Source organism: Nonomuraea sp. NPDC049625, assembly GCF_040675285.1.
Classification (GTDB): Bacteria; Actinomycetota; Actinomycetes; order Streptosporangiales; family Streptosporangiaceae; genus Nonomuraea; species Nonomuraea angiospora_A.
In genome coordinates, this window is the sequence record NZ_JBFAOQ010000014.1 from 1 (window position 1) to 113,187 (window position 113,187).

A 113,187-nucleotide genomic window follows, 5' to 3' on the forward strand; every position below is an offset into this window, starting at 1 on the left:
TGCGCCGCCGACCGAAGACCGCCCAGCAGTGCGTACGGCGAGCGCGACGACCATCCGGCCAGCACCACGCCGTAGACCGACACCGCGCCCATGGCGAGCATGAACAGCACGGCCACCGGCAGGTCCACCATCTGCAGCGGCGTCTGCACGCCGAACAGGTTGACCATCGGCGCGAACGGCACGATCGAGAAGGCCAGGAACGCCGGGACCACCATGATGACCGGGGCCAGCAGGTAGAGCACCTTGTCCACGGTCCGCGGGAAGAGGTCCTCCTTCAGGCCCATCTTCAGGCCGTCGGCCACCGACTGCAGGAGGCCGAACTTGCCGGCCCGGTTGGGGCCGTACCGGTTCTGCATCCTGGAGATCAGCTTGCGCTCGAACCAGACGCCGAACAGGATGCCCAGCATCAGGAAGGCGAACAGCATCACGGCCTTGATGATGGTGATCCACAGCGGGTCCTTGCCGAAGTCGGCGAGGGTGGGATCGGCCGCGAGAACGTGGGTCATGAGGCGCTCCCGATGGTGACGATGTCGCCGGCCACCGCGTGCAGGTCACGGGTGACCGAGCAGCCGCCGGAGTTCGCAGGCACCCAGACGACCCGGTCCGGCAGGTCGGCGACGCGCACGGGCAGGGTGACGCTGTCGCCGACGACGAGCTTGTCGCCGTCCGCGACCCCGAGCTCGGCCGCCGTGCTCTCGGAGACCAGCGCCTCGGCGGCGCGGGCGGTGCCCGCCAGGTACGGCTCGCCGTCCTGCAGCCTGCCCTCGTCGAGCAGCAGGTGCCAGGTCGCCAGCAGCGCCTCGCCGGCCGCCGGGGCGACCTGGGCGCGGGTGGCGGTGTGCGGGGCGGTGACGCGGCTGCCGCGCCAGGCGCCCAGGCCGGACAGCTCCCGCCTGGCGGCCTTGGCGTCCGGCAGGCCCAGGTGGACGTCCATCCGGTCGGCCAGGTTGCCGATCACGGCCAGGTCGCTCTGCAGGCCGGGCACCTTCAGCGGCGCCTCGAACGAGCGGCCCCTGCCCTCCCAGTTGACGAACGTGCCGCCCTTCTCCTGAACCGCGGCGACGGGCAGGACCACGTCGGCGCGGTCGGTGACGGCGCTGGCGCGGATCTCCAGGCTGACGATGAACGGCGTGTGCTCGAGCGCGTCGAGCGCCGCCGCCGGGTCGGCCAGGTCGTAGGGGTCGACGCTGGCCACGACCAGCGCGTCCAGCTCACCGGCGCGGGCGGCCTCCAGGATGCCGGTCGTGTCGCGGCCGGGGGTGGCGGGCAGCGAGGCCACGTTCCACGCCCTGGCGACCTCGGCCCTGGCGGTCTCGTCGTCGACCGGGCGGCCGATCGGCAGCAGGTTGGGCAGCGCGCCGGCCTCGACCGCGCCGCGCTCACCCGCCCTGCGCGGCACCCAGGCGAGCCTGGCACCGGAGGCGTTGGCGAGCCGCACCACGGCGGACAGGGCGCCGGGCACGGTGGCCAGGCGCTCGCCGGCGAACACGATCGTGCCCTCGGCCAGCGTGCCGACCAGGTCGCCGATCGCGTCGGCCTCGGTGCCGGGCGCGGTGCGGATGAGCGTGCCGCCCATCTTGACCAGGCCGGGCGAGGCGAACGGGGCGATCGAGGTGACCTTGAGGCCCTTCTTCTGCCACGCCTTGCGCAGGCGCAGGAAGACGATCGGCGACTCCTCCTCGGGCTCGAACCCGACGAGCAGCACGTGGGGGGCCTTCTCGAGGTCGGTGTAGCTGACCTCGATCCCCTTGCCGGCCACCGCGTGGGCCAGGAACTGCGCCTCCTCGGCGGAGTGCGGCCGGGCGCGGAAGTCGATGTCGTTGCCGCCCAGGGCCAGGCGGGCGAACTTGGCGTACGCGTACGAGTCCTCGACCGTGACCCGGCCGCCGACCAGCACGCCGGCCTTGCCGCGGGCCTTGGCCAGGCCCTCGGCGGCCACCGCCAGCGCCTCCGGCCACGAGGCGGGCACGAGCACGCCCTCCTCGTTGCGGACCAGCGGCGTCTTCAGCCGGTCGGGCTGCTGGGCGTAGGTGAAGGCCCAGCGGCCCTTGTCGCAGTTCCACTCCTCGTTGACCTGCGGGTCGTTGCCCGCCAGGCGGCGGGTGACCCGGCCGCGCCGGTGGTCGGTGCGCTGGGCGCAGCCGGCGGCGCAGTGCTCGCACGCGCTCGGCGTGGAGACCAGGTCGAACGGGCGGGCCCGGAACCGGTAGGCGGCGCCGGTCAGCGCGCCGACCGGGCAGATCTGCACCGTGTTGCCGGAGAAGTAGGAGTTGAACGGCTTGCCCTCGGCGGTGCGCACCTGCTCCTTGGCCCCGCGCTCGAAGAATTCGATGAGCGGGTCACCGGCGATCTGGTCGGAGAAGCGGATGCACCGGGCGCACTGGACGCAGCGCTCGCGGTCGAGCAGCACCTGCGTGGACAGCGGCAGCGGCTTGGGGAAGGTCCGCTTCTGCTCCTGGAACCGGGACTCGCCCTGGCCGTTGGACATGGCCTGGTTCTGCAGGGGGCACTCGCCGCCCTTGTCGCAGACCGGGCAGTCGAGCGGGTGGTTCATGAGGAGCAGCTCCATGGCCCCGCGCTGCGCCTTCTCGGCGACCGGCGAGGTGAGCTGCGTCTGCACGACCATGCCCTCGGCGACCTCGATCGCGCACGACGGCTGCGGCTTGGGGAAGCCGCGGCCGTTGCCCGCGTCGGGGATGTCGACCAGGCACTGGCGGCAGTTGGCCGCCGGGTCGAGCAGCGGGTGGTCGCAGAACCTGGGGATCTGGATGCCCAGGAGCTCGGCGGCCCTGATGATCAAGGTGCCCTTGGGCACGCTGACCTGGAACCCGTCGATGGTCAGGGTCACCAGGTTCGTCTCGGTCTCTACGACTGTCACTGCTCACCCCAGAGAGTGGACTTCTTCGGGTCGAACGGACAGCCGCCGATCTCGAAGTGCTTGAGGTACTCGTCGCGGAAGTACTTCACGGAGGAGTGGATCGGGCTGGTCGCGCCGTCGCCCAGGGCGCAGAACGAGCGGCCCAGGATGTTGTCCGCGATGTCGGTGATCGTGGTCAGGTCCTCTTCGGTGCCCTGGCCCTTCTCCAGGCGCTTGAGCACCTGCTTGAGCCAGTACGTGCCCTCGCGGCACGGCGTGCACTTGCCGCAGGACTCGTGGGCGTAGAACTCGGTCCAGCGCAGCACCGTGCGGACCACGCAGGTGGTCTCGTCGAAGATCTGCAGGGCGCGGGTGCCGAGCATGGAGCCCTTGGCGCCGACCGCCTCGAAGTCGAGCGGCACGTCGAGGTGCTCGTCGGTGAAGATCGGCGTGGAGGAGCCGCCCGGGGTCCAGAACTTGATCTGGTGACCGGCCCTGATGCCGCCCGCCATGTCGAGGAGCTCGCGCAGCGTGATGCCGAGCGGCGCCTCGTACTGGCCGGGCCTGGTGACGTGGCCGCTCAGCGAGAAGATGCCGAAGCCCTTGGACTTCTCGGTGCCCATCCCGGCGAACCAGTCGGCGCCGTTGCCGATGATCGAGGGAACACTGGCGATCGACTCGACGTTGTTCACGACAGTCGGCGAGGCGTACAGGCCCGCCACGGCGGGGAACGGGGGCTTGAGTCGCGGTTGACCTCTGAAGCCCTCCAGCGAGTCGAGCAGCGCCGTCTCCTCGCCGCAGATGTACGCGCCGGCGCCGCTGTGCACGACCAGCTCGAGGTCGTAGCCGGAGCCGAGGATGTCGGTGCCGAGGTAGCCCTTCTCGTACGCCTCCCGCACGGCCGCGTGCAGCCGCCGGATCACGTGGAGCACCTCGCCGCGCACGTAGATGAAGGCGTGGTTGGCCCGGATCGCGTAGGCCGTGATGATGATGCCCTCGACCAGCGAGTGCGGGTTGGCCATCATCAGCGGGATGTCCTTGCAGGTGCCCGGCTCCGACTCGTCGGCGTTGACGACGAGATAGTGCGGCTTGCCGTCGCCCTGCGGGATGAAGCCCCACTTCATGCCGGTGGGGAAGCCCGCGCCGCCGCGGCCGCGCAGGCCCGAGTCCTTGACCGCCTGGATCACGGCGTCGGGGTCCATGGCCAGCGCCTTCTTCGCCGCCTCGTACTCGCCGTAGACGTCGATGGTGAAGGAGTTGGGCTGGTCCCAGTTCGCGGTCAGGACCGGTGTCAAAGTCGTGCTCATGCCTCGGGGGCCTTCCATCCGTTGGCCTTGGCGACCTTCAGGCCCTCCAGCGAGGCGCCGGCGGCCGACGGGCCGTCGCCGGCCAGGTCGTCGGGCAGGCCGGCGAGCACGCGCGAGGCGTCCTTGAAGCTGCAGAGCTTCTTCGGGCCGCGGGTCGGCCGCACGTCCTTGCCGTCACGCAGGTCGTCGACGAGCTGCTTGGCCGACTCGGGGGTCTGGTTGTCGAAGAACTCCCAGTTGACCATCATGACGGGGGCGAAGTCGCAGGCCGCGTTGCACTCGAGGCGCTCCAGCGAGATCTTGCCGTCTGCGGTCGTCTCCTCGTGGCCGACGCCGACGTGCTCGGACAGCTCGTCCCAGATCTGGTCGCCGCCCATGACCGCGCACAGCGCGTTGATGCACACGCCGACGTGGTAGTCGCCGGCGGGCTTGCGCTTGTACATCGTGTAGAAGGTCGCGACGCCGGTGACCTCGGCCTTGCTGACGCCCAGCATCTCCGCGCAGAACTCCTGCCCGTCGTCGGAGACGTAGCCGTCCTCCGACTGCACGAGGTGGAGCAGCGGCAGCAGTGCGGAGCGCGTCTTCGGGTAACGCCCGATGATCTCCTTGGCGTCTCGCTCCAGACGCTCCCGGATCTCCGGTGAATAAGTCACCGGTCCACACCTCCCATGACGGGGTCGATAGAAGCCACCGCGGCGATCACGTCGGCGACCTGGCCGCCCTCTGCCATCGCGGGGAAACCCTGCAGGTTGCAGAAGGACGGCTCGCGGAAGTGCACGCGGTAGGGGCGGGTGCCGCCGTCGCTGACCACGTGGGCGCCGAGCTCGCCCTTGGGCGACTCGATGCTGGCGTACGCCTGCCCGGCCGGCACCCGGAAGCCCTCGGTCACCAGCTTGAAGTGGTGGATGAGCGCTTCCATCGAGGAGCCCATGATGTGGGCGATGTGGTCGGGCGAGTTGCCGAACCCGTCGGGGCCGAGCGCGAGCTGCGCGGGCCAGCCGATCTTCTTGTCCTCGATCATCACCGGGTCGCCCTTGAGCGGGCCGGCGATGCGGTCGAGCGCCTGCTCAATGATCTTGAGGGACTCTTCCATCTCCTTCATGCGCACGAGGTAGCGCGAGTAGACGTCACAGCCACGCTCGGTGGCGACGTCGAACTCGTACGTCTCGTAGCCGCAGTAGGGCTGCGACTTGCGCAGGTCCCACGGGAGCCCGGCGGCGCGCATGATCGGGCCGGTGATGCCCAGGGCCATGCAGCCGGTCAGGTCGAGGTAGGCCACGTCCTTGGTGCGGCGCACGTAGACCGGGTTGGCGTCGAGGAGCTTGCGGATGTCCTTGATCCGCTTGGGCATCTCCTTGAGGAACTCACCGACCTTGTCGACCGCGCCCGCGGGCAGGTCGACGCTCACGCCGCCCGGCCTGATGTAGGCGTGGTTCATGCGCAGACCGGTGATGTACTCGAAGAGATCCATGATCATCTCGCGGTCGCGATAGCCGAAGAGGAACGGCGTGGTCGCGCCCAGCTCCATGCCGAACGTGCCCATCGCGACCAGGTGCGAGGAGATCCGGTTGAGCTCCATCATCATCACGCGGATGGCCTGCGCCCGGTCCGGGATGCGGTCCTCGATGCCGAGCAGCTTCTCCACGCCCAGGCAGTAGGCGGTCTCGTTGAAGATCGGCGAGAGGTAGTCCATGCGGGTCACGAACGTGGTCCCCTGGGTCCACGTCCGGTATTCCATATTCTTCTCGATGCCGGTGTGCAGGTAGCCGATGACGCTGCGCGCCTCGGTCACCGTCTCGCCGTCGAGGGTCAGGACCAGGCGGAGCACGCCGTGCGTGGACGGGTGCTGCGGGCCCATGTTGACGACCAGGCGCTCTTCTTCGGTGTCGCGCGCTCCGGTGACGACCTCGTCCCAGTCGCCGCCGTTGACCGAATAGACCTTGCCCTCGGTCGCCTCGTCATAAGCGGTGCTCACGAGTAGCTCCTCCTCTGGTCGGGCGCGGGGATGGTGGCGCCGCGGTATTCGACCGGGATGCCGCCGAGCGGGTAGTCCTTGCGCTGAGGGTGGCCGTCCCAGTCGTCCGGCATCATGATCCGGGTGAGCGCGGGGTGACCGTCGAAGATGATCCCGAAGAAGTCGTACGCCTCACGCTCATGCCAGTCGTGACCAGGGTAAACGCCCACGGTCGATGGAATGTGCGGGTCGGAGTCGGGAGCGCTGGCCTCGACGCGTACGCGGCGGTTGTAGGTGATCGAGCACAGGTGGATGACCGCGTGCAGCTCCTCGCCCGTCAGGTGCGGGTAGTGCACGCCGGTGACGCCCAGCGAGAGCTCGAAGCGCAGGGCCGGGTCGTCGCGCAGCTTCTGGCAGACCTCGACCAGCCGGTCCCGCTTGACGTGCAGGGTCAGCTCGCCGCGGTCGACGACCACGCGCTCGATGGCGTCGTCGAGCGCCAGGCCGTCCACGACCTCGTCGAAGTAGCCGCCGTACGGGCGGGGCGTCGACAGCTGCGGCGCCCGGCGCACGACGAGGCCGCCGTAGCCGGAGGTGTCGCCGGAGTCCTGGGTGCCGAACATGCCGTGCCGGGCGATGGGCGCCTCGGGGATGGCGGGAACCGCGGCCTCGGGGGTCTCACCGCTTTCCGGGCTACCGGGAAGGTTGTCGGGCGAGGTCACTTCGAGGCTCCCTGGTCGATCAGCGGCAGCGGCCGCAGCGCCTGCAGCTCGAGCTCCTCGATCTGCTTGGCCCGGTGGGCGCCGAACTTCATGTTCTGGATCTTGTCGTGCAGCTTCACGATCGCGTCGATCAGCATCTCGGGCCGCGGCGGGCAGCCCGGCAGGTAGATGTCGACGGGCACGACGTGGTCGACGCCCTGCACGATCGCGTAGTTGTTGAACATGCCGCCGCTGGAGGCGCACACGCCCATGGAGATGACCCACTTCGGCTCGGCCATCTGGTCGTAGATCTGCCGCAGGACGGGCGCCATCTTCTGCGAGACGCGGCCGGCGACGATCATGAGGTCGGCCTGGCGAGGAGACGCCGAAGCGCGCTCCATGCCGAAGCGCGCCAGGTCGTAGTGGGGGCCGCCGGTGGCCATCAGCTCGATGGCACAGCAGGCGAGGCCGAATGTGGCGGGCCACACGGAGTTCTTGCGTGCCCATCCGGCGGCCGCCTCGACCGTGCTGAGGATGAACCCGCTGGGGAGTTTCTCTTCAAGTCCCATTTTCAGTCCCAGTCCAGACCCTTGCGGCGCCACACGTACGCATAGGCGACGAGCACGGTGACGATGAACAGCACCATCTCCACGAGCGCGAACAGCCCCAGACCGGAGCTGAGCACCTGGCCGGCGTCGTTCGTCTGCGGCGCGAACGAGACCGCCCATGGGTAGAGGAAGATGATCTCGATGTCGAACACGATGAAGAGCATCGCGGTGACCATGTACTTGAGCGGGAACCGTCCGCCACCGACGGGCTGGGGCGTCGGCTCGATGCCGCATTCATAGGCGTCAAGCTTGGCGCGGTTCCAGCGCTTGGGGCCGGTGAAGGGAGCGATGGCGACCGAGAAGATCGCGAAGCCCCCCGCGAGAACGGCGAGCACCAGGATGGGCACGTAAAGGTCCATCGCTACGCCTCCTCCGGAGTCGCCGCGCGCGCGGGCGCGCAGCCGGATCTGTCAGTTCTGAGATTCATGCTGGTGGGGCGACCTTCGAGAGAGCGTTAATGATCATGTCTGACGCATCGCCTCGCCGGTCGGTGAGATTACCAAGGAGTTTGATGGCGAAGCGCATCAGCCTCGGGTGAGGGAGACCGTGCCTGGTGCCGAAGCTCATCACGCCCGGCTTTCCGATGAGCTCGACGAACAGCCTGCCCAGGGTGAAGTATCCGCCGTAGGCGTCCTTCAGCACTTGAGGATAGGTCCTCAGAGCGCGTTCCCGGTCCGCGGGGGTGGTGCCCCTGAGGGCCTTGGCGATGACCTCCGCGGCGATCTCACCGGTCTCCATGGCGTAGGCGATGCCCTCGCCGTTGAACGGGTTGATCGACCCGCCCGAGTCGCCCACCAGCACCAGGCCGCGCGTGTAGTGCGGCTGCCGGTTGAAGGCCATGGGGAGCGCGGCGCCGCGGATGGGGGCCGTCATGTTCTCCTCGGTGAACTCCCACTCGGGAGGCATGGCCTTGCACCAGGTCCGCAGCAGGTCCCGGTAGTCGATGTTCTTGAACTGCGCGCTGGTGTTGAGCAGCCCGAGGCCCACGTTGGCGGTGCCGTCGCCGACGCCGAAGATCCAGCCGTAGCCGGGCAGCAGCTTCTCCTGCGCCCACAGCTCCAGCCAGATCTCGAGGTAGTCGTCGTCGTGGCGCGGGCTCTCGAAGTACGTCCGCACCGCCACGCCCATCGGGCGGTCCTCGCGCTTGTGCAGCCCCATCCCCAGGGCCAACCGGGTGCTGTTGCCGTCGGCGGCCACCACCACGCGGCTGCGGTACTCGCGGCCGTCCTTGGTCGTCACGCCGACGATGTGGCCGCTGCGGTCGTCGAGGACGGGCCCCGTGACGGTCACGCCCTCCATCAGGCGCACGCCGTTCTTGACCGCGTTGGCGGCGACGATCTGGTCGAAGTCCTGGCGGGTGCGTACGAGGCCGAAGTCCGGGAAGCGCTCGAGCTGGGGCCAGTCGAGGTCGAAGCGGAGGCCGCCGCCGACGACGCGCAGCCCCTTGTTCCTGACCCAGCCGGGAGCGTCGACGTCGACGTCCATGTTGAGCAGCTGCTTGACCGCCCGCGGTGTCAGGCCGTCGCCGCAGACCTTCTCGCGAGGGAACCTGGTCTTCTCCAGGAGCAGCACGTCGAGTCCGGCCTGAGCGAGGTACCAGGCGGTCGCGGAACCGGCGGGACCTGCGCCGACGACGATGACGTCAGCGTCAACTGTGCTCATGGTCGCGCCCGCTTCGCCTCTCGTTGGCTCCTTCGTCGCTCTCTCGCGACGAGCTCCTGCGCTCGGGGCTCATGGTCGCGCCCGCTTCGCCACTCGTTGGCTCCTTCGTCGCTCTCTCGCGACGAGCTCCTGCGCTCGGCGGGTGGCTGTTGGCACGGTCACTGGACTGTCCTGTCCTACACGCTCGAAGGCCTTGGGGGTGGTGTGCTGCCTTCGTTCCTTTGTGAACCCCTTCACAAACTTGTCGGCCCGCAGTCTACTGCTTTTCCAGTACATAGTGGCAGTCGGGGTGCTGTTCTGTGATCCAAGAGGAACGGTGTGTCGCGTGTGGTCTCACGCCGCCTTGAACCCTCTGTGCAGGGCGACGATGCCCATCGTGAGATTGCGCCAGGCGACCCGCTCCCAGCCGGCATCCTGAATGGTCCGGGCCAGTGTGCGCTGGTCGGGCCAATCCCGGATCGACTCAGCCAGATATTCATAGGAATCGTCATTCGAGCCGAACACCTTGGCCACTTTTGGCAGCAGCTTCATCAGATATTCGCGGTAGACGAGATCGAAGGGCTCGAACGTCACGTGGGAGAACTCCAAGATCACCAGTCGGCCGCCCGGCCTGGTGACGCGCAGCATCTCCCGCAGCGCCTGCCGGGTGTCGTGCACGTTGCGCAGCGCCACCGAGATCGTCACCGCGTCGAACGCGTCGTCGGCGAACGGCAGGCGCAGCGCGTCGCCCGCGATGAAGGGCACCCCCTCACCCGACAGCGCGTTGCCGCCGTGGCGGCGCACGCCGGTGCGGAGCATGCCCAGCGAGAAGTCGGACGCGATGGCCCGCGCGCCCAGCGTGGTGAACGCGTCGGTGGACGTGCCGGTGCCGGCGCCCAGGTCGAGCACGAGCTCCCCGGGGCCCGCGTCGATGGCCGCGGCCACCGCCTTGCGCCACATCCTGACCTGCCCGAGGGAGATCACGTCATTGACCAGGTCGTAGCGCCGGGCGGTGCGATCGAACATCGCGGCGACCTCGTCCGGCTGTTTGTCCAACTGAGCGCGCGTCATAGGCCAAGACTATGGGAGGCCCTCCAGGCCCGTTCCCAGGGCCGTGAACACGACATTCAACGGAAAGTAGCCACGAGACTACTGAACGTCTGCTAAAACTTGGCGAATGCTTGCCCGTGTCGCCCTTGCGGCGATCATCGCCTCGGCTCCCACGGCGCATTTCGGCGTCGTCTCGGCCGACCCGGTAGACAACACCCCGCACGTGCTCGACGGCATCGTCAACGCGATCACGGTCGTCGGCGACACCGTCGTGGTCGGCGGCTCGTTCAGCGAGGTGAGCGACGCCGCCCGCACCACCGCCTACCCGCGCTCCAACCTCTTCGCCTACAACCTGACCACGGGCCGCGTCCTGCCGGGCTTCGCGCCGATCGTCCCCGGCCCCGTGTACGGCCTGGCCGCCGGCGACCAGGGCACCGTCTACGTCGGCGGCGAGTTCATCGGCGTCAACGACTCCCCCGCCAGGTCGCTGGCCAGGCTCAAGCTCTCCGACGGCACGCTGGTGACCGGCTTCGCGCCGCACATCGGCGGCGGCATGGTCTCCACGCTGGCCAGGCTGGGCTCCAAGCTCTACGTGGGCGGCGACTTCACCAGCCCGCGCACCGCCCTGGCCAGGATCGACGCGACGACCGGCGCGGCCGACCCGGCGTTCGGCATCACGCCCGGCGGATCGCTGACGCCCAGGGTGAAGGTCTACGCGATCGCCGCCACCCGCTACCGGCTCGCCGTGGACGGCTCGTTCACCACGCTCGCCGGCCAGTCCAGGCCGCAGCTCGGGCTCATCGACATCAGCGGCCCCACCGCCAGGCTCGCGCCCTGGCGGACAGAGGCGTACGCGCGCCCGTGCATGAGCGAGTTCCCCTCGTACGTGCGCGGCCTGGACTTCTCACCCGACGGCCACTATTTCGCGGTCGTCACCACCGGCGGCCCCAAGGGCGGGATGTGCGACACGGCCGCCAGGTTCGAGACGTACTCCAAGGGCTCCACCATCAGGCCGACCTGGGTGAACGCCACCGGAGGCGACTCGCTCTACGCGGTTTCCGTGACGGGCGCGGCGGTCTACGTCGGCGGGCATCAGCGCTGGCTGAACAATCCGCAGGGGCGTGACTCCGCCGGCCCCGGAGCGGTCTCACGCCCGGGGATCAGCGCCATTCATCCGACTACGGGAATGGCCCTCAGTTGGAATCCCACACGGGAGCGCGGCATCGGTGTGAAGGCGTTTTACGCGCATCGCAGTGGACTACTTGTCGGTAGCGACACAACCCGACTCGGACGGGAGTACCATGCCCGGATTGGCATGTTCCCCCTGCCCTAGTCGTCTTGCGGCTTCGGCCGGTCGATCTTGTTGCTGATGCGTTCGCTCACGGCATCACGCTGCTTGCTGAGCAGGACGTAGCTCGCTATGCCGCTGATCAAGAAAGACACCAGGATCAGCACGAACGGGTTTTGCAGGCCGAGCAGCCACAGCACCCCGAGAGTGACCGCAAAGATGCCGATGCGCGACAGTGTGTAAACGAGAACAGGAGGCACAGGTTCGAGGTTACTCGGACCCGTGGACCGGTCGCTCTTCGCATCGAACGCGAGCGATGCTACTGTTCCCAGTCAGGGAGTTTCGTAAAGAAACACCCACGAGAGCCCCAAAGAGGCTCTATCATATAACAATCGGGCAGTCAGCTGATAACAACCCGTGATCTTTGCAGAAAACCACGGATAAATCAGGCTTCGCTCGACACACTGGTTACCTGTCCGCCCGCTGGCAGGAAGCGGGATGCGAGGGGGAGAGATTGGTGGAGAGTAGCAGCGAGCGTCTGCTGACCCCAGGAGAGGTTGCCGCCCTCTTCCGGGTAGACCCAAAGACGGTTACACGCTGGGCTGCGGCAGGCCGCATCAGCAGTATCCGCACCCCCGGAGGGCATCGGCGGTTCCGCGAGTCGGAAGTGCACGCCCTTCTACGTGGCGAGGACGTTTTGACGGCCGACAGGCCGGCAGGTGAGTCCCCGCGCGTCTGACCGTGCAGACGGTGATCCTGCGACGGCAGGATCACCGCCGGCGCGCCCCACTGTTCGCGTGCTTTCGGCCACACTTCCGTCCGGCAGCATGAGGCGGCGCCAACCGCCGACCGTGGTTGGCGCCTGTCTGGTCGCCTCAGGCGTCCTCCTGCCGCGCCTTGAAGGCCAGGAACTCACGCTCCAGTTCGTCGTTCTCCTTCTCCCACTCGTTGCGGCGCTCGGCCAGCTCCTCCTCTGTCAGCGCCTCCGGCAACAACTGGTCGTAGTCCGGGTCACCGGGCAGCACCTCGACGTACGCGTTCCCGATCAGACGCCCGTCTTCGCTGGTCAGGCTCTGCGGCACGCGCAGGGTCCCGTCCGCGAGCCGGATGACGTACATGTCCGATCACCTAGATTCCGTAGCGCCGGTTGAAGAAGAGCATGATGTCCAGCGCCATCCGCGTGTCTCCCCCGAGCATGTCCACGAGGGCCGGACGCTGGCGGGAGGCGATGGCGGCGAAGGCATCGGCGAAGAACTCCTTACGGCCGAGCCCCCCGCCCTGGCGGTGGAACGTCGAGGCCAGCAGCGGCATGGCCGTGTCGTAGAGGCGGACGAACTCAGGGGAGTCGGAGACCCAGCCGCCGTACGCCGAGTCGATGTCGTCGATGGCATGGCCGACCTCGTGCATCATAACGTCCGGGGTCGGTGACGGGCGGTCACCCACGACGATCTTCCGGTCGCCGTACGCGCCCGCGCAGATGTCCCAGGTGGCGCGGCCCGACGGGAGCGGGGCGCCGCGTAAGTAGCCCATGTCGTCGAGGTCCGGGACGCCGCCGCGGCCGACGTAGATGCCCTCCAGCCCGGCCGCGAGCTTCTCCTTCAGCCGCTCCGGCAGGCGGGCGAGGCTCTCCACGGCGCGTACGACGTCCGCCGACGGCGGTCCCTGCCTGGCGTCCCACTGGCGGTGCAGGATGGACTCCAGCTTGCCGCAGTGGCGCAGGCCGTCGCCCATGGACGGGATGCCGGGCCGGTTGGGCTGGGCCCTGGGCTGGTCGTCGAGCTCGAAGTCGTACCAGGTGTAGCGGGGGCGTTCGACCACGGCGGCCGGCAGTCGCTCGCCGCGCTCGCGCAACGAGAACCCGTCCCAGCTCGTCTCGGAGGGCCGTCGTACCTCGTCGCCCGGCCACGCCATCCGCTCACCCCGCTCATTACCCGGCCATCTCGATCCCTCGCGCTCTCCAGGTCGCTCAGGCTGGCCTCTGGGCACGTCGGGCCCCCGCCCGCGCTTCTTGCGTGCCTTGGCGTCCGCGCGGCTCTCAAAGGGCTTCTCACGGGCGTTGAACCAGACGGAACGGTCCGCGTCGGGGGGCGCCTCGCCGCGCCGCGAGAAGAGGTACGATCCGCGCCGCCACCAACGGCCGCGCCGATGCCGGCCCTTGTCACCAGACGCCTTGGAGTCAGAAAAGGCCATCGCACCTCTCAACGCCCGTGGAGTCCGGCGACTTCGCCGCATCGGCCTCCACGGTACGACGCATGTCTTCCCCTAGTCACCTGAAACGGGACATCGGGAAGCACGATCACGTCGCGGATGGCTTACAGTTCAGGAATGGCAGGTGTACTGATCGGCCTGGCGCTGCTGGTCTTCTGGCTCTTCTCGCTGTTCGACGTGGTCACCGCACCGGAAGATGAGGTTCGGAACGTACCAAAAGCCCTGTGGATCCTGATCGTCGTCCTGATCCCGGTGCTCGGCGGTCTGGTCTGGATGGCGCGCGGCCGCCCGCGGGCCCCGCGCGCCGCGTGGCCGGTGCCCCCTGGTCCGGGCATGCCCAAGGGGCCGGACGACGACCCCGACTTCCTGCGTGACCTCGATCGCCGCATGCGTGGCGACGACGTCTGAGCCGATCAGACGTCGGCGTAGCTGTGCAGGCCGCTGATGAAGATGTTGACGCCGATCAGGTTGAACATCAGGCAGGCGAACGCCACCAGCTGCACGATCGTCGCGGCCCTGCCCCGCCATCCGGCCGTCACCTTGGCGTGCAGGTAGGCGGCGTAGGCCACCCAGGTGATGAACGACCAGACCTCCTTGGGGTCCCAGCCCCAGTAGCGGCCCCACGCCCGGTCGGCCCAGAGCGCCCCCGCGATCACCGCGAACGTCCACAGCGGGAACGAGAACACGATCGCCCGGTGCGCCACCCGCTCCAGGTCGGCCCGCGAGGGCAGGCGTGACAGCCCGTCACCGCGCACCAGGTAGAGGACCCCGGCGACGCCGGCCAGCGTGAACAGGCCGCTGGCGATGATGGCGGCGGTGACGTGGATGGCGATCCAGTACGAGTCCAGCGCAGGCACCACAGGCCCGGCCGCCGTGTAGAAGAACTTGACCGCCAGGCCGAGCCCGAGGGCCGCCGTGATCATCACGAAGGCGCCGAGGAAGCGCACGTTGAAGCGGATCTGGGTGCCGAGGAACGCGGTCACGGCGGCGAAGCAGATGGCCACCACGAACTCGTACATGTTGCCCCACGGCCACCGGTCCACGGACATGCCGCGGGTGGCGATGGCGGCGAAGTTGGCCGCCCAGCCGATCCAGGCGAGCACCAGGGCCACCTTGCCGGCCCTGGTTCCCCCATCTGACGGCTCCTTGGCCTCCGGGGTGGCGGCGACCACGCCGTCGGCTGAAGGCCCCCCACCCGCTCCGACCGCGACCGGCTGCTTGACCTCGGACCGCTCGACGGCGGCCGCCTTGTCCGGCCGGGACCTGCCGAAGGCGAGCTCGATCGCGAACCCGACCATGGCGAGGAAGTAGAGCAGAACGGCGGCGACGACGAAAAGGTCGCTCAGCTCCGCGAGTTGCTCAGCGGACATCCTTTTCTCCTGCGGCTAGAACCTTGACGATGTCGGCGAACTCCTCGGCGAAGCCCGCCGCGGAGCCTTCAGTACGGGTCAGGCCGCCCACCTCGACCACGCCGTTCCCGATCCGCACGAACACCCGGCGGCGGCGGATCATCAGGGACAGCGCGATGGAGACGACGGCCGTGGCGGCGAAGACCAGCACCGGCATGCGACCGGGGTCGTAGGCCGTCTGGAGCGTGATCCACTCCTTGACCCCGGTGAACTCCAGCTTGCCCGCCCCCTTGGGCAGGTCGATGGACTGGCCGACGGCGAGCGGCTTGGGCACGCTCTTGCCCATGATCAGCGGGGTGAGCTTCTTCATGAGCTCGGGCGGCGCGAGCTCGTACACCGACCGCGGCTGGCCGGAGCGCAGCCCCAGGTCGCCGGTGAAGGCCCCGACGAGCTGCACCTCGGGGTTGAGCGAGCCGGGGAAGGCCGAGGCGTACGTGCCGTCCGTGAGCGGCACGCTGGTGGGCAGGAACTGCAGCAGGAACCCGAGCTGCGCCGGCTCGGCGTCGGGCACCTTGACCACGCATCCCGAGGTCATCGTGCCCTTGGCCTCGATGAGGCACGGCACCGGGCCCTCGAAGGCGACCTGCCCCTTGCCGTCGGTGACCTTGAAGACGGGGGCGTAGCCGTTGCCGATCAGGTACGTCTGCGTGCCGTTGATCTCCAGCGGGTCGTTGACCTTGAGGTCGTACTCGCGGGCGGGCGACCCCGGCGAGTCGTTGACCTTCAGGCGGGCCGTGTAGTCGAGCGCCTGGCCCCGCTTCTCGCCCGTCACCTGGTAGGCGACCTTGAAGTCCTCCAGCTGGAAGGAGAACGGCTCCAGCGACTCGGCCGAGACCTGGTTGCCCGGGATGAACCGGTCGTAGGCGGCCACCGTGTTGGCGAACCCGTCGCCCTCGACGACCAGGACGTTGCCGCGGTAGCCGAACAGCGACCCGAAGCCGACCGCGAACAGGATGCCCAGCAGGGCGACGTGGAAGAACAGGTTTCCGGTCTCGCGCAGGAAGCCCTTCTCGGCCGACACCCACCCGTCGCCGGTCACGACGCGGAAGCGCAGCTTGCGCAGCCGCGCGGCGGCCCCTCCGACCTCCAGATCGCTCTCGAAAGAGGCGAAGTGCGGCAGCCGGGAGACGTTCTTCGGCGCGGCCGGCGGCTTGCGGCGCAGCTCGCGCAGGTAGGTGGAGGTGCGCGGGATGATGCAGCCGATCAGCGAGGTGAACAGCAGCAGGTAGATCGCCGCGAACCAGACCGAGGTGAACACCTCGAAGAGCTGGAACCTGTCGTACCACTCGGCCAGCGTGGGGCTCTTCTCGTAGAGCTGCGCCACCTTGTCGGGATCGACGCCGCGCTGCGGCACCAGCGAGCCGGGCACCGAGGCGAGCGCGAGCAGGAAGAGCAGGATCAGCGCCGTCTTCATCGAGGTGAGCGTGCGCCAGCCCCACCGCAGCCAGGCGACCGGCCCGAACCCCGCCTGCTGCGCCGCCCGCTCCCTCTCTTCCAGCTCCTTGACGCTCATCAGATCACCGGTACGAATCCGCCGATGAGGCCCTGCATGGCAGCGATCATCTCTCCCCACAGGCCGGTCACGAGCAGCACCCCGACGGCCACCATCATGCCGCCGCCGATCCTGGTGATCAGGCGCGAGTGCTTGCGGATGGCCCGGAAGGTGCGCAGGGCCCTGCTGTACGCCAGCGCCGCACCCACGAACGGCAGCCCGAGGCCCAGCGCGTACGCGACGGCCAGGAGGGCGCCACGCGCGGCGCTGCCCTCGTTGAGCCCGAGCGCCAGCACGACGGCCAGCGTGGGCCCGATGCACGGCGTCCACCCCAGCCCGAACACCACGCCGAGCAGCGGCGCCCCGGCCAGCCCCGCTGCGGGCACCTTGTGGATGCGCACGTCGCGCATCAGCCCGGGGACGAGCCCCAGGAACGCGAGCCCGAGCAGGATGGTCAGCACCCCGAGCACCCGCGTGATGATCTCGATGTGGCCCAGCATGACCGAGCCGAGCCCGCCGAACAGCGCCCCGCTGAGCACGAACACCAGCCCGAACCCGGCCACGAACAGCACCGTCCCCAGCACGAGCCGCCCCCGCTTGGGGTCGGCGCTCATGCCGGTCACGTACGACAGGTAGCCCGGCACCAGCGGCAGCACGCACGGCGACAGGAACGACACGACCCCGGCCAGCACCGCGATCGGCACCGCGAGCAGCAGCGAGCCCGAGGCCACGACGTCACTCATCGCGCACCTTGGTCACGGTGTTGAGCAGGTCGGTGTACTTGACCGCGCCGAGCGCCCTGGCGGCGATCCTGCCCTGCTTGTCGATGATCAGGGTGGACGGGATGGCCGCCGGCGGCACCGTGCCCTGGAAGGCCAGCGCCACCTTGCCCGGCTGGTCGAAGATGTGCGGGTAGCCGGTCTTCTCGGTGCGCTCGAACGCCAGCGCGTCGGCCTGGCGGTCCTTGAAGTCGACGCCGATGAACTCCACGCCGCCGGCCTTGGTCTTGGCCGCGACCTCCTTGAGCACCGGCGCCTCCGCCCGGCACGGCCCGCACCACGACGCCCAGAAGTTGATCACCACGACCTTGCCCTTGTGCGCGGCCAGCGAGGCGGTGGCGCCGTCGAGGGTCGGCCCCTGGATCGCGGGCGCGGCCTTGCGATCGGCCGCGTCGAACACCTGCATCTTCCCGTCGCCGGCGACGAAACGGGTGTCGCCGGCCTGTGGCTGGCCGCCCTGGTTGCCCGCGCAGCCCGCGACCAGCAGACCCAGGAGGACGAGAGAGATGGACTTGGCGCGCACGGAGGAAGATCTCCTTGTACTACAACCGGTAGAGCTTGCAACTCTACCGGCGAGCCCCCTCGCTCCGGACATCAGGCCCCGGGAACGGACGGACCGGTCTGAAGCGACCCCGCCGGCTCGCTGTAGCCGATGCTGACGAGGCGGTCGCCGTCGAAGGAGAGGGTGGTGAGGCTCGCCAGCGCGCACTGCCTGCGCCGCGGATCGTGCCAGAGCCGGCGGCCCTCGGCGGCCGACCTGATCGTCCAGATGGGGAGCTGGTGGCTGACGAGCACCACCTCGTGCCCGCGTGCGGCCGCCCTGGCGTCGTCGATCACCGACTTCATGCGCCTGACGATCGACGGGTACGGCTCACCCCAGGACGGGCGCAGCGGGTTCCAGAAATAGCGGTAGTTGCGCGGGTTGCGCAGGATCGCCAGACCCTGGCCCACCGGGCGGCCTTGGAGCAGGTTGCCCGCCTCGATCAGGCGCTCGTCCTGGACGACGTCGAGACCGAGCTTCTCGGCGAGGGGGGCGGCGGTCTCGAGGGCGCGCTCGAGCGGGGAGCTGTAGATGGCGACGATGTCACGGCCGCCCACGGCCTTGGCGACCGTCTCGGCCATGAGCTTTCCCGTCTCGGACAGGTGGTAGCCCGGGAGCCTGCCGTACAGGACGCCGGCGGGATTGTGCACCTCGCCGTGGCGCAGCAGGTGGACGACGGTGGTTTCAGCCATGGTGTGGCCCAGCCTATCCGCTCCCCCTCTATGAGCAGCGTGAGGCCCGGCGGCTCAGTTGACGGCCCAGGCGTTCTCCTGCTTCCTGCTCGCCTCGGCCAGCGCCTCCACCATGGCCCTGATCGCGGGACGGCGCGCCGCGTCCGTGCGCCACACGGCGTAGATCCGCCGCGTCTGGCGCGGCATGATCGGCACGAGCCGCACGCCGTCCGGCACGCAGTCCCGGCCGAGCCGCGGCACGATCGCGCACCCCAGCCCGCCCGCCACCAGCGCGAGCTGGGTCGGGTACTCGTCGGCCATGCACGCGATCACGGGCTCCACCGAGGCGTTGCGCAGGGTGAAGACGAGCCAGTCGTGGCAGACGGTGCCGGGAGACCCGCTGATCCAACGGTCGTCGCGGAGCTGGGCGAGCTCCAGCTCCCTGCTGTGGGCCAGCGGGTGGTCGGCGGGCACCGCGATGTCGGCCACGTCGTCGAGCAGCGTGGCCCTGGACAGGCCTTCGGGCAGGGCCATGGGCCGGTTGAGCCAGTCCTGGATGACGCCCAGGTCCAGCTCGCCCCTGGACACCTCGCGCACCACCCGCTCCGGCTCGCGCTCGCTGAGCTGGACCCACAGGTCGGGGTGGCGCTCCCGGAGCGAGACGAGCGCGCCGGGCATGAGGCCGCGCACGGCGGTGGGGAAGGCCGCGATGTTCAGCCGGCCGACGACCTCGCCGCGCAGCGCCTCGAAGTCCGCCTCCGCGGTCTCGACCAGGGCGAGGATGCGCTCGGCGTGCTCGGCCAGGAGGCCGGCCGCGTCCGTGAGGCGCACGCCGCGCCCGTTGCGCTCCATGAGTCTGGCGCCGGTCTCGCGCTCCAGCTTGGCGATCTGCTGGGAGACCGCCGAGGGCGTGACCATGAGCGCGTCGGCGGCCGCGCCGACCGACCCGTAGACATGGACCGCATGAAGGGCCTTGAGCCGGTTCAAGTCCAACATGTAAGTCATCCTAAATGGTTTAGCGTAGAAAGTCTCGCTTGTCGTTGAATGTGTAGCGGATGAAAATAGATGCATGAGAATCCTTAAGACGAAGAAGCAGCAGCCGAGCTCCGTGTCCTACCTCAAGGTCCTGGCCGAGCAGGCTCGCGACCAGCGCATCCGCTACGAGAAGCCCGCTCGCTGAGTGCGGCCCCGCCACCTCGCCCTTGCCATCGGCCTCGCGGCCGTGTGGGGCTTCAACTTCGTGGTCATGCAGGCCGGCCTGCGGCACTTCCCGCCGCTGCTGTACGCGGGCATCAGGTTCGCCCTGGCGGCGTTCCCCGCCCTGCTGTTCGCCGGCCGCCCGGGAGTCCCGTGGCGCTGGGTCGCGGGGGTGGCGGCCACCATCGGGGTCGGCCAGTTCGGATTCCTGCTCGTGGGCATGCGAGCGGGCATGCCGGCCGGACTGACCTCACTCGTCCTGCAGACGCAGGCGATCTTCACCGTGTTGTTCGCGGTGACGCTGCTCAAGGAGCGGCTCACCGCCCGCCGCGTGCTCGGGCTGGGCGTCGCCTTCGGCGGCCTGGCCCTGGTCGCGCTCGACTTCGGGGTGTCGGGCCCGCTCGGGGCCTTCGCCCTCTGCCTGGCCGCAGCGGCCGCCTGGGGCCTCGGCAACGTGGTTCAGCGCAAGGCCGCGCCGCCCGATTCGCTCCGCTTCATGGTCTGGGTGAGCGCCTTCTCCGCGATCCCGCTCCTGCTCCTGTCGCTCTGGCTGGAGGGTGTGCCGGTGCTGGACCCGGCCGCTGAGGGCTGGCTCTCGCTCCTGTACGTGGCGTTCGTCTCCACGCTCGGCGGCTTCGGCGTCTGGGGCTGGCTCCTGCGCCGGTACGACGCCTCCACGGTGGCGCCGTACACGCTGCTGGTGCCGGTGTTCGGCATGTCTTCGGCGGCGCTGGTGACCGGCGAGCCGATCTCCTGGCCGAAGCTGGTGGCGGCGGCCCTGGTCATCTCGGGCGTCCTGTACGCGGGCACGAAGCCCCGCCGCGCACTCGTCACCGCCCCTTAGAGCACGGCGGCAGCCGCCTTCGCCGCCGCGGGCAGCGCCTCGGCCACGCGGCTCAGCGCCTCCTCGTCGTGGGAGGCCGACAGGAACCAGGCCTCGTACGCCGACGGCGGCAGATAGACGCCCTGGTCGAGCATCGCGTGGAAGAACGCGGTGAACGCGGCCGTGTTCTGCGTCTTGGCCTCGGCGAAGTTCGTCACCTCGGCGTCCGTGAAGAAGATCGAGAACAGGTTGCCCGCCCGCTGCAGCCGGTGCGGCACCCCGGCGGCGGACAGCGCCTCGGAGGCCGCGTCGCCGACGGCGAGGGCCGCGGCGTCCACGCGCGCGTAGGCCTCGGCGTCCAGGGCGCGCAGCGTGGCCAGGCCGGCGGCGCAGGCCAGCGGGTTACCGGACAGCGTCCCGGCCTGGTAGACGGGCCCCTCGGGCGCGAGCAGGGCCATCACCTCGGCCCGTCCCCCGAAGGCCGCGGCGGGCAGGCCGCCGCCCATGACCTTCCCGAACGTCATCAGATCGGCCTCCACCGGCTCCAGGCCGTACCAGCCCGCGGGCGAGACGCGGAACCCCGTCAGCACCTCGTCGACGATGAGCAGCGCGCCGTGGGCCGTGCACAGCTCGCGCAGGCGCGCGTTGAACCCGTCCTTGGGCGGGACGATCCCCATGTTCGCCGGGCAGGCCTCCGTGATCACGCACGCGACCTCGACCTCCGCGAAGGCCGCCTCGACGGCCTCGATGGAGTTGTACGGCAGCACGATCGTGTCCGCCGCCGACGCCCCCGTCACGCCCGGCGTGTCGGGCAGCCCGAATGTCGCCACCCCGGACCCGGCCGCGGCCAGCAGCGCGTCGACGTGCCCGTGGTAGCACCCGGCGAACTTGATCACCTTCGACCGCCCGGTGAACCCCCTGGCCAGCCGCACCGCGCTCATCGTCGCCTCGGTGCCCGAGCTGACCAGCCGCACCTTCTCGACCGGCGCCACCCTGGCGACGATCTCCTCGGCCAGCTCCACCTCGCCGGGGGTGGCGGTGCCGTAGGAGAACCCGTGGGCCACCGCGCCCGACACGGCCTCGACGACCGCGGGGTGCCGATGCCCGAGGATCATGGGGCCCCAGGAGCACACCAGGTCGACGTACCGGTTGCCGTCGACGTCGGTGATGTGGGGGCCCTGGCCGGAGACCATGAAGCGCGGCGTCCCGCCGACCGCGCCGAACGCGCGCACCGGCGAGTTGACACCCCCGGGCACGATGCGGCGGGCGCGGGCGAACAGGTCCTCGGAGTTCTGTGTACGGCTCACCCGACCCAGGTTAGCCGGGACACACAGCGCCCTTCGGAGCGGGCACCACGAGGGCCGCGCTCAGTCGGCCAGCCACTCCAGGATGCGCAGCGGGTCGGGTAGCGGCTGCCCGTTCGGGGGCCGGAGCCAGGAGACGGGCTGCCCCGTGGGGAGGGTCGAGGGGGGCGCGAGGACGTAGCTGTCGCGGCAGTGCCACCGCAGCCCCGGCGTGTCGTCGATCGTGGCGGGATCGCAGTCGAGCTGGCACGACCACCACTCGTCCTCGTCCTCCGGATTGCCCCGCGTGGCCACATAAAACAGGACCCGGTCGCCGTTGGCGGCGACCGGGCCCGGGTGTGCTCCGGCGTTGTCGATCCGGGTGAGGGCCGACAGGCCGATGGCGAGCGGTACGTCGAAGACGTCGAACACGCGTCCGGTGGGCAGGATCACGTTGGCCTCGGGCTCGGCGTGCCACCAGCGCGTCAGCAGCGCCGTGTCCGTCGTGGCCTGCAGGTGCCAGGCGGGCGAGAGCGGATGGGCGCCCGGGTCGGGACAGCCGAGGCGGTCACAGGAGCAGGCGCGCGGCCCCTGACGCAGCGGATAAGCCCCCGGCACGACGGGCCACCCCATGGCGGCGTATTCGAGCACGGTGCCGATGCGTGTCGGCCGCGACCGTTTTCTGGTACGCCGAGCCAGTGGTACCCCCACCATTGGTGTCTCCCGTCGAGTCCCCACAGTGCCTGAAGAGGTCCCGGCTCCGGGCAGCCATACGCGCCACGCGGGACACACCAGCACTTGTCATCGCACTCTAACGCACACGCCCCACGAGTTGACGGGAAACCCCTTGGTTAGCCGCGATGGATCCGCAGCGTAGCGAGGACATCCATCGCGGCACGCGAGCGGAAGCTCGCCAATCAGATGCGCGATGGATCCGCAGCGTAGCGAGGACATCCATTGCGGCCCGCGAGCGGAAGCTCGCCAATCAGATGCGCGATGGATCCGCAGCGTAGCGAGGACATCCATTGCGGCACGCGAGCGGAAACCCGACGATCAGATGCGCCGTGCCACTTCCGTCGCCCAGTACGTGAGGATCATGTCGGCCCCGGCGCGCTTGATCGCGACCAGCGATTCGGTGATCATGCGGTCCCGGTCCACCCAGCCGTTGGCCGCGGCCGCCTCGATCATGGCGTACTCGCCGCTGACCTGGTATGCCGCCACCGGGACGTCCACCTCGTCACGCACGCGGGTGATGACGTCGAGGTAGGCCCCCGCCGGCTTGACCATGACGGCGTCGGCGCCCTCGGCGAGGTCGAGCCGGACCTCGCGCAGCGCCTCCTCCAGCGGCCCGGCGGGGTCCTGCTGGTGGGTGCTGCGGTCGCCGAACTGCGGCGCGCACTCGGCGGCGTCGCGGAACGGCCCGAAGAAGGCGGACGCGTACTTCACCGAATAGGACAAGATCGGGACATTTTCATAACCGGCCCCGTCCAGGGCGGAGCGGATCGCCCCCACCTGGCCGTCCATCATCCCGCTCGGCGCCACCATCTGCGACCCCGCGGCGGCCTGGGCCACCGCGATCGAGGCGTAGCGCTCCAGCGTGGCGTCGTTGTCCACGTCACCGGACGGGGTGAGGATCCCGCAGTGCCCGTTGTCGGTGAACTCGTCGAGGCAGGTGTCGGCCATGACCACGACCGCGTCGCCGACCTCGGCGTTCACGTCACGCAGCGCCACCTGCAGGATCCCGTCGGGATCGTCGGCGGCCGAGCCCCGCGCGTCCTTCACCGCGGGGATCCCGAACAGGATGATCCCGCCGACGCCCGCCTCCGCCGCCTCGTGCGCGGCCTTGCGGAGCGAGTCGCGGGTGTGCTGGAAGACGCCCGGCATCGAGGCCACGGGGTGCGGCTCGGCGAGGCCCTCCTTGACGAAGGCGGGCAGGATCAGGTCGGCGGCGTGCAACCTGGTGCCCGCCACCATCCGGCGCAGGGCGGGGCTGCGACGCAGCCGCCGCAGCCGGGCCACAGGGTACTGCGCGGTCATACGCCACTCCTCAATCGCGAGAACGCGAAGACTAAGAATTCACCTGGCTCTTCTCCTGGCGCCCCGGCGGTTCTGCGACGGCCTGCGCGGGGTGTCGCCCGCCGCCAGCGCTGCCTGGCGCTGCTTGGCCCCGTACTCGGCCACCGCGGCGGCCAGGGCGGAGGCCGACGGCTTGTCGGCCATCACGTCGACCCGGAGCCCGAACTCCTCGGCCGTCTTGGCCGTCTGCGGCCCGATGACGGCGATCACCGTGACGTTGTGCGGCTTGCCCGCGATGCCCACCAGGTTGCGCACGGTGGACGAGGACGTGAAGAGCACGGCGTCGAAGCCGCCGCCCTTGATCGCCTCGCGGATGGGCGCGGGTGGCGGCGCGGCCCGCACGGTGCGGTACGCGGTGACGTCGTCGCACTCCCAGCCCAGCTCGGTGAGCCCGGCCACCAGCGTGTCGGTGGAGATGTCGGCCCGCGGCAGCAGCACCCGGTTGATCGGGTCGAGCATCGAGTCGTACGGCGGCCACTCGGCCACCAGCCCCTCGGAGGACTGCTCCCCCGACGGCAGCAGGTCGGGCTTGACCCCGAACTCGACCAGGGCCTGCGCGGTCGCCTCGCCCACGGCCGCCACCTTGAGGCCGGCGAAGGCCCGCGCGTCGAGGCCGTACTCCTCGAACTTCTCGCGCACCGCCTTGACCGCGTTGGCGCTGGTGAAGGCCACCCACTCGTAGCGGCCCGTGACGAGCCCCTTGATGGCGCGGTCCATCTGCTGCGGCGTGCGGGGCGGCTCGACCGAGATGGTCGGCACCTCCTCGGGCACCGCGCCGTACGCGACGAGCTGCTCGGACAGGCTGCGCGACTGCTCCTTGGTGCGAGGCACCAGCACCCGCCAGCCGAACAGCGGCTTGGTCTCGAACCACGACAGCTTGTCACGCAGCCCCACGGCCTCGCCGACCACGATGAGCGCCGGCTCGGTGAACCCGGCGTGCTTGAGGTCGGGCTGGAGCCGGCCGAGCGAGGACACGACGGTGTACTGCTCGGTGGTGGTGCCGCCGCTGCTGACCGCGACGGGCGTGGTGTCGGGCTTGCCGCCCGCGATGAGCGCCTTGCCGATGGCCACGGCGTCGCCGATGCCGTTGTAGATCACCAGGGTGCCGCGGCAGGCGGCGTGCGCGGCCCAGTCCTGGTCCTGCGCGGCGTCCACGACCCGGAACTCGGGGACGGCGCTCGCGGCCGGGATGCCCGCGTAGGTGAGGACGGCGGTCGCGGGCGGCACGCCGGGAACGATCTCGAAGTCCACCTCCGCCGCGGCGCAGGCCGCGACCTCCTCGGTGATCGAGGAGAACAGCATCGGGTCGCCCTCGCACAGGCGCACCACGAGCTGCCCGTGCTTGGCCCGCTTGACCAGGTCGTCCTCGACGACCTCGACGCCTTCGCGGCAGTGGCGCAGCAACGGGCGGTGTTCTTCGTCGCCGAGCACCACGGCGTCGGCCTTGGCGAGCAGCTCGGCGGCGCGGAGCGTGAGCAGGTTGGGATCGCCGGGTCCCGCGCCCACGAAGGCGACGAATCCGGAGGTTGGACTATCGGAGCTCAATGGGAATGCTCCCCCATCAATCTGTCGGCTCCTTCGGCGATCATCTCGGCCGCCAGGAGGCGGCCCAGGTTCGCGGCCTCCGAAGGAGATCCGGCGGCGGACTTGCGGACCGCCTCGCGGCCGTCGATGGCGACGACCACGGCGGTCAGGTTCAGAGTGTGCCCGTCATCGGCCGCGAAAGCACCCACCGGAGCGGCGCAACCAGCCTCGAGAGCCGCCAGTACGGCTCGCTCGGCGGTCACCGCGGAGCGCGTGCGCGGGTCGTCGAGAACACTCAGGAACTCGATGAGGTCGGCCCTGTCGGACCTGCACTCCACGGCCAGCGCGCCCTGACCGGGAGCCGGCAGCAACTCCTCCACCTCGAAGATCTGTGCGATTTCGGCGTCACGGCCGATCCTGGTCAGGCCGGCCGAGGCCAGCACGACCGCGTCGAGCTCACCTGAGGTTACCTTGCCGATACGCGTGTCGGCGTTGCCGCGGATCGGGACGTACTCCAGGTCGGGCCGGAGCGCGCTCAGCATGGCGACCCGGCGCGGCGATCCGGTGCCGACCCGGGCGCCGGGCGCCAGGTCGGCGAACTTGCGCGGGCCGACCAGCGCGTCGCGGTGGTCGTGCCGGGCCGGGATCGCCGCCAGCGTGAAGCGCGGGTCCTGCTTGGTCGGCAGGTCCTTCAGCGAGTGGACGGCGAAGTCGACCTCGTCCTCCATGAGCTTGTCTCGCAGCGCGCTGACGAACACGCCCGTGCCGCCGAGCTGCGCGAGGTGGGCCTTGGTCACGTCGCCGAACGTCGTGACACCCACAAGTTCGACCGCGCGCCCGGTGAGCCGCGTGTAGTCGTCGGCCACCATCTGGGACTGCGTGGTGGCCATCAGGCTCCGGCGCGTCCCCAGCCGCAGAGCTCCCGACATCACAGCTCCACCTCCCTCACGGCCTCGGGCATCTTCGGATCGAGATTGAACAGCTCACGCAGCGCTTCCGCATAATGATCGCCGCCTGGGCAGGTGGCGAGTTGCTTGACACGCACCGTGGGCTCGTGGAGCAGCTTGTCGACGACCCGCTGCACGGTCATGGCGACCTCGTCGCGCGCCTTCTCGTCGAGGTCGGGCACCCGCATGAGCAGGCGGCCGAGCTCCGACTCGACCACGCTCGCCGCCTTGCTGCGCAGCGCCACCACGGTCGGGGTGACCTTGGCGGCCCGCTCCGCGTCGAGGTAGGCGCGGAGCTCCTCGGCCACGAGCGCGCGGACGGACTCGACGGCGTCGCCGCCGCGGGAGCCGATCCCGGACTCCTGGATGGTCTCCAGATCCACCAGCGTAACGCCGGGGACGGCCCGCACGCCCGGGTCGATGTCGTGCGGCAGCGCCAGGTCCAGCAGGAACGCCGGCCGGCTCAGCATGTCGGGCGTGATGACGTGGCGCCCGGCGCCCGTGCAGGTGATGACGATGTCGGCCCCGGCCAGCTCGTCGGCCACGGCGGCGAAGCCCACCGCCCGGCCGCCGACGGACTCGGCCAGCCGCGCGCCGCGCTCGTACGTACGGTTGGCCACCACGATGTCGGTGACCCCGGCGCGCGCCAGCGTGGCGGCGGCCAGCGAGCTCATGGAGCCCGCCCCGACCACCAGCGCCCGCCGCCCGGCCAGGTCACCCGCCAGGGCCAGGCCGGCGGAGACGAGGGAGGCGCCCGCCTTGTCGATGCCGGTCTCGTGGTGCGCCCGCTTGCCGACCCGCAGCGCCTGCTGGACCAGCTCGTTGAGGGTGGCGCCGACGGTGCCGTGGCGCTGCGCCAGCTTGAGCGCCTGGCGGACCTGGCCGAGGATCTGGCCCTCGCCCAGGACCATGGAGTCGAGCCCGCACACCATGGAGAACAGGTGCTCGACGGCCCGCTCCTCGTAGTGCACGTAGAGGTGCGGCGTCAGCTCCTCGACCGGGACGCCCGAGTGGACGCCGAGCAGGCCGCTGACGGCAGTGACGGCGGCGTGGAAGCGGTCGACCGTGACGTAGACCTCGACCCTGTTGCAGGTCGAGACCACCATGGCCTCCGCGACGCAGGGATCCTGCTGCACGTCGTACAGGAGTTTGGCGAGCGCGTCACCCGTGATCGAGACGCGCTCCAAAAGCGCCACCGGAGCGGTCCGGTGGCTGAGTCCGATAGCCAGAACACTCATTGACTGTCCACCGCCATGAGTGGCCCCCCAGCCTTGCGTTGCTCGTGGAACGCGAGAATCTGCAGTTCGATAGATAGGTCGACTTTACGGACATCGACGCCGTCCGGGACGGAAAGCACAACTGGGGCGAAGTTCAGGATGCTGGTCACGCCCACGGAAATCACACGATCGCACACTTCCTGCGCCGCTGCCGCCGGTGTCGCCAGAACCACGATCGAGACTCCACGCCGCTTGATGACGGCTTCCAGTTCGTCGATGTGCTCAACATTCAACCCCGCGATGGTGTCGCCCACGACTCCGGGGTCGGCGTCCACGAGCGCCGCGACGCGGAAGCCCCTGGAGACGAAACCGCCGTAGTTGGCCAGCGCGCGGCCGAGGTTGCCGACTCCGACGATCGCGACCGCCCAGTCTTGCGTCAGGCCGAGCTCGCGGGAGATCTGGTAGACGAGGTACTCGACGTCATAGCCTACGCCGCGCGTGCCGTACGAGCCGAGGTGTGACAGATCCTTGCGGAGCTTGGCCGAGTTGACGCCGGCGGCGACGGCCAGGTCCTCGGAGCTGACGGTCGCGATGCCCCGCTCGGCCATCCCGTGCAGCGCCCGGAGGTACAACGGAAGCCTGGCGACCGTCGCCTCGGGTATGCCGCGGTCACGGGGCTGGGACGGGCTCTTCACGTGCCGGAGCTCCAGGGGACGGGCGGTGTGGGGACCGCGTGAACGGAATCGAACCGTCTTTCAGGTTAATCCCTTTGTGAACCGATGCACAAAGTCGCGGCGGTAGCGTGTGCCTATGCATCGCATCACGTTGCTCGGGAAGCCCGGCTGTCACCTGTGTGAGGACGCGCGAGAGATCATCGCCAAGGTGGCGGGCGAGCTCGGGGTGCCGTGGGAGGAGATCAGCATCGAGTCCTCCGAGGAGCTTCAGGAGAAGTACTGGGAGATGATCCCGGTCACGCTGATCGACGGCGTGCAGCACGACTTCTGGCGGGTCGACGAGACCCGGCTGCGGGCGGCCCTCAGTACGTGACCGTCGGGAGCGGCACCACCTTCGCGGCGTTGACGTTGAGCTCGATGACGTTGGTGGCCAGCACCATCGCCTGCCGCTCGTTGACGAACCTCTCGACGTGAGGCTGGCGCTGGTGGTCGCGGTAGGCGACCTCGTCGCGGTAGAGCTCGTAGACGATGCGCTGCAGGGGGGCCGACTTGACCGCGTGGCAGGCGTACACGAGCGTGTCGGGCTCGCCCCGGCGCACGGCCTCGACGGTCGCCTCGGCCAGCCGGTCGAACGCCTCCCCGGCCCCGTCCATGATCGTGAAGACGGTGAGCAGGCCGTAGATGGTCGGTGAGGGCTTGCCGGAGCCGGGCTGCTGTTGCTGCTGCTGTTGGTGTTGCGGCGCGGGCGAGAACAGCTCGGCGCCCGGGTAGACCGCGCCGGTCCCCGGCATCGCGAAGTCGGGGCGCTGGGGCGGCGCCTGCGCGGCGGGCGGCGCGCCGTTCATGATGTAGCCGGTCGAGGGCCCCGAGTCGGGCGGCGGTGACATGCGCGCGGCGTAGTCGACCCCCTGGTCGCCCGCGCGGTATTCGGCCACCAGATCGCCCAGGCCCGACGACCTGCGCGGTGGGGAGGGCGGGAGCCCGGGACCGCCGGGAACGGGCTCAGGCATGCCCCTGGGGCCCGGCGGGGGCTGCATGGGCGCCTCGTCGCGGAACATGGGGCGCTCGTCGTGGTGCTGCGCGCGCTCCTCGCGACGCTGAGAGCGATCGTCCCGGCGCGAAGGGCGCTCGTCGCGGTCGGAGTCGAAATCGTCCTCGTCGTCGTCCTCGTACGGCGCCAGGGGCCGCAGCACGGTGTACCAGACGGCCGCCGCGGCGACGGCGAGCAGCGCCGTGGTGAACAGCGCCGGCACCGTGAACCTCATCGCGCCCACGAGCGCCATCCCCGAGGGGACGATGACCGCCGACGCGTGCAGGTTGTCGGTGTCGTATTCGTCACCCTGGCGCCACTTGATCCCCGCCACGACGAGCATGCCGAGCATGATCAGGACGGCGACGACGTGCACGCCGAGCAGCAGCTTGTCGGGGATGATCGCCCAGAAGTTGGCGGCCGTCGGCAGCGACTTGCCCATCTCCTCGCTCTTGAGCGGGTCGAAGATGAGGATGGCCACCGACACGATCGTCAGGGCGATGCCGATCAGCCATGCGAGGAACCTCGGCGGCGCCTTCTCCGCCAGCAACTGGACCATGCCGACGGCCAGCCAGAGCGGCGCCAGCAGCGATCCCGTGATCTGGTAGATCCGGAACGTGACCGAGCCGAACCCGAAGACGTAACCGATGCCGATCACGGCCAGTGACAGGCAAAGAGACACGACTGCAACGGTCCAGGCGATCAACCACCCCTCAGGCTCGTCGCGAAGTCGTTGAATCAGGGCGCCCACCGCGATCGCGGCCAGGAGCGCACCGGCGAAAGCTATGACGGCAACGAGGATCTCCATGATGACTCCAATGCTGCCGGACGAACCTCCCAGACCGGTAGCCGAAGAGGGAACGGGTCGGGAGACACGGTATCTGCCGATTACGCCTAGTCATGCCAGCACGCTGTGGATTGTGGAATTTCCGGTTGATTTCTAGAGTGTTCGAGCACGCCGCACCCCTTACCCCTAGGGATACCGGATGCCTGACTCGTCACCGTTCGCCGGGCTGCTTGCGCCAACGGTCGCTGTGCCTGCCCGGACGGGCGAGCCCGCCGTGCGCGAAGAAGTGCCCGACGACATTCGCACGCTGGTGCTGCATGCCAAAAGTGGCTGCACCGATTCCTTTGGCACGCTCTACGACCGGTATGTGGATCTCGTCTACCGCTACATCTACTTCCGGGTGGGATCGCACCAATTAGCCGAGGACCTCACCAGCGAGACCTTCCTGCGCGCGCTGCGCAGGATCGGCGACTTCACGTGGCAGGGACGCGACTTCGGCGCGTGGCTCGTGACCATCGCCAGAAATCTGGTCACCGACCACTTCAAATCCGGCCGCTACCGGCTGGAGATCCCGACGGGCGAGATCATCGACGTACCGCTCGACGGCTCGCACATCCCTGAGAACGCCGTGGTCAACGCGATCATCAACGACAGGGTCCTGCGTGCCGTACGAGATCTCAATCCCGAGCAGCAGGAGTGTGTGGTCCTGCGCTTTTTGCACGGCCTCTCGCTCGCGGAAACCGCGCTGATCATGGGGAAGAAGAGTGGAGCGATCAAAGCGCTGCAGTTCCGCGCCGTCCGGGCGCTGGCCAGGGCACTTAAGCACGATCTGGCGTAACTTCCCCCATCCGCATCTCGTTGTTCAGATGTCACTGCCGGATCCGTCAGGGAGCTGTCATGGGTAGGGCGCGCAGGGAGCGGGAGCTCGTGCTCGAGCACCTCGCGGAGCTGCGCAGCCTGCCGCTCGGGGGCATGCCCGAGCCCGCCTTCCGCGAGCGGCTGCGCGCGGAGATCCTGTCCGGCGCGCTCCTGGAAGCGCCCGAGCCGGAGGCACCCGCCCACCGCCGTCCGGCGCGCCGGCGGCCGCTGCTGTCGCAGCTGGCCACGCTGGGGCTGGCGGCGGCCTTGATGATCTCCTCCTTCGCCACGTACCAGTCGGTGCCGGGAGACTCCCTCTACCCGCTCAAGCGCGCCGCGGAGAGCACGCTCGTACGCCTCAGCAGCGACGACGCCGAACGCGGCGAACGCGAGCTCGACTCGGCCAAGACCCGGGCCAGGGAGGTCGCCACCCTGCTCGGCTCGGCCGAGGGCGGCCCGCTGGTCGGCAGGACGCTGAAGGACATGGAGGAGTCGACGCGCTCGGGCATCAGCAGACTGGAGCGGGCGGAGCCGCGCTCCCCTAAGATCAAGACCTTCGCCCGCGACCAGAAGAAGGTGGTCGGGCCGATACTCACGCAGCTCGACGACTCACAACTTGCCCAGGCGGAGGGATACCTTGACTACATCGAGGGTCTGGTCGCGCCTGACTAGGAAAGTAAGCTGAGCGCCATGTGGCGGCTAATTCGACGACGACACGAGATGGCGCCCGAGGCCGCCGGCGAGGCCGCGGCGCAGGCGGCGGCCACCGTCGCCCCGGTCGAGCCGGACCTGCAGGCGGCGGCGTTCTTCGACGTCGACAACACGATGATGCGCGGGGCCTCGATCTACCACTTCGCCAGGGGGCTGGCGACGCGGGGCATGTTCACGACGTCCGACCTGATGAAGTTCGCGGTCGGGCAGGCCGTGTTCAGGCTGCGCGGCAACGAGAACCCCGAGCACATCGCGGTCGCCAGGGAGACGGCGCTGGCGTTCGTGGCGGGGGCCAAGGTCGACGACGTCGTACGCCTCGGCGAGGAGATCTACGACGAGGTCATGGCCGACCGCATCTGGGGCGGCACCCGTTCCCTCGCCCAGAGCCACCTGGACGCGGGCCAGCGCGTCTGGCTCGTCACCGCCACCCCCGTGGAGCTGGCCCGCGTCATCGCGCAGCGGCTCGGCCTGACCGGCGCCCTCGGCACGGTCGCGGAGACCCGTGACGGGATCTACACGGGACGCCTGGTGGGCGACCTCCTGCACGGTCCCGCCAAGGCGGAGGCGGTGCGGGCCCTGGCCCGCCGCGAAGGCCTCGACCTGACCCGCTGCACGGCCTACAGCGACTCGGCCAACGACCTGCCGATGCTGTCGCTGGTGGGCTCGGCGGTGGCCATCAACCCGGACAGCGAGCTGCGGGAGCACGCCAGGAAGCACGACTGGCCCATCAAGGACTTCCGCACCGGCCGCAAGGCCACCCTGACGGCCCTGCCCATCGCGGCCGGCGTGGGCGCCATAGCCGGCGGCATCGCCGCCGGCATCGCCCTCCGCCGCCACTACCGCAACTCGATCTAGCCGTTACGGCGAGTCGTCACCCTCTGAGGCGTTTGAAGAGCTTTTCGGCCTCCGGTTGTTTCCACTGCAGGCGGTTCCTGTCCTCCGGATGCGGCTCCCACGGGACCGTCGTGAAGTCCAGCTTGGTGCCCGACAGCTCGGTGGCCAGCTCGTACATCGACTCCAGGTTCAGATCGGTCTTGACCGACCTGCGCACCATCTCCAGGAACGGCTTGAGCCGCTCGGGCGAGGACAACCCCGACCTGGCCTTCTTCAGCATCGCCAGCACGAGGGTCTGCTGCCGCTTCATCCGCTGGACGTCCGACCCGTCGCCGTAGTGCCGCAGGCGCACGTAGCCCAGCGCGGCCTCCCCGTTCAGCAGGTGCTTGCCGGCCGACAGCTTGAGCTTCGACGCCTTGTCGTCCACGGCCTTGGGCAGCGTGACCTCGACGCCCCCCAGCGCGTCCACCATGCCCTTGAAGCCTGAGAAGTCCACCTCCACCGAGTGCTGGATCCGCAGCCCGGTCAGAGACTCCAGCGTGCGCTTGAGACAGCCCGCCCCGCCGGTGTCGTACGCGGAGTTGATCATGCCGAACCTCGCGGGCGACGAGTCGCAGCGCGGGATCTGGACCATCGAGTCGCGCGGGACGCTGACGACGGTGGCGCGGCCGCGGTCGGCCGGGACGTTGACGATCATGATGGTGTCGGACCGCTTGCCGCCACCGCCGTCCTGTCTGGCCAGCATGGGGCCGTACTCGGCGTTGCCGTCGCCCACGCGGGTGTCGGAGCCGATCACCAGCACGTTCCGCGTGCCGCTCATGTCCACGGCCTGCGAACCGGCGGGCGGCGCGGCCGTGTGCCGGCCGCTGACGAGCACGGCGGGCACGGCGACGGCGCTCGCCGTGGCCACCGCGACCAGCCCCGCCGTCCACCAGCCGCCCCACCGGCGGCGGGGACGCGCGCGCAGCAGGCGGTCGCGCTGCCGGACGAGCGTCGCGGGCGGCTCGTGCCCGATCTCCTCCCCGAGGTCCCGGAGCAGCTTCAGGTCGTCCATCGTCACTCCTCCTCCATGGGGTTGGTGTCGCCGAGTGCGGCCCGCACCTTCCGCCTGCCCCTGTTGAGGCGGGAGCGCACGGTCCCGATGGGGATGCCGAGCGCCCGCCCGACCTCCTCGTACGTGAGATCGCCCCAGGCGATGAGCAGCAGCACGTCCCGGTCCTTGGCGGGCAGCGCCGCGAGGGCCCCGGCCAGCTCGGCGCGGACGGCCTGGGCGGTGACCCCGGCGGCCACCCGGTCCGCGGGCGACTCCACGTCGGAGTCGACAGGGGCGCGCAGGAGGGCCCGGTAACGGGCCGCCTCCTTGCGGTGGTGCCGGGAGATGAGCTTGGTGAGGATGCCGAAGAGCCACGGCCGGGCGTCCGGGTACGCCAGGTCGTAGCTCTTCCTGCGTGAGAAGGCGACCAGGAACGTCTCGCCGACGAGGTCCTCGGCCGGCTCTGGGCCGAGGCGTTTGGAGACGTACCGGTAGAGCATCGCGGAGTAGCGGTCGAAGAGCTCGGCGAACGCCTCGGGTTCGGTCCACGAGGCGCTCACGAGCTCCGCATCCGCACCCCTGGTGGCGGGTTGCGTGATCATCTCCGCCCTTCTTTGGGGGGATCGGTCACGGATGTCTTGCCACAACCCGCCCAGAGGGTTCACAGCTCCTTGAGCTGACCCCCGTCGATCACGAACTCGGCGCCAGTCGTGCTGCCGGAGCGTGGCGACGCGAGCAGGGCGACCGCGTCGGCGATCTCCTGCGGGTGGACGAGCCGCCCCGTGACCATCTTCATCGAGGCGGGCGCGACCTCGTTGATCACGCTCTCCTTGTCGGAGCCCGCCATGCCCGCGAAGACCTCGGCCGCGCCGCCCTCCTTGGTCCACCAGTCCGTCAGCACCGCGCCGGGCATCACCGTGTTGACCCTGACGCCCTGGGGCCCGTACTCCTCCGAGAGGGACTTGGTGAGCTGGTTGACGGCCGCCTTGGCGGCGCCGTAGTCGACGTTGACGGGGCCGGCCTGCCTGCTCATGGTGGAGGAGACGTTGACGATCGAGCCGCCGCTCCGCTCCAGCATGACGGGCAGGGCCGCCCGGATCATGCGTACGACCGCGAACAGGTTGAACTCGAACATGGCCGCCCAGTCCTCGTCGGAGGGCGTCAGGAACCCGGCACGCGGCAGCGTCGCCCCGGGCGGCGGGCCGCCGGCGTTGTTGACCAGGATGTCAACCCCGCCGAACTCCTCCACGGCCCGCGCCACGACCCGCGCGGGCGACTCGGGGTCCATCAGGTCCACGGGCACGTGCACGACCTTGTCGGGCCACTCGTCCGTACGGGTCCGCGAGGCCGCCACGACGTGGGCGCCCTCCTCGGCCAGGGTGGTGGCCACGGCCAGTCCGATGCCCTTGGACGCGCCCGTGACGACGGCGACGCGGCCGGAAAGCTGAAGATCCATGGGATTCCTCCCGATGTTTTGGCGAATTTGTCTTTGTCGCCCGTAGAACACCGGAGGCACCCCGCAGGTTTCACACGAAGGGCGGGAAGGCGTGTCCTCGGCGCAATCGCAGCTCGTTGAGCATCTGCTGGATGACCTCGCGAACGTGGTCGGTGAGGTTGAAGACCACCATCGGGTCGTCGGCCGCGGACGGGTCGTACTCGTCGGTGCGGATCGGCTCGCCGAACTCGATCATCCACTTGGACGGCAGCGGCACCAGCCCGAGCGGCCCGAGCAGCGGGAAGAACGGTGTGATCGGCAGGTAGGGCAGCCCGAGCATCCTGGCCAGGAACTTCAGATCGCCGACCTTGGGATAGATCTCCTCGGCCCCGACGATCGCGGTGGGCACGATCGGCACCCCCGCGCGGATGGCCGAGGCCACGAAGCCGCCGCGGCCGAACCGCTGCAGCCGGTAGCGGTCGCCGAACGCCTTGCCGACGCCCTTGAAGCCCTCGGGGAACACCCCGACCAGCTCACCCTTGCGCAGCAGCCGGTCGGCGTCCTCGGGGCAGGCCAGCGTGTGGCCGGTCTTGCGGGCCAGGTGGCTGAGCACCGGGAGCTGGTAGACCAGGTCGGCCCCGAGCAGCCGCAGCGGCCGGGCGGCCTCGTCGTGCAGGGCCACCTGCAGCATCAGCGCGTCGACCGGCAGCGTGCCCGAGTGGTTGGCGACGACCAGCGCCCCGCCCTCGTCGGGGATGTTCTTCAGCTCGACCGTCTCCACCCGGAACCAGTCGGTGTAGAGCGGCCTGATCAGCTCCAGGACCACCTTGTCGGTCAGCTCGGCGTCGTAGCCGAACTCGTCGACCTCGTAGTCGCCGTCGACGCGCCTGCGCAGGAAGGCCAGCAGCCTGGCCACCCGATCGGGCTCCTCGAACGACGGCGCCGCGCTGATCGGGATCACCACGGCGTCCTGTTGTTCCTGGGGAACGCTCAACTCCGCACACCTCCGAGCGGGTGCAGGCCGTGCGAGCGCAAGAAGTCGTCGAACGCCGCCCCGGTCGTGAACTTGGGCTTCCATCCGAGCGCCGCCTCCAGCGCGGAGGTGTCGACCGCGCGCCCGTGGCACATCAGCCTGACCTGCTCGGGCGAGTATTCGACCAGCCCGATCCTGCGTACGGCGTTGCCCAGCACCTTGAACGCGGGCGAGGGCAGCGGCATCGAAGGCCGGCCCGCCCGCCTGGCGCACTGCGACAGCAGCAGCACGCCTGCCCCGGCCACGTTGAACGTGCCGGGGTGCTCTTCCGTCGCCATCCGGCGCAACACCTCGACCGCGTCGTCCTCGTGGATGAACTGCAGTCGCGGGTCGAAGCCGAACACGGTCGGCAGCACCGGCTGGGAGAAGTAACGGGTCAGCGGCGAGTCGACGCCGGGACCCATGAAGTTGGCAAAGCGCAGCATCGACACCGTCACGTCGGGACGTCGCCGGGCGAAGCCCCGGACGTAGCCCTCGACCTCGACCGCGTCCTTGGCGTAGCCGTGGGTGGGGCCGTCGTGGGGCTCCAGGTCCTCGGTGAACACCGCGGGATCCCGCGGCGACGAGCCGTAGACGGCGGTGGTGGAGCGGACCACCACGCGCCGCACGGTCGCCGACCGCTGGCAGGCACCGAGCAGTTGCATGGTGCCTATCACGTTGTGCTCTTTCATGGCGGCCCTGCCACCGCTCCTCGACGGAGCGCTGACCAGGCTCATGTGCACAACAGTGTCGATGTCGGCAGCCGCGATCACCTGAGCGATGTCAGGGCTGCGCAAATCCACCCGAACGAACTCAGTCCGGCCGAGAGAGATGCCGCCGTCCCGTGTTAGCCAGGGGGGCGGCACGGTGTCAACTCCTATGACGCGGCTGATGTCCGGGTCGGACGAGAGAATGCTCGCCACCCGGGCGCCGATATGGCGCGAGACCCCGGTGACCAGCACGGTGTGGGTCATCAGCGCCTCGCAGCTGCGTAAGTTACTTCTTGTTACGCCGCTGGATGCGCGTCTTCTTGAGCAGCTTGCGGTGCTTCTTCTTAGCCATCCGCTTGCGGCGCTTCTTGATCACAGAGCCCACGGGACCCCCAGGTACTGATAGCAAGTCTGACCGGAGTGCGAGCGCACACCGGCTCACAGACTACCGGCGATCGACGGTGGATCGCCCCACCGGGGGGTGAGAGCCCGGTCGCGCCTTCCGGCGGCCGGGCCCCTCCCGGGACAGCTTTCACGACATTCACGACATGACGGGTCACGTCGCTACTTCAGCCTGCCTCGATGTAGGCCTCCCGCAGATAGTCGTGTACCGCCTGCTCAGGCACCCTGAACGACCGGCCGACACGGATGGCCGGCAACTCGCCAGAGTGGACGAGCCGGTACACCGTCATCTTGGACACCCTCATGACCGTCGCCACTTCCGCGACGGTCAGGAACTTCACCTCACTGAGAGGTCTTTCGCCTGCACCCATCGGACGCCTCTTCCGCACGTGTTTCCGGGTTATCCCCACTGGTGCCATTGCTCACGCACGTGTACTGCCGTCAGCGTAAGTCGGGACTCCGGGTGCGCAAACCCCCTAGTTTCTCAGTCGCCGGAGCCGCCTGTCAGCCGAACCAGCGAAATCGCTGGTGAGCAGCCGGGCAGAGCACCTCACCTGGACGTTGGAACTGTCCAAGTTGCCACACATAAGAGTCGCCGGAGCCCCATCAAAAGTTGGCAAAGGGACAGCGAGCCTCTTGGAATGCAGGCGCGAAAAGACGGTATCGGGAGGGCCGAATTCGACTCAAAGGGCTCGTGAGACCTGAGTGACGATCCGCTCCGTCAGCGGAGCGTAAAAGCGCGGTAGCACATTGTCATCGAGCGGGACGACCACGTCAATCTTTCCTTCGGCCTCGCCGAGGAAGAGTCCGGGGTCGTTGCTGTCGGCGAACGCCACTGTGTGCGCACCGGCCTCTCCCGCCGCTCCCGCCCAGCCGTGGTCGGCGATCACGAGGTCGGGAAGCTCCCCGCCGAGCTCGTCGATCATGTGGCACATGGGCGTGGCGTCGTGGGTGTGCACGAACGCGCCCCGGTCGTCGAGCATGGCGACGTCCTGCAAATAGCGGATCTTCCGCCGACGCCCGAAATTGGGCCCGGAGTACGACCATCCCTCGCCCGGCGCGAGCAGTTCGGCCCCGCGCTCGGCGCAGAGCCGCGCCAGCGGCAGGTGCACGGCGAGCAGCCCGGTCGGGTGCCCGGTGGCGAGCAGGACGCGCGGGCTCTCCCGCGACAGCACGGCGGCGATGGACTCGGCCATGTCGTCGAGCGCGTCGATCACCAGGTCGGGGTCGATGGTGTCCTGGCCCCAGCGGTGGTCGGGGTCGGAGGCCACGCCGGCCGACTTGGCCATCAGCGCCAGGATGTCGCGGTACGACCACGGCTGGTCGAAGGTCAGGCCCAGCTTGTAGTGCGGGTCGCCGTTGGCGAGCGAACTGTAGTGGTCGAGGTTGTTCTCTCGGGGGGTCGCGACGTCGCCGGCTATTCGAGTCTGGACAAGGTGCTCTCGTAGTTGGTCGCGGCTAAGCACAGCACTTCCTCGTTAGGGCATTGGATCGAGGCCGTGCAGGGGGAACACCGCATGTCGGGTCGCCATGACAGCACGGTCAATGGGGTCCGCTGGGTCATAACCACCAGAGATGTCACGAAATTCCGGAGTGCGGCCATCCGTCATCGTGAGCGGCGGCGTCTCGCCCGTACGTTCCCTGACGAACTGGCGCCAGCTCTCGCTCGTCGGGGTGGCCGGATCGACCGGGTGACCCGCCAGCTCGGCGATGAGATGGGTCCACGCCCGCGGCACCACCTGCACCAGCTCGTAACCGCCGCCGCCGGTGGCGATCCACCGGCCGCCGGCGGTCTCGTGGGCCAGGTGGTGCAGGGCGGCGTACGCGGCCCGCTGGCCGTCGACGCTGAGCATCAGGTTGGCCAGGGGGTCGAGCGCGTGGCTGTCGCAGCCGTGCTGGGTGACCAGGATCTCCGGCCTGAACTCGTGCAGCAGCGGCGGCACGACCGCGTGGAAGGCCCGCAGCCACCCCGAGTCGCCGGTCCCCGCGGGGAGCGCGACGTTGACGGACGTGCCCTCCGCGCCGGTCTCCTCCGGGAAGCCGGTGCCGGGGAACAGCGTGCGCGGGCTCTCGTGCAGGCTGATCGTCAGGACCCTGGGGTCGTCGTAGAAGGCCGCCTGGACACCGTCGCCGTGGTGGACGTCCACGTCCACGTACGCGATGCGGCCGGCCCCCTGCCTCAGCAGCCAGGCGATGGCCAGCGCGGGATCGTTGTAGACGCAGAAGCCGCTCGCGCTGGAGCGCATCGCGTGATGGAGGCCGCCGGCGACGTTGACGGCGTGCTCGGCCGAGCCCTCCCAGACCGCGCGGGCGGCGGCCAGCGAGGCGCCGGCGATCAGCGCGGAGGCGTCGTGCACGCCCTGGAACGCGGGGTTGTCCGGCGTGCCGAGCCCGGCACCCAGGTCGGGCCGCCCGGAGGCGGACACGCGCTTGACGGCCTCGATGTAGTCGCTCGTGTGGACCATGGCCAGCTCGGCGTCCGTCGCGGGCTCGCAGCCGGCCATCTCGACCTTGTCGAGCACGCCGAGCGCGCGGGCGAGCGCCATGGTCAGCTCGACGCGCACGGGGGCGAGCGGATGGCTCGGGCCGAAGTTGTAGGAGGTGAGAGCGTCGTCCCAGATCACCCGCGCCGACCGGCTCATCCGTATCCTCTCCCTCGTCCTTGGGGCGACGTTACCGCAGGGCAGACGCCGCCTTGTAGCCCAGAGTCGGCCAACCGATCTAGAAATTTCATGATTAGGGTCGTAGCGTGCGGCGAACCTTCCTCAAGATCGTGCGCTACTTCAGACGCCCCAGGGTCTTCGACACGACGCTCGTGGTCGTGCTCTCCCTTCCCGCCCTGATCGCGCTGTTCTTCATGCTTCGCCTGGGCGACATGACATCCGTCCCGAGCGCGGTGTTCTACCTGGCGGGCATGCCGTTCCTGCTCATGCGCCGCCGCAGGCCGCTCGTCACCGTCGCGCTGGTGACCGCTGTGGACATCGCGAGCATCGCCACCGTCACGGCGCTGAACAGCGGCGTGGCCGCGTCCATCGCGCTCTACAGCGTGGGCCGCTACACCGCGGGCCGCACGACCGCGATCGCGACGGCGGCGGTGTTCGCCGCGTACGCGACGGCGGCGGAAGTGCTCAGGCAGCTCGCCGGCGGCTGGGTGATCTCCCTGTTCTCCGTCGGCGTGCCCGTGGGGATCGGGCTGATCGTCCGGCTCAGGACCGAGCTCGCCGAGCGCGGCCGGCGCGAGGCCGCCGACGCGGCCGTGCGCGCCGAGCGGCGGCGGATCGCCAGGGAGCTGCACGACGTGGTCGCCCACCACATCACCGTCATCAACGCGCTGGTCGGCGGCGCTCGGGCGACGCTCCCGCCCGAGCAGGAGGTCACCAGGAACGCGCTGGAGAGCGCGGAGCAGACCGCCCGGCAGGCGATGTCGGAGATGCGCCGCCTGCTGGACGTGCTCAGGGCCGACGGCAGCGAGGGCCCGGACGCCGCGACCGGGGTGGGCGCCGACCGGCTACCCTCGTTGATCAAGGAGGCGAAGTCGGCGGGGCTGCCCGCCAGCCTGGTCGTGACGGGCGAGCCCGTCGCCCTGCCCGCGACCGTCGACCACGCCGTCTACCGGATCGTGCAGGAGGCGCTGACCAACACCCGCAAGCACGCGACCAGCGCCAGGGCGAGCGTGCGGCTGGCGTACGAGCCCCGGGCCGTGGAGGTCGAGGTGGTGGACGACGGCCTGGCGGCGGGCGGCGGCACGCCGGGGTTCGGGCTCGGCGGCATGGCCGAGCGGGTGGCGTTATGCGGCGGCCAGCTCTCGACCGGGCCCCGCCCAGAAGGAGGCTTCCGCGTGCTCGCCCGCATCCCCCTGGAGGCGCCGTGAAGATCAAGGTACTGCTGGCCGACGACCACGAGCTGGTCCGCAAGGGCTTCCGGCTGATGCTCGACGCGCAGCCCGACCTCGGCGTGGTCGGCGAGGCCGCGGACGGGGCCGAGGCGGTGGAGCTGTGCCGGCGGCTGCGGCCCGACGTGGTGCTGATGGACCTGCACATGCCGGGTCTCGACGGGGTGCGCGCGACCGAGCTGATCACCGCGGAGCTGCCGGAGGTGCGGGTGCTCGCGCTGAGCACGTTCGACCTGGACGAGAACGTGGTCGCGGCGCTCAGGGCGGGCGCCGGCGGGTTCCTGCCCAAGGACGTCTCCCCCGAGGAGCTCATCGAGGGCGTACGCGTGGTGCACCGGGGCGAGTCGGCCGTCGCGCCGCGCCTGCTGACCCGGCTGATCGGTGCATTCATCCACGTGTCCCGCCCGAGGCAAGTACCCGCCGAGCTGGACGGGCTGACCGACCGCGAGCGGGAGGTCCTCGTGCTGATCGCCCGCGGCAGGTCCAACACCGAGATCGCCCAGGACCTGTCCGTCTCCCCCTCGACCGTCAAGAACCACGTGACGAGCCTGTTCGCCAAGATCGGCGTCAGGGACCGGGCGCAGGCCGTGATCGTGGCATATGAGGCGGGGCTGATCCGCCCAGGAGAGTAGGACCACGCTCCCAGACCCCCTCGCCGGAGACGGTTCCCGGGCAGGAGGAAACCGGGTGCGCGCGACGGCACGCTGGGATCATGAGCGCGATACGAGCTACGAACCTGAGCAAGCGCTACGGCGGCACCGCGGCCGTCTCAGACCTCTCCTTCGACGTCGAGCCGGGCCAGGTGACCGGATTCCTGGGGCCGAACGGGGCCGGCAAATCGACGACCATGCGCATGATCCTCGGGCTCGACCGGCCGTCCGGCGGCTCGGTGCTCGTGGACGGCCGGCCGTACGGGGAGCTGAGGCATCCGCTGCGCAAGGTGGGCGCGCTGCTGGACGCCAAGGCCGTGCACGGCGGGCGGAGCGCGTACAACCACCTGCTGGCCATCGCCCAGAGCAACGGCATCCCCGCGGGCCGCGTGAACGAGGTGCTGGACGCGGTGGGCCTGCGCGAGGTGGCCAGGCGGCGGGTCGGCGGGTTCTCGCTGGGCATGTCGCAGCGGCTGGGCATCGCCGCGGCGCTGCTCGGCGACCCGGAGATCCTGATCTTCGACGAGCCCGTCAACGGGCTCGACCCCGACGGCATCCTGTGGATCCGCACGTTCATGCGCAAGCTGGCCGCCGAGGGCCGGACCGTGTTCGTCTCCAGCCACCTGATGAGCGAGATGGCGCAGACGGCCGACCACCTGATCGTGATCGGCAAGGGTCGGCTCATCGCCGACACGAGCGTGCAGGAGTTCATCGGGCGCAGCTCGCAGGGGTACGTACGGATCCGCTCGCCCCGCCTGGCCGAGGTGGCCGAACTGGTCAAGGTCGGCGAGCTGCACCCCGACCACCTGCGCGTGACCGCGATGAACACGCTCGAGATCGGCACCCTCACCGCGCGGGCCGGGATCCCGCTGGAGGAGCTGACGTTCGTGCAGCCCTCGCTCGAAGCGGCCTACATGGAGCTCACCAAGGACAGCCTGGAGTTCTCGTCATGATCGACATCCTCAGGTCCGAATGGACCAAGATCCGCTCGGTCCGCTCGACGGTGTGGACGCTGGCCGTCACCGCGCTGCTGATGCTGGGCATGGGCGCGCTCATCAGCATCGCCGCGAAGAACTCGGCCGACGGGCCGATCGACGCACCGCAGGCGATCATGATGGGGCTGGTCGGCACCATGTTCGCCTCGCTGTCCATGGCCACGCTGGGCGTGCTGGTCATCTCCAGCGAATACCGCACGGGCGGCATCCGCACGTCGCTGATGGCCGTGCCCAAGCGCATGAGCCTGCTGACCGGCAAGATCGTGGTGTTCACGGCGGTGTCCCTGGTCGTCTCCACGGTCGCTTCCGGGGCCTCGGTCCTCGTCAGCCTGATGGTCACGCAGCCGCCGGCGCTGGAGACGGGTGACGTGGTCCAGGCCGTGCTCGGCGGCGGTCTCTACCTGACCGCCTGCGGGCTGTTCGGGCTGGGGCTGGGCACGCTCATCCGGCACACGCCGGGCGCGATCGTCTCGGCCATCGCGCTGATGCTGGTCCTACCGCAGGTGACGACCATGCTACCCGGGCAGTGGGGCAAGACCGTGTCCGACTACTTCACCACCAACGCGGGCTCCCAGATCGTGATGCCCCGGGGCGGCAGCTCGCTCGGCCCGTGGAACGGGTTCGGCGTCTACCTCGTCTGGGTCGTGATCGCCATGATCGCGGGGGCCGTCCTGATGCAGAAGCGGGACGCCTGAGATCACTCGGCGCGGAGGGCGATGACGGGGTCCAGCCGGCCCGCCCTCCGCGCCGGCGCCACGCCGAAGAACACCCCGACCGCCGCCGACACCCCGAACGCCAGCGCGATCGACCACCACGTGATCGACGCCGGCACCTCAGTGAACGCCGCGATGGCCAGCGCGCCGCCCACCCCGAGCACGATCCCGGCGAGCCCGCCGATCGTGGTCAGCAGCACCGCCTCGATGAGGAACTGGGCCAGGATGTCGCGCTGCCTGGCCCCCAGCGCCTTGCGCAGCCCGATCTCCCGGGTGCGCTCGCGGACGCTGACCAGCATGATGTTCGACACGCCGACGCCGCCGACCAGCAGCGAGATGCCCGCGATGGCGGCCAGCACGCCGGTGAGCATGCCGAGCACGCTGCCGATCGTGCCGAGCAGCGCGGTCTGCGTGACCGCCGAGAACTGCTCGCCCGGATACCGCGCCCGCAGCGCCGCGGTCACCTTCTCCGACAGCGGATCGATCTCGTCCGGCCCGGACGCGCCGACCGCCAGCCCGTTGATCCGCTCGATCCCGAGCAGCCGCTGCGCCGTCGTCACCGGGATGTGGATCTCCTGGTCGCGGGAGAGCCCGAACGTCTGCCCGATCTCGGCGTACACGCCCACCACCCGGAACCTGGCCCCGGCCACCGTCACCTGCCGCCCGATCGGGTCCAGGTCGCCGAACAACCGGTCGGCCACCTCCGAGCCGAGCACGGCCACCCTGCGCCGGGTGTCCACGTCGGTCTCGCTCAGCGGGCGGCCCTTGTCCAGGGGGCGCTCGAAGATGTTGACGAGGTTCTGGTCGGTGCCGATCACCGTGACGAACGCCTCGGCCCTGCCGACGCGTACGGTCTCGCCCGACTGCAGCGAGACCGTCACCTTCGACGGGTCGCCCACCACGCGCCGCAGGTAGGCGACGTCGGCCAGGCCCAGCTTGCTCTGCGTCGGGGCGGCGCCCAGGCTGATGCGGCCGGGGACGACGAGGATGATGTTCGTGCCGAGGCCCGAGATCTGCTTCTCGATCTCGTCCTTCGCGCCGGTGCCGATGGCCACCAGGATCACCACGGCCAGCACGCCGATGATCACACCCAGCATGGTCAGCGCGCTGCGCAGCCGATTCACCCGCAGAGCTTCCAGCGCCATGGCGAACGCTTCGCTGGACCTCACGCCGTGTCCTTCTCGATCAACCCGTCCCGTACGTGGATCTGCCGCCGGGCGTGGGCGGCGACCTCCGGCTCGTGCGTGACGAGCACCACCGCCACCCCGCCCTCGCCGTTGAGGCGGTCGAGGATGGCCATGACCTCGGCCCCGTTGGCGGTGTCGAGGTTGCCCGTGGGCTCGTCGGCCAGCAGCACCTTGGGCTCCCCGACCAGCGCCCTGGCGATGGCGACGCGCTGCTGCTCGCCGCCCGACATCTGAGACGGCCGGTGCTCCAGCCGGTGCCCGAGCCCGACCGCCTCCAGCGCCGTACGGGCCCGCGCGCGCCGCTCGGCCCGGCCGACCCCCCGGTAGACCAGCGGCAGCGCCACGTTGTCCAGCGCCGACGTCCTGGCCAGCAGGTGGAAGGACTGGAAGACGAAGCCGATGGTCTTGTTCCGGAGCTCGGCCAGCTCGGTGTCGGACAATCCGGAGATCTCCACCCCGTTGACCTTGAGCACGCCCGAGCTGGGACGGTCGAGGCAGCCGAGCAGGTGCATGAGCGTCGACTTGCCGGACCCGGAAGGCCCGACGATGGCGGCGAACTCGCCCTGGTCGATCCGGAGCGACACGCCGCGCAGCGCCTCCACGGCCACGCCGTCGAGCTGGTAGCGCCGGGTGAGGTCCACCGCCTCGATGGCGGCCGTCACGGGATCCGCTGCCCTTGCCGTACGGAGTCCGCGCCCTTGACCACGATCCGGTCGCCCACGGACAGCCCGCTCAGCACCTCGACCACCGCGTCTCCCTGGGCCCCCAGCTTGACCACGCGGCGCTCCGCCGCGCCGTTCCTGATCGCCCAGACCACGCTCTCGCGCCCGCTGGAGACGATGGCCGAGGCCGGGGCCGAGACGGCGGAGGGCGACTCGCGCACGGTCAGCCGCGTGACGGCGCTCATGCCCGGCTTGGGGGTGGGCGCCTTGGAGCCGTCGTCGAAGGCGCCGGGCCCGAGCGTGAGCCGCACCGGGTAGCTGACGCCGCCCGTGGTGCCCTCCATGGGGGTGACGCCGATGCCGGTCACCACGGCCCTGTACGTGGCGCCGGGCACCGCGTCCAGCTCGACGCCTGCCCGCACGCCCTTCTTGACCAGCAGCACGTCGGTCTCGTCGACGTCGGCGTCCAGGGTGAGCTCGGAGACGTCGGTGACGGTGACGATGGAGTCGCCCGCCGAGACGGGGACGCCCGCCACGACCGGGCTGCCGGAGGTGGAGCCGCCCGTCGACGGCAGGGACGGGAGCTGCTGCCCGCCGCCGGGCAGCCGGCTGAGCAGCCCTTCGACGCCGCTCCCGGCCCCGCCGCCGCCCGAGGCGCGGCCGAGCGTGACGACGCCGCCGAACGGCGCCTTGATCGTGAGCGACCTGACCGTGCTCTCCGCCGCCTTGACCGCGGCCTTGGCCTGCGACTTCGAGGCCGCCTGCAGCGAGGCCATGGAGCGGGACAGCCCGCCGGTCACGCCGGACATCAGGCCGCTGATGGAGCGGTTGAGCTGGGCGGTGATCGAGGCCAGGGCCCTGGTCTGCGCCTTGTGCTGGGCCTGGGCGAGGTCGATGGCGTTCAGGAGCTGCCGGCGCGTCTTCGCGTCCTCGACCTTCTTCGCCTCCTTGCGGGCCCTGGCGAAGTGGGCGGCCACCTTGCGGTCGAACGCCCGGGTGTCGAACGACGGCAGCCGGACCTCCGGCGTGCCGAAGCTCGCGGGGGTGGCCGCCTTGGAGGCCTGGCGGGCCTGCCGGAGCTGGCTCTGGGCCTGGGGCGAGCTGATCCTGACCAGGATCTGGCCCTTGCGCACGCGGTCGCCCTCGCGGACGTACAGCTTGGCGATCGTGCCCTGGGCGGGCGAGCGCAGTGTCGCGGAGGCACGCGCGCCGATCGTGGCGGGGGCCTCCACGACCTCCGTGACCGGGCCCCGGCCGACCTCGCCGACCTGGACCGCGGGCGGCGGCTCGGAGGAGCAGCCGGTCAGTACGAAAAGGACGAGCAGCGGCGCGATGCCGCGACGTAACGTCACGCGACCCATCGTAGGAGTGAGGCCGGCCGGTCTCTCAGCCGGAGGCGAGCTGGCGCCCCCGGTCGCGGGCGGCCTCGATCGCGGCCAGGAACGCGGCCCGCACGCTGTGCCGCTCCAGCTCCGCGATGGCGGCGATGGTCGTGCCGCCCGGCGAGGTGACGGCCTCGCGCAGGATCACCGGGTGCTCGCCCGAGTCGCGCAGCATCACGGCGGCCCCGACGATCGACTGGGTGACCATGTCGAGCGCGGCGGCCCGCGGCATGCCGAGCAGGATGCCCGCGTCGACCATGGCCTCGACCAGGTAGAAGAAGTAGGCCGGGCCGCTGCCGGACAGGGCCGTGGCGGCGTCCTGCTGGGACTCGGGGATGCGCAGCACCTTGCCGACCGGGCTGAGCAGGCCCTCGGTGCGCTTGAGGTGCTCCTCGCCCGCGTGGGCGCCCGCCGAGATCACGCTCATCGCCTCGTCGAACCTGATCGGCGTGTTGGACATCACCCGGACCACGGGCACGTCCACCCCGAGCCGCTGCTCCACGAACGCCGTCGTGATGCCGGCCGCGGCGGTGATCACGAGCCGGTCGGCGGGCACGTACGGGGCGATCTCGGCCAGCAGCGTCGCCATGTCCTGCGGCTTGACGGCCAGGATGAGGGTGTCGGCGACCTTGGCGGCCTCGGAGTTGGAGACGGTGCGCACGCCGTACGTCTCGCGCAGCGCCTGCGCCCGCTCGGTCCGGCGGCTGGTCGCCATGATGTCGCCGGGCTTGAACCCGGCGCGCAGCAGACCGGACAGCAGGGCCTCGCCCATCTTGCCCGTGCCCAGAATCGCAATCATTGGGGCAGCCTACCGTCGGCTCACCAGCGACCTGAGGAAGAAGGCCAGGTTGCGGGGGCGTTCGGCCAGGCGGCGCATGAGGTAGGCGTACCAGTCGGAGCCGTAGGGGACGTAGACGCGCATCCTGGCGCCCTGCCCGGCCAGGCGGAGCTGTTCGTCGGGGCGCACGCCGTACAGCATCTGGTGCTCGTAGCCGGTGGCGTCGCGGCCCTCAAGGACGGCGAGCGTGGAGGCGATCCGTACGAGCCTGGGGTCGTGGGTGGCGACCATGGGGTAGGCGGTGCCGGCCATCAGGACCCGCAGGCACCGTACGAAGGAGCGGTCGATGTCGGCGGGCCTGGTGTAGGCCCCCGGGGCGGTGTACGCGCCCTTGCACAGGCGCACCCGGGCCCCGCCGAGCTTCTCGCAGCGATCCAGCGAGTCCGGCAGGTACGCCTGCACCACCACGCCCACGTCGGGATGGTCCTTGCGCAGCGCGGCGTGCACGGAGTGCAGGCCGGGGATCGTGTCGTGCTCCTCGGCGTCGAGCGTCACCGTGACGTCACGGGCCGCGGCGGCCCGGCAGATCGCGGCGGCGTGGTCGAACGCGAGCCCCTCCGACAGCCGCAGCCCGAGCGCCGTCAGCTTGACCGACACGTCGGCGCCGGCGGGCAGCAGGGCCAGCAGCCGCAGGTACTCGGTGACCCCCTCCTCGGCCTGCGCCTGCTCGGTCACCTCCTCGCCGAGGTGGTCGACGGTGACGAGCAGCCCCTTGCGGGTCAGCTCGCCGATCACCCCGCGCACGTCGCCGGCGACGAAGCGCCCGACCACGCCCGCGGTCAGCGGCGACGTCGAGATGAGGCGCTCGGCGCGTTCGCTCTTGGATATGGCAATAAGGGCCTGACGGAGCACGTGAACCACACTAAACCGGGGCATGATGAACCGCGGAACACTCCTGTCCGTCGAATGGGTATGCGTGCAATGACTGCGACTCTCCTGGCCGGTTGTCTGGTGCTCGCGACGAGTTGCGGCGCGGCGGCGCCCGCCGAGCGGGCCTCCACGGCGGTCCCGGCCAAACCGCCCGCCGTGGCCGAGCCGGTCACCACCACCCCGACGACGAGCCCCGAGAAGGGCCCACAGCCGGTCAAGCCGACCGGCAACGCCATCAACGTCCACAAGGTCCGCTGGACCAAGGCCAGGGCGGTGTCCAAGCGGAAGGTCCAGCTCACCTGGTGGTCGGGCGTCGCCCCGTGCACGGTGCTGGACCGCGTCAAGGTCAAGGAGTCGCCCAAGTTCGTCACGGTCACCCTGTACGAGGGCACCGCGCCCAAGGCCAGGAACGTGTCGTGCATCATGATCGCGATCGAGAAGACCACGACGATCACGCTCAAGAAGCCGATCGGCAAGCGCAAGATCGTCGACGGCTCCAAGTAGGGCGCCATGCGGCCCGACGCCCCGGCCCCGTGCCGGGGCGTCTTCATGCTCAGGAACCTTCCGCGGATCCGCCGCCGTTAGAGGGAATGCCGGTGCGCTCACGAGGGTTGAGTCGAGTAGGCTCAAGTCGTTTGACAAAGACGACCGGCATTCGTACCTTGAGTCCACAAGACTCAACTTTGACTACAAGGACGTACTCATGGCACGTGCGGTAGGTATCGACCTTGGGACGACCAACTCCGTCGTCTCGATCCTCGAGGGCGGTGAGCCCACCGTCATCGCCAACGCGCAGGGCTCGCGGACCACGCCGTCCGTGGTCGCCTTCGCGAAGAACGGCGAGGTCCTCGTCGGTGAGGTCGCCAAGCGGCAGGCCGTCACCAATGTGGACCGGACGATCCGATCGGTCAAGCGGGAGATGGGCACCAACTGGTCCCAGGAGATCGACGGCAAGAAGTTCTCGCCCCAGCAGATCAGCGCCTTCGTCCTGCAGAAGCTGAAGCAGGACGCGGAGGCCTACCTCGGCGAGAAGATCACCGACGCGGTGGTCACCGTTCCCGCCTACTTCAACGACGCCCAGCGCCAGGCCACCAAGGAGGCCGGCACGGTGGCGGGCCTCAACGTGCTCCGCATCATCAACGAGCCGACCGCGGCGGCCCTCGCCTACGGGCTCGACAAGGAGCAGGACCAGACCATCCTGGTCTTCGACCTCGGTGGCGGCACCTTCGACGTGTCGCTGCTCGACGTCGGCCAGGAGGACGGCCACGGCTTCGTCGAGGTCAAGGCCACCTCCGGCGACAACCACCTCGGTGGTGACGACTGGGACCAGCGCGTCGTCGACGAGCTCGTCAAGCGCTTCCAGAACGCGCACGGCGTCGACCTGTCCAAGGACAAGATGGCGCTCCAGCGCCTGCGCGAGGCGGCCGAGAAGGCCAAGATCGAGCTGTCCAGCCAGTCCGAGACCAACATCAACCTGCCCTACATCACGGCCTCGTCCGAGGGCCCGCTGCACCTCGACGAGAAGCTGACGCGCTCCGAGTTCCAGCGGCTGACGGCCGACCTGCTCGAGCGGACCAAGGGCCCGTTCCACCAGGTCATCAAGGACGCCGGCATCAAGGTCTCCGACATCGCCCACGTGGTGCTCGTCGGCGGCTCGACCCGCATGCCCGCCGTGACCGAGCTGGTCAGGGAGCTGACCGGCGGCAAGGAGCCCAACAAGGGCGTCAACCCGGACGAGGTCGTCGCCATCGGCGCCGCCCTGCAGGCCGGTGTGCTCAAGGGTGAGGTCAAGGACGTCCTGCTGCTCGACGTGACCCCGCTGTCGCTGGGCATCGAGACCAAGGGCGGCATCTTCACCAAGATCATCGAGCGCAACACGACGATCCCGACCAAGCGCTCCGAGGTCTTCACCACGGCCGAGGACAACCAGCCGTCGGTGCAGATCCAGGTCTTCCAGGGTGAGCGCGAGATCGCCTCGTACAACAAGAAGCTGGCGACCTTCGAGCTGACCGGCATCGCGCCGGCGCCGCGCGGCATCCCGCAGATCGAGGTCACCTTCGACATCGACGCCAACGGCATCGTCAACGTCTCCGCCAAGGACCTGGGCACGGGCAAGGAGCAGTCGATGACGATCACCGGCGGCTCCGCGCTGCCGAAGGACGACATCGAGCGGATGATGCGCGAGGCCGAGTCGTACGCCGAGGAGGACAAGAAGCGCCGCGAGGAGGCCGAGGTCCGCAACAACGCGGACGGGCTCGCCTACCAGACGGAGAAGTTCCTCCGCGAGAACGACGACAAGGTCCCCGGCGACATCAAGACCGAGGTCAACGACGCCCTGTCCGAGCTGAAGAAGGCTCTGGAGGGCACCGACACCGACGTCATCCGCACCTCCGCCGAGAAGCTCGCCACGGTCAGCCAGAAGATGGGTTCGGCGATCTACGCCGCGAGCCAGGGCCAGCAGGCCGGTGGCGAGGGCGCCCCGCAGGACGCCGCCGCCGGTGACGGCCAGAAGGCCGACGAGGACGTGGTCGAGGCCGAGATCGTCGACGACGAGCCGAAGAAGGACAAGTGATGCCGCCGCGCGACAACGGGCATGACGAGCCGGTGATCCGCGACAACCGCAAGATCGACCCGGACACGGGGCAGGTCAGGGACACCACCGTCGCCGACCAGGCGGCCCAGCCGCCGGCGGCGGAGGTCTTCGCCAACGGCGAGCTGGAGGCCCAGCTCGCCGAGCGGACCGCGGACCTGCAGCGACTCCAGGCCGAATACGTGAACTACCGCAAGCGGGTCGAGCGCGACCGGGCCGCGGTCAGGGAACAGGCTGTCGCGGGCGCGCTGGTGGAGCTCCTGCCCGTGCTCGACGACATCGGCCGGGCCCGCGACCACGGCGAGCTCACCGGAGGCTTCGCGAAGGTGGCCGAGTCGCTGGAGGCGGCCGTCACCAAGCTGGGCCTCAGCGCCTTCGGTCAGAAGGGCGAGCTGTTCGACCCGACCGTCCACGAAGCGCTGATGCACAGCTACTCATCCGAGGTCACCGAGCCGACCGCGATCGAGGTGCTGCAGCCCGGATACCGGATGGGTGACAGGGTGCTGCGCCCGGCGCGGGTGGCCGTCGCGGAGCCCGGGGACGCCACTCCCGCGTCCAATGACGACGACGAAAACTGACAACGAGGACGAAGGGCCGTAGATGAGCACCAAGGACTTCCTGGAGAAGGACTACTACGCCGTCCTTGGTGTGCCCAAGACCGCCACCGCCGAAGAGATCAAGAAGGCCTACCGGAAGCTGGCCAGGCAGTACCACCCGGACACCAACCAGGGCGACGTGACCAAGGAGACCAAGTTCAAGGAGGTCTCCGAGGCTTACGACGTCCTGTCCGACACCAAGCGCCGCAAGGAATATGACGAGGCGCGCACGCTGTTCGGGTCCGGGGTGGGCGGCCAGCGGCCCGGTGGTGGCGGGTTCCCGTTCGACTTCGGCGACCTGTTCGGCGGCACCGGACAGAACACCGGCAGCGGTGCGGGCGAGCGGCTCGGCGACCTGTTCGGCGGGCTGTTCAACCGTGGTGGCGGCACCACCCGCACGACCACCACGTCCAGGCCGAGGCGTGGCCAGGACATCGAGTCCGAGGTCACGCTGACGTTCACCGAGGCGGTCGAGGGCACCACGGTGTCGCTCAGGCTGACCAGCTCGGCCGCCTGCGCCGCGTGCACCGGCACCGGCGCCAAGGCGGGCACGACCCCCAGGGTCTGTCCCACCTGCGAGGGCACGGGCGCGGCCAGCCGAAACCTGGGCAACTTCGCCTTCTCCGAGCCCTGCCGCGACTGCAAGGGCCGCGGGCTGATCGTGGACGACCCCTGCCCCGTGTGCGAGGGCAGCGGCCGGGCCAAGAGCACCCGCACCATCCAGGCCCGCATCCCCGCCGGCGTGGCCGACGGCCAGCGGGTCAAGCTCAAGGCCAAGGGGGCGCCGGGCGAGAACGGCGGGCCCGCCGGCGACCTCTACATCCTCACGCATGTCAAGCCGCACGCCGTCTTCGGCCGGTCGGGTGACAACCTGACGATCACCGTGCCGGTGACGTTCACGGAGGCGGCGCTCGGCGCGGAGATCAAGGTGCCGATCCTCAAGGGCATGCCGGTCACGCTGCGCATTCCCACGGGCACGCCCAACGGGCGCACGTTCCGTGTGCGCGGCAGGGGCGTGACCCGCAAGGACGGCACCAAGGGAGACCTGCTCGCCATGGTCGAGGTGGTGGTGCCGAAGACGCTCGACGACAAGTCACGTGAGCTCCTCAACGAGTTCAACACCGCGACCGCGGGTGAAGACCCGCGCGCTGAGCTGATTCAGCGAGCCAGAAGCGAGTAGCCGATGGACGCCAATTATTTCGACCTGTCAGATGACACACCTGTATACGTGATCTCGGTGGCCGCGCAGCTGTCGGGGCTCCACCCGCAGACGCTGCGCCAGTATGACCGGCTGGGCCTGGTCAGTCCTGGCCGCACGGCGGGGCGCGGCCGCCTCTATTCGACCCGCGACATCATCCAGCTGCGCGAGGTGCAGCGGCTCTCCCAGGAGGAGGGCATCAACCTCGCGGGCATCAAGCGGATCCTCGAACTCGAGAACGAAGCTCTGCGGCTGCGTGAGGAGGTTCACCGCCTGCGTGCCGAGATGCGCATGGTCAGAGCGTTGATCCGATATGAGCTGCCACCGGGGGCATAGAAAGAATGGACTACAAGCTCACCCAGAAGAGCCAGGAAGCGCTCTCGGGTGCCATGCGGCGTGCCGCCGCGGAGGGCAACCCTGAGATCTCCCCGGCCCACCTGCTGACCACCCTGCTCTCCCAGACGGGCGGCACCGCCGCACCCCTGCTCGAAGCCGTCGGCGCCGACTGGCGCACGCTGCGGGCGCGGGCCGAGGAGCAGCTCGCGGCGCTGCCCAAGGCGCAGGGCGCGACGGTGGGGGCGCCGTCGAGCTCCCGCCAGCTCCTCACGGTGCTCAACACCGCCGCCCAGCACGCCAACCGGCTCGAAGACCTCTACGTCTCCACCGAGCACCTCCTGGTCGGCCTGGCGGCCGACGGCGGCCAGATGGCCGAGCTGCTCAAGTCGCAGGGCGCGACGCCGCAGGCGCTGCTCGACGCGTTCGAGAAGGTACGCGGGCACGCCCGCGTCACCAGCGAGACCCCTGAGGACACCTACCAGGCGCTGGAGAAGTACGGCGTCGACCTGACCGAGCGCGCCCGCGCCGGCAAGCTCGACCCCGTCATCGGCCGCGACTCCGAGATCCGCCGCGTCGTCCAGGTGCTCAGCCGGCGCACCAAGAACAACCCGGTGCTCATCGGCGAGCCCGGCGTCGGCAAGACCGCGGTCGTCGAGGGCCTGGCCCAGCGCATCGTGGCCGGCGACGTGCCCGAGTCCCTGCGCAACAAGCGGCTGATCTCGCTCGACCTGGGCGCGATGGTCGCCGGCGCGAAATACCGCGGCGAGTTCGAGGAGCGGCTCAAGGCCGTGCTCTCCGAGATCAAGGAGAGCGACGGGCAGATCGTGACGTTCATCGACGAGCTGCACACCGTCGTGGGCGCCGGGGCCGCCGAGGGCGCGATGGACGCGGGCAACATGCTCAAGCCGATGCTGGCCCGCGGCGAGCTGCGCATGATCGGCGCGACCACGCTCGACGAATACCGCGAGCGCATCGAGAAGGACCCGGCGCTGGAGCGCCGCTTCCAGCAGGTCTACGTGGGCGAGCCCTCGGTCGAGGACACGATCGCGATCCTGCGCGGGCTGAAGAGCCGCTACGAGGCCCATCACCAGGTGCAGATCGCCGACAGCGCGCTGGTGGCCGCGGCCGCGCTGTCCGACCGCTACATCACCAACCGCTTCCTTCCCGACAAGGCCATCGACCTGGTCGACGAGGCCGCCTCGCGGCTGCGCATGGAGATCGACTCCCGTCCCGTGGAGATCGACCAGCTCCAGCGCAACGTCGACCGGATGAAGATGGAGGAGCTGGCCCTGTCCAAGGAGACCGACGAGGCCTCCGTCCAGCGGCTCGAACGCCTCCGCAAGGAGCTGGCCGACCGCCAGGAGGAGCTCAACGCCCTCGTCGGCCGCTGGGAGCACGAGAAGGCCGGGCTCAACAAGGTCGGCGAGCTGAAGAAGCAGCTCGACGAGGCGCGCGGCGCCGCCGAGCGGGCTCAGCGCGACGGCGACTTCGAGGCCGCCTCCAGGCTCATGTACGCCGAGGTGCCCCGGCTGGAGCAGGCGCTGAAGGCCGCCTCCGACGCGGCGCCGCCGGACAACGCCATGGTCAAGGAGGAGGTCGGGGCCGACGACATCGCCGAGGTGATCTCGTCGTGGACCGGCATCCCCGCCGGGCGGCTCCTGGAGGCCGAGACGGCCAAGCTGCTGCGCATGGAGGACGAGCTGGGCAGGCGGCTGATCGGCCAGCAGAAGGCCGTACAGGCCGTCTCCGACGCCGTACGCCGCAGCCGGGCGGGCATCGCCGACATCGACCGGCCGACGGGCTCGTTCCTGTTCCTCGGGCCCACGGGTGTGGGCAAGACCGAGCTGGCCAAGGCGCTGGCGGAGTTCCTGTTCGACGACGAGCGGGCGATGACCCGGATCGACATGAGCGAATACTCCGAGAAGCACAGCGTGGCCAGGCTCGTCGGCGCGCCTCCCGGCTACATCGGTTACGAGGAGGGCGGCCAGCTCACCGAGGCCGTCCGGCGGCGCCCGTACACGGTCGTGCTGCTGGACGAGGTCGAGAAGGCCCATCCCGAGGTCTTCGACATCCTCCTCCAGGTGCTCGACGACGGGCGGCTGACCGACGGGCAGGGCCGCACGGTCGACTTCCGCAACACGATCCTGATCCTCACCTCCAACATCGGGTCGCAGTTCCTCATCGATCCCAAGCTGGAGAACGGAGCCAAGCGCGAGGCCGTCATGGGCGCGGTGCGCAACGCGTTCAAGCCGGAGTTCCTCAACCGGCTCGACGACGTGATCCTCTTCGACGCGCTGGGCACGGAGGAGCTGGCGCAGATCGTCGACCTGCAGGTCGAGCGGCTGGCACGGCGCCTGGCCGACCGCCGGCTGGCGCTGGAGGTCACGCCCGCCGCCCGCGAGTGGCTGGCGCTGACGGGCTACGACCCGCTGTACGGCGCCCGCCCGCTGCGCCGCCTGGTCCAGTCCGCCATCGGCGACAAGCTGGCCAAGGCCGTGCTGTCGGGCGAGGTCGTGGACGGCGACAAGGTCAAGGTCGACCTCGGGGACGACGAACTCCTGATCCAGCGCGCCTGACGGCGTTCTCCCGGAGCCCGGGGACCCTGGCGGGGTCTCCGGGCTCCGGCGTGTCGTCCTTCTCCGCGCGTGGTTTCGGCACGTGGTGGCCCTGGTCGGCGTGTCATGTCCGGGTCATCCGGCCACGTCTTTGGTAAGGTCCGGTCCACTCTTCGGACAAGCCGCACGCCCGCGGCCGAATGTGTGACTACGTTCAGCGTTCGTCGGATCACCGAAAACGATCAGGGACGTGACGTGTCATCTCAGAAGATCCGGAGCATCATCGCGGTGGCCACTCTGACCGCGGGCATCACCTGGCTGGCCGCGACCCCCTCGACGGCCGACATGTGCAAGGGCGGGGAGCCCGCCCTGCTGTCGCCCAAGTCGATCGCCACGTACTGTGAGGAGCGCGCCCCGGTGCGCCTGGACGAAGCCGGCGCCCGCGGCGGCAAGCTGGTCACCACCGAGAGCAACAAGCTCGCCATGGCGGCCGGGGAGATGGCCAGGCAGCTCGGCCTGACGGGGCTGGCCACCGGGCGGGAGGCGCTCGGCATCGCCGACCTGGGCGGGCTGGCCGCGAACTGGGGCATGCCCTCGCTGTTCTCGGCCTCGCCCGCGCTGTTGCCCATGGTGCCGGGTTCGACCTCGATGAAGGATCTGGCGACCGTGGCCGAGGTGCCCGCGCTGCCCGCCCTCCCCGTGCTGCCGCAGACGCCGCTGGTGGCCAAGCTGCCCGCCGAGATGCCGCTCGGGAACGCCGCTCCGTACCAGAACCGCATCGCGGGCTCCGCCGTCGAGTCGCCGCTGGACCTGAAGGAGCCGGTCGCGGAGGTCGGGTCCCAGGTGGTCGACATCCTGCTGCCCAAGGCGGTGCAGAGCGTCGAGGACACCTCGATGCTGCCGGGCGGCCAGCCCGCGGTGGACGGGTTCACGGGGCTGGCGCGGGAGCTGGGGCTGCGCTGAACCACCCACAGCCGATCCACCCGCAGCCGATCCACCCGCAGGCGTCACAGCAGGGCCGCCCCTAAGCGGCCCACACCACCGACCCGCCCGAAGGCGCCCCAGAGGGCTCTGAGCCGTCCTGGGAGCCGAGGCGGGCCGGGTGGTGGGGTCGTCAGCGGGCGAGGGCGTCCAGCTCGTCCTCAGGGAGCCCGAGGTCGACCCGGATGCGGTAGCGGGTGCGCAGGAGCGCCCCCTGCTCCGGATCGTTCTCGTCGCATCCCAGGACCGCCTGGGTGGCCCATTCGAGCCCTCCCTGGAGGTCCCCGTAGGCGACCAGCGTCTCGGCGATCGTATGAGCGGTCGCCGTGGAGACGCCGCCCTCCGCGCGTATGGTCTCGATGACCTCCCTAGCCTCATCGGGCCGGTCGAGCTCGAAGAGCGTGTCGGCGATGCCGGCGCGCGGGTCGAAGCCCGCCTCGCCGCCGTCCTCGACCGCGCGCTGGAAACACTCCATAGCGCGCGCCGGCTGGCCTGCCGCCCGCCATTCTTCGGCAGCGAGGACCAGGATGGACGCCCTGGAGACGTCGCCCGACGAATAGCCGAGCGCTACGTCGTACAGCCGACTGGCCAAGGAACTGTGGTCGTCGGCCAATAGGGCCTGCTCAAGCAGACGATCAAGGTGCTCACGGGTCACATACGCCACACCGCGAGACTACCGAGCCAGTCGGCGCTTTGCCCGGTCAATGCGCATCGCCGGTCAGTCACAAATTCGGTAACGCCGCGTCCAATAGTGCTGACCCTGAGCGTGTCCGCCCAGGTGACAGGGCATATACGGGTCGCTTTGCTGCTACGCGAGCAAGGGGGCTGTGATGGGCGTGTCCAAGCAGATGACCTTCACACTGGCCTGTGTCGTCGTGTTGGCGGCCCTCGTCCCCGGTGTGGCGGGTTATTTGTCGGCCCGATTGGAGGCCATCGAATCCGCGGAGCGCAACTTGCATGCCCTGGAGGCAAGGCTGCATGTCCGCGAGGCAAGGGAAGCCCGTCCCGCCTCGATGTCGTCGCCATGCCTGCGGACGCCGGCCACCCCGCGGTTCCAGCAGGTGCCCGCGATCGCCCTCGGCGAGCACGGGAGGCGGGTGCCTGCCTGGCTGGCAGGCCTGATCAAGGAAGTGGCGGACTTCAGGCCGGACTAGCGCACCGGCCAGGACCGCAGCTGGCGCGACAGGAAGCCCCGGATCAGCTGTTTGGCCGCGTCGATGATCTCCGGTGAGCCCTTGGGGTCGCGGCGGAAGGCCAGCTTGAGCACGGCGTCGCCGGCCTCGACCGCCACCAGCACGGCCAGGTCGAGCTCCGGGCTGTCGGCCAGCCCGAACTCCTTGAGCAGCAACCCCCGCAACCGCCCCGCGATCACGGTGTTGTTGTCGGAGTCGGAGTCGAGCAGGTTGAGGTCGACGGCGTCGCCGAAGTGGAGGCTCTTGAAGCCGGGGACCGTCCTGTGCATGTCGACGTACTCGTCGATGATCGCGTCGATGGCCTCCCACCAGCCGCGATATTCCTCCGTGAGGAACCTGCGGTCGACCCTGCGCACGAACTCCTCGACGTTGCGCCGGGTGAGCTCCTGCGTGACGGCCCGTTTGTCGGGGAAGAACTGGTAGATCGACCCGATCGCGACCCCTGCCCGCTCGGCGATGCGAGTGGTGGACAGGGCCTCGTATCCGGTCTCGTCGAGTAGCTCCGCGCACGCGTCGAGCATCCGCTCCACGCGGCGTGCGCTGCGGCGCTGGGCCGGCTGGCGCCTGAGGGCTCTGGGCTGGGCGCAATCATCATCGAGTTGCGGCGAGGACACGCAGTCATCTTCTCCCGGATGGGCGATCGTTACCTGCCAATTCCTGGATTTCTTATGGTTCCGCTCCGACGCGCGAGCGCGCGCATCGTTCCCGGCGAAATCCGGGAAAGGGCATACCCGATTTTCCCCTCCAGGTTGACCGGCACAACGGCCTGATTCCGGTGTACGGCCCGCAGAATGTGGGCGGCCACCCGCTCGGCGGGATAACCGCGCCGCGCCAGGCCCCGTACGGCGTCTTCGCGCAGGTCAGCGCCCACGTACGTGGCGTTGCGCGCGATCGGCGTCGAGACGAACCCCGGGCAGACGGCGCTCACCCCGATCCCGTGCCCGGCCAGCTCGGCCCTGAGGCAGTCGCTGAGCATCTTCACGGCCGCCTTGGAGGTCGAGTACGCGGGCAGCAGCCGGGACGGCGCGAACGCGGCCAGAGAGGCGACGTTGACGATGTGGCCGCCTTCGCCGCGTTCGACCATGGCGGCGCCGAAGAGCCGGCATCCGTGGATGACGCCCCACAGATTGACGTCGACGGTCCTGCGCCAGTCGTCCACCGTATGATCAAGAAAAGACCCGGCGACGGCGATCCCGGCATTGTTCACCACAATGTCCGGCACCCCATATTGAGCGATGATATTTCGCGAAAAATCTTCCATTTGATCGATATTCGATACATCGACCTGCACGGCGTGCCCCGTACCCCCGAGATCCTCGGCGATGGCGTCGGCGGCCCGCGCCGCCGCGTCGGCGTCGATGTCCGCGCACACCACCTCGGCGCCGTGGGCCGCGAACGCCCGCGCCGTCGCCAGCCCGATCCCGGACCCCGCCCCGGTGACCACCACCAGCTGCCCGTCGAAGGCCCGCCGCGACCCCCGCACGGCGTGGGCGCCGTCGGCGAACTCGGCGATCAGCCGGGCCACCGCCTCGGGACGGCTCCGGTGCGCCCAGTGCCCGGCCGCCACCTTCCGGTGCCGGAGCCTGGGCACCCACTGCCCGATCGAGGCCAGCAGCGCCGGGGTCACGAAGGCGTCCCGCGTGGCCTCGAGGATCTGCACGGGCACGTCGCCGACGCCCGGATCGCCGTCCGCGCCCATGTTCCGCCGGTACATCCAGAGCCCGTTGCGCCCGTCCTCGGCCAGCGTCGGCGCCGGATGTCCGGGCCGCGGCGCGATGCCCTCGCGCCGCAGCGTACGGGAGATGATCCCCGGCATGACCGAGCCCCACGCCAGCTCCGGCACCACCGGAACCTGAAATGCCCCGATATACCAGGACTTGATGCGCTGCGCCGCGACGTCCCGCCGCTTCCCGTGCCGCAGAAAATGAGCGGCCTGCCGCAGCCCCGGCCCGCCCAGGCTCGTGAAGGACGCGATCCGTTCCCGGATCCCGGCCCGCCCGAGGGCCTCCCAGCCCTGGAGTGACCCCCAGTCATGCCCCACGAGATGCACCTTGGACGCGCCCCCAGCGTCGATCACGGCGTTGATCACGGCGTCGAGGTCGGCGATCAGGTGGTCGAGGTCATAGTTCCGGCTGTCCCGTGGCGCCGTGGACTCCCCCGCCCCGCGCACGTCGTACCGGACGACGTGGTAGCGGTCGCGCAGGAGCGCGGCCACCTCGTCCCAGACGCGGTGCGTGTCGGGGTAGCCGTGGAGCAGCAGCACCGTCGGGTTCGCCGGGTCGCCTTCCTCGAAGACCGCCAGCCGCACGTCACCGGACTCGACCCATCGCATCGCGACCTCCTATTGGACGAATCGTCCAGTAGCATAGATCGTTCATGGACGCGCGGCCAGCCCGGCGCAGGAGCGCAGCGCCTTCCAGTCCGCGACCGCCTGGGTCCGGGCGGGCCCCGTCATCGGGACGGGCACACCCCCTTGGATGGTGGCCGGGGTCCAGCTGTCCTTGAGCACCTTCCGCCCGTTGATGGTCAGCGTCAGGACGCCGGTCCGGCCCGTGGTGCCGGGGGTGGAGTTGTAGAAGACGAAGTTGCCCATGCCGTAGTTGACGTACGCGTTGTCCAGATACCCGGATCCGAGCAGGATGTGCGCGTGCCCGCCGACCACCACGTCGGCGCCCGCCTCGACCAGTTTGGGGGCCAGCGAGAGCTGCGCCGGGTTCGGGCACTTCTGCATCTCGGTGCCCCAGTGCAGGTGGACGATCACGGTGTCGGAGTTCTTCCGCGCCTGCCGCACCGCCCTCAACAGGCTGGCCTCGTCCTTGGCCGAGGCCAGCCCGCCCTTGTCGGCGGTGGCCGTCCACGACTGGATGAACTCCGCGTCCAGCACCTGCGTGGCCCCGATGATGGCCACCCGGTTGCCGTTCACGGTCTTGCGGAACGGCCTGTACGCCTGCGCCGCGTCCTTCCCGATCCCCACCACGGGGAACTTGCTGGTCCTGATCGCCGCCAGCGTGTCCGCCAGGCCGGTCTCCATGTAGTCCATGCCGTGGTTGTTGGCCATGGACACGACGTCGACCCCGGCGGCCTTCAACGCGGTGAAGGCGGTCGGCGGCGCCCGGAAGGTGAACTGCTTCCCCGGCGCCGGCGTCCCGCCCGTGGTGATCGCCGTCTCCAGGTTCACCATGGATAAGTCGGACTTGCGCAGCACGCTCGCGATCGGCCCGAGCGCCGTGCCGGGGCCGGCCAGCCGTCCCCGCAGCATCCCCTCGAAGTGCACGTCCCCGCCGAAGGAGATCGTGTACGGCCGCCGTTTCGGCTTGGGCTTCGCCGTCGGCGACTCGGCCACCTGCTGGTCCACCTGCTTGCTCTGCGGCTCTTTCTCGGGGGCCGATGAGCAGGCCACCAAGGAGGCGGCGACGGCGAACAACGGGAGGGCACGGGGGAATCTCATCTGCCGCCACTTCCGCTCGAATCCGGTCGTTTAGGGATTGAGCATGCCATGCAGGGCGGATTACCGCGCAGGCTCCCCCTTCTCCAGCAACCTGCGCATCGCCTCCCGGGTCGCGTCGTCCATCGGCGTGTACACGACCAGCCGGATCTCGGCCACGGCCGTGAGGCTGGTCGTGCTGAAGCGCAGCTCCCCCAGCTCCACGTGCTTGAACCGCTTCACCCTCGGCCCCGGCTCGGCCACGTCCTGCCTGGCCCACAACCGGGCGAACTCGGCGCTCTCCGAGCTGAGCCGGCGGATGAAGTCCTGCCAGCACGGGTCGTCCACGTGGCGGCTGTAGGCGCCCCTGAACACCGCCACGGCCCGCGCGAGCTCCTGGTCGCGGTTGAGCAGCAGGGTCGTGGGGGCGGGGGTGAGGCAGGTGTACCAGAGCGAGTTCCGCTCGCCCTCCGGCGCGCTGACCAGCTCGGGGAACACGGCGGCGTAGGCGGCGTTCCAGGCCAGGGCGTCGCACCGGCTGTTGGTCACGGCGGCGGGCATGTCGCCGAGCCGGTCGAGGATCTGCCGCATCTCGGGCGTCACCTGGCCCGAGTCGGTGTCGGCCGGGCTCAGCGCCTGGCCCGCCAGCCGGTAAAGGTGCTGGCGCTCGGCGGCGTCGAGCCTGAGCGTACGGGCGATCGCGTCCAGCACCTGGGCGCTGGCGTTGATCGGGCGGCCCTGCTCCAGCCACGTGTACCAGGTCACGCCGACGCCCGCGAGCTGGGCGACCTCCTCGCGCCGCAGGCCGGGCGTCCGCCTGCGCGGTCCCGGCGCGAGGTCGACCATCTCGGGGGTGATCCGCTCGCGACGCGTACGCAGGAACGCCGACAGGTCGATGCGCTTTGCCTCTGCCACGCTCATGTCTCCACTATGGGGCGAACCACCAAATCCTATCCAGTTACCGCCAGTACCAGTATAAGTGGGCTCTCGTTACTGGTACTGGATCCCCGGCAGACTGCTACACATGACGCAAACTGCCGCTATTTCCCCCTCTGTGGACACCAAACCACAGGAGGGGACCCGGGCCAGCGGCCTGCTCCTTGCGATCATCCTCGTGGGGCAGTTCCTGGCCATCCTGAACGTCAACATCGTCAACGTGGCCACCCCGACCATCGAGTCCGACCTGCACTCCTCAGGCGCCGGGCTGCAGATGATCGTCGCCGGATACACCATTGTCTATGCCGTCCTGTTGATCACCGGAGCCAGGGTCGGCGACCTGTTCGGCTACCGCAACGCATTCCTGGGCGGGCTGGCGCTGTTCACGGTGACCACGCTCGGCGCGGGCCTGGCGCCCTCGACGGGCTGGCTCGTGGCCGCCCGCCTGCTGCAGGGCGCCGGGGCGGCGATGATGATGCCGCAGGTCCTGACGTTGATCCAGCGCAACTACCACGGCGCGGCCAGAGGCCGGGCGATGGGCCTGTGGTCGCTGGTGATCAGCGGTGGCATCGTGATCGGCCAGGCTTTCGGCGGGATCCTGCTGGGCCTGGGCGCGGGCTGGCGAGTGGTGTTCCTGGTGCTGGTGCCGATCGGCGCGCTGCTGATGGTGGCCGGGATGAAGGTGCTGCCCGCCGACGAGGGCGGAGGCCGGACGGGCCTCGACCCGTGGGGCCTGGTGTCCCTGTCCGCGGCCGTGCTCCTGCTCGTCGTGCCGCTGGTCCTCGGCCGCGAGCTCGGGTGGCCGACGTGGGGCTGGATCTCGATGGCGCTGAGCGTGGTGACGTTCTTCGCGTTCGTCCGCATCGAGCGCTGGGTGACGGCCCGCGGCGGGCGTCCCCTGGTGGACGCGCGGGTGCTGCGCGCGCCCGGCATGCGGCCGGGGCTGGCGATCCTGCTGTTCGGCCCGGCGACCTGGGGCGCGTTCCTGTTCACCTCGGCCCTGCACCTGCAGGGCGAGCTGCACCTGACGCCGCTGTCCTCCGGCATGATGCTGGTGCCGTGCGCGCTGGCCTTCGGCCTCGTCGGGCTCCTCTGGCCGCGCCTGCCGCTCCGCCTGCAGCGCCCGCTGGTGCCCTTCGGCTACGTGGTGGCCGCCCCCGCGTACCTCGGGCTGGGGCTCGCCGCCGGCGGCGGCCTCCCGTACGCGGTCATGAGCGCCCTCGTCGGCGCCGGGCTCGGCGTGCAGGTCGCGGTGACGAACATGGCGACCGAGCAGGTGGACGACGCCTACGCGGCGGACGCGAGCGGCGCGCTGCTCACCGTGATGCAGCTCGGGCAGGTCATCGGCGTCTCCACGGTCGGGACGCTGTTCATCACGCTGAGCCAGGGCCACGGCACGGTGTCCGCCTCGCTGGTCTCCTCCATCGCCATGGCGGGCCTCGCGGTGGTCGCGGGGCTGAGCTCGCTCTTCCTCGTACGGCGCCGCGTACCGGCCGCATAATCCGGACCCGGGAATTTCCCCCACAAGCAAGACGGCCCGCGCCCCCCTTTACCGGGGGCGCGGGCCGTCTTATGCACTCCGGGAAAAGACTTCCCGGAAAGAAACCTCAATCTGCGAAATATCCCTGAGCCGTCCTGCCGCGCGAGAAGAAAATGCTGCGGCGGTTACGGTTTTTCAGGCACCTGGTACGAGCGTGGCCAAGTCGAACTCGCCCTCACGCACTCCCGCGGTGAAGGCGGCCCACTCCTCAGGAGTGAAGACGAGAACGGGCCCGTCCTGCTCCTTGCTGTCCCTGAGCGCAACGTTGCCGTCAGCCAGGGGGGCGACCTCGACGCAGGCCGATGCGCCGTTGCAGAATCTGCTCTTCCGCCAGGCGGCCGCCGTAGTGTGGATGTACATTCTCTCCCCAAATGCGTAAAGGGGCTCCGTTGCCCCTTCCTGAGGTCTCGCCGTTAACGTCTCCACAGCATGGCCTTCCGCTGGATAAGAACGCGTGATTCGTCCTCATCCAGGGCCTCCGACTTGATATGGTCGAAAGCCGCTTCGTACCCGGCCACCCGTTCGAGATCATCGACGAAGTGAGCAGTATACAGCTGCTCTAGGTACACAACATCATCAAATGCCGCAAACTTAAGATGAATAAACGCACCGGTGTTAACCGGATGAAGTGAGTCCAGGGTCAGGACGTGAATGCTGACGTGCGGCAGCAGGGAGACCTCCAGGAGATGCTCCATCTGCTCGCGCATGACCGAGGGCTCGCCGAAGCGACGCGTCAGCGCCGACTCGTCGAGAACCACCGTCAGCTCGCAGGGATCCGCCCGGTGCAACACCCGCTGCTGCCTGTCGAGGCGGGCTTCGACCCGGCTCCTGACACCGCTGTGCGTGATGCGCGCGATGCCACGGGTCGCCAGGATGACCTCCCTGGCATAGTCCTCGGTCTGCAAGGTGCCAGGCACGATCTGGGGTTCCCAGTTGCGCTGGAATTTCGCCTCAGCCTCTAACCCGAGGAATCTTGTGTACTCCTCGGGTAGAGCGTCCTCGTAATCTTCCCACCAGCCGCGCTGCTCCGCATCCCGCAACAGGCCGAAGAGCTCGTCAAGTTTCTCCTCGTCCACGCGGTAAAGCTGCGCCATGACCTTGATGTCGTCGGCGCTGGGCATGGTCTTGGCGGCCTCGATGCGGCTGACCTTGCTCGCGGACCAGCCGAGCTCGCTGGCCGCCCTGGCCCCGGTGAGCTTCTTCCGCTCCCGGAGGAGGCGCAGCTCCTGACCGAGCCGGAGCCTGCGTACAGTCGGACTGCCCTGCTGCGATGGCACCGCCACTCTCCTTGTTCGGGAATGAAGGTGTAGCCGGTGGGGATCGTTTGGGACCCGGCTTTTGGGGCCGTTCGCCCAATCTTACACTGCAAGTTGCACGTGGAGTGCCGCTCGTCCTTGTCAGAAGGCTTTCATGGGGAGAGCGTAGGGGCAAGACGAACTACGGCCAGGGGTGGGCCTGGGGTGGAACATCTCCCGTTGCACGCCGCGCATGACACTTCTGGTGCAAGTTGCACGGCAAGAGGTGAAGAAATGTAAATCTTCCCTTGCTTAAAGTATTGCAGCATCGCTCACCTCGGGGGACGATCGGTTCCAGGAGGGTTCTCGAGTGGTGAGGAGGCCGGACATGACGACACGGCCGTACACATCGGGCTCTCCGACTTCGATCGCGCGGCCCCGCCCGGGCCGCCTCGCCGGCAACGTCGCCGCCCCGGATACGAAACTCCGCCCCAGGGAGGCCGCTTGCCGGAAGGACTTCGGAATCGCCTGAAGAACTCAGCGAGAGTCCGCTCATTCGAGCCTGGAAAAAACCGGGCCGAGGCTGACCACCAGCGCGCCGCATTCGGGCTGCCACCCTGCGGCGAGACCGGTCATCAGCCGTCGGTCCGGCGAAGAAGCCACCTCTGAAAATGCCGCGAAAGGGGTCTTCTCATGTACTCACAAGGTACCAAGGGACTCGCCCGAATCAAGTGCCGGATCCGAGAGCTTATGGCTTGGGCCGATCGCGAGATCTGCATGGAGCCCGACGAGTTCGCCTACCACGTCGGATGGACCGTGAGCAGGACCGGGTTCGGCTCCCGTCGCTACCGCGACCCACGGTTCGACCAGCTCAGCGTGCCACAGCGCGTGACGGAGGAGGTGTCCTGACGTGCCGAGGAACCCGCGCAACCAGATCTACCCCGCCAACGAGGACCTTCCCGCCGCCGGGCGCGGCGGGCCGCTGGTCAGGCTGTGGCGGGTCCGTACCGAGCTGATGCTGCTCGCCGCGCTGGCGCTGCTGGCGCTCACCCTGCTGGGGGCCACCCAGGAGGGCCGGTGGTGGCCGTTCGTCCTGCTGACGAGCGCCGTCTCGGTGCCGGCCGCCACCAGGAGCGGGCGCAACTGGGTTAGCGCGCACTTCTGGTGCGTGGTCTCCAGGCACCGCCTGCACCGGGTCTGCCTGGAGACCACGATGCACACCAGGGCCGGGCGGATCCCGCTGGTGCTCTGGATCACGCCGACGACCACGGGCGAGAAGGCCCTGATCATGACCAGGGCCGGCATCTCCGCCGAGGAGTTCGAGGCGTACAGCGAGGAGATCGCCGCCGCCTGCTGGGCCAGGAGCGCGAACGTCTACCGGCACCGGCGCCGGGCGCAGTTCGTGATCGTGGAGATCGTCAGGCGCGACGAGGTCCCGGGAGCGACCTCTCCCGGACTCGACCGGCTGTACGGCAGACGGGCCTGGATCTCGCTGAGACCCGACCTCGAGGAGCCGCCTGATCTGCGCGCACCGGCCGCACCGGCCGCGCTGGCCAAGGCGGGCTGAGGACCTGGGGGAATCCGGGACATTTCCCCGGGTGGGAAGCCCCGGAGACCGCGGGGGCTCCGGGGCTTCCCCATGTGCGCGGTACGGGCCAAGATGAGTTCAGCTGGCGAACTCAGGAGTCGTGATGACGTCGACCGTCCACCGGACCTGTCCCCTCTGCGAGGCCGTCTGCGGCCTGACGCTCACCCTCGACGAGGGCGGGCACGTGACCAGCGTCCGCGGTGACAAGGACGATCCGTTCAGCAAGGGGTTCATCTGCCCGAAGGGGGCCAGCCTCGGCCGGCTCGACGAGGACCCCGACCGGCTGCGCAGGCCGCTGATCAGGGAGGGCGACCTGTGGCGCGAGGTCGGCTGGGAGGAGGCGTTCGCCGCCGTCAAGGCTGGCCTCGACCGGGTCGCCGACCGCCGGTCCGCCGCGATCTACCTCGGCAACCCGAACGCCCACAGCATGGCGGGCGCCCTGTACGGCGCGCCCCTGATCAAGGCGCTCGGCACCCGCAACGTCTACTCCGCCAGCACCGCCGACCAGATGCCCAAGCACGTCGCGAGCGGGCTCATGTTCGGGCACCCGCTGGCCATCCCGGTCCCCGACCTGGACAGGACCGACTACCTGCTGATGCTGGGGGCCAACCCGCTGGAGTCCAACGGCTCGCTGTGCACCGCGCCCGACTTCCCCGGGCGGCTGAAGGCCCTGCGCGGCCGCGGCGGCCGGCTCGTCGTGGTCGACCCGCGCCGTACGCGCACCGCCGCGCTGGCCGACGAGCACGTCTTCGTCCGCCCCGGGACGGACGCCTACCTGCTGTTCGGCATCGTCCACACACTGTTCGCCGAGGATCTCGTCAAGCTGTCACACCAGGTGAACGGGTTGGCCGAGGTGCGCGAGGCGGCCAAGCACTTCCCGCCGGAGGCGGTCTCCGGGCGCACCGGGGTGCCTGCCGAGGTGATCGTGCGGCTGGCCAGGGAGCTGGCGGGAGCCCGTACGGCCGCCGTCTACGCCAGGATCGGCACCTGCACGGCCGAGTTCGGCACGCTGGCCCAGTGGCTCGTGGACGTCCTCAACGTGCTCACCGGCAACCTCGACTGGCCGGGCGGCGCCATGTTCCCCAAGCCCGCGACCGAGTTCGGCGCGCGACGCAGGCCGTACACGGTGGGCCGGTGGAAGAGCCGCGTCAGGGGGCTGCCGGAGAGCAACGGCGAGCTGCCGGTGGCCACGCTCGCCGACGAGATCGAGACACCCGGCGAGGGGCAGGTCACGTTCCTGATCACGGTGGCGGGCAACCCCGTGCTGTCGGCGCCCCACGGGGCCAGGCTCGACGCGGCCTTCGGGCGGCTCGACTTCATGGTGAGCGTGGACCCGTACCTCAACGAGACCACCAGGCACGCGAACGTCATCCTCCCGCCGCCGCGGATGCTGCAGTCGGGCCACTACGACTTCGCGCTGCTCGGGTTCGCGGTCCGCAACTACGCCCGCTACTCGCCGCCGCTGCTGCCGCTGGACGGGCAGCCCTCCGAGGCCCAGATCCTGGCCAGGCTGGCCATGATCGCCTCGGGCCTGGAGGGGGACCTGGACGAGTTCGTGATCGGCGAGATGCTGCGCAAGGCCACCGAGACGCCCGGCTCCGGGGTCGAGGGACGGGACGTGGCCGGGCTGCGCGCCGAGCTGGAGGGCGAGACCGGTGGCGAGCGCCGGCTGGACCTCATGCTCAAGCTCGGCCCCTACGGCGAGTGGGCCGGCAAGGGCGACCTGTCGCTGCGCAAGCTGCTCGACAACCCGCACGGCCTGGACCTCGGCCCGCTGGAGCCCCGGCTCGACGAGGTGCTGAAGACCGCCTCGGGTCTGATCGAGCTGGCGCCGCCGCAGATCGTCGAGGACGTGGAACGGCTGCGCGGCAAGCTGGACGAGGACCCGCCGGAAATCGTCCTGATCGGGCGGCGCCACCTGCGCTCCAACAACAGCTGGCTGCACAACGTGGGCCCGCTGGTCGGCGGCAGCAACACCTGCACGCTGCAGATCAACCCGGCCGACGTGACCAGGCTCGGGCTCGACGGCGAGGCGATGGTCCGCTCCGCGAAGGGGCAGCTCACGGTGCCGCTCGAACCCACCGACACGATCATGCCGGGGGTGGTCAGCCTGCCGCACGGCTGGGGCCACGCGGGCAGCTCACAGAGCGTGGCGGCCGAGCACGCGGGGGTCAGCGTCAACACGCTCACCGACGAATCCACCGTCGATGTACTGAGTGGTAACGCAGTGTTCAACGGAGTTCCGGTCACGATTTCACCAACCGGGGTGATCATCGCACAATAGGGTGTCGCGCGTGACTATCGCGCCAGAAGAGGACCGCCTGAACGCCCAGATCGCCTTCGCCATCGAGATCGACAAGTTGAAGCGGATCATCCGCCGCAACCATTTGATGGACGGCTCGCGGCGGGAGAACACCGCCGAGCACTCCTGGTACGTGGGCACGTTGGCGATGATCCTCGGCGAGCATGCCCCACCCGGGACCGACCTCCAACGGGTGGTGGCCATGTTGCTCGTACACGACCTGGTTGAGATCGACGCCGGCGACACGTTCATCTATGACCCCGTGGAGGTGGCCGCGCAGGCCGGCGCCGAGCGCGCCGCCGCCGACCGCATCTTCGGACTGCTGCCCGCCGACCAGGGGCAGTGGATGCGGGAGCTGTGGGACGAGTTCGAGGCCAGGAAGACGCCGGAGGCCAGGTTCGCCAAGGCGCTCGACCGTTTCTCCCCGATCCTGGCCAACCACCTCACCGAGGGCGGCACGTGGCCGTTGTTCAAGGTCAAGGCCGCGCAGGTCAGGGAGAAGGTACGGATCATCGAGGAAGGTTCGCCGTCCCTCGGCGCGTACGCGCTGGAGCTGGTCGAACTCTCCGTGGCCAGGGGACACCTGTCCGAGTGATCCCCACATGGGCGGGGTAGGGGACTTGTCGTGAAAGAGGAAGTGCGAGCGAAACGTCGGCCGTTGCGGGGTTTGGCCGGGCCGGTTGCTCTCGCCGACCGGTTGGAGAAGTCCAAGACCCTGGACACGCCGATCAGAGTGCTGGCCAAGACCGTACGCCAGCGCATCCGTCCCGGCCGGCTACGTGACCTGCTGCACGGCGTCCCCACGGGCAAACCGCTGCACCCGCCGCTGGCCACGGTCAGCCTGGGCTGCTGGCTGTCCGCGGCGGTGCTGGACCTGACCGACGGCGATCCGCGGGCCTCGCGCGTGCTGCTGGCCACGGGCATCGCCAACGCGCTGCCCACGGCGGCGGCCGGGCTGACCGACTGGTCCTCTCTCCACCGCGAGCAGCAGCGCGTGGGCTTCGTCCACATGCTGTCGAACGTGGCCGCGCTGGGCCTGTTCTCCGGCTCCCTGCTGGCCCGGGTACGCGGGCGCGAGCAGATGGGCCGCACCCTGACCCTGGCCGGGCTCGGCCTGGCCGGGCTCGGCGGCTATCTCGGCGGCCACATGGCCTACCGGCAGGCGGCCGGGGCCAACCACGCCCCGCAGGTCTCCCACCTGGTGCCGCTGGGCTGGCACGACCTGTGCCTGCTCAAGGACCTGCCGGAGGGCCGGCCCGTCGCGCGGCGGCTCGGCTACATCCAGCTCTTCGTGCTGCGCCAGGGCGAGGCCGTCACCGTGCTCGCCGACCGCTGCCCGCACCTGGCCGGCCCGCTGCACCAGGGCAGGCTGGTCATGGAGAACGGGGAGGCGTGCGTGATCTGCCCGTGGCACGGCAGCACGTTCAGGCTGGCCGACGGCTCGGTGCGGCACGGTCCGGCGACCGCCCCCGCGCCCATGTTCGAGACGCGGATCCGGCGTGACGGCACGCTCCAGGTGCGGCCGGGGTTGACCTGAAGTTCGCTTGAGGTTTTACCGTCGGCCCCATGAGCACGATTCTGGTGACCGGCGCGACCGGCAATGTCGGCAGGCATGTGGTGTCCCAACTCGCGGGAGCGGGGCTGGAGGTGCGGGCCCTCGTCAGGGACCCCGCGCGGGCGAGGCTGCCCGAACACGTGGAGGTGGTGCGCGGCGACCTGTCCGCGCCCGGGACGCTGGAGCCCGCGCTGAAAGGCGTGGAGAGCGCGTTCCTGCTGTGGCCCCATTTCACCGCGGACGGCGCCGCCGAGGTGGTCACGGCCATCGCCGAGCAGGCGCGGCGCGTGGTCTACCTGTCGGCCAACGTGGCGGACGAGCCGGTGACGCACTACCACGAGATCGAGCGGCTGATCCGGCACTCGGGGCTCGGGTGGACGTTCCTGCGGCCCGGCGGCTTCGCGGCCAACACGCTGGGCTGGGCGGGGCAGATCAGGCAGGGTGTGGTGCGCTGGCCGTACGGGCAGGCTTCGAGGCCCCTGATCCACGAGCGGGACATCGCGGCCGTGGCCACGCACGTGCTCACCTCGGCGGGCCACAACGGCGCCACGTACGTGCTGACCGGCCCCGAGCGGCTCACCCAGGCCGAGCAGGTGCGCGTGATCGGCGCGGCGACCGGGCGCGAGGTGCGCTGGGAGGAGCAGCCGCCGGAGGAGGCCCGCGAGCAGCTCTTGGCCGCCTGGGGGAACGCGGCCTTCGTCGAGAGCGCGCTGAAGGCGTGGGGCAGCTTCGTGACGGCTCCCGAGCAGGCCACCGACACCGTGGAGCGGCTGCTCGGCCGGCCCGCTCTCACGTTCGGTCAGTGGGCGGAGGACCACGTGGCGGACTTCAGCTGACCTCGTCCACGGGGTGCTCCACGAGGGCCAGGATGCGGCTGGACATGAACCTGGCCGTGCGCACCGGCGTGCCGGTGCGGGTGACCTCGCTCACCTCGACGAGGCCCCGCCTCGTGGTCACGTCGACCCGCCGCCCGGCGCGAGTGGCCCTGATCTCGTACGTACGCGGTGTGCCTCCGGCATCGATGACGATCTCTACCCAGTCGCCCTTCATGTACGGATTCATACCCGCAAACGCGGCACTCTATCCGTACACCAGTACGAAAATCGCCGCAACACCGACACAGACGATGATCCCCCGGAGCACGGGCGCCGGGATGCGCCGCCCCACCCTGGCGCCCAGGAAGCCGCCCGCCACCGCGCCCATGGCCACCCCCGCCACGGCGAGCCAGTTCACGTGCGCGACCACGATGAACAGCGCGGCGGCCACGGCGTTGACGATCAGCGCGAGGACGTTCTTGGCCGCGTTCACCCGCTGGAGGTCGTCGTCGAGGAAGCTGCCGAGCAGCCCGATCAGCAGCACACCCTGGGCGGCGCCGAAGTACCCGCCGTAGATCCCGGCGGCCAGCACGCCGAACCACAGCTCCAGCCCTCCGTGCGGGTGCGCGTGCCGGCGCCGGTCGGCCAGCCACCGGTTGAGCCTGGGCTGCACCAGGACCAGCACGCAGGCCAGCGCGATCAGCGCGATGACGACGACCTGGAACACCGACGGATCCAGGAACAGCAGCAGGATCCCGCCGGCCAGCGCTCCGAGGGCCGAGGCCAGGCCCAGGCGCAGGAGGCGTTCGCGCTGGCCCCGGAGCTCGGGGCGGTAGCCGTACGCGGCCGTGAACGAGCCCGGCACGAGCCCGATGGTGTTGGAGACGTTGGCGGTGACGGGATCGACGCCGATCGCCAGCAGAGTGGGGAACGTGATCAGGGAGCCGGACCCGACGACCGCGTTGATCGCACCGGCCACCATCCCGGCCACGCAGACCGCGGCCAGTTCCCACCCCGTCACAAGCCCTCCTTACGCGTCCGGGCTCTTAGGGGGTGTGAAGAGGCCGCCCAGATTCTCCAGGACTTTGCCCATTTCTGATGGGACGATCCAGATCTTATTGGCGTCGCCCTTGGCGATCTCAGGCAGGGTCTGCAGGTACTGGTAGGCGAGCAGGTGCTGGTCGGGCTGCCCCTCGTGGATGGCCTTGAACACCATGCCGATCGCGTCCGCCTGGCCCTTGGCCCGCATGGCCTGGGCCTCGGCCTCCGCCTGCGCGCGCAGCACGGCCGCCTCCGCCTCGCCGCGCGCCCGCAGCACGGCCGCCTGCTTCTCGCCCTCCGCCTGGAGGATCGCCGCCTGGCGCTGGCCCTCGGCGGTCAGCACGGCGGCGCGCTTGTCGCGGTCGGCGCGCATCTGCTTCTCCATCGAGTCCTGGATGGAGGAGGGCGGGTCGATGGCCTTGAGTTCGACCCTGTTGACCCGGATGCCCCACTTGCCCGTCGCCTCGTCGAGCACGCCGCGCAGCGCGGTGTTGATGTCCTCGCGCGAGGTCAGCGTGCGTTCCAGGTCCATGCCGCCGACCACGTTGCGCAGCGTCGTGACCGTGAGCTGCTCGACGCCGATCAGGAAGTTCGCGATCTCGTACGTGGCCGCCTTCGGATTGGTGACCTGGAAGTAGATGACGGTGTCGATGGACACGACCAGGTTGTCGGAGGTGATCACCGGCTGCGGCGGGAAGGAGACCACCTGCTCCCGCAGGTCGATCATGTCCTTGATGCGGTCGATGAACGGCACCACGAGGTTGAGCCCCGGGGTCAGCGTCCGGTGGTAGCGCCCGAGGCGTTCGATGATGGCGGCCGTGGCCTGGGGGATGATGCGGACCGTTCGGGCCACCCCGAAACCCACCGCCGCGACCACGACAAGGGCGACGATGAGCTGCTCGACGGACATGGCGACGCTCCGAAGTCGAGGGGACCGACTCCGTTGATCCTATTTCCTTTCAGCTTTCGGCGGCTTTTATGTGGATAAATAGGGGGATTAGTGGGCGCGCGCGTACCAGCGGCCCTCGGCGCTGCGCTCCAGCGAGAGCGGCACCCCGAACGTCTGCGACAGGTTTTCGGGCGTCATCACGTGCTCCAGCGGCCCCTGCGCCACCACCGAGCCGTGCCTCAGCAGCAGCCCGTGCGTGAACCCGATCGGCACCTCTTCCACGTGGTGCGTCACCAGCATGAGCGTCGGCGCACGGTAGTCGCCCGCCAGCACCGACAGCCGGCGCACCAGGTCTTCGCGCCCGCCCAGGTCGAGCCCGGCCGCGGGCTCGTCGAGCAGCAGCATCTCGGGGTCGGGCATGAGGGCGCGCGCGATCTGCACCCGCTTGCGCTCCCCCTCCGACAGCGTGCCGAACCGCCGCCTGATCAGATGGGCCGCGCCCATCATGTCGATCAGCTCGACCGCCCTGGTCACGTCGTTGGAGTCGTACTCCTCCGTCCAGCGGCCCATGATCCCGTACGAGGCGGTCAGCACGAGGTCGATGACCTTCTCCTCCGGCGGGATGCGCTCGGCCAGCGCGGAGCTCGCCAGCCCGATCCGCGGGCGCAGATCGAAGACGTCCGCCTGTCCCAGCCGCTCCCCGAGCACCTCGACCAGGCCCTCGCTCGGGTAGAGCAACGTGGCCGCGACCTGCAGCAACGTGGTCTTGCCCGCGCCGTTGGGGCCGACGACGACCCAACGCTCGTCGGCGTTGACCGTCCAGTCGATGCCGCGCAGCAGGGCCGCTCCGTCCCGCCTGACGGCGACGTCCTGGAGCCGCAGCACCTGACCACCCATCCCCGATACCTCCTTAGGAGTCACGCTCGGGACAAACCTATTGCAGGGCGAGCGCATATCGTGGATCGGTGCGCCCTGAATCGCCTGTCTGTCCCTCCCTGGTCGCCTGGGGCAACGCGTGGCTCGCCGGTCACGTCGGTCTCGACGAGGCGGCTGACCACGTGGAAGCCGCCGGCGGTCCCACCGTGGCCGACGACGTCCCGTTGCGTAAATACCTCGCAAACCTGCGCTCCGACGGCCTGCGCGAGTTCCGCCTCGCGCTGCCCGCGCCCGGCGATCCGCTGGGGCTGTCGGGGCCCGCGCCGTTCAACTCGGCCGCGGTGGACGCCGGCGAGGCCGCCATCGCGGTGCTCGACGGCCGCAACCTCGGCCTCGTACCGGTACCCGACCTGCGCGGGTCGTCGTATGTCGGGGTACGCCTGGAGATCCACGACTCCGGGCCCGTACGCCATGATCTGCCGTCGCTGTCGGAGGCCGAACGCGAGCTGTCGGAGGCCATGCGCTCGGCCACCGACACCCTGTCCGCCGTCGAAGGCCCCCTGCAGTCCCGCCCCTCGTCCGTCGGGCACCGGGGCGGCGAGCTGGCGCCCGGCTACCCCGCGCGGGCCCACCGCGTCTCCACCCTCGCCACGCGGCTGGCCGCCGTGGTGCGGCTGGCCGACGAGCGCGGGCTCACGTCGGGGCAGGTCGCCGCCCGCGCCACTGCCCTGCGCGACCTGGACCGGGCGGTACGCCGTGCGCTCGTGGCCGCCCATCACGCGATCTTCGAACCGATCAGGAGCACGTAGCCGGCCTGCTAAGAGCCGCTCGCGATCTTCCACAGCCTGACCACCTTGTCCTTGCCCGCGGACATGATGACCGCGTCCCCGTCGAGTGGGACGATGCCCACGGCGTACACGCCCTTCTTGTGGGCCTTGACCGGTTTGCCGAGCGTCTTGCGGGTCTCGGGGTCCCAGAGCCTGATCGTGCCGTCGGTGCCGCCGGACAGCAGCACCGTGCGGCCGTCGAGGGTGCCGAAGGAGAGCGAGTAAACGATCTTCTTGTGGCCGGAGAGGGTGGCGACGGTCTTGCGGCTCTTCGGATCCCAGAGCCTGATTTTTCCGTCTTTACCGCCAGATGCCACGACCACCTTCCCGCTCACCTTGCCGACCGCGACCGAGTACACGCCCCTGGAATGGCCCTTGTACGCCTTCCCGTACGCCTTGCGCCGGGCCATGTCCCACATGCGCACCGTCTCGTCCTCGCTGGCCGAGATGGCGACGGCCCGGTCGCCTATGTGGGTGACGCTGAGCCAGTTGACCGGCTTGCGGTGGGCTCTGATGATCTTGCCGGTGGACTTGCGCTTCTTCAGGTCCCAGAACCTCAGATAGCCGTCGGCGTCGCCGGTGACCGCGACGTACTTGCCCTTCACCTTGGTGACGGCGACCGCGTAGACGGCGTCGCCGTGCCAGCCGAGCACCTTGCCCTTGTGGGTCTTGAGGTTCCACAGGCGCACGCTGCCGTCGTACCCGCCGGAGACGGCCATGGGGGTCTTGCCGACCATCACGCAGGCTACGGCGTACACCTCCTCGCTGTGGCCCTTCATCGTGGCCAGCGACTTGTGCCCGGCCAGGTCCCACAGCCGCACCCGGCCGTCCTGGCCGCCGGTGACCAGCCACGCCTTGCCGCCCGCGGAGATCGCGGAGATCGTCTGGACGCCCTTGGTGTGGCCCTTGAACGACTTCCCGTCCTGCTTGCCGAGAACGGGGACGACCTTCTGCGTGGGGGTGACCGTCGGGGTCGGGGTGACCTGGGTCGGTGTCGGCGTCGGGGTCTCGGTCTGCTGCTGGGCCTGCGTCCGAACCGGGCCCGCGCTCACGGAGGTGGTCGCCTGGGCCGCGTTCCCGCCGGTCGGCGCGCCGGTGCCGAACATCTTCGGCCCGAAGTACAGCACGCTCCCGGCCAGGGCCAGCGCCACGACGAGCGCGCCGGAGACCATGGCGGCCCGCCTGCGCCTGGCGTTGGTCTCGTCGGGCCGCTCCTCTGCCGGCGCATGCTTGAAGAACGCGTCATTGTCCCCCCGCCCGCCGCCCTCCCGCGCCAACGCCTTCCGGGACGGGGACGCCTGCCCCGGCCCTTGCCCCTGGCTCCCTTGCCCCTGGCTCCCTTGGCCCTGGCCCGGCACCGTCGGCGCACGCCCGGGCGGCCCCTCACCACCCGCAACCGCCTCCGGCCCCGGCGCCATCGGACCCGGCGCCACCGGGCCGGGCGCCGGTGGACGGGGCGCGGCCGGGTGGGGCGTGGGGCTCATCGGATAGGGCGGCGGCACCTGTGACGGACCCGACGGAGGCTGCTGCCGAGGCACATAAGGCACACCATGCGGCCCGCCACCGTGCTGCACTGCGCCACCGCGCTGTGGCCCGCCTCCGGGCTGCGGCCCACCTCCGTAGCCGGGCGTCGCACCCTGCCCCGGCACGCCACCCTGCCCGGGTACGCCACCTTGCCCAGGCGCGCCACCCTGCCTCGGTGTGCCGCCATAGCCCGGCGTCGCACTCTGCCCGCCGGGCGCGCCACCCTGCCCAGGCGCGCCACCCCGTCCCGGCCCGCCGCCCTGTTGCGGCGGCACGTACGGCGCCGCAGGTGGCCCGGCCGCTGGGCCCTGGGACGGCGGATATGCCTCCCCCGACGGGTTCGCCCACCCGTACCCGCCAGAAGGGGCGGACGACGGAGGACCACCGGGATTCGCCCACCCGCTGCCGCCCGGCGGAGCCTCGGGCGCGGGCCCGTGGGGGCTTGCCCAGCCGGCGGCGGGCGAGGGCGGATCCGGCGGAGTCTGCTCGGCCGCGAGTTGCGAGCCCGTGTTGAGCGCGTCCTCGGGCCGCGGCGACTCACCCTCATTCGCCAGCAGCGCGAACAGCACGTCGGCCGCCACGGGCCGCTCGTCGGCCCGCTTGCGCAGGCACGACCGCACGACCGGCCGCAGGGTCTCGGGCAGCGCCGAGAGGTCGGGCTCCTCGTGCATCACCCGGTAGACGACCGCGGGCAGGCTGTCCTGGCCGAACGCGGGCCGTCCCGTGGCCGCGAACACCATGGTCAGGGCCCAGCTGAACATGTCGCTGGCCGGCCCCACCCGCTCGGCCGAGATCTGCTCGGGCGACATGTACGCGGGCGTCCCCACGACCCCGCTGCTGATCGTCATGGCCGAGTCCAGCGCCCGCGCGATGCCGAAGTCGATCACCCGCGGCCCGTCGTGGCCGAGAAGCACGTTGCTGGGCTTGAAGTCGCGGTGCACGATCCCGGCGCGGTGGATGGCGGCCAGCGCGGTGACCGTTCCGACGGCCAGGCGGTAGAGCGCGCCGCCCGTACGAGGCCCGTCCCGCTGCACCACCGTCTGCAGGGAGACCCCGTCCACCAGCTCGCTGACGATGTACGGGTGCTCGCCGTCCATGTGGGCCCCCAGCACCTGCGCGGTGCAGAACTGGGCCACCCGCCGCGCGGCCGCCACCTCGCGCAGAAAGCGTTCGGAGTCCAGTCCGGGCTTGTCCAGCCGGGTGTTCAACAGCTTGATCGCCACGCGCCGCCCGTCGGGCGACTCACCCTCGAAAACGATCCCCTGCGCCCCCTTGCCCAGGCGGCCGAGCAGCCGGTATTCGCCCAGTGTTCGCGGATCGGTCGGCTGTAAGGGGTGCGTTTCCGGCACCTGGCCCTCCCCGTTGTGCTAGACCCCCGTTCACAAGTGGGATAGGCGCGGGCAAAAACCCACAAACCACCCCAGGTCACGAAAGATCATCGCTCTTTGCGAAAAATTTGCCCTACGCAATAATCGTGGAGATGATCGGGGATTTCCAGCACCGTACGGGGAGCCGTCATATGCGCAGAAGCTTCAGCCTGTTCTTAGCCGGCGGTCTGGCCGCCGCGCCGCTGGCCGTACCCGCCCCGGCGAGTGCCGCCGCCGCTGCCGCCCCCACCACCGCGGCGGTCGCCCGGGTGAAGCCGTACTCCAGCTTCAAGATCTCCGTCAAGTCCAGCGGCCGCACCAAGCGCGGCGGCAAGATCACATATTACGTCCGCGCCAAGAACCTGGGCCCCTACTACGCCGACTACTACTGGATCGGCGGTCAGGTGCCCAAGGGCGTCGTGCCCACCCTGCGCTGGGGCGCCGCGAAGGGCACCAAGTGCACCTGGGAGGACCGCTGGTTCTGGTGCTGGGGCCCGCTGCGGCTCGAGAAGGGCAAGACCGACTGGCTCAACTTCCAGGTGACGCTGAAGAAGGGCACCAAGGGCACGGCCACGGCGCGGCTCGGCGTGATGTCGTTCGACGTCGACCAGGGCATGGAGAACATCGACGAGGAAGAGCTCAAGCGCCTCGGCATCAAGGGCTACTACTGGCTCAAGAAGGTCAACACCAAGATCGTCTCCCCGCCGCGCCGGCCGGGCCGTAGCTGGTCGCCGCCCCCACCGGTCAAGACGTACAACCCGCCCGCCAGCCACGAAGAGAGCAACAAGAAGAAGGACACCTGACCCTCACCCCAGGCCGTGCCGTACGGCGTACAGCGCGGCCTGGGTGCGGTCCTGGACCCCCAGCTTCATCAGCACGTTGGAGACGTGGGTCTTGACCGTCTTCTCCGCGACGGCCAGGCTCCTGGCGATCTCCCGGTTGGACCGGCCGGCCGCGATGAGCGCGAGCACCTCGCGTTCGCGGTCGGTCAGCGGCACCGGTGGCGGGCCGTCCGGCGACGACAGCATCGCCTCGGCGGCCTCGGGCGCCAGTAACACCTGCCCTCCGTGCACGGACCGCACGGCCTGCACCAGCGCGGTCGGATCGACGTCCTTGTAGAGGAACCCCGACGCGCCCGCCCGCATGGCCGGGCCGACGTCGGACCGGTCGCTCACCGACGTCAGCACGACCACCCTGGTCGCCGACCCGGCCAGCCGTTCGAGCGTGCCGAGCCCGTCGAGCACCGGCATCTTCAGGTCCAGCAGCAGCACGTCGGGCGACAGCTCCCCGACCAGCTCGACGGCCTGGGCCCCGTCGCCCGCCTCACCGACGACCGTGATGTCGTCCTGCAGGTCGAGGAACGTACGCAGCCCCTGCCGCACCACCGGATGATCGTCGGCGATCAGCACCCGGATCAAACGCCCACCTCCACACGTACCGTGGTCCCCCTGCCGTGGGCCGACTCGACGGTCATGGCCCCGCCCACGGACTCCGCCCTGTCGCGCATCGACACCAGGCCCAGGCCGCGCGACTCCGCCTGTTCGAAGCCGTTGCCGTCGTCGCGCACGATCAACACCAGCCTGCCGTCCGCGTATGCCAGGCGCACGGAGACGCTCGCGGCCTCCGCGTGCCTGAGCGCGTTGTGCAGCGCCTCCTGGGCCACTCTGAGCACCGCCACCTCGACCGCCGGGTCGACCGGCGGCAGCTCCACGCACTCGAACGTGACCAGGGACGGGTGGAGCCGGTCCAGCAGGCGCACGTGCTTGCGCAGCGTCTCGGCCAGGCCGTGCCGGTCGAGCTCGGCAGGCCGCAGCTCGACGATCACCGCCCGCAGCTCGGACAGGGCCTCCCCGGCCAGGCGCTGGACGCGTTCGAGCTCGGCGGCGGCCTGCTCGGGCGCCCGGTCGAGCATGGCGGAGGCGGCCTGCGCGGTGAGCCTGAGCGAGAACAGCTTCTGCGTCACGGCGTCGTGCAGCTCGCGGGCCACCCGGTTGCGCTCCTCCAGCATGGCCAGCTCGCGGCCTCGCTCGTAGAGCCTGGCGTTGGTCAGCGCGATGGCCGCGTGCGCGGCGAACAGCGTCAGCAGCTCCTGGTCGGCCTGCGTGAAGCCGCCCGGCGTGCGCTTGTTGGCCAGGAAGATGATGCCGAGCACCTGGTCGCCGTCGCGGATCGGGACGCCGAGGAAGTCCTTCATCACCGGGTGGGCCTTCGGCCACCACTCGAACCTCGGGTCCTTGCGCAGGTCGGGCAGCCTGACGGGGCTCCCCTCGCGGAGCATCGCGCCGAGCATGCCATGCTGTCTGGGCAGCGGCCCGATCGCGTCCCACTGCTTGTCGGTGATGCCCTCGGCGACAAACTCGCCGAACGACCCCTCGTCGTCGGGCACGCCGAGCGCGGCGTAGCGGGCGTCGAGCAGCCGTTGCGCCGAGCGTACGATGACCTGCAGCACCTCGCGGACCGACAGATGGCGGGTGACCGCGAGCACCGCGGAGCTCACCGCCTGCAGGATCTCGTCTCGGTCGGAGGTCACGGGACCCAGCTTATGGTCCTAGGACGATGTGCCCAGGCGGCGGCGGGACTTCGGCCCGATGTGCGCAGCCCGCGGCGTTCCTAACGTCGGCACCATGACGAACACCGCACTCATCACCGGCGCTTCCCGCGGTCTCGGACTCGCCCTGGCGAGGTCTCTGGCGGGCGCCGGCTGGAACCTCGTGCTCACCGCCCGCGGCGCGGACGACCTGGAGCGGGCCGCGGCCGAACTGGGCGCCGTCGCGATCCCCGGCGACGTGACGGAGCCCGCGCACGTCGAGCGGCTGGCCCGGGCGGCGCCCGAGCTGGACCTGCTGGTCAACAACGCCAGCGACCTCGGCGTGACGCCGCTGCCGCCGCTGGCGGGCTACCCCCTGGAGGCGTTCAGGGTGCTGCTGGAGACCAACGTCACCGCCCCGCTGGCGCTGATCCAGGCCACGCTGCCCGCCCTGCGCGCGGCGGGCGGAGCCGTCGTGAACATCACCTCGGACGCCGCCACGGGCGCGTACGAGGGCTGGGGCGGCTACGGCGCCACCAAGGCGGCCCTGGAGCAGCTCTCCAACGTGCTGTCGGCCGAGGAGCCCGTGGTCCGGGTCTGGTGGGCCGACCCCGGCGAGATGAACACCCGCATGCTCGCCGACGCCGTGGGCGCCGACGAGGCCGCGGGCGCCACCGACCCCGCCAAGGTGGCCGCGGCGCTGCACGACCTGGTGCGGTCCCGTCCGGCCAGCGGCAAAGTGAGCCTGCAATGACCGTCGCGCTCGACTTCGCGCTTCCGCCGGGCCTGTCGGCGAGCGAGCCGCCCGAGGCGCGGGGGATGTCCAGGGACGCGGTACGCCTGATGGTCTCGCGCGGCGACCTCGCCCCCTCGCACCACCACTTCGTCGACCTGCCGGGACTGCTCGACCCCGGTGACCTGATCGTCGTGAACAACTCGGCGACCCTCCCCGCGGCCGTCCGGCTCGACCGCCTGGCCGTGCACTTCTCCACCGCCAGGGAGGACGGCACCTGGCTGGTCGAGCTGCGCCGCCGTACCGCCACCGCCTCCGAGCCCTACGGCGGTGGTGAGCCCGGCGAGTGGCTGCCGCTGCCGGGGCGGGCCACGCTGCGGCTGATCGAACGCGAGACGCCGCGGCTGTGGCGGGCGTCGCTGGACCAGGAGGTGGAGCCGTACCTGCGGGCGCACGGGGCGCCGATCCGCTACTCGTACGTGAGCGGGGACTGGCCGATCGAGGCGTACCAGACCGTGTTCGCGACCGTGCCGGGGAGCGCGGAGATGCCGAGCGCGGCGCGGCCGTTCACCGCGGAGCTGGTGACGGCGCTCGTGGCGCGCGGGATCGGGATCGCGCCGATCACCCTGCACACGGGGGTGGCCTCGCCGGAGAAGGACGAACCGCCCTACGCCGAGCGGTACGAGGTGCCGGAGGCCACGGCGCGGCTGGTCAACCTGGCGCGCGAGAGCGGCAACCGGGTGGTGGCCGCGGGCACCACCGTCGTACGGGCGCTGGAGACGGCCGTGGGGGCGGACGGGCTGGTCAGCGCGGCCGCCGGATGGACCAGGCGCATCGTCACGCCCCAGAGCGGCGTACGGGCCGTCACGGGGTTGATCACCGGGCTGCACGAGCCGCGCTCCAGCCACCTGCTGATGCTGACCGCGATCGCGGGCGAGACGGCGCTCGCGCGGGCCTACGGGGAGGCGCTACAGAACGCATATCTGTGGCACGAGTTCGGTGACACGCACTTGATTCTGAAGAAATAGTCTTTACATAGATTTTGCCAACATGATAGGAACAGCGGGCATTTACGGGGGCTTCAAGTGTGTGCGCCTCCCCGTGACCACTTCCTCACCGGAGACGTTTAATGCGTAACCTGACCAAGGCCGCGTCGCTGGCATTGCTGGCGGCTGCCCTGCTTGTCCCGGCTGTTCCGGCTTCCGCTTCCACCACGACGGCCGCCGACGAGCCGTTCTCGGTCTTCGACGTCAAAGTGAAGGCTGCCAAGACGGCCAAGGCCGGCGGCAAGCTCAACTTCAGCATCGTCGCCACCAACAAGGGGCCCTACCAGGCCGACGCCTACTTTGTCGGCGGCGAGTTCCCCAAGGGGGTCGACCTCAGGCGGATCATGTACCGCACGAGCGTCAAGGGCACCGAGTGCGGGCTCGAGGGCCGCGCGTTCTTCTGCTTCCTGCCCGAGATCCTGGAGAAGGGTGACTCCATCTCCCTGATCTTCGAGACCAAGCTCAAGAAGACGGCGACCGGCACGCAGACCGCCAAGCTCGGCGTGATCTCCTACGACGTCCAGACGGGCATGGAGAACATGAGCAAGGAAGAGCTCGACCGGCTCGGCATCCCCGAGCACGGCTACGTGAAGACGGTCAAGACCAAGATCGTCCGCTAGTACGCCGTTCCCCTGGAACGTTTCGAGCCACTGGAACGTTTCGAACCGCGTCCTCCGTGACGTTCACCGCTGCGCCCGCGCCCGAATGCCCGCCCTGCTTCGCGAGCATCGGGCCGGGCGCAGTACCGTGGCTGGATGTGGACCAGCGCAGCCTCCTGATCACCCTGACCGGCCCCGACCGGCCCGGCGTCACCTCGCGGCTTTTCTCCGTTCTGTCTGCCTTTCCAGTGACTGTGGCGGACATCGAACAGGTCGTCATTCGCGGCCGGCTCACGCTCGGCGTGCTCGTCACGTACGCCGGCGGCCCCCCGACAGGCACCGGCACGACCCTCGGCGCCATGTGGACCGCGGTCGAGCAGGTGGCCGAGGACCTTGGCATGGAGGTGGAGCTCTCCACCGGCTCCCAGACCAAGGAGCAGCGCCGCCGCGGCCGCCTGTCGGTCAGCGTGCTGGGCGCCACGCTCCAGCCCGCCGCCATCGCGGGCATCGCCGGGCGCATCGCCGCCGCCGGCGCGAACATCGACCGCATCGAACGCCTCGCCCAATGGCCCGTCACCTGCATCGAACTGTCCGTCTCCGGCGCGGACCCCAGCTCGTTGCGGGTCGAGCTGGCGGCCGAGGCTGCCGTCCTGGCGGTGGACGTGGCCGTGCAGCGCACCGGCCTGTCGCGGCGCGCCAAGCGGCTGATCGTCATGGACGTCGACTCGACCCTCATCCAGGGCGAGGTCATCGAGCTGCTCGCGGCCCACGCCGGATGCCTGGACGAGGTCGCCAAGGTCACCGAGCAGGCCATGCGCGGCGAGCTCGACTTCGCCGAGTCGCTGCGGCGCCGGGTGGCGCTGCTGGAGGGGCTGCCGGCCGAGGTGTTCGAGGAGGTGCGCAAGGAGGTCGTGCTCACGCCCGGCGCCCGCACCCTGGTTCGCACGCTCAAGCGGCTCGACTACCGCTTCGCCATCGTCAGCGGCGGATTCACGCAGATCACCGACGGGCTCGTGGAGGAGCTCGGGATCGACTACTCGGCGGCGAACGTCCTCGAGGTCATCGACGGCCGGCTGACCGGTCGCGTCGTGGGTGAGATCGTGGACCGGCCGGGTAAGGCGCGGGCGCTGGAGCGGTTCGCGAAGGAGGCCGGCCTGCCGATCTCTCAGACGGTGGCCATCGGGGACGGGGCCAACGACCTCGACATGATCGCCGTGGCCGGGCTGGGGGTGGCGTTCAACGCCAAGCCGGTGGTGCGGCAGGCGGCCGACACGGCGGTCAACACTCCCTACCTCGACTCGATCCTCTACCTGCTGGGGATCTCCAGGGACGAGGTGGAGGCGGCGGACGCAGAGGACGGCGCCACCCTCACCGCAGGCTGACCCTCACCCGGCAATGCCCATCCTGGGGCCCCAGGATGGGCCTCCAGCCCTCCAGCCGGCTCCAGCGCCCCCTGGTGGACCCTCGGCGCTCCTGCGGGCCCTCGACGCTCCTGCGGGCCCTCCGTGCTCCTTGGGGTCCTTCAGCCCTCCTGCTCCTTAGGGTCCCAGAGCGTCACCAGGCGCCCCTCACCCATCCAGAGCTCATCCCAGTCGGGCTCCACCTCGATCACCGCGAACGCGCCCGGCCGGAACACGTACTCTCCTCCGGCCAGCCCCACGGCCAGCTCGTGCACGCCCGGGTTGTGCCCGCACAGCACCACGGTGCTCGCCTCGGGATCGACCCGGCGGACCAGCTCCAGCAGCTCATCGGGATACGCCTCGTAGATGTCCCGCTCGTAGCTGATCTCCACCTCGGGAAAGGCGATCTCGGCGGTGCGCTTGGTCCTGAGCGCCGGCGAGCACAGCACGACGTCCGGATTGAGCCCGGCCGCCCGTATCTCGTCGCCAGCCCGCTTGGCGTCCCGCTCGCCCCGCCCGGTCAGCGGCCGCTCCCGATCTGCCAGCCCGGGAACGTGGGCGGCCTTCGCATGCCGCAGCACAATCAAGGTTCGCACCAGATCACCCCGTCCTCGAAGCCCAGACGGCCAGCCCGACGATCACGGCCAGGATGACGAGCATCCCCAGCAGAATGAGGCCCAGGGTCTTCCCACCGCTGGGCTGCTTGTCACCTTTCACGCGCCCAGTTTCCCACCGAGCCACCCCGCCCCCACGCCCGCCTTCACCCCCACCACCCCACGCCCTGCCGCCGGGTCCGCAACCCGCAGGCCCATGCACCCGCACCCGCCGCGCAGCACGTACCCCGCATATCGCCACCACGTCCAAGCGCCGCGCACACCCTCACCACCGCCGAGCCCGCACCTCCCGCACGCCGGCACCCCGCAGACCCCGGCACGCCGCACCTCATCCCACCTGACGAGACACCCTCGATCGCGTCGCCCGCCGCAGGAGCCGACGATTAGCGGCCCCGGACGTCCGACCCGGAAAGACGAGACGCCCGCCCCTACGCAGTAGGGCGGGCGTCTCTCCAGGGTATTGCGGCGTGTTACGAGGCCACGGGCTGGTGCTCGCGGTTGTCGTTGTTGGCCGGTTCGGTGCTCACGGAGCGCCGCTTGGACACCACGATGGCCCCTACCACCACGGCCACCGCCACCACCGTGACGCCGATCCGCAGGGCCGGGTTGCCCGCATACAGCACCACCGCGGGCGCGACCAGCAGCGCCACCAGGTTCATCACCTTGATCAGCGGGTTGATGGCAGGCCCGGCCGTGTCCTTGAACGGGTCGCCGACCGTGTCGCCGATGACGGTGGCGGCGTGCGCCTCCGAGCCCTTGCCACCGTGGTGACCGTCCTCCACCAGCTTCTTGGCGTTGTCCCACGCGCCACCGGAGTTCGACAGGAAGACGGCCATCAGCGTGCCGCACGCGATGGCCCCCGCGAGGAAGGCGCCCAGCGACGCGTACCCGAGGGCGAACCCGACCGCGATCGGCGTCATGACCGCCAGCAGACCGGGCGTGGCCAGCTCGCGGAGCGAGTCACGGGTGCAGATGTCCACGACCCGGCCGTACTCCGGCGTCTCCGAGCCGTCCATGATGCCCGGCTTGTTGCGGAACTGGTCGCGTACCTCGAAGACCACGCGCATCGCGGCCCGTCCGACCGCCATGATCGCGAGCCCCGAGAAGAGGAACACGACCGCGGCCCCGATGATCAGGCCGACCAGGACGTTCGGCTGGTCGATGCTGAGGCTGAAGGTGGCGAACTCGCCGAGCGCGGACTTGACCGCCCCGCTCGCCTTGGCCAGCTCGCCCTCCACCGCGGTGCGGAAGGCGCCGAACAGCGCGGTCGCCGCCAGCACGGCCGTGGCGATCGCGATGCCCTTGGTGATGGCCTTGGTGGTGTTTCCGACCGCGTCCAGGCTGGTGAGCACGCGGGCGCCCTCGCCCTCGACATCGCCCGACATCTCGGCGATGCCCTGGGCGTTGTCGGAGACCGGCCCGAACGTGTCCATGGAGACGATGACGCCGACCGTGGTCAGCAGCCCGGTGCCCGCCAGTGCCACCGCGAACAGCGCGATCGTCACGTTCCCGAACCCGAGCAGGAACGCGCCGTAGACCGCGCCGCCGATGACCAGGGCGGAGTAGACGGCCGACTCCAGGCCGACGCTGATGCCGGCCAGGATGACGGTGGCCGGACCGGTGGCCGAGCTCTCGCCGATCTCGCGTACGGGACGGCGGTTGGTCTCGGTGAAGTAGCCGGTCAGCAGCTGGATGGCGCTGGCCAGCACCAGGCCGATGAGCACCGCGCCGATGGCGATGAGCCGCGGGTTGGCGTCGGACTGCTCGGTGGCGCCGGTCAGGCCGCTGAAGCTGTCGGGCAGATACAGGAACGCGGCCACGGTGACGAGCACCGCGGAGATCGCGGCCGAGATGAAGAAGCTGCGGTTGATCGCCGACATGCCGTTGCGGTCGCGGTCGCGCATTCCGGTGACGAAGATGCCGATGATCGCCGTGATCACGCCGACCATGGGGACGATCAGGGGGAAGACCAGCCCCTGCTCGCCGAAGGCCACCTTGCCCAGGATGAGGCTGGCGACCAGCATGACCGCGTACGACTCGAACAGGTCGGCCGCCATGCCCGCGCAGTCACCGACGTTGTCGCCCACGTTGTCGGCGATGGTCGCGGCGTTGCGCGGGTCGTCCTCCGGGATGCCCTGCTCGACCTTGCCGACCAGGTCGGCGCCGACGTCGGCGGCCTTGGTGAAGATGCCGCCGCCGACTCGCATGAACATCGCGAGCAGCGCCGCCCCGAACCCGAATCCCTCGAGCACGCCAGGGGCGTTGCCCTGGTAGATGAACACGACCACGGCCGCACCGAACAGGCCGAGGCCCACGGTGAACATCCCGGCCACGCCGCCGGTGCGGAACGCGATGCGCATGGCGCGCTTCTCGCCCGAATCGTTGGCCGCGGCGGCGACACGGACATTTCCGCGCACGGCCAGCCACATGCCCATGAAGCCGGTCAGTGCGGAGAAGACCGCACCAACCACGAAGAAGATCGAACGTCCGACGACTACGTCCGTTTCCCCCGGTAGCAGGAGCAACAGGATAGGTATTGCGACGACGAAGATCGCCAATGTGCGGAACTGGCGCGCCAGATAAGCGGCGGCGCCTTCTTGTACGGCACGCGCGATGTTCTGCATGCGCTCCGTGCCTTGGCCGGCGGACAGCACTTCGCGCACCAGGCCGCCTGCGACGGCTAGTGCGATCAGTGCGACCGCGGCGACCACGATCACGATGGTGAGATTGTTTCCACTCAGGGCCAGATTGGACGCTGGCTCCGCTGCCAGCATGTGCCTGCTCATCGTTCTCCTCGGCAAGACCGGTCGTCCTGCCCGGGCGGTGCTGCAGTTTTCCTCGGCGGGTGTTGCGGCACCATCCGGGTTGTGGGTGCCGCTTCCGGTTGAATCCGCGTTCCGCCGGATCACCTTGGCCGGTGCCGGGAGTCTACGCAGGCACTGAACGGATATGAAGGCTCTCGAGGTGGCTATTTGTGCGCGCGTCCAGTAATCCCCTGACAGCGGGCCGGTTTGCGGCCTGACAGGCGAAATTTCCCCGGGTTTAAGGTCATGAAAACCTCCGGATAGTGCCGGACCGAAACTTGGGCTGCCTGGACCGATGCTGGAGGGACCTGAGAGGCGGAGGCCGACCACCGAAACGACCGCCCACCATGGTCGCCGCCACCTGCCACCGCCACCCGACCACGGCACCACCGCCCAGGACACGGCACGCGGGCCCCGTACCCGCGACCGCCCCACCGGGCCCCTGCGGACACGGCCACATCAAGGGCCCGCCCGCGCCGCGAACCGCACCTCATCCGACGACCGGAATCGCCCACCGCCCCTGTCACCGGGACCCGCCACGCGACGACCGGAACCGCCGTCCGCCCGTCGGGGCCACCCGTAGGGCCGACTCCGCCCCACGAACCCACTCGCCCCACGCGACAGCCCGCCCACAAACCCGAATTGCCCGTCGAGGCCACCAGCGGGGCCGACCCCGCTCCACGAACCCACTCGCCCCACGCGACAGCCCACCCACAAACCCGGTTTGCCCATCGAGGCCACCAGCGGGGCCGACTCCGCTCCACGAACCCCGCTCGCCCCGTAGGGCCGGCGGAAGGCGGAAGCCACGGTGCCCGTGCGCCGTGACGGTGGCCGGTCACGTGCGGGTCAGCGGGCGTCTCCCTGGAGGCGCTCAGCCACGTGCGGCGGGTGGCGCCGCCCGTGCTCCGCCGTACAAGATGGGGTTTTTGAGCACAGAACAGCCGCACGCCGGGCGCCACAAAGGGACGCCCGGCGGAACGAGGCGGGACGGCGGAGCCCGCTCAGACCTTGGCGGTCGCGGGCCAGCTCATGCGGATGTTCGTGCCCTTCGGGCTGGGGAAGATCTCGACGTCGTCGGCCAAGCCCTCGATGACCGCGAGGCCGAAGCCTGACATGAACGAGTCAGAGAGCATGCCCAGATCGAGGGGTTGCTCCTGCTTGATCTCATCGCTGGGGGCCTGGTCGCTGACCGTGACTTCGAAACGCCCGGAGTCGTCACGCAGCTCGATACGGATGGGCTCGCCCGGACAGTGGACGCGGTGCGCCTCGACTGCCCGGGAGCAGGCCTCACCCACAGCGAGCCTGACCTCGTCCAACAGGGACTCCTCCACGCCGGTGCGGCGAGCGATCGCCGTCGCCACCAGCCGCGCGGTCCGCACATGGGCGGGAAGAGCGCTGAACGTCAGCTCGACGGTAGCCATGCTACTTGTCTTTGCCGTGAGCTTCCTTGGCCTCGTCGACCGAAGCGTAGATCCCGAAGACCTTGGTCAGACCGGTAATCCGGAAGATCTTCAGGATGCGCTCCTGCGTGCAGACAAGCTCGAGCGAGCCGTCGTGCGCACGAACCCGCTTGAGCCCCCCGACCAGGACGCCAAGGCCCGTGGAGTCGAGGAAGTCCACCTTCTCCATGTTGACGAGCAGGTGGAAGTTGCCCTTGTTCACCAGGTCGATGAGGAGCTCACGCAATCTCGGCGCCGTGTAGACATCGATCTCACCCTCGACCTCCACGATGGTGAGTCGGTCTTCGGTGCGGTGATCCAACTTCAGATCCACAGATCCTCCAGCGCCTCGCCTGCGAAACTACTCTCTTGGGACTGGCAATCTGGAGCGTGGCCCCAGATCGTCCGACCCTGACGCGCGGCATTCAACCATGCGTCTGGCTTGTGTCTATACGAAATCACGATTCCCGGCGACTTTGCCCATCGATGCAAGACTGGAAACAGTGACTTCCTCCGCATCCTCCCCACAACAGGCGGGTCCACTCCTCCGCCACCTGCTCGGTGTTCCCGCACGTCATGAGCGTGTCACCCATGTGGAGCATGTTCCAGCACGTCGGGCGGGTCAAGCGGGATGGCCCAAATGGACGCCAGAAGTACTTGTTACGCGCTTGGCGAACCGCGGGGTGACAGGACTCTGGCCTCACCAGTACGAGGCCGCCGACCTGGCATTCCGTGGCCGAAACGTGATCATCTCAACGGGTACGGCGTCCGGGAAGTCGCTGGCGTACCTCACTCCCGCCGTCGCCTCATGCCTCGACGGCGGCACGATCCTCTACCTGACCCCGACCAAGGCCCTGGCCGCCGACCAGCTGCGCGGCCTGCGCGAGCTGCGCATCACCCAGCTTCGCGCGGCCTGCTTCGACGGCGACACGCCGTTCGAGGAACGTACGTGGGTGCGCCAGCACGCCAACTACGTCCTGACGAATCCGGACATGCTGCACCGCAGCATCCTCCCCCGCCACGCTCAGTGGTCCTCGTTCTTCCGCCGGTTGCGCATGGTCGTCATCGACGAGTGCCACGGCTACCGCGGCGTCTTCGGCTCCCACGTCGCGCAGATCCTGCGCCGCCTGCGCCGCGTCTGCGCCCGTTACGGCTCGCGCCCCACGTTCCTGCTCGCGTCGGCGACCGCCAGCGAGCCGGGCGCGTTCGGGATGAGGCTGACGGGGCTTGAGATGGACGAGGTGACCGTGGACGCCTCGCCCAAGGGTTCCACCACCATCGCGCTGTGGGAGCCGCCCCTGACCGAGCTACGGGGCGAGGGAGGGGCTCCTGTGCGGCGGACGGCCACGGCGGAGGCGGCGGATCTGCTGGCGGACCTCGTCCTGGCCGACGTCCGCACGCTCGCCTTCGTACGTTCCCGCCGCGGCGCCGAAACGGTCGCCCTGACGGCCCGCGCCAAGCTCGCCGACGTGGCCTTCTCCCTCTCCACCCGCCACCCCCGCCCCTCCACCCCCCGCCGGCCGAACCCAACCCCGCCGGAATCGGACCCCACCCTCAACCACCAGCCAGGCACAGCAGAGCCTGCCGACACCACCCAGCCGGGCTTGCTGGAAACGGACCTCACCACCCAGCCGGGCCTGCTGGAAACGGACCTCACCACCCACCACCGACCACCCGCCCGCGCCACCCCGCCGGAAGCGGATCCCGCTCTCAGCCACCAGCCGGGCACAGCGGAGCCGACGGGCCCCGCCACGCCGGAACCATCCCGGACCACCAGCGGACTCTCCGGGACAACCCCGGCGGTCAGCACGTCAAAGCATGAGGGCCCGGCAACCGACCCGGCCTCGGAGAGCTCCCTCAGGTGGGCACTCCCAGACGCCCCCGCCCAGCCGGACTGGACCGACCTCCCCAACAAGATCGCCGCCTACCGAGCCGGATACCTCGCCGAAGACCGCAGGATCCTGGAGAAGGCCCTCCGCTCGGGCACGATCATGGGCCTGGCCACCACCAACGCCCTCGAACTCGGCGTGGACGTCTCAGGCCTGGACGCCGTGCTGATCGCGGGCTGGCCCGGCACCCGCGCCTCCCTCTGGCAGCAGGCGGGCCGGGCGGGCCGCGACGGCCAGGACGCGCTCGCCGTGCTGATCGCCAGGGACGACCCCTTGGACACCTACCTCGTCCACCACCCCCAGGCCCTGTTCGGCCAGCCTGTCGAGGCGATCGTCCTCGACCCCGACAACCCGTACGTCCTGGGCCCCCACCTCTGCGCCGCGGCCGCCGAGATCCCGCTGACCGACGACGACCTGCCCATCTTCGGCACCACCACCTCAACGGTCCTCGATGACCTGGTCTCCCAGGGTCTGCTCAGGAGGCGACCCGCGGGCTGGTTCTGGACCAAGCGGGAGCGTGCCACCGACCTCGCCGACATCCGAGGCGGCGGAGGCGCTCCCATCCAGGTCGTGGAGTCGTCCACCGGCCGCCTCCTGGGCAGCGTGGACGAACCGTCCGCGCACACGACGGTGCACACGGGCGCGGTCTACCTCCATCAGGGCGAGACCTTCCTGGTGGAGCTCCTGGACCTGGAGGCCGGGGTCGCCCTGGTGTCCAGCGCGACTCCGGATTTCACGACGTTCGCTCGCGACATCACCGACATCTCCATCCTGGCCACCCAGCGCTCCCATCCCCTGGGCCCCGGCACGCTCCACTTCGGCGAGGTGGAGGTGACCCGGCAAGTGGTCTCGTACCTCAAGAGACGTCTCCAATCAGGCGAGATGCTCGGCGACGAGCCCCTGGACCTGCCACCCCGTACCCTCCGCACCCGTGCCGTATGGTGGACGCTCCCCGCCTCGGCGGTCGCGCCGCTCGCCGAAGCGGGCATCGACCTCGGTGGCGCCGCCCACGCCGCCGAACACGCCTCCATCGGCCTGCTCCCCCTCTTCGCCACCTGCGACCGCTGGGACATCGGCGGCGTCTCCACCGAACTGCACGCCGACACGGGGCTGCTCACCGTCTTCGTGTACGACGGCCACGAGGGCGGGGCGGGTTTCGCCGAACGCGGCTACGCCCGTGCGGCCGAGTGGCTGACCGCCACACGAGAAGCCATAACCTCATGCGAATGCGAACGCGGCTGCCCCTCCTGCATTCAATCCCCGAAATGCGGCAACGGCAACGAACCCCTCGACAAACGAGGCGCCGTCCGCCTCCTCAACACCCTGCTGTCGCCTCAGTAAAACGCCAGGACATCCACGCGAGAACTGCCACCGATCGCGCGCCACCTGGCGCGCATTTTCCCGCGCGAGCGAGCGCCTGCCGTCCGTGAAATCGGGTCGGCCGGACCCGTTAGCCCGAGCACCCGGAACCCTCCGAAGCTGCCGTCCTGAGCACCCCGGAACCCTCCGAAGCTGCCGTCCTGAGCACCCCCGAAATCCTCTGGACCTGCCGTCCCGAGGACCCCGAACCCATCTCCACCTGCGCTGTCGCACGCCAACCCAGACCTCGGGCCCGGTCGATCGATAAGCCGAATCAAATAGCCGATTTAGCTTTCGCCGTCTCTATGCCGAGGACCCACAAAAGCGCGTTCCTCGCCTTCACCCTTGCCATCATCTTCGCCGGACCAGAAATCGGCCGCCCCCGGCTGCGGACGTTCCCAAAATCCGCTGTCCTCCATTGACCGAGGAGACGGCGGCAGATAATCATCCCAGCGATCCTCCATCCGCGCGGCGGGCCGAACGGGGGATACGTCGGGCTTGGGGACATCCGTGACTGCGGAACTGGGCAAGGTGATGCGAACTGGCCCCTGGCGGGTTTCCGGAACGTCTCGCACCTCCTCCACCGCCCCGAACGCGGCGGAAGCCTCCTCACGCTTCCGGTCGAGCGCGGGCGGCGCCGACGACCGTTCCGGAGTGACCCCTTCGGAACTCTCATCTGACACCAGCCGCTGATCCCGGGACTGATCGGGAACCCGAGTCTTGGCGACGGCCAGGATCACGGCGGGCCGCCGTCGGGGCGGGGCCGTGGTGACCGAAACGCTTTCGTTCGCGTGAGCGGCCTGAACCCCGCCGACCGGCGACGTGCTCACACCCGTGGTCGCTGCGGCCGTACCAGGCGCGGAGCTCTCACCCGTGGCGAGCGCCCGCCGCCGTGCCCAGGCCCCCGCATGAGCGCCGAACAGCAGCAGGAGGACACCCGCTGCGACGTAGAGGCCGTACTGGCCGAGGTTCCCGATCGGTGACTCGCTCGACTGCGCCTTCACGTCGGGCTGGACGGGAGCGGCGTCCGCGCCACTTTTCGCGTCGGATGGGCGCAGACCGCCCGTTTCGTCGGCCGTGGGGATCGGCAGGTTCCCGTTCGAGTCGGCGTCGGGTATTTCCGGAAGCTTGGCTGTCGTCCGCTTGTGTGTCGTCGGCTTCGTCGTCGGCAGGGTCTGTCTCTTGGCGGGCAGCGTGGGGAGCGGGTCGACGTTCTTGGTGGTCTTCGGGGTCCGGGTGCCGGCGGTCTTCTTCTTCGTCGGCGTGGGCGTCGGCGCGGCGGGAAAGGCGACGTACGCGGCGGCCGAATTGCCCGAGCCGATCGACCCGCCGTCGCCGTCACCCCTGAACGCCTTGACCGTGAACCCCACCTTCTGGCCCTTCGCCTTGGCCGGCACGGCGAGCACCGCCTGGCACGCGGACCCGGCGCACGCGCTGTCGGCGGGCAACCTTCCCACGATGCCGGACTGGCTGTTGGAGACCTCGTACGACTGCAGGTCAGGCTCCGAACCCTTGCTCCAGGTCAGCCGGACCTTGGCGCTGCCCTGCCGGGTCGCGTTCACGTTGCCCGGTGCCTCGGGCGGCCGCCGGAGCTTGAACGTGCTGCTCGCGTACCGGCTCCCCGTGAGCTCTCCCTTGAGGGTCACGGTGAAGGTCCCGTTCGGGACGTTGCCGGCGTCGAACGTGCCGGAGATCGTCTGACTCGCTCCCCCTCCGGCGACCTTCTGGCTGGGTGTGGAGGGCCCCTCGACGTAGAGGCCCATGGTCAGCTGCATTACGCCTGTTTGCGCGGAAACGGTCACAGACGAGCTCGAAAGCACCTGGCCGTCAGCGGGCGAGGTGATCTGTCCGGACGCGTCGGCCCGCCAGGTCACCGCAGCGGCCTGAGCGGTCCCGCCAAGCGCGATGGAGCCGGCCACGATCATCCCCGTGGCCACCACTCTGCCGACTACCGTCACGACGCTTCCCTCCATCGAGAGCCTCGCGCCGCCTGACCACCCCTGGGGCGTTCACGCGACGACCGGAAGTGCAGTCCGCCCGGCCGATACGGTCACCGACCGTCCCCGTCCCCGCACCCTAGCGACTTCGCTCCGGCGCTCACATGCGCCTTGTCACATACGGCATGGACTGAGGGTAAGCGGAACCTTACGGTACATACACAACTCTTGGACACCACGTCTAAGAACTCGTGACTGGATCGCGACCTAGCCCCGCAATCCCCAACCGCCACACCCGTTTTCCAGTCGATCAGTCGATTCATTCGCGCGTTTCACGTCAACCGAAATGTCGCCATTCACCACATTTACGCCCCAGCGACCATGCCACCCATTCGCCAGCGAAGCACCCACGGTCGGCTGGCCCACGAACGCGACAAGGACGGTGCGACGCGGGGCAACTCACCTGAAGCGGACCTCAAGCACAGACTGACCCCAGACACAGACCGACCTCGGGCGCAGACCAACCTCGGGCACAGACCGACCAGACACAGACCGACCTCGGGCGCAGACCAACCTCGGGCACAGACCGACCAGACACAGACCGACCTCGGGCGCAGACCGAGTGCGACCTCGGCCCTCACCACCTGCTCCTCGGCCAACACCGACACCCACCCACCTCCCTCCTTCGCTATCAGTTCCCCCGCCAGATCAACTCCCACGCCAGCCAGCCCGTCCCCACCCTCCGCCACCAGATCCTCGGCAACGAGGGCTCCGACAGGGTCACCGATCTACACTTCGGGGCCGTGGCTGAAACCAAGCGCGGTGGGTCCTTCTACGACGCACCCCAAGTCGTCGGGCAGTACCTCGGTCATCGGCATAGTGGCGTGTCGAGCCCCAACCATGTGATGGAGGAACCGGCTTTCCTGTCGGAACTGGGCGAGGTCGCGGGGCTTCGGGTGTTGGACCTCGGGTGCGGGGATGCGGCCATCGGACAAGTCCTGCTGGATGCCGGCTGTCGTAGCTACCTGGGATTGGACGGCTCCGCGGCGATGGTCGAGGCCGCCAACGCGGCGTTAGGCGGAACAGCCGGCCGCGTCGAACTGGTTGATATCGAGGACTTCTCCGCTCCGCCCTCTTCGTTCGATCTGGTTGTTTCGCGGCTGGCTTTTCACTATGTCGAGGATATCGAGCCGGTGCTGGCCGCTCTCCATGGATGCCTCTCACCCGGCGGACGCATCATTTTCACGGTCGTTCATCCGGTTCTGACATCGCACGACTCCGGCATTCGGGAGAAGCGAACGTCTTGGGTTGTGGATGACTACTTTCTCCAAGGGCCGCGGGAAAGGGAGTGGATGGGCAGCACCGTCACCTGGTTCCACCGCACTGTAGAAGATTATGTTGTCGCGCTCACGAAGGCAGGGTTTTCGCTGACCTCGCTGCGCGAGTGTGCACCTTGCGAGGATCGCTTTGCTGGGGATGCTGATGAGTTGGCCCGTCGGCGTCGCGTTCCGTTGTTTCTCCTGCTTTCCGGCATGCGCGCTTGATCACTAGGCGTGTACGCCACCGACGACGGTCAAGGAGCTATTTCCGCTGGACCGGCCCGAGATCTGGCCATGAGCGTACGGGGGCCTAATACCGGTAGTGAGATCGACAGCGAAGTCCAAACATCGGCGATTTCGTCAGTGATTTTGCATTGGGTCAGCTTCACGCCGTTCTGGCTGGCGAGGGTAGCGGCTCGAGCGCAGGCGGTTTCTGGATTGATTATCGCCAGTTTGGCCGCAGCAAGGGCGCTCAGGTCGGCAGCACTGTTTACGCGATGGCGTGCCACGCGTACCGAGCCCAGCGTGGCGAACGCCGTGGCCACCGCCATCAGAAGACCCATGAGAGCAACACCCCAGAGTGTGGCTGAGCCCTTTTCTTTAGTATTGATGGGAACCTCCTCGCCTGCCGGGCTCGTTTGCCTGTGGTTATGGGGAATATCCGGGCTCGGTGTCGGCGACAGCCGTGGCGGATATTTGTACTGCGGGCAATGATTGGGCCCAGGGTGGTCGTACTTCCACAGTGATCTGAACCTTCGTGGTTTCCGTGTCGCGGGTTACGGCTACCTGCGCACCCGGGCGGGTGGCCGTACGGGCTCGGATGATGACCTGGTCGAGGGGCTCGCCCCTGGCCGCGGCTCGCGCTGCCGCGCGGGCCACGTCCACGCACTCAAGTTGGGCACTGACGGCTTGGACGGCCCACAGCGCGGCTGCGAGGACGGCCATGAGCGCGGGCAGCATCGCGGCGGTCTCGGCCGTGACCGAACCCCGCGATGCCGACCGCTTCCTGCCCAGGGAGGTCCGCGCTTGGCGGACGGTCATCCGGTGGTGGTATTGAGTGCTCGATCGATAAGGGCTTTCAGCATTTCCTGGACCTCTGGACTGCTCACCACCTTGAACAAGAGGGCAGCGAATGCGCAGGCCGCAATCGTGCCTACTGCGTATTCGGCTGTGGACATGCCGCGCTCACGGTTGACCGTCGCGTAATGAAGCCATCGGTTGGCTCGCGTCGGAGCGGGGCGGGTGGCGAGCCCGGCCGCGGCCAGCTCGGATGATCCGATTTGCGTGCTCGCGCTGCTCTTGAGCGGGGTCGAGCTTTCCCTCAGAGACTTGGTCGAGGTCTCCCCTGACGGCCAGGCGGTCTGAGCGGTGGCTTCTGCGGCGGTGTTGAGGACTGACGGGGCGCTTCGGGTGATGTGGATGCGGCTGAGTGAGAACTTGCCGACTGTTTTGTTGCTCGATGTGGTGTGACTGCGTTCTGGGGTGGCTTTGATGGCGTCTGGCGTGGTGGCGGGACTGTGCATCGTGCCTCCAGGTAGTGCTCGGAGCCGGGGTCTTGTCCGGCGGGAGTCCTTAGATTGGCCGAAGCAGGGTCGCAGGAGAGGAACCGAACGGCATTCTGTGGAGGACGCTGAGTTTTCCACAATCAGGGGGTTGACATGGGCCTTTGCGGTTACGCAGTCACGTACTGGACTAGTTGGTCCGCGAGTGACCCGTTGTTCACGTTTTCGCAGGTCAGATCACTATCGGTGATCGTTTGCCTGATAGGGCCGCCTCGATGCAGCGGCCGGCCGTGCGGTAAGCGCCAGGCGTGCACCCGCGCGTTCTCGCTCGAAGCGATGACCAGTCCATCAGCCCTCGCCCTCGGACTCACCCGCCGCCGAGGCGACCGAGTGGCGCGCGGCCCCGAGCGGGTTACGCCCCCGCGTACCTGCCATCGACTCACCGGCCGCCGAAGCGACAGGGGCCGGCCGCCGCCCCGTTGATCGGGACCACGGCGGTCGCGCTCCAGCAGCGCACCCCACCGTCCTTGGCAATGCCGTAGGCCAGGCCCTCCACCCGCACCGGCATGCCCGGCACCAGGCGATGCTGCGCCCCCTCCAGGTTGAACTTGATCATGGTGGAGCCGCTGCCGTCCATCGCGAGCAGCTTCACCACCATGACCGGCTGACCGCCCTCGGTCACCTTGACCTTCTTGGTGGCGAAGTCCTTGGCCACAGCGGGCGCGGATGTGACCGTGAATCCGAGACCGCTCGTGTCGATCGGGAATCACATCCGTACCTCCCAGCATCTGGGGTGTCCCGGTGACACCCACGATGCCAGACCATAATCAACATGTGTTCGATTGATTTATTGCCATACTCGCACGGCATACCAGCGGCCCCAGCACCCCGGGGCGTGCTACGGCTGCCCCTCCTCCCGGACCGGAGCCGCTCATCACCGTTCCAGCATGGCCCGCGCCACCGAGCCGCAAAGGTTCGGCCACGAACCCCTCTGAGGGGAAATCCGGGGAAGGTGTCGAGGACTCATTGGGTTTACGGTTGCGAGGAGGGGTGCCTATGGAGGTATTCATCCGGCATCGGGCGCTCTGCTCTCCCCAGCCGCGATTCGCATGGGGGATCACTATGGCTATCCGCAACTATCTCGTCGGCGCGTCTATCCGCCTGATGCAACCCGGGCCAGGAGACGACTGGACGCACAGGCAGTCACGCCGCCGTTCCCGACGACGCGGCTACCGCCGCTGAGCGAACCAACAAGTCAGGGCGCCCACAGGGCGCTCTGACAGCTTGAGCGCCCCGAGCGCTGTGTGATGACCTTCCCTACTACATCAAGCCCGCCCGGCCGAGCCGGCCGCCGTCGCACGGCTTCGGGATGCTCTGATCCCGACTGCGCCAACTTCTCAGGAAGCTACATCCGCAGCATCGCTTTCCCGCTCACTCACACATGCTCAACGCGACTTCGCCGCTGCTCGCTACCTACCGCTGGCAGACGAACTCGCCGCGCTCCTCCCCGTTGCCTCAACCGCCTCACCCCCTGTCGAAATGGCCACCGCCGCACGCATCTACCACCTCACCACACGCACCCTGATCAAGCTCAGTGCTCCCCCCTACGCGTGGATCTCCGCCCACAAAGGCGTCGAAGTCGCGCAAGCCAGTTCCGACCTCCAAGCCATAGGGGAATGCCGGCGCGATCTGGTCAGCCTGCTCCATCGCGCCGCCGAGTATCGCAAGGCTCGCGACGTCGCTATCTCAGCCGCAGAATCCCTCCGGCCCCAGCTCGCCGAAGCAACACCTCACGCGTGGGAGGGAGGCCTACGGCGCTCTGCTCTCTACCGGCGCTATTGCCGCCGCTCGCCTTGAGGACCGACACTCAGCGCTCGACATGCTCACCGAAGCCGACGAGACCGCCGATCACGCCCCGAATCTCACTCTGGGCCATGGACACGTATCCATCTACAAGATGGGCGTCTCCATCGCGCTGGGAGACGCAGGCACAGCCATAGAACACGCCAAGGCAGTCATCCCCAATCAGATCCCGACGCTAGAGCGACGAGGCAGCGTTAAGTGATCAGGAGGCGATACAGAGGATGCGAGAAGCGTCGTTGCGTCCTTAGAGGCGGGGTCGGACGCGCGGGAAGTGTCCAGAAAGAGCGTTGCAAAGGTCCGTGGGCGGGTGGCCGCTCCAGCACTGGCCCTGCGTGTCAGTCAGATCCGCCTGGCCTCGCCATCGACAATGTGCCAGTGAGTTCTCCGCGTACACCGGTCTTCAAGGTGTCAGCGAGGTCTTCGGCAGATAAGTCTCTTGCTCCTTGACGTATCCCAAGCAGACCCTTCTTGTTGTGGATCTTCGATGCGCCGCCAGGCTACGAGTTCGTCACTTCTCTCCGCTTTCGCCGGTCATGAGCCTATTTACGTCCGCACCTACGGTGTCCGATTATCTCCTGCGGGAGAAACAACAGCAGCTTGCGCATGAAGAACTCCACCTTTGCTACAGGCGATGGCTGTCGTGGGCATGGGCTTTCTGTCATCGTATGCTCATACAGCCAAATCCGGCCCGTCACCAGACCCTACAATCCGTCTGAGCTGGCACAAAGGCAGGAATTCATGGACCTAGAGGCACAGATCCTCGAGTTGCTGTTGCACCTCCGCACGCTCAAAGCGGGCCAGTGCCACAGCAATGACGGCACCGCGACCAGCATGGCTCAGTTGAAGGCCGAGATCAGGAACGTCCAGATCGTGATAAGACAAGACCTCGCCGCTCTTGGCAGCGAGGGCACCGAGATGGCAGCTCTACGACGGCATATGAATGAGCACGTCACATCCCACCGACCACGATGCTGCAAAGACCCCACTAACGATCGAGCGCAGTGATCGATTGACGACTCAGGCTCAATCGCTGGCCGAACCTGCATGCGGATTGGCCTGATCTCTCCGGTCTGCGCCGAAAGCTCAGGCCATACCCGATATAGGGGCGGTTGCGTTTGGTTGGCTGCCCATTCGACGGCGGGCCCGCCGGGAAGGATTCTTCGGCGGTCGCTGCGTTGGCGAGGACTCCATGCCGGTGGGTGATGTGGAGGCGGCCTGGCGTGGTCGTTTGTCTGGATGGCCTTATGTTCCTCGATCGCGAGGCTCGGCGCTGGGCCGCAGGTGTTACCCCATATTGGTGATCAGCGACCCCATCTGGGGAACTCGGAAGAGGGGTGGGGTTGTGTGGGCTTTCGTCCGGTGTGCTGAGCGGACTTGATGTTGAGGGTTGATTTTCGCGAGTCCGGGGTTGACGAGGGTGATTCGTCGGCTCTTCTTGATCAGCTTGTTCCGGCAATGTAGGAGCTTCAGGGGATGATGATTGTGGAGGCCAGGCCGGCTATTACGGGGATGATTCCCAGCAGGACAAATGCCGGGAGGAAGCAGAGGCCGAGCGGGGCTACTGCTTTTACGCCGACGCTTCTGGCTGAGGCGACGGAATCGGCTCTGGCGGCTTCGCGGGCGTCGTCGGCCAGGCGGGTTAGCACGTCCGCTACCGGTGCGCCGCTTTGAGCCGCTCGGCTCATGGCTCGGGAGAGTTGGGCCGTGGCTGGGTCCTTGGCGAGCGTGGCCCAGGTGGGGTCAGGATCGGCGCCCAGGCGTAGTTGGGTGCTGACCCATTTCAGCCGCTGGCTGAGAGGCCCGCCGATCGCGTTGGCGGCGATTTCCGTGGCGTCGCTCGCCGGGCGGCCGGCGAGCAGGCATGCGGTCATCAAGTCGGCGGCGAATGGGAGGTCGGCCGCGATTCGGCGGCGGTCGTGGTGGGCCTGATGGGGTTGTCTCTTGTGGAGGAAGGCTGCGGCGGCTGGGGTGATCAGGAGGCCGGCGATGGTTCCGGGGATGCCGCCGATCAGGAGTGCGGTGAACAGGCCGGTGCAGGTGGCGATGGTGATTGTCTTGCGGGTGATGCCGGCTTGAGGGGGATCTTGCCAGAGTGGCTCGTCAGTGCGGGCTTGCGTTTGCTGGTTTGGATGTGGCCCTTGAGGGTGGGGCTTGGCTGGCGGGCGTAGTCGGGAGAGGCGTTCTGTTGGGGTTCGGGGAGAGGCCCACAGCCATATGGCCAGGCCGGCGAGCAAGGCGGAGAGCCATTCGAGCATTGGGCGGGGTCCGATCGGTTCAGTGGGGTGGGGCTTGGTGAGTGACCGCCGTGACCACCTTGGTGGGTGGCGCGCTTGGTGGGTGACGGGCCTGATGGGTGACGAGCCTGGTGAGTGGCCAGGCCTGGGCGATGGCGGACCTGATGAGTGGCCTGGTGGGTGGGGCTCTTGGTGACCGGGTCTGGCCGGTGGTCGGGCCTGGGCGGTGGTCAGGCCTGGGCGGTGGTCAGCCTGATGAGTGGCCTGGTGGGTGGGGCGCTTGGTGGACAGCTGGGCCTGGTGGACGCAGCCGCTGGGCCGGTGGCCGGGACCGGGCAGTGGTCTGGCCTGGGCGGTGGTCGGGCCTGGTGGATGGGGATTGGTGGATGGGGATTGGTGGGCGGGGGGTTCTGGGGGCTTTTCCAGCTGGGGGAGGAAGGTGAGTGGTCGGTTGCGAGTGGGCGGGGGCTTCTCAGCGTGTGGTCGGTTCTGAATGGGTGATGGTGCTGTGTGATTGGCGATGCCGTGGGGCCTGTTCCGTGTAGGTGGCGGTGCTATACGGGTGGGTGGCTGTTCGGCCTGTGCTTGGGTTGCTCGCTTGGGCTTGGGTCGGTGGTTGGGGCTGTGATTGGGGTGTTGGTTAGGTTTGCGCTTGGGTTGCCATGTGGTTGGTCCACCACAGGCCACAAGCGTCGAGGGCGATGCCTGCTATCAGGCACATGAGGCCGGGGAAGCTGCCCAGGAGGAAGTCCAGAGGGTGCATGTTGAGGGCGGCGGCCATGAGGAGGCCGAGGGCTGGGAGTACGGCCAGGAGGCGGGCTGTGGTGCGGGGGCCCGCGAGTTGGGCGGCGACGTCCTGGCGGTGGGTTTGGGCCGCACGCAACGTGCTCGCGACTCGCTCGACCAGTGCGGCCAGGCCCGCGCCTACCGTGACGCCTACTTCCCAGCAGGCCGCCAGTTGGCGGAGGCCCTCCCCGCCCTGCTGTGGGGCCGATGAGGTGAGGGCCGCGGAGACGTCGCCGCCGTCTCTTGCCGCGGCGATGACCGGGCGCAGGGTTTCTGCGGCTGGGAAGTCCACTGAGGCGATTGCCCTGGTCAGTGCCTCTCCTGGCGTGCGGCCGGCCGACAGCTCTGCTGACAGGGACTGGCACAGCTCGATTGATGCGTGTCGCCAGAGCTGCGCGCGGCGGGCGGGGGTAGGGCGGGTGAGGCGGGTGGTCAGGGATGTCCAGCGGGGTTTGTCCTTGCCTGTGACGAGCCTGGTCAGGCGGGTGGTGGGGGTGTCCGGGGCCGTCCACAGCCACACTGCGCAGGCTGTGGACAGTGCTGTTATGAGGGCGCCGGTCATCACGTGGCCTTGGTGGTGGGAATCATGGCTGGGCTCTTTGGGAGAGGGCGTCGTAGGCGGGGCCGGGTTGGGAGTTGCCCTTCGCGTCGAAGGTCAGGGCCGGGATCGACTCGACGAAGCCGGCTGACGTTCGGGAGAGCAGGCAGATCTCGGCTATGCGGCGTCGGCCGTCCGGGCGGCCGCGGGTCAGGTGGATGACCGCGTCGAGCGCCGCGGCCAGTTGGCTGTGTACGGCTTCCCTGGTCAGACCCGCTGCGCAGCCCAGTGCTTCCAGGCGAGGGGGTACGTCGGCGGCGGTGTTGGCGTGAAGGGTGCCGCAGCCGCCTTCGTGGCCTGTGTTGAGGGCGGCCAGCAGATCCACCACCTCGCTGCCCCTGACCTCCCCCACCACCAAGCGGTCCGGGCGCATGCGCAGCGCTTGGCGTACCAGGTCGCGCAGGCTCACACCGCCTGCGCCCTCCAGGTTCGCCGGGCGGGTTTCCAGGCGGACGATGTGGGGGTGGAGGGGGCGGAGCTCGGCTGAGTCCTCTACCAGGAGCAGGCGTTCTGCCGGGTCGGCGAGCGAGAGCAGGGCGGACAGGAGTGTCGTTTTGCCGGTGCCTGTGCCGCCCGTCACCAGGAACGCCAGCCTGGCGGTCACCATGGCGGTCAGCACCGGGATGGCGGATGGGGTGATCGTGCCCGCCGACACCAGGTCGTCCAGGGTGAACGTACGGCGTGGCGGAAGGCGTAGCGAGACGCAGGTGCCACCGGACGCCACCGGCGGAAGCACGGCGTGGAGGCGGACGCCGCCGGCGAGTCTGGCGTCCACGTACGGGGAGGCGTCGTCGAGTCTCCTGCCCGCGACGGACGCCAGGCGCTGGGCCAGCCGGCGTACGGCCCCGTCGTCCGCGAAGGTCACAGCGGTACGGCGTAGGCCGCCGCCATCGTCTATCCACACCTCGCGCGGGCCGTTGACCAGGACGTCTGTTACGTCTGGCCGGGCCAGGAGCGGCTCCAGGGGGCCGGCACCGATGAGGTCGGCGCAGAGTGCCCTGGCCACCGCGAGGATCTCCGCGTCGCCGTACACGGATTTCTCGGCTCGCAGGGCCACTGCCACCTGGGCGGCGCTGGGTTCCACGCCCGCTCTGGCCAGGCGTACGCGGACTGCTTCGACCAGTTCCTGGGACACCGCCCCTGCGGGTGTGGGCGATTTCAGGGTGCTCATGTCGGGAGGAGGTCTTGTAGGAGTGTGCTGCACAGGGCGCCCATCACGGTGCGGGGGCCCAGCTTGGGCAGCTCGCCCCGGTTGAGGGTGGCGGTGAGTCTCGGCTGGTCGGGCAGGGCGCCGGCGGACGGGATGCCCAGGGCGCCCGCGGCCATGTCGTCGTCCACCACGCCTGGGCGGAGGATCGCGCGGATGTCCGAGGTGTGCTTGCGGGTCTCGCCCAGCACCTGTACGGCCGAGAGGATGCCGCGTACGTCGGCCGTGGCGACCATCAGCGTGGTCTTCGCCCTGGTGAGAGCCTCGATCGCGGCTGGGTCGAGGTGGCGGGGGAGGTCGACGACTATCAGGTCGAAGCCTCGCTGGCCTGCCTCCAGGACGGAACGCATGGCTTGGGCGGGGATCGCCGCCACCTCACCTCTGTGGAAGGAGAGGACCGCCAGGTCGCCGAACGACGGCAGTGCGGCCTGAAGTGCGCTGGAGTTGATCCGGCCCTCTCTGGCGACCAGGTCTCCCCAGCGGGCGCCCGATGCCTCCTCGTGGCCCAACAGGGCGTCTATGCCGCCGCCCAGCGGGTCGGCGTCCACCAGCAAGGTCCGGAGGTGGTCTCCCGAGGCGCGCAGGGACAGGCACGCCGACAGCACGCTCGCGCCTGCCCCGCCTCGGCCGCCGATCACGCAGATCACGGATCCTGAGCGGGGGTCGGGCTCCATGGCGTCCGCCAGCCGCTCCACCAGGTGGCGCTCGTCGGTAGGGAGGGTCACGACGGCCTGGGCGCCCACGGCCACGCATTTTCGCCAGGTGTCCGGGTCGTCGGGGGCCCGGGTCACGAGGACTACCTGGTCTCGGGTGGGGGGTGAGCTCGCGGCCACGGCGTCTGCCTGGTCGGCGCCTACTGCTATCAGCGGGGCAAGGTTCCAGAACGGGCGGGCGTGGGCGGGGACGTGGGCCACGTCGAGTTGGGCGCCTGCTGCGGCGGCTATGCGGACCAGGTCGTCGAGCAGGGCGTGGTCTTCGGTGATGACCAGGGGGCGGTGCATGTCGGCCTCTCCGGGGGTGGTGTCGGGAGGCCCACCTTGCTGGAGGTGAGTGGGGTGGGGAGAGGGTGAACGGGGTTCTGGGGATTGCTGGGTGGGGTTGTGGTGGGCCTGTGGATAAGTGGCCTGGCCTAGAGGCGTCGGTGGGGATTGTGGTGCTGCTGTCGCGAAGGCGGTGAGGGGTGTCCGCAGGAGGGTGTGGGGTGTGCGGGGTGTGCCGGAGGTGCCAGAGGTGCTCGGTTAGCGGCGATCCGTGGGAGGGCGCAGTGGCGGGGGCACGGTGAGGTACGCCGTGAGAGGGCGCCGTGTCGGAGAGCGCTCGGTGGGAGGCGCTGGCGAAGGCCCGTAGCGGAGTGCGCTTGGCGAGTGAGACGCCGTGGGAGGGAGCGCGGTGGTGGCGGCGCTCGGTGAGAGGCAGGCCGTGGGAAGGCGCCGGGGCCGTGGGAGGGCGGGTGGCGCTGCGGAGGGCGAGTGACGGTGTGGAGGACGAGTGGCGGTGTGGAGGACGTGGTGTACGGACTTGGGGTGGAAAAGGGGCGACCCCCGCCGGGGGGGAGAGCGGGGGTCGCCTGATCGGTCCGGCTCCGGGGGGGTAGAGCCGGTCCCGTTTCAGAAGAAAGCTTTCATCACTTCACCAGAGCCTGGCAAGAGACCGGCAAAGGTCCCCCGTGCACGGTTGCTCCAGTTTCGGGCGATACCCCCGTATGCTGCCCGATGGACTCGAGTTTCGTCGAGGAGCAATCTCGCATTTTCGCCAAGTTTTTTGTCTGCGCCATAACGATCACATAAAGACGGTCACTCTCTGTAATCATCACAGGTTGGTAACCAGATCACGGAGGGTGGCGATGGCGACGTATGCCGGGGCCCCGCTCATAGGCGGGTAAAGGTCTTGGTCCGAGGGCTTCCCATCAGGGCGGATCCGACGTAGAAAGGTGTCACGGACCTCTTGTCCGGGCGCATCAGCCGGGTACCCACGCGCGACCAGCCGCGGGAGGCGCGTCGTGACGGGCTTGACCCGCTCCGACGAATAGAGGTGCACGCTTGGTAACCCGGTGTGATGTGCCAGCAGACGGCGTCTCTTGACTGAGACGCCGTCAGCTATGTCGGCGGCCCGGCCCAACGCTCCCACCTGCGCCTCCGCCGCCGCGGCCTCAGCCTCGTTGCATCGCCTCGCAGATGGCGGTCGCTTCGCGCACCCCGAGACTTACTGCTGAGGCACACTGTTGTACCCACTGGGCGACGCCCTCCGGGGTCCCGCTCAGGTACGCACTCAGGCCCCCGGCGTACGAGGCGTGCTCCAGGTGCCCCACCTCCACGGCCACGAGGGACTTCGGGTCCAGGCCGTACTCGACCAGGGTCAGGCGCTCGGCCGCGCGCGCCACGATCCCGTCCGCCGCGCCGAAAGGACGCAGTACGGCCAGCTCGGCGTGCATGACGGCGGCCAGCACGATCGCGGGCGCCTTCGTGGGCCGTTCGAGCAGCCCGAGCAGCCCCTCCATGCGCGTCGCCGTCTCCGAAGCGCCCGGCGCGGGCCCCAGCCCCAGCGGGTCCGGCGCCTCGTCCACCGCCCGCGGACGGCCCAGGGCGGACTGCGGCGCCAGGCCGGCGGCCGCCACCGTGTGCAGGCGGGCCAGCACCTGCCTCGGCGCCGTCCGCCACAACGAGCCCAGGCGGCCCAGCTCCGCCGACGCCCGCAGGGCTCCCTGGACCAGCGGGTCGTGGACCTCGTCCCGGCGCAGGGCGTCGAGGGACACGTCCACGCCTTCCAGGGACGCCGAGGCCCGGGCGCCGCGCAGGGACGACTCCGTCGAGACGGCCGGGCTGGCCCGGCGCAGGACTCGATGGCGGTACAGCCGGTCGACGTCCTGCCTGGCGGAGTCGACCGCCTCGGGGACGCCGGGGAACTCCGCGATGACAGCCAGTGGGTCACTCACGGAAACCGACCTTACCGGCGGGTACGACCGCTCTCGCTCCACCGGGTGACGACCGTACCAGCGCCTCGACAGGAGGCGGGGCGCGCTCAAAAGGTGACCGTGGGTTGAGAAATCACCGGGCGCCGAATATGCGGAGCCCTTTATGGGTCCCCGCCAGATTTCAAGATGACAACGTTTCAATAGCGGTTGTCATGCGACCTGATAAGCGGAGGCACCTCGGTACAGACCTGTCTAGACCTCTTGTGTGTGGAGGCCGTGAGCTGGTGAAGTGGGACACGACCTATCCAATCTGGCCATAGAAGGAGCACGAGGTGGCCCCGGAGACCCCCGGCAACGAGACCCAGGCGCTGTCGAACCTGCTACAGGAGAACCGCCGGTTCGCACCGCCGGCTGACCTGGCGGCGGCCGCGAACGTGACCGCCGCCGCATATGACGAGGCCGCCGCCGACCGTCTCGCCTTCTGGGAGCGTGCGGCCGAGAGGCTGGCGTGGGCCAAACGGTGGGAGACGACCCTCGAGTGGAACGCCCCCTTCGCCAAGTGGTTCGTCGGCGGCGAGCTCAACGTGGCCTACAACTGCGTCGACCGCCACGTCGAGGAGGGCCGCGGAGACAAGGTCGCCTACTACTGGGAGGGTGAGCCCGAGGGCGACACCCGTACCCTGACCTACAGCGACCTCCAGCGCGAGGTCAGCAAGGCCGCCAACGCCCTCCAGGAGCTGGGCGTCGGCAAGGGCGACCGGGTGGCCGTCTACATGCCGATGATCCCCGAGCTGCCGATCGCGATGCTGGCCTGCGCCCGCATCGGGGCGATCCACTCCGTGGTGTTCGGCGGCTTCTCGGCCACGGCGCTGAAGAGCCGGATCGACGACGCCGACGCCAAGCTCGTCATCACCGCCGACGGCGGCTACCGCAGGGGCAACCCGTCGGCGCTCAAGCCCACGGTGGACGAGGCCGTCGCCGAGTGCCCGCAGGTCGAGAACGTCCTCGTCGTACGCCGTACCGGCCAGGACGTCGCCTTCGGCGAGAAGGACGTCTGGTGGCACGACCTGGTCGACCGGCAGAGCGACCAGCACACCGCCGAGCCCCACGACGCCGAGGACCCGCTGTACATCCTCTACACCAGCGGCACCACCGGCAGGCCCAAGGGCATCCTGCACACCACCGGCGGCTACCTCACCCAGACCGCCTGGACGCACCACGCGGTCTTCGACCTCAAGCCCGACACCGACATCTACTGGTGCACGGCCGACATCGGGTGGGTGACCGGCCACTCCTACATCGTGTACGGCCCCCTCGCCAACGGCGCCACCAGCGTCATCTACGAGGGCACTCCCGACACCCCGCACCGCGGCCGGTTCTGGGAGATCGTGCAGAAGTACAAGATCACGATTCTCTACACGGCGCCCACCGCGATCCGGACGTTCATGAAGTGGGGCGACGACATCCCCGCGAAGTTCGACATGTCCAGCCTGCGCATCCTGGGCTCCGTGGGCGAGCCGATCAACCCCGAGGCGTACGTCTGGTACCGCGAGCACATCGGCCACGACCGCTGCCCCGTGGTCGACACCTGGTGGCAGACGGAGACCGGCGCCATCATGATCAGCCCGCTGCCCGGCGTCACCGCGGGCAAGCCGGGCGCCGCGATGCGCCCGTTGCCCGGCATCGCCGCCGACGTGGTGGACGACCAGGGCAACAGCGTCCCCGACGGGGGCGGCGGCTTCCTCGTCGTACGTGAGCCGTGGCCGTCGATGCTCCGCACGATCTGGGGCGACGACCAGCGCTACATCGACACGTACTGGAGCAGGTTCGACGGGATGTACTTCCCCGGCGACGGCGCCAAGAAGGACGACGACGGCGACCTGTGGCTGCTCGGCCGCGTGGACGACGTCATGCTCGTCTCCGGCCACAACATCTCCACCACGGAGGTGGAGAGCGCGCTGGTCAGCCACCCGAAGGTGGCCGAGGCGGCGGTGGTCGGCGCGACCGACCCGGTCACGGGCCAGGCGATCGTGTCGTTCGTGATCCTGCGCGGCTCGGCGGAGGAGAGCGACGACATCGCCGCCGACCTGCGCAACCACGTGGCCAAGACCCTGGGCCCGATCGCCAAGCCGCGCCAGATCCTGGTCGTGCCGGAGCTGCCCAAGACCCGCTCCGGAAAGATCATGCGCCGCCTCCTGCGCGACGTCGCGGAGAACCGCAGCATCGGCGACGTCACCACGCTGGCCGACAGCACGGTGATGAACCTGATCTCGGAGAAGCTCCCGTCCGCCAAGTCCGAGGACTGATCCCACATTCCAGGCGCATGTCCCGAAATATGGGGACATGCGCCTGGCTCTTGAGAGCCTGGGGCGAAGCCCGGAGTACCCGGCGCGGGCGCTATCTTGTTCGATCGGGTAGTTCTGGGAGTGATAGCGGGACTCGCGCTCGACAAGTTTCGGCGTGTTCGGGGCGCCTGGCTGTCAGCGCGGCTCGGCCTGGCGAAACTGTCGGAAGAGCTCCTGGCGGCGGTACCGCTTCACACGGTACGCGAGCGTCGCATCGCGCTGGATGATGTTTGACACGGCCACCAGGCCTCGATAGGAGACGTTCATGCCGCAGACTCCCGAGGAAGAATCCCTGGGCTCGCTGGTCGCCCAGGCGAGCAGTCAGATCTCGGACCTGGTCCGCTCGGAGATCGAGCTGGCCAAGGCCGAGTTCAGGTTCGACGCCAAGCGGGTCGGCACGGCGGGCGGCCTGTTCGCCGCCGCCGCCTTCATGGCGCACCTGTGCCTGATCCTCGCCTCGTTCACGATCGCGTTCGTGCTGGCGCAGTGGCTGCCCAACTGGCTGGCCTTCCTCATCGTGACCGTGTTCTACCTGGTGGTGGCGGGTCTGCTGGTGTTCATCGGGGTCAGGCGGCTCAAGGGACTGGCCGGGATGAAGCGCACCGCCAGGTCGATCAAGGGGCTCAAGGAGATCGCCACGCCTGAGGACGAGACGCTGCCGGCGGTTCGTCCCGATCGCGAGCCGGTGACACGTGATGGCACCTGACGAGTCGGTCGTACAGATCGAGGGACCCTGGACGCACCGCGCGGTCCACGCGGGCGGCACCCGCTTCCACGTCGTCGAGGCGGGCGAGGGGCCGCTGGTGCTGCTGCTGCACGGGTTCCCGCAGTTCTGGTGGACGTGGCGCAACCAGCTCGTCTCGCTGCCGAAGGCGGGTTACCGGGCCGTCGCGGCGGATCTGCGCGGCTACGGCGGCAGCGACAAGCCGCCGCGCGGCTACGACCTGCCCACGCTGGCCGCCGACGCGACCGGCCTGATCAGGGCGCTGGGCGAGACCGGCGCGATCGTGGTGGGGCACGACTGGGGCGGGCTGCTGGCCTGGACGATGGCCGTGCTCGATCCCAAGTGCGTGCACCGGCTGGTCGCCGTGTCCGCCCCCCATCCCCTGCGCCTGCGCAAGGCGCTGCTGGGCGACCCGTTCGGCCAGCTCAGGGCCAGCCGGCAGTCACTGGGCCACCAGCTGCCGCTGCTGCCCGAGCACCGGCTCAGGCGCCGCGAAGGGGCTCTGGTGGGCCGGCTGCTCGACGACTGGTCGCGGCCCGGCTGGCCCGATCCCGAGACCGCGCGTACGTACCGAGAGGCGTTCCGCATCCCCGCCGTGGCACACTGCGCGCTGGAGTACCACCGCTGGTTCGGCCGCTCCCAGCTGCGCCCGGACGGCCGCCGCTACGCCAGGGCCATGCGCACCGCGGTCGAGGCCCCCACGCTCCACCTGCACGGGGCGCTCGACCCGCGTGCCCTGCCGCGTACGGCGCACGGCTCGGGCCGCTACGTGGCGGCCCCGTACCGGTGGCGGCTGCTCGAAGGAGCCGGCCACTTCCCCCATGAGGAGATCCCCGACGTGTTCGACACCGAGTTGCTCGGCTGGCTGGCCGATCCGGAGCCCGACCGATGAGAGACCGCGATCCCGAGGGCAGGCCCCGTAACGCCAGGCCGCGCGACGCGTACGGCAGGCCGCTCCCCTACGGCGAACCCGGCGTGGCCCGGGTCCCCGACGACTACGCCCCCACCACCGAACAGGCCCTGGCCGACGCGCGCGGCTTCCTCGGCGAGGGCCTGCCGTTCAACGCGCACGAGGTGTTCGAGGGCCGCTGGAAATGCGCGCCGGAGGACGAGCGCGAGCTGTGGCAGGGCCTCGCGCAGATCTGCGTCGGGCTGACGCACCTGCAGCGCGGCAACGGGCGCGGGGCGCTGACCCTCTTCGGCCGTGGCGCCGCCAGGGTCCAGGGGTACGGCGGCGCGTACGACGCGGTCGGCAAGGCGGCCTCGGGGTTCGGCCAGGACAGCGACCCCGACGAGGCCATCGCCGCGATCCTGGACAAGCTGCCCGGCTGAGGGCCGATCGTCAGTCGCACTTCTGGGTGCTGGCCGGGGTGGTGTCGTTGCGGCCCTGGGCCGCGTCGGGGGCGACCTCCTCGGCCGTCAGGACGTAGCCGGTCTCCTCTTCGTTGATCGCGGCGGCGAAGATCACGCCGTAGACCCGGCCGTCCACCGTGAGCAGCGGGCCGCCCGAATTGCCGGGCAGCACCTTCCCGCGGATCGCGTACACCTTGCGCCTGACCGTGGCGTCGCGGTAGATGTCGGGCCCCTCGGCGTCGAGCTGCCCGCCGATCCTGGCCGGCTCCGCGGTGAACCCCTTGCTCTTGGGGAACCCGGCGATGATGGCGCTGTCGCCGCGCGAGCCGTCGCCGTCGAAGGAGAGCTGCGGCAGGTCGAGGCCGGGCACGTAGAGGACGGCGATGTCGCGGCGCGGGTTGTAGCGCACGACGGTGGCCGCGTGCGGCGTGTTGTTGGAGTCGATGACCTGCAGGTCGCGGGTCACGCCGGCGACCACGTGGGCGTTGGTCATGATCCGGCCGGGGGCGTAGACGAAGCCGGTGCCCTCGATGTGCTTGTTGCAGCTCTCCGCGTTGCCCTGCACCTTGACGATGGCCCGCCGGGCGCGGCTCAGCTTGGAGCCCTGCAGCACGCTCTGGTCGGGCGGCGGCACGTCGACGATCGTGCCCGCGCCGATGGCGTCGAAGACGGGCGGGAACTCCGACCGGTCGATGAACTTCTTGAACGGCTGCTGCCAGTTGCGCGCGGCCTGCGGGATCACGTCGTCGACGGTGGTCAGCAGCGCGGAGTTCTTCACCTGGTCGACGAGGGGACTGAAGGCCGTGGAGACGATCAGCGAGCCGATCAGCCAGGCGATTACCAGCACGGACAGCGCGCTGGAGAACGTGCCGCCGACCGCGTCGGCCACCTTGGCGGGCTCCCACGTGACGTGGCTGCGCACGACGGCGCCGAGCGTCGAGGACGCGAACTGGCCGATGGTGGCGGCCAGGAAGACGATCACGATCGCCAGCAGCGCCTGCGGGGTGTCGCCGCTGACCAGGGCCTTGGAGATCGGTGGCGCGATGAAGACGCCGAGCACGGCCCCGCCGACGAACCCCACGAAGCTCATCGCCCCGATGATGAAGCCCTGCCGGTAACCCGAGACGCCGAAGGCGATCACGAGGCCGATCAAGATGAGGTCAAGCAGATCACCGCGCACGTTTCAAAGCTAACCAGGGATACGGTCAAGTGTGCACGTCTTCCGCCAGGACGGCGTCACCGCGTGGCTACCTTGAGCGGTATGCCGTCGGCCGAGGAAACAGTGCGCGATCTCATCGAGGCAGCTCTGTGCGACACCGACCCCGACGGCCCCCTGCGCTGGCACGTGATCTCCGTGCTGCGGCAGCGCGGTGATCTGGAGTCCTTCATCGAGGCGCGCCGGCTGTGCGCCGCGGACACGGTGGCGGAGCGGCTGCTCGGCGTGGACATCATGGGGATGCTGCGGCCGTTCGTGGACCGTACGCTGCCGGTGCTGCGCTACCTGGCGGCCAGCGAGGACGACGCCATGGTGCTCTACTCGGTGCTGATCGCGTTCGGGCACCTGGCCGACCCGCGGTCGCTGCCGTCGGTGATCGAGCTGGCCGGCCACGACGACGCGAGGGTGCGCTACGGCGCCGCGTACGCGCTGCAGCACGTGCTCGGCGATCCCCCCGACCGGGCCGGCCTGGAGACGCTGCGCGCGCTGGCGGCCGACAGCGACAAGGACGTGGCGGGCTGGGCCTCCCTGGGCGTGGCCCTGCGCTCGTCCCGCTAACCCCTGGACGCCAGGTCGATCACTTCCTGCGGGAGGTCCTCCACCTGCGCGGAGTCCCACGGGCGCTCCAGCCCGCCCTCGCGCAGCACGGTGTCGAGCACCATCGCGGTGAACCCCCACACCAGCATCCCCCGCACCCGGAACGCGGGCCCCGCCGACCCTCGCGGATGCCGCAGCGTGACCCGGTTGGCGGGGTCGACCAGCTCGGCGATCGGCACCCGCTCCACGGACTCCACCTCGCTCGGCGAGGCCGCGTGCACGGCCGACGGCTCGCGCCACCAGGCGATGACGGGCGTGACGCGGTTGTCGCTGTGGCTGAGGTACAGCTCGGGCATCGTGCACAGCACGTGGACGCCCGCGGGATCGACCCCGGTCTCCTCCTCGGCCTCGCGCAGCGCCGCCGCGACGGGTCCTCCGTCGTCGGGGTCGACGCCGCCGCCGGGGAAGGCGGGCTGGCCCGCGTGCCTGCGCCCGAGCGTGCTGCGCTGGATGAGCAGGACGTCGGGGCCGAGCGCCCCCTCGCCGAACAGCATCAGCACCGCGGCGGCCCGCCCGCTGCCGTTGGGGGGCGTCCACCACCGCGGTACGTCGAAGCGCTGAGCCTGCGC

At 69.6% G+C, this 113,187-nt stretch carries 111 protein-coding genes and 1 pseudogene (1 of these 112 only partly in view); 40 read left to right on the top strand and 72 right to left on the bottom strand.

What is annotated here, in order from left to right; genetic code table 11:
• From AB0J87_RS44155 to AB0J87_RS44200, 10 genes are all read right to left on the bottom strand, one after another.
• Positions 1-506, bottom strand: a 506-nt coding sequence (locus AB0J87_RS44155) for an NADH-quinone oxidoreductase subunit H (protein ID WP_363976724.1), incomplete at its 3' end; no start/stop codon positions are given.
• A complete protein-coding gene (locus AB0J87_RS44160; protein ID WP_363976727.1) occupies positions 503-2,878 on the bottom strand; it encodes an NADH-quinone oxidoreductase subunit G in 2,376 nt (791 codons plus the stop codon). The genes AB0J87_RS44160 and AB0J87_RS44155, both read right to left, overlap by 4 nt.
• Positions 2,875-4,164, bottom strand: a complete 1,290-nt coding sequence (gene nuoF / locus AB0J87_RS44165) for an NADH-quinone oxidoreductase subunit NuoF (RefSeq protein ID WP_350739844.1) — start codon at positions 4,162-4,164, stop codon at positions 2,875-2,877. Before nuoF ends, AB0J87_RS44160 begins: the two co-directional genes overlap by 4 nt.
• Complete coding sequence (gene nuoE / locus AB0J87_RS44170; RefSeq protein ID WP_350739842.1) at positions 4,161-4,817, bottom strand: NADH-quinone oxidoreductase subunit NuoE; 657 nt, start codon at positions 4,815-4,817, stop codon at positions 4,161-4,163. Before nuoE ends, nuoF begins: the two co-directional genes overlap by 4 nt.
• Positions 4,814-6,139 carry an NADH-quinone oxidoreductase subunit D gene (locus tag AB0J87_RS44175; protein ID WP_350739839.1) on the bottom strand — a complete coding sequence of 442 codons (1,326 nt, stop codon included), beginning with the start codon at positions 6,137-6,139 and terminating at the stop codon, positions 4,814-4,816. The genes nuoE and AB0J87_RS44175 overlap by 4 nt, the downstream gene beginning before the upstream one ends.
• A complete protein-coding gene (locus tag AB0J87_RS44180) occupies positions 6,136-6,741 on the bottom strand; it encodes an NADH-quinone oxidoreductase subunit C (protein ID WP_355210288.1) in 606 nt (201 codons plus the stop codon). The genes AB0J87_RS44175 and AB0J87_RS44180 overlap by 4 nt, the downstream gene beginning before the upstream one ends.
• A 95-nt stretch (positions 6,742-6,836) precedes the next feature.
• Positions 6,837-7,388: an NADH-quinone oxidoreductase subunit B gene (locus tag AB0J87_RS44185; RefSeq protein WP_185069987.1), complete on the bottom strand. Its 552-nt coding sequence runs from the start codon at positions 7,386-7,388 to the stop codon at positions 6,837-6,839.
• A gap of 2 nt (positions 7,389-7,390) precedes the next feature.
• Complete coding sequence (locus AB0J87_RS44190) at positions 7,391-7,786, bottom strand: NADH-quinone oxidoreductase subunit A (protein WP_185069986.1); 396 nt, start codon at positions 7,784-7,786, stop codon at positions 7,391-7,393.
• Positions 7,787-7,850: 64 nt separating this feature from the next.
• Positions 7,851-9,089: a geranylgeranyl reductase family protein gene (locus tag AB0J87_RS44195; RefSeq protein WP_355210271.1), complete on the bottom strand. Its 1,239-nt coding sequence runs from the start codon at positions 9,087-9,089 to the stop codon at positions 7,851-7,853.
• 333 nt (positions 9,090-9,422) lie between these two features.
• Positions 9,423-10,139: a demethylmenaquinone methyltransferase gene (locus AB0J87_RS44200; protein WP_363976734.1), complete on the bottom strand. Its 717-nt coding sequence runs from the start codon at positions 10,137-10,139 to the stop codon at positions 9,423-9,425.
• 106 nt (positions 10,140-10,245) lie between these two features.
• Between AB0J87_RS44200 and AB0J87_RS44205 the strand changes: the two genes are divergently transcribed.
• On the top strand, positions 10,246-11,451 hold the full coding sequence (locus AB0J87_RS44205) for a hypothetical protein (RefSeq protein WP_363976737.1): 1,206 nt from the start codon (positions 10,246-10,248) through the stop codon (positions 11,449-11,451).
• On the opposite strand, the gene AB0J87_RS44210 is transcribed toward AB0J87_RS44205, so the two are convergent.
• Positions 11,448-11,666, bottom strand: coding sequence for a DUF4229 domain-containing protein (locus AB0J87_RS44210; RefSeq protein WP_350739829.1), 219 nt, complete (start codon positions 11,664-11,666; stop codon positions 11,448-11,450). The genes AB0J87_RS44205 and AB0J87_RS44210 overlap by 4 nt on opposite strands.
• Positions 11,667-11,923: 257 nt before the next feature.
• On the opposite strand from AB0J87_RS44210, the gene AB0J87_RS44215 reads away from it, so the two are divergent.
• Complete coding sequence (locus AB0J87_RS44215; protein WP_026214226.1) at positions 11,924-12,145, top strand: BldC family transcriptional regulator; 222 nt, start codon at positions 11,924-11,926, stop codon at positions 12,143-12,145.
• A 136-nt stretch (positions 12,146-12,281) separates the two neighbouring features.
• Here AB0J87_RS44215 and AB0J87_RS44220 read toward each other — a convergent pair whose 3' ends face one another.
• Together AB0J87_RS44220 and AB0J87_RS44225 are read right to left on the bottom strand one after the other, a co-directional pair.
• A complete protein-coding gene (locus AB0J87_RS44220) occupies positions 12,282-12,524 on the bottom strand; it encodes a hypothetical protein (RefSeq protein ID WP_350739826.1) in 243 nt (80 codons plus the stop codon).
• A 10-nt stretch (positions 12,525-12,534) separates the two neighbouring features.
• Positions 12,535-13,317, bottom strand: a complete 783-nt coding sequence (locus tag AB0J87_RS44225) for a hypothetical protein (protein ID WP_225963881.1) — start codon at positions 13,315-13,317, stop codon at positions 12,535-12,537.
• 414 nt (positions 13,318-13,731) lie between these two features.
• Here AB0J87_RS44225 and AB0J87_RS44230 point away from each other — a divergent pair, with 414 nt between their 5' ends.
• Positions 13,732-14,022 (top strand): PLD nuclease N-terminal domain-containing protein, encoded by a 291-nt coding sequence (locus AB0J87_RS44230; protein WP_185069979.1) that lies wholly within the window; start codon positions 13,732-13,734, stop codon positions 14,020-14,022.
• Between the two features lie 5 nt (positions 14,023-14,027).
• Here the strand turns inward: AB0J87_RS44230 and ccsB are convergent, their stop codons facing one another.
• From ccsB to AB0J87_RS44260, 6 genes are all read right to left on the bottom strand, one after another.
• A complete protein-coding gene (ccsB, locus tag AB0J87_RS44235) occupies positions 14,028-14,984 on the bottom strand; it encodes a c-type cytochrome biogenesis protein CcsB (protein ID WP_363976742.1) in 957 nt (318 codons plus the stop codon).
• Positions 14,974-16,536, bottom strand: coding sequence for a cytochrome c biogenesis protein ResB (locus AB0J87_RS44240; protein WP_363976744.1), 1,563 nt, complete (start codon positions 16,534-16,536; stop codon positions 14,974-14,976). The genes ccsB and AB0J87_RS44240 overlap by 11 nt, the downstream gene beginning before the upstream one ends.
• Positions 16,536-17,258, bottom strand: a complete 723-nt coding sequence (locus AB0J87_RS44245; RefSeq protein WP_350739815.1) for a cytochrome c biogenesis protein CcdA — start codon at positions 17,256-17,258, stop codon at positions 16,536-16,538. The genes AB0J87_RS44240 and AB0J87_RS44245 overlap by 1 nt, the downstream gene beginning before the upstream one ends.
• Positions 17,251-17,817: a TlpA disulfide reductase family protein gene (locus AB0J87_RS44250; RefSeq protein WP_350739812.1), complete on the bottom strand. Its 567-nt coding sequence runs from the start codon at positions 17,815-17,817 to the stop codon at positions 17,251-17,253. The genes AB0J87_RS44245 and AB0J87_RS44250 overlap by 8 nt, the downstream gene beginning before the upstream one ends.
• 71 nt (positions 17,818-17,888) lie before the next feature.
• A complete protein-coding gene (locus AB0J87_RS44255) occupies positions 17,889-18,527 on the bottom strand; it encodes a histidine phosphatase family protein (protein WP_363976749.1) in 639 nt (212 codons plus the stop codon).
• 54 nt (positions 18,528-18,581) lie between these two features.
• The gene (locus AB0J87_RS44260; RefSeq protein ID WP_363976752.1) at positions 18,582-19,502 is read right to left on the bottom strand and encodes a LysR family transcriptional regulator; all 921 of its coding nucleotides are present in this window, start codon (positions 19,500-19,502) and stop codon (positions 18,582-18,584) included.
• A 184-nt stretch (positions 19,503-19,686) separates the two neighbouring features.
• Between AB0J87_RS44260 and AB0J87_RS44265 the strand changes: the two genes are divergently transcribed.
• Positions 19,687-20,547, top strand: a complete 861-nt coding sequence (locus tag AB0J87_RS44265; protein WP_363976755.1) for an EamA family transporter — start codon at positions 19,687-19,689, stop codon at positions 20,545-20,547.
• Here AB0J87_RS44265 and hemL read toward each other — a convergent pair.
• From hemL to AB0J87_RS44300, 7 genes are all read right to left on the bottom strand, one after another.
• Complete coding sequence (hemL, locus tag AB0J87_RS44270; protein ID WP_363976758.1) at positions 20,544-21,833, bottom strand: glutamate-1-semialdehyde 2,1-aminomutase; 1,290 nt, start codon at positions 21,831-21,833, stop codon at positions 20,544-20,546. The two genes, AB0J87_RS44265 and hemL, sit on opposite strands and share 4 nt — an antisense overlap.
• 60 nt (positions 21,834-21,893) lie before the next feature.
• Positions 21,894-22,523 (bottom strand): bifunctional DNA primase/polymerase, encoded by a 630-nt coding sequence (locus tag AB0J87_RS44275; RefSeq protein ID WP_363976760.1) that lies wholly within the window; start codon positions 22,521-22,523, stop codon positions 21,894-21,896.
• A gap of 339 nt (positions 22,524-22,862) precedes the next feature.
• The gene (gene hemB, locus AB0J87_RS44280) at positions 22,863-23,846 is read right to left on the bottom strand and encodes a porphobilinogen synthase (RefSeq protein WP_363976763.1); all 984 of its coding nucleotides are present in this window, start codon (positions 23,844-23,846) and stop codon (positions 22,863-22,865) included.
• A gap of 39 nt (positions 23,847-23,885) precedes the next feature.
• Positions 23,886-25,430 carry a bifunctional uroporphyrinogen-III C-methyltransferase/uroporphyrinogen-III synthase gene (locus tag AB0J87_RS44285; RefSeq protein WP_350739792.1) on the bottom strand — a complete coding sequence of 515 codons (1,545 nt, stop codon included), beginning with the start codon at positions 25,428-25,430 and terminating at the stop codon, positions 23,886-23,888.
• Positions 25,427-26,338, bottom strand: a complete 912-nt coding sequence (gene hemC / locus AB0J87_RS44290) for a hydroxymethylbilane synthase (RefSeq protein WP_363976767.1) — start codon at positions 26,336-26,338, stop codon at positions 25,427-25,429. Before hemC ends, AB0J87_RS44285 begins: the two co-directional genes overlap by 4 nt.
• Positions 26,338-27,594 (bottom strand): glutamyl-tRNA reductase, encoded by a 1,257-nt coding sequence (locus AB0J87_RS44295; protein WP_350739787.1) that lies wholly within the window; start codon positions 27,592-27,594, stop codon positions 26,338-26,340. The genes hemC and AB0J87_RS44295 overlap by 1 nt, the downstream gene beginning before the upstream one ends.
• On the bottom strand, positions 27,591-28,268 hold the full coding sequence (locus AB0J87_RS44300) for a redox-sensing transcriptional repressor Rex (protein WP_350739785.1): 678 nt from the start codon (positions 28,266-28,268) through the stop codon (positions 27,591-27,593). Before AB0J87_RS44300 ends, AB0J87_RS44295 begins: the two co-directional genes overlap by 4 nt.
• Positions 28,269-28,383: 115 nt before the next feature.
• On the opposite strand from AB0J87_RS44300, the gene AB0J87_RS44305 reads away from it, so the two are divergent.
• Positions 28,384-28,620, top strand: coding sequence for a glutaredoxin family protein (locus AB0J87_RS44305; protein WP_192789467.1), 237 nt, complete (start codon positions 28,384-28,386; stop codon positions 28,618-28,620).
• Here AB0J87_RS44305 and AB0J87_RS44310 read toward each other — a convergent pair.
• Complete coding sequence (locus AB0J87_RS44310) at positions 28,610-30,085, bottom strand: antibiotic biosynthesis monooxygenase (RefSeq protein WP_363976772.1); 1,476 nt, start codon at positions 30,083-30,085, stop codon at positions 28,610-28,612. The two genes, AB0J87_RS44305 and AB0J87_RS44310, sit on opposite strands and share 11 nt — an antisense overlap.
• 178 nt (positions 30,086-30,263) lie before the next feature.
• Here AB0J87_RS44310 and AB0J87_RS44315 point away from each other — a divergent pair, with 178 nt between their 5' ends.
• Genes AB0J87_RS44315 through AB0J87_RS44325 form a run of 3 tightly spaced genes read left to right on the top strand, consistent with a single transcriptional unit; the run spans position 30,264 to position 32,488 of the window.
• A complete protein-coding gene (locus AB0J87_RS44315) occupies positions 30,264-30,902 on the top strand; it encodes a sigma-70 family RNA polymerase sigma factor (protein WP_350739779.1) in 639 nt (212 codons plus the stop codon).
• 59 nt (positions 30,903-30,961) lie between these two features.
• The gene (locus tag AB0J87_RS44320; protein WP_363976775.1) at positions 30,962-31,594 is read left to right on the top strand and encodes a DUF5667 domain-containing protein; all 633 of its coding nucleotides are present in this window, start codon (positions 30,962-30,964) and stop codon (positions 31,592-31,594) included.
• An 18-nt stretch (positions 31,595-31,612) separates the two neighbouring features.
• Complete coding sequence (locus tag AB0J87_RS44325) at positions 31,613-32,488, top strand: HAD-IB family hydrolase (RefSeq protein WP_350739774.1); 876 nt, start codon at positions 31,613-31,615, stop codon at positions 32,486-32,488.
• Between the two features lie 16 nt (positions 32,489-32,504).
• On the opposite strand, the gene AB0J87_RS44330 is transcribed toward AB0J87_RS44325, so the two are convergent.
• The 9 genes from AB0J87_RS44330 to AB0J87_RS44370 all read right to left on the bottom strand — a co-directional run bounded on the left by AB0J87_RS44330 (position 32,505) and on the right by AB0J87_RS44370 (position 39,701).
• The gene (locus AB0J87_RS44330) at positions 32,505-33,521 is read right to left on the bottom strand and encodes an LCP family protein (RefSeq protein ID WP_363976778.1); all 1,017 of its coding nucleotides are present in this window, start codon (positions 33,519-33,521) and stop codon (positions 32,505-32,507) included.
• A 2-nt stretch (positions 33,522-33,523) separates the two neighbouring features.
• Positions 33,524-34,102: a sigma-70 family RNA polymerase sigma factor gene (locus AB0J87_RS44335; RefSeq protein ID WP_185069958.1), complete on the bottom strand. Its 579-nt coding sequence runs from the start codon at positions 34,100-34,102 to the stop codon at positions 33,524-33,526.
• Between the two features lie 59 nt (positions 34,103-34,161).
• A complete protein-coding gene (locus AB0J87_RS44340) occupies positions 34,162-34,956 on the bottom strand; it encodes an SDR family NAD(P)-dependent oxidoreductase (protein ID WP_363976782.1) in 795 nt (264 codons plus the stop codon).
• Between the two features lie 70 nt (positions 34,957-35,026).
• Positions 35,027-35,929, bottom strand: coding sequence for a lysophospholipid acyltransferase family protein (locus AB0J87_RS44345; RefSeq protein ID WP_363976785.1), 903 nt, complete (start codon positions 35,927-35,929; stop codon positions 35,027-35,029).
• Positions 35,926-36,921 carry an NAD-dependent epimerase/dehydratase family protein gene (locus tag AB0J87_RS44350; RefSeq protein WP_350739765.1) on the bottom strand — a complete coding sequence of 332 codons (996 nt, stop codon included), beginning with the start codon at positions 36,919-36,921 and terminating at the stop codon, positions 35,926-35,928. Before AB0J87_RS44350 ends, AB0J87_RS44345 begins: the two co-directional genes overlap by 4 nt.
• Positions 36,922-36,943: 22 nt before the next feature.
• Complete coding sequence (locus AB0J87_RS44355; RefSeq protein WP_018654693.1) at positions 36,944-37,042, bottom strand: AURKAIP1/COX24 domain-containing protein; 99 nt, start codon at positions 37,040-37,042, stop codon at positions 36,944-36,946.
• A 184-nt stretch (positions 37,043-37,226) separates the two neighbouring features.
• Positions 37,227-37,430, bottom strand: a complete 204-nt coding sequence (locus tag AB0J87_RS44360; RefSeq protein WP_026214222.1) for a helix-turn-helix domain-containing protein — start codon at positions 37,428-37,430, stop codon at positions 37,227-37,229.
• A 312-nt stretch (positions 37,431-37,742) separates the two neighbouring features.
• Positions 37,743-38,525 carry a phosphatase gene (locus tag AB0J87_RS44365; protein WP_363976790.1) on the bottom strand — a complete coding sequence of 261 codons (783 nt, stop codon included), beginning with the start codon at positions 38,523-38,525 and terminating at the stop codon, positions 37,743-37,745.
• A 12-nt stretch (positions 38,526-38,537) separates the two neighbouring features.
• Positions 38,538-39,701 carry an acetoin utilization protein AcuC gene (locus AB0J87_RS44370; RefSeq protein WP_363976793.1) on the bottom strand — a complete coding sequence of 388 codons (1,164 nt, stop codon included), beginning with the start codon at positions 39,699-39,701 and terminating at the stop codon, positions 38,538-38,540.
• A 107-nt stretch (positions 39,702-39,808) separates the two neighbouring features.
• On the opposite strand from AB0J87_RS44370, the gene AB0J87_RS44375 reads away from it, so the two are divergent.
• From AB0J87_RS44375 to AB0J87_RS44390, 4 genes are all read left to right on the top strand, one after another.
• Entirely contained in the window at positions 39,809-40,930 is a 1,122-nt protein-coding gene (locus tag AB0J87_RS44375; protein ID WP_363976796.1) for a histidine kinase, read from the top strand.
• Positions 40,927-41,583 carry a response regulator transcription factor gene (locus AB0J87_RS44380; protein ID WP_350739754.1) on the top strand — a complete coding sequence of 219 codons (657 nt, stop codon included), beginning with the start codon at positions 40,927-40,929 and terminating at the stop codon, positions 41,581-41,583. Before AB0J87_RS44375 ends, AB0J87_RS44380 begins: the two co-directional genes overlap by 4 nt.
• Before the next feature lie 80 nt (positions 41,584-41,663).
• Positions 41,664-42,554 (top strand): ABC transporter ATP-binding protein, encoded by an 891-nt coding sequence (locus tag AB0J87_RS44385; RefSeq protein ID WP_363976799.1) that lies wholly within the window; start codon positions 41,664-41,666, stop codon positions 42,552-42,554.
• Positions 42,551-43,291 (top strand): ABC transporter permease subunit, encoded by a 741-nt coding sequence (locus AB0J87_RS44390; RefSeq protein ID WP_363976802.1) that lies wholly within the window; start codon positions 42,551-42,553, stop codon positions 43,289-43,291. Before AB0J87_RS44385 ends, AB0J87_RS44390 begins: the two co-directional genes overlap by 4 nt.
• 2 nt (positions 43,292-43,293) lie before the next feature.
• Here the strand turns inward: AB0J87_RS44390 and AB0J87_RS44395 are convergent, their stop codons facing one another.
• The 5 genes from AB0J87_RS44395 to AB0J87_RS44415 are packed head-to-tail and all read right to left on the bottom strand — an operon-like array spanning position 43,294 to position 48,230.
• Positions 43,294-44,478, bottom strand: a complete 1,185-nt coding sequence (locus AB0J87_RS44395; RefSeq protein WP_363976805.1) for an ABC transporter permease — start codon at positions 44,476-44,478, stop codon at positions 43,294-43,296.
• A complete protein-coding gene (locus AB0J87_RS44400; RefSeq protein WP_363976808.1) occupies positions 44,475-45,158 on the bottom strand; it encodes an ABC transporter ATP-binding protein in 684 nt (227 codons plus the stop codon). Before AB0J87_RS44400 ends, AB0J87_RS44395 begins: the two co-directional genes overlap by 4 nt.
• Positions 45,155-46,510, bottom strand: a complete 1,356-nt coding sequence (locus AB0J87_RS44405; RefSeq protein ID WP_363976811.1) for an HlyD family efflux transporter periplasmic adaptor subunit — start codon at positions 46,508-46,510, stop codon at positions 45,155-45,157. The genes AB0J87_RS44400 and AB0J87_RS44405 overlap by 4 nt, the downstream gene beginning before the upstream one ends.
• Positions 46,511-46,544: 34 nt before the next feature.
• Complete coding sequence (proC, locus tag AB0J87_RS44410; RefSeq protein WP_350739738.1) at positions 46,545-47,339, bottom strand: pyrroline-5-carboxylate reductase; 795 nt, start codon at positions 47,337-47,339, stop codon at positions 46,545-46,547.
• A 9-nt stretch (positions 47,340-47,348) separates the two neighbouring features.
• Complete coding sequence (locus AB0J87_RS44415) at positions 47,349-48,230, bottom strand: proline dehydrogenase family protein (RefSeq protein WP_363976816.1); 882 nt, start codon at positions 48,228-48,230, stop codon at positions 47,349-47,351.
• 69 nt (positions 48,231-48,299) lie between these two features.
• On the opposite strand from AB0J87_RS44415, the gene AB0J87_RS44420 reads away from it, so the two are divergent.
• The 7 genes and pseudogenes from AB0J87_RS44420 (at position 48,300) to AB0J87_RS44450 (ending at position 56,486) form a co-directional block, all read left to right on the top strand.
• The gene (locus AB0J87_RS44420) at positions 48,300-48,752 is read left to right on the top strand and encodes a hypothetical protein (RefSeq protein ID WP_355210204.1); all 453 of its coding nucleotides are present in this window, start codon (positions 48,300-48,302) and stop codon (positions 48,750-48,752) included.
• A gap of 199 nt (positions 48,753-48,951) precedes the next feature.
• Entirely contained in the window at positions 48,952-50,820 is a 1,869-nt protein-coding gene (gene dnaK, locus AB0J87_RS44425; protein WP_350739729.1) for a molecular chaperone DnaK, read from the top strand.
• Entirely contained in the window at positions 50,820-51,416 is a 597-nt protein-coding gene (gene grpE, locus AB0J87_RS44430; protein WP_363976820.1) for a nucleotide exchange factor GrpE, read from the top strand. The genes dnaK and grpE overlap by 1 nt, the downstream gene beginning before the upstream one ends.
• A gap of 22 nt (positions 51,417-51,438) precedes the next feature.
• On the top strand, positions 51,439-52,614 hold the full coding sequence (gene dnaJ / locus AB0J87_RS44435) for a molecular chaperone DnaJ (RefSeq protein ID WP_363976823.1): 1,176 nt from the start codon (positions 51,439-51,441) through the stop codon (positions 52,612-52,614).
• A gap of 3 nt (positions 52,615-52,617) precedes the next feature.
• Positions 52,618-52,899, top strand: a pseudogene (locus tag AB0J87_RS44440) (helix-turn-helix transcriptional regulator); the annotation flags it as partial.
• A gap of 74 nt (positions 52,900-52,973) precedes the next feature.
• Positions 52,974-55,544, top strand: coding sequence for an ATP-dependent chaperone ClpB (clpB, locus tag AB0J87_RS44445; protein WP_355210196.1), 2,571 nt, complete (start codon positions 52,974-52,976; stop codon positions 55,542-55,544).
• 234 nt (positions 55,545-55,778) lie between these two features.
• Positions 55,779-56,486 (top strand): hypothetical protein, encoded by a 708-nt coding sequence (locus AB0J87_RS44450; protein ID WP_363976826.1) that lies wholly within the window; start codon positions 55,779-55,781, stop codon positions 56,484-56,486.
• A gap of 151 nt (positions 56,487-56,637) precedes the next feature.
• Here the strand turns inward: AB0J87_RS44450 and AB0J87_RS44455 are convergent, their stop codons facing one another.
• Positions 56,638-57,096 carry a tetratricopeptide repeat protein gene (locus AB0J87_RS44455; protein ID WP_225963876.1) on the bottom strand — a complete coding sequence of 153 codons (459 nt, stop codon included), beginning with the start codon at positions 57,094-57,096 and terminating at the stop codon, positions 56,638-56,640.
• Between the two features lie 238 nt (positions 57,097-57,334).
• Between AB0J87_RS44455 and AB0J87_RS44460 the strand changes: the two genes are divergently transcribed.
• Positions 57,335-57,658 (top strand): hypothetical protein, encoded by a 324-nt coding sequence (locus AB0J87_RS44460; RefSeq protein WP_350739711.1) that lies wholly within the window; start codon positions 57,335-57,337, stop codon positions 57,656-57,658.
• On the opposite strand, the gene AB0J87_RS44465 is transcribed toward AB0J87_RS44460, so the two are convergent.
• From AB0J87_RS44465 to AB0J87_RS44480, 4 genes are all read right to left on the bottom strand, one after another.
• Positions 57,655-58,218 carry a TetR family transcriptional regulator gene (locus AB0J87_RS44465; RefSeq protein WP_350739856.1) on the bottom strand — a complete coding sequence of 188 codons (564 nt, stop codon included), beginning with the start codon at positions 58,216-58,218 and terminating at the stop codon, positions 57,655-57,657. The genes AB0J87_RS44460 and AB0J87_RS44465 overlap by 4 nt on opposite strands.
• A gap of 122 nt (positions 58,219-58,340) precedes the next feature.
• Positions 58,341-60,029, bottom strand: coding sequence for an SDR family oxidoreductase (locus tag AB0J87_RS44470; RefSeq protein ID WP_363976830.1), 1,689 nt, complete (start codon positions 60,027-60,029; stop codon positions 58,341-58,343).
• Between the two features lie 42 nt (positions 60,030-60,071).
• Positions 60,072-61,145 carry a CapA family protein gene (locus tag AB0J87_RS44475; protein WP_363976833.1) on the bottom strand — a complete coding sequence of 358 codons (1,074 nt, stop codon included), beginning with the start codon at positions 61,143-61,145 and terminating at the stop codon, positions 60,072-60,074.
• Between the two features lie 60 nt (positions 61,146-61,205).
• A complete protein-coding gene (locus tag AB0J87_RS44480) occupies positions 61,206-62,042 on the bottom strand; it encodes a helix-turn-helix transcriptional regulator (protein WP_363976836.1) in 837 nt (278 codons plus the stop codon).
• A gap of 103 nt (positions 62,043-62,145) precedes the next feature.
• On the opposite strand from AB0J87_RS44480, the gene AB0J87_RS44485 reads away from it, so the two are divergent.
• Positions 62,146-63,558, top strand: a complete 1,413-nt coding sequence (locus AB0J87_RS44485; RefSeq protein ID WP_363976839.1) for an MFS transporter — start codon at positions 62,146-62,148, stop codon at positions 63,556-63,558.
• A gap of 174 nt (positions 63,559-63,732) precedes the next feature.
• Here AB0J87_RS44485 and AB0J87_RS44490 read toward each other — a convergent pair whose 3' ends face one another.
• Together AB0J87_RS44490 and AB0J87_RS44495 are read right to left on the bottom strand one after the other, a co-directional pair.
• On the bottom strand, positions 63,733-63,957 hold the full coding sequence (locus AB0J87_RS44490; protein WP_350739697.1) for a DUF397 domain-containing protein: 225 nt from the start codon (positions 63,955-63,957) through the stop codon (positions 63,733-63,735).
• A 53-nt stretch (positions 63,958-64,010) separates the two neighbouring features.
• Positions 64,011-64,874 (bottom strand): helix-turn-helix transcriptional regulator, encoded by an 864-nt coding sequence (locus tag AB0J87_RS44495; RefSeq protein ID WP_350739694.1) that lies wholly within the window; start codon positions 64,872-64,874, stop codon positions 64,011-64,013.
• A 708-nt stretch (positions 64,875-65,582) separates the two neighbouring features.
• Between AB0J87_RS44495 and AB0J87_RS44500 the strand changes: the two genes are divergently transcribed.
• From AB0J87_RS44500 to AB0J87_RS44525, 6 genes are all read left to right on the top strand, one after another.
• Positions 65,583-65,741 carry a hypothetical protein gene (locus tag AB0J87_RS44500; RefSeq protein ID WP_350739691.1) on the top strand — a complete coding sequence of 53 codons (159 nt, stop codon included), beginning with the start codon at positions 65,583-65,585 and terminating at the stop codon, positions 65,739-65,741.
• 1 nt (position 65,742) lies between these two features.
• Positions 65,743-66,399, top strand: a complete 657-nt coding sequence (locus AB0J87_RS44505) for a hypothetical protein (RefSeq protein ID WP_363976844.1) — start codon at positions 65,743-65,745, stop codon at positions 66,397-66,399.
• A gap of 124 nt (positions 66,400-66,523) precedes the next feature.
• The gene (locus AB0J87_RS44510; RefSeq protein WP_363976847.1) at positions 66,524-68,704 is read left to right on the top strand and encodes a molybdopterin-dependent oxidoreductase; all 2,181 of its coding nucleotides are present in this window, start codon (positions 66,524-66,526) and stop codon (positions 68,702-68,704) included.
• Position 68,705: 1 nt separating this feature from the next.
• Positions 68,706-69,317, top strand: coding sequence for an HD domain-containing protein (locus tag AB0J87_RS44515; protein WP_350739682.1), 612 nt, complete (start codon positions 68,706-68,708; stop codon positions 69,315-69,317).
• A 63-nt stretch (positions 69,318-69,380) separates the two neighbouring features.
• Positions 69,381-70,259, top strand: coding sequence for a Rieske 2Fe-2S domain-containing protein (locus tag AB0J87_RS44520; RefSeq protein ID WP_363976850.1), 879 nt, complete (start codon positions 69,381-69,383; stop codon positions 70,257-70,259).
• A 29-nt stretch (positions 70,260-70,288) separates the two neighbouring features.
• A complete protein-coding gene (locus tag AB0J87_RS44525) occupies positions 70,289-71,113 on the top strand; it encodes an NAD(P)H-binding protein (RefSeq protein WP_363976853.1) in 825 nt (274 codons plus the stop codon).
• Here AB0J87_RS44525 and AB0J87_RS44530 read toward each other — a convergent pair.
• The 4 genes from AB0J87_RS44530 to AB0J87_RS44545 form a co-directional block, all read right to left on the bottom strand.
• A complete protein-coding gene (locus tag AB0J87_RS44530) occupies positions 71,106-71,327 on the bottom strand; it encodes a hypothetical protein (protein ID WP_350739673.1) in 222 nt (73 codons plus the stop codon). The two genes, AB0J87_RS44525 and AB0J87_RS44530, sit on opposite strands and share 8 nt — an antisense overlap.
• Before the next feature lie 30 nt (positions 71,328-71,357).
• Entirely contained in the window at positions 71,358-72,113 is a 756-nt protein-coding gene (locus tag AB0J87_RS44535; protein ID WP_363976856.1) for a sulfite exporter TauE/SafE family protein, read from the bottom strand.
• A 9-nt stretch (positions 72,114-72,122) separates the two neighbouring features.
• Entirely contained in the window at positions 72,123-73,043 is a 921-nt protein-coding gene (locus tag AB0J87_RS44540) for an SPFH domain-containing protein (RefSeq protein WP_363976859.1), read from the bottom strand.
• An 87-nt stretch (positions 73,044-73,130) separates the two neighbouring features.
• Complete coding sequence (locus tag AB0J87_RS44545) at positions 73,131-73,919, bottom strand: ABC transporter ATP-binding protein (protein ID WP_363976862.1); 789 nt, start codon at positions 73,917-73,919, stop codon at positions 73,131-73,133.
• A gap of 68 nt (positions 73,920-73,987) precedes the next feature.
• On the opposite strand from AB0J87_RS44545, the gene AB0J87_RS44550 reads away from it, so the two are divergent.
• Complete coding sequence (locus AB0J87_RS44550; RefSeq protein ID WP_363976865.1) at positions 73,988-74,707, top strand: hypothetical protein; 720 nt, start codon at positions 73,988-73,990, stop codon at positions 74,705-74,707.
• 8 nt (positions 74,708-74,715) lie between these two features.
• Here AB0J87_RS44550 and AB0J87_RS44555 read toward each other — a convergent pair whose 3' ends face one another.
• Complete coding sequence (locus AB0J87_RS44555) at positions 74,716-77,598, bottom strand: serine/threonine-protein kinase (RefSeq protein WP_363976868.1); 2,883 nt, start codon at positions 77,596-77,598, stop codon at positions 74,716-74,718.
• Between the two features lie 170 nt (positions 77,599-77,768).
• Here AB0J87_RS44555 and AB0J87_RS44560 point away from each other — a divergent pair, with 170 nt between their 5' ends.
• Entirely contained in the window at positions 77,769-78,419 is a 651-nt protein-coding gene (locus AB0J87_RS44560; protein WP_363976871.1) for a hypothetical protein, read from the top strand.
• Between the two features lie 3 nt (positions 78,420-78,422).
• Here the strand turns inward: AB0J87_RS44560 and AB0J87_RS44565 are convergent, their stop codons facing one another.
• Both AB0J87_RS44565 and AB0J87_RS44570 read right to left on the bottom strand, forming a co-directional pair.
• Positions 78,423-79,034: a response regulator transcription factor gene (locus tag AB0J87_RS44565; RefSeq protein ID WP_363976875.1), complete on the bottom strand. Its 612-nt coding sequence runs from the start codon at positions 79,032-79,034 to the stop codon at positions 78,423-78,425.
• Positions 79,031-80,146: a GAF domain-containing sensor histidine kinase gene (locus AB0J87_RS44570; protein WP_363976878.1), complete on the bottom strand. Its 1,116-nt coding sequence runs from the start codon at positions 80,144-80,146 to the stop codon at positions 79,031-79,033. The genes AB0J87_RS44565 and AB0J87_RS44570 overlap by 4 nt, the downstream gene beginning before the upstream one ends.
• 94 nt (positions 80,147-80,240) lie before the next feature.
• On the opposite strand from AB0J87_RS44570, the gene AB0J87_RS44575 reads away from it, so the two are divergent.
• The 4 genes from AB0J87_RS44575 (at position 80,241) to serB (ending at position 83,903) form a co-directional block, all read left to right on the top strand.
• Complete coding sequence (locus AB0J87_RS44575; RefSeq protein ID WP_363976881.1) at positions 80,241-80,897, top strand: SDR family oxidoreductase; 657 nt, start codon at positions 80,241-80,243, stop codon at positions 80,895-80,897.
• On the top strand, positions 80,894-81,904 hold the full coding sequence (locus AB0J87_RS44580; protein ID WP_363976884.1) for an S-adenosylmethionine:tRNA ribosyltransferase-isomerase: 1,011 nt from the start codon (positions 80,894-80,896) through the stop codon (positions 81,902-81,904). The genes AB0J87_RS44575 and AB0J87_RS44580 overlap by 4 nt, the downstream gene beginning before the upstream one ends.
• A gap of 101 nt (positions 81,905-82,005) precedes the next feature.
• The gene (locus tag AB0J87_RS44585; protein ID WP_363976887.1) at positions 82,006-82,542 is read left to right on the top strand and encodes a hypothetical protein; all 537 of its coding nucleotides are present in this window, start codon (positions 82,006-82,008) and stop codon (positions 82,540-82,542) included.
• A gap of 137 nt (positions 82,543-82,679) precedes the next feature.
• The gene (gene serB, locus AB0J87_RS44590; protein ID WP_350739638.1) at positions 82,680-83,903 is read left to right on the top strand and encodes a phosphoserine phosphatase SerB; all 1,224 of its coding nucleotides are present in this window, start codon (positions 82,680-82,682) and stop codon (positions 83,901-83,903) included.
• Between the two features lie 140 nt (positions 83,904-84,043).
• Here the strand turns inward: serB and AB0J87_RS44595 are convergent, their stop codons facing one another.
• The 4 genes from AB0J87_RS44595 to AB0J87_RS44610 all read right to left on the bottom strand — a co-directional run bounded on the left by AB0J87_RS44595 (position 84,044) and on the right by AB0J87_RS44610 (position 89,112).
• Entirely contained in the window at positions 84,044-84,517 is a 474-nt protein-coding gene (locus AB0J87_RS44595) for a histidine phosphatase family protein (protein ID WP_350739636.1), read from the bottom strand.
• A 488-nt stretch (positions 84,518-85,005) separates the two neighbouring features.
• Entirely contained in the window at positions 85,006-87,321 is a 2,316-nt protein-coding gene (locus tag AB0J87_RS44600) for a sodium-translocating pyrophosphatase (RefSeq protein ID WP_363976891.1), read from the bottom strand.
• A 1,019-nt stretch (positions 87,322-88,340) separates the two neighbouring features.
• On the bottom strand, positions 88,341-88,760 hold the full coding sequence (locus AB0J87_RS44605; RefSeq protein WP_350739630.1) for an ATP-binding protein: 420 nt from the start codon (positions 88,758-88,760) through the stop codon (positions 88,341-88,343).
• A gap of 1 nt (position 88,761) precedes the next feature.
• Positions 88,762-89,112 (bottom strand): STAS domain-containing protein, encoded by a 351-nt coding sequence (locus AB0J87_RS44610; RefSeq protein WP_043629845.1) that lies wholly within the window; start codon positions 89,110-89,112, stop codon positions 88,762-88,764.
• 409 nt (positions 89,113-89,521) lie between these two features.
• Between AB0J87_RS44610 and AB0J87_RS44615 the strand changes: the two genes are divergently transcribed.
• Positions 89,522-92,008, top strand: coding sequence for a DEAD/DEAH box helicase (locus tag AB0J87_RS44615; protein ID WP_363976895.1), 2,487 nt, complete (start codon positions 89,522-89,524; stop codon positions 92,006-92,008).
• A gap of 305 nt (positions 92,009-92,313) precedes the next feature.
• Here AB0J87_RS44615 and AB0J87_RS44620 read toward each other — a convergent pair whose 3' ends face one another.
• Entirely contained in the window at positions 92,314-93,984 is a 1,671-nt protein-coding gene (locus AB0J87_RS44620) for a hypothetical protein (RefSeq protein ID WP_363976898.1), read from the bottom strand.
• 782 nt (positions 93,985-94,766) lie between these two features.
• Here AB0J87_RS44620 and AB0J87_RS44625 point away from each other — a divergent pair.
• On the top strand, positions 94,767-95,507 hold the full coding sequence (locus AB0J87_RS44625; protein ID WP_363976901.1) for a class I SAM-dependent methyltransferase: 741 nt from the start codon (positions 94,767-94,769) through the stop codon (positions 95,505-95,507).
• Between the two features lie 29 nt (positions 95,508-95,536).
• Here the strand turns inward: AB0J87_RS44625 and AB0J87_RS44630 are convergent, their stop codons facing one another.
• The 9 genes from AB0J87_RS44630 to AB0J87_RS44670 form a co-directional block, all read right to left on the bottom strand.
• A complete protein-coding gene (locus AB0J87_RS44630) occupies positions 95,537-96,025 on the bottom strand; it encodes an Rv3654c family TadE-like protein (RefSeq protein WP_363977565.1) in 489 nt (162 codons plus the stop codon).
• Complete coding sequence (locus AB0J87_RS44635) at positions 95,931-96,323, bottom strand: TadE family type IV pilus minor pilin (protein ID WP_363976904.1); 393 nt, start codon at positions 96,321-96,323, stop codon at positions 95,931-95,933. Before AB0J87_RS44635 ends, AB0J87_RS44630 begins: the two co-directional genes overlap by 95 nt.
• A complete protein-coding gene (locus AB0J87_RS44640; RefSeq protein WP_363976907.1) occupies positions 96,320-96,805 on the bottom strand; it encodes a DUF4244 domain-containing protein in 486 nt (161 codons plus the stop codon). Before AB0J87_RS44640 ends, AB0J87_RS44635 begins: the two co-directional genes overlap by 4 nt.
• A gap of 418 nt (positions 96,806-97,223) precedes the next feature.
• Positions 97,224-97,499, bottom strand: coding sequence for a hypothetical protein (locus AB0J87_RS44645; protein WP_363976910.1), 276 nt, complete (start codon positions 97,497-97,499; stop codon positions 97,224-97,226).
• Between the two features lie 2,614 nt (positions 97,500-100,113).
• Positions 100,114-100,902: a type II secretion system F family protein gene (locus AB0J87_RS44650; protein WP_363976913.1), complete on the bottom strand. Its 789-nt coding sequence runs from the start codon at positions 100,900-100,902 to the stop codon at positions 100,114-100,116.
• 619 nt (positions 100,903-101,521) lie between these two features.
• A complete protein-coding gene (locus tag AB0J87_RS44655) occupies positions 101,522-102,229 on the bottom strand; it encodes a type II secretion system F family protein (RefSeq protein ID WP_363976916.1) in 708 nt (235 codons plus the stop codon).
• 22 nt (positions 102,230-102,251) lie between these two features.
• On the bottom strand, positions 102,252-103,436 hold the full coding sequence (locus tag AB0J87_RS44660; RefSeq protein ID WP_363976919.1) for a TadA family conjugal transfer-associated ATPase: 1,185 nt from the start codon (positions 103,434-103,436) through the stop codon (positions 102,252-102,254).
• Positions 103,433-104,473 (bottom strand): septum site-determining protein Ssd, encoded by a 1,041-nt coding sequence (ssd, locus tag AB0J87_RS44665; RefSeq protein ID WP_363976922.1) that lies wholly within the window; start codon positions 104,471-104,473, stop codon positions 103,433-103,435. Before ssd ends, AB0J87_RS44660 begins: the two co-directional genes overlap by 4 nt.
• Positions 104,474-105,621: 1,148 nt before the next feature.
• Complete coding sequence (locus AB0J87_RS44670; RefSeq protein ID WP_363976925.1) at positions 105,622-106,404, bottom strand: oxidoreductase; 783 nt, start codon at positions 106,402-106,404, stop codon at positions 105,622-105,624.
• Positions 106,405-106,715: 311 nt separating this feature from the next.
• On the opposite strand from AB0J87_RS44670, the gene acs reads away from it, so the two are divergent.
• Positions 106,716-108,689, top strand: coding sequence for an acetate--CoA ligase (gene acs, locus AB0J87_RS44675; RefSeq protein WP_363976928.1), 1,974 nt, complete (start codon positions 106,716-106,718; stop codon positions 108,687-108,689).
• A 174-nt stretch (positions 108,690-108,863) separates the two neighbouring features.
• Here the strand turns inward: acs and AB0J87_RS44680 are convergent, their stop codons facing one another.
• On the bottom strand, positions 108,864-108,995 hold the full coding sequence (locus AB0J87_RS44680) for a hypothetical protein (RefSeq protein WP_350732724.1): 132 nt from the start codon (positions 108,993-108,995) through the stop codon (positions 108,864-108,866).
• Between AB0J87_RS44680 and AB0J87_RS44685 the strand changes: the two genes are divergently transcribed.
• The 3 genes from AB0J87_RS44685 to AB0J87_RS44695 are packed head-to-tail and all read left to right on the top strand — an operon-like array spanning position 108,994 to position 110,784.
• The gene (locus AB0J87_RS44685; protein ID WP_192789404.1) at positions 108,994-109,434 is read left to right on the top strand and encodes a phage holin family protein; all 441 of its coding nucleotides are present in this window, start codon (positions 108,994-108,996) and stop codon (positions 109,432-109,434) included. The genes AB0J87_RS44680 and AB0J87_RS44685 overlap by 2 nt on opposite strands.
• Positions 109,424-110,344 (top strand): alpha/beta hydrolase, encoded by a 921-nt coding sequence (locus AB0J87_RS44690; RefSeq protein ID WP_363976932.1) that lies wholly within the window; start codon positions 109,424-109,426, stop codon positions 110,342-110,344. The genes AB0J87_RS44685 and AB0J87_RS44690 overlap by 11 nt, the downstream gene beginning before the upstream one ends.
• Positions 110,341-110,784 carry a DUF309 domain-containing protein gene (locus tag AB0J87_RS44695; protein WP_363976935.1) on the top strand — a complete coding sequence of 148 codons (444 nt, stop codon included), beginning with the start codon at positions 110,341-110,343 and terminating at the stop codon, positions 110,782-110,784. Before AB0J87_RS44690 ends, AB0J87_RS44695 begins: the two co-directional genes overlap by 4 nt.
• Positions 110,785-110,794: 10 nt before the next feature.
• On the opposite strand, the gene AB0J87_RS44700 is transcribed toward AB0J87_RS44695, so the two are convergent.
• Positions 110,795-111,985: a MarP family serine protease gene (locus AB0J87_RS44700; RefSeq protein ID WP_363976938.1), complete on the bottom strand. Its 1,191-nt coding sequence runs from the start codon at positions 111,983-111,985 to the stop codon at positions 110,795-110,797.
• An 81-nt stretch (positions 111,986-112,066) separates the two neighbouring features.
• Between AB0J87_RS44700 and AB0J87_RS44705 the strand changes: the two genes are divergently transcribed.
• Positions 112,067-112,579: a HEAT repeat domain-containing protein gene (locus AB0J87_RS44705; protein WP_363976941.1), complete on the top strand. Its 513-nt coding sequence runs from the start codon at positions 112,067-112,069 to the stop codon at positions 112,577-112,579.
• Here the strand turns inward: AB0J87_RS44705 and AB0J87_RS44710 are convergent.
• Positions 112,576-113,187, bottom strand: partial view of a CoA pyrophosphatase gene (locus tag AB0J87_RS44710; RefSeq protein ID WP_363977568.1) — the 3' portion only. 6 nt of this gene lie beyond the right edge of the window; only the last 612 of its 618 coding nucleotides appear in the window; its start codon lies off the right edge, out of view; it ends in the stop codon at positions 112,576-112,578. The genes AB0J87_RS44705 and AB0J87_RS44710 overlap by 4 nt on opposite strands.

Coding starts and splice junctions, on each gene's coding strand:
- nuoF (WP_350739844.1), bottom strand. CDS start 4,164: ATGAGCACGACTTTGACACCGGTCCTGACCGCGAACTGGGACCAGCCC.
- AB0J87_RS44180 (WP_355210288.1), bottom strand. CDS start 6,741: ATGTTCGGCACCCAGGACTCCGGCGACACCTCCGGCTACGGCGGCCTC.
- AB0J87_RS44185 (WP_185069987.1), bottom strand. CDS start 7,388: ATGGGACTTGAAGAGAAACTCCCCAGCGGGTTCATCCTCAGCACGGTC.
- AB0J87_RS44190 (WP_185069986.1), bottom strand. CDS start 7,786: ATGGACCTTTACGTGCCCATCCTGGTGCTCGCCGTTCTCGCGGGGGGC.
- AB0J87_RS44195 (WP_355210271.1), bottom strand. CDS start 9,089: ATGAGCACAGTTGACGCTGACGTCATCGTCGTCGGCGCAGGTCCCGCC.
- AB0J87_RS44200 (WP_363976734.1), bottom strand. CDS start 10,139: ATGACGCGCGCTCAGTTGGACAAACAGCCGGACGAGGTCGCCGCGATG.
- AB0J87_RS44205 (WP_363976737.1), top strand. CDS start 10,246: ATGCTTGCCCGTGTCGCCCTTGCGGCGATCATCGCCTCGGCTCCCACG.
- AB0J87_RS44220 (WP_350739826.1), bottom strand. CDS start 12,524: ATGTACGTCATCCGGCTCGCGGACGGGACCCTGCGCGTGCCGCAGAGC.
- AB0J87_RS44225 (WP_225963881.1), bottom strand. CDS start 13,317: ATGGCGTGGCCGGGCGACGAGGTACGACGGCCCTCCGAGACGAGCTGG.
- AB0J87_RS44230 (WP_185069979.1), top strand. CDS start 13,732: ATGGCAGGTGTACTGATCGGCCTGGCGCTGCTGGTCTTCTGGCTCTTC.
- ccsB (WP_363976742.1), bottom strand. CDS start 14,984: ATGTCCGCTGAGCAACTCGCGGAGCTGAGCGACCTTTTCGTCGTCGCC.
- AB0J87_RS44240 (WP_363976744.1), bottom strand. CDS start 16,536: ATGAGCGTCAAGGAGCTGGAAGAGAGGGAGCGGGCGGCGCAGCAGGCG.
- AB0J87_RS44245 (WP_350739815.1), bottom strand. CDS start 17,258: ATGAGTGACGTCGTGGCCTCGGGCTCGCTGCTGCTCGCGGTGCCGATC.
- AB0J87_RS44255 (WP_363976749.1), bottom strand. CDS start 18,527: ATGGCTGAAACCACCGTCGTCCACCTGCTGCGCCACGGCGAGGTGCAC.
- AB0J87_RS44260 (WP_363976752.1), bottom strand. CDS start 19,502: ATGTTGGACTTGAACCGGCTCAAGGCCCTTCATGCGGTCCATGTCTAC.
- AB0J87_RS44275 (WP_363976760.1), bottom strand. CDS start 22,523: ATGGTGGGGGTACCACTGGCTCGGCGTACCAGAAAACGGTCGCGGCCG.
- hemB (WP_363976763.1), bottom strand. CDS start 23,846: ATGACCGCGCAGTACCCTGTGGCCCGGCTGCGGCGGCTGCGTCGCAGC.
- hemC (WP_363976767.1), bottom strand. CDS start 26,338: ATGTCGGGAGCTCTGCGGCTGGGGACGCGCCGGAGCCTGATGGCCACC.
- AB0J87_RS44295 (WP_350739787.1), bottom strand. CDS start 27,594: ATGAGTGTTCTGGCTATCGGACTCAGCCACCGGACCGCTCCGGTGGCG.
- AB0J87_RS44305 (WP_192789467.1), top strand. CDS start 28,384: ATGCATCGCATCACGTTGCTCGGGAAGCCCGGCTGTCACCTGTGTGAG.
- AB0J87_RS44310 (WP_363976772.1), bottom strand. CDS start 30,085: ATGGAGATCCTCGTTGCCGTCATAGCTTTCGCCGGTGCGCTCCTGGCC.
- AB0J87_RS44315 (WP_350739779.1), top strand. CDS start 30,264: ATGCCTGACTCGTCACCGTTCGCCGGGCTGCTTGCGCCAACGGTCGCT.
- AB0J87_RS44320 (WP_363976775.1), top strand. CDS start 30,962: ATGGGTAGGGCGCGCAGGGAGCGGGAGCTCGTGCTCGAGCACCTCGCG.
- AB0J87_RS44325 (WP_350739774.1), top strand. CDS start 31,613: ATGTGGCGGCTAATTCGACGACGACACGAGATGGCGCCCGAGGCCGCC.
- AB0J87_RS44330 (WP_363976778.1), bottom strand. CDS start 33,521: ATGGACGACCTGAAGCTGCTCCGGGACCTCGGGGAGGAGATCGGGCAC.
- AB0J87_RS44335 (WP_185069958.1), bottom strand. CDS start 34,102: ATGATCACGCAACCCGCCACCAGGGGTGCGGATGCGGAGCTCGTGAGC.
- AB0J87_RS44340 (WP_363976782.1), bottom strand. CDS start 34,956: ATGGATCTTCAGCTTTCCGGCCGCGTCGCCGTCGTCACGGGCGCGTCC.
- AB0J87_RS44350 (WP_350739765.1), bottom strand. CDS start 36,921: ATGACCCACACCGTGCTGGTCACCGGGGTCTCGCGCCATATCGGCGCC.
- AB0J87_RS44360 (WP_026214222.1), bottom strand. CDS start 37,430: ATGGGTGCAGGCGAAAGACCTCTCAGTGAGGTGAAGTTCCTGACCGTC.
- AB0J87_RS44370 (WP_363976793.1), bottom strand. CDS start 39,701: ATGAGCCGGTCGGCGCGGGTGATCTGGGACGACGCTCTCACCTCCTAC.
- AB0J87_RS44385 (WP_363976799.1), top strand. CDS start 41,664: ATGAGCGCGATACGAGCTACGAACCTGAGCAAGCGCTACGGCGGCACC.
- AB0J87_RS44390 (WP_363976802.1), top strand. CDS start 42,551: ATGATCGACATCCTCAGGTCCGAATGGACCAAGATCCGCTCGGTCCGC.
- proC (WP_350739738.1), bottom strand. CDS start 47,339: ATGATTGCGATTCTGGGCACGGGCAAGATGGGCGAGGCCCTGCTGTCC.
- AB0J87_RS44420 (WP_355210204.1), top strand. CDS start 48,300: ATGACTGCGACTCTCCTGGCCGGTTGTCTGGTGCTCGCGACGAGTTGC.
- dnaK (WP_350739729.1), top strand. CDS start 48,952: ATGGCACGTGCGGTAGGTATCGACCTTGGGACGACCAACTCCGTCGTC.
- grpE (WP_363976820.1), top strand. CDS start 50,820: ATGCCGCCGCGCGACAACGGGCATGACGAGCCGGTGATCCGCGACAAC.
- dnaJ (WP_363976823.1), top strand. CDS start 51,439: ATGAGCACCAAGGACTTCCTGGAGAAGGACTACTACGCCGTCCTTGGT.
- clpB (WP_355210196.1), top strand. CDS start 52,974: ATGGACTACAAGCTCACCCAGAAGAGCCAGGAAGCGCTCTCGGGTGCC.
- AB0J87_RS44460 (WP_350739711.1), top strand. CDS start 57,335: ATGGGCGTGTCCAAGCAGATGACCTTCACACTGGCCTGTGTCGTCGTG.
- AB0J87_RS44465 (WP_350739856.1), bottom strand. CDS start 58,218: ATGCTCGACGCGTGCGCGGAGCTACTCGACGAGACCGGATACGAGGCC.
- AB0J87_RS44470 (WP_363976830.1), bottom strand. CDS start 60,029: ATGCGATGGGTCGAGTCCGGTGACGTGCGGCTGGCGGTCTTCGAGGAA.
- AB0J87_RS44475 (WP_363976833.1), bottom strand. CDS start 61,145: ATGAGATTCCCCCGTGCCCTCCCGTTGTTCGCCGTCGCCGCCTCCTTG.
- AB0J87_RS44480 (WP_363976836.1), bottom strand. CDS start 62,042: ATGAGCGTGGCAGAGGCAAAGCGCATCGACCTGTCGGCGTTCCTGCGT.
- AB0J87_RS44485 (WP_363976839.1), top strand. CDS start 62,146: ATGACGCAAACTGCCGCTATTTCCCCCTCTGTGGACACCAAACCACAG.
- AB0J87_RS44490 (WP_350739697.1), bottom strand. CDS start 63,957: ATGTACATCCACACTACGGCGGCCGCCTGGCGGAAGAGCAGATTCTGC.
- AB0J87_RS44500 (WP_350739691.1), top strand. CDS start 65,583: ATGGCTTGGGCCGATCGCGAGATCTGCATGGAGCCCGACGAGTTCGCC.
- AB0J87_RS44510 (WP_363976847.1), top strand. CDS start 66,524: ATGACGTCGACCGTCCACCGGACCTGTCCCCTCTGCGAGGCCGTCTGC.
- AB0J87_RS44525 (WP_363976853.1), top strand. CDS start 70,289: ATGAGCACGATTCTGGTGACCGGCGCGACCGGCAATGTCGGCAGGCAT.
- AB0J87_RS44530 (WP_350739673.1), bottom strand. CDS start 71,327: ATGAAGGGCGACTGGGTAGAGATCGTCATCGATGCCGGAGGCACACCG.
- AB0J87_RS44540 (WP_363976859.1), bottom strand. CDS start 73,043: ATGTCCGTCGAGCAGCTCATCGTCGCCCTTGTCGTGGTCGCGGCGGTG.
- AB0J87_RS44545 (WP_363976862.1), bottom strand. CDS start 73,919: ATGGGTGGTCAGGTGCTGCGGCTCCAGGACGTCGCCGTCAGGCGGGAC.
- AB0J87_RS44560 (WP_363976871.1), top strand. CDS start 77,769: ATGCGCAGAAGCTTCAGCCTGTTCTTAGCCGGCGGTCTGGCCGCCGCG.
- AB0J87_RS44575 (WP_363976881.1), top strand. CDS start 80,241: ATGACGAACACCGCACTCATCACCGGCGCTTCCCGCGGTCTCGGACTC.
- AB0J87_RS44580 (WP_363976884.1), top strand. CDS start 80,894: ATGACCGTCGCGCTCGACTTCGCGCTTCCGCCGGGCCTGTCGGCGAGC.
- AB0J87_RS44585 (WP_363976887.1), top strand. CDS start 82,006: ATGCGTAACCTGACCAAGGCCGCGTCGCTGGCATTGCTGGCGGCTGCC.
- AB0J87_RS44600 (WP_363976891.1), bottom strand. CDS start 87,321: ATGAGCAGGCACATGCTGGCAGCGGAGCCAGCGTCCAATCTGGCCCTG.
- AB0J87_RS44605 (WP_350739630.1), bottom strand. CDS start 88,760: ATGGCTACCGTCGAGCTGACGTTCAGCGCTCTTCCCGCCCATGTGCGG.
- AB0J87_RS44635 (WP_363976904.1), bottom strand. CDS start 96,323: ATGACCGTCCGCCAAGCGCGGACCTCCCTGGGCAGGAAGCGGTCGGCA.
- AB0J87_RS44640 (WP_363976907.1), bottom strand. CDS start 96,805: ATGCACAGTCCCGCCACCACGCCAGACGCCATCAAAGCCACCCCAGAA.
- AB0J87_RS44650 (WP_363976913.1), bottom strand. CDS start 100,902: ATGCTCGAATGGCTCTCCGCCTTGCTCGCCGGCCTGGCCATATGGCTG.
- AB0J87_RS44655 (WP_363976916.1), bottom strand. CDS start 102,229: ATGACCGGCGCCCTCATAACAGCACTGTCCACAGCCTGCGCAGTGTGG.
- AB0J87_RS44660 (WP_363976919.1), bottom strand. CDS start 103,436: ATGAGCACCCTGAAATCGCCCACACCCGCAGGGGCGGTGTCCCAGGAA.
- ssd (WP_363976922.1), bottom strand. CDS start 104,473: ATGCACCGCCCCCTGGTCATCACCGAAGACCACGCCCTGCTCGACGAC.
- AB0J87_RS44685 (WP_192789404.1), top strand. CDS start 108,994: ATGCCGCAGACTCCCGAGGAAGAATCCCTGGGCTCGCTGGTCGCCCAG.
- AB0J87_RS44680 (WP_350732724.1), bottom strand. CDS start 108,995: ATGAACGTCTCCTATCGAGGCCTGGTGGCCGTGTCAAACATCATCCAG.
- AB0J87_RS44690 (WP_363976932.1), top strand. CDS start 109,424: ATGGCACCTGACGAGTCGGTCGTACAGATCGAGGGACCCTGGACGCAC.
- AB0J87_RS44695 (WP_363976935.1), top strand. CDS start 110,341: ATGAGAGACCGCGATCCCGAGGGCAGGCCCCGTAACGCCAGGCCGCGC.
- AB0J87_RS44705 (WP_363976941.1), top strand. CDS start 112,067: ATGCCGTCGGCCGAGGAAACAGTGCGCGATCTCATCGAGGCAGCTCTG.